Annotated in this window: 104 protein-coding genes, 1 other RNA gene, 1 pseudogene and 1 other annotated feature (1 of these 107 only partly in view); of the genes and pseudogenes, 71 read left to right on the plus strand and 35 right to left on the minus strand. The window is 60.8% G+C overall.

Annotation, left to right across the window (positions count from 1 at the left end; genetic code table 11):
- Window positions 1–93 precede the first annotated feature (93 nt).
- Entirely contained in the window at window positions 94–1,572 is a 1,479-nt protein-coding gene (ampG, locus tag AWX27_RS14920) for a muropeptide MFS transporter AmpG (protein WP_060423369.1), read from the minus strand.
- 51 nt (window positions 1,573–1,623) lie between these two features.
- Entirely contained in the window at window positions 1,624–2,202 is a 579-nt protein-coding gene (locus tag AWX27_RS14925) for a lipoprotein (RefSeq protein ID WP_025160064.1), read from the minus strand.
- Between the two features lie 314 nt (window positions 2,203–2,516).
- Between AWX27_RS14925 and bolA the strand changes: the two genes are divergently transcribed.
- The 9 genes from bolA to AWX27_RS14970 all read left to right on the plus strand — a co-directional run bounded on the left by bolA (window position 2,517) and on the right by AWX27_RS14970 (window position 13,167).
- Entirely contained in the window at window positions 2,517–2,831 is a 315-nt protein-coding gene (gene bolA, locus AWX27_RS14930; RefSeq protein ID WP_004940361.1) for a transcriptional regulator BolA, read from the plus strand.
- A gap of 367 nt (window positions 2,832–3,198) precedes the next feature.
- On the plus strand, window positions 3,199–4,503 hold the full coding sequence (tig, locus tag AWX27_RS14935; RefSeq protein ID WP_004940358.1) for a trigger factor: 1,305 nt from the start codon (window positions 3,199–3,201) through the stop codon (window positions 4,501–4,503).
- Window positions 4,504–4,941: 438 nt separating this feature from the next.
- Window positions 4,942–5,565 carry an ATP-dependent Clp endopeptidase proteolytic subunit ClpP gene (gene clpP / locus AWX27_RS14940; RefSeq protein ID WP_004940356.1) on the plus strand — a complete coding sequence of 208 codons (624 nt, stop codon included), beginning with the start codon at window positions 4,942–4,944 and terminating at the stop codon, window positions 5,563–5,565.
- A gap of 143 nt (window positions 5,566–5,708) precedes the next feature.
- Window positions 5,709–6,980, plus strand: a complete 1,272-nt coding sequence (gene clpX / locus AWX27_RS14945; protein ID WP_004940354.1) for an ATP-dependent protease ATP-binding subunit ClpX — start codon at window positions 5,709–5,711, stop codon at window positions 6,978–6,980.
- A gap of 194 nt (window positions 6,981–7,174) precedes the next feature.
- On the plus strand, window positions 7,175–9,529 hold the full coding sequence (gene lon / locus AWX27_RS14950) for an endopeptidase La (protein ID WP_019454189.1): 2,355 nt from the start codon (window positions 7,175–7,177) through the stop codon (window positions 9,527–9,529).
- A gap of 216 nt (window positions 9,530–9,745) precedes the next feature.
- Window positions 9,746–10,018, plus strand: coding sequence for a nucleoid-associated protein HU-beta (gene hupB, locus AWX27_RS14955; protein WP_060423373.1), 273 nt, complete (start codon window positions 9,746–9,748; stop codon window positions 10,016–10,018).
- A 178-nt stretch (window positions 10,019–10,196) separates the two neighbouring features.
- Window positions 10,197–12,080, plus strand: a complete 1,884-nt coding sequence (ppiD, locus tag AWX27_RS14960) for a peptidylprolyl isomerase (protein ID WP_049199887.1) — start codon at window positions 10,197–10,199, stop codon at window positions 12,078–12,080.
- Window positions 12,081–12,218: 138 nt separating this feature from the next.
- Window positions 12,219–12,599 carry a ComEA family DNA-binding protein gene (locus AWX27_RS14965; protein ID WP_049199890.1) on the plus strand — a complete coding sequence of 127 codons (381 nt, stop codon included), beginning with the start codon at window positions 12,219–12,221 and terminating at the stop codon, window positions 12,597–12,599.
- Between the two features lie 154 nt (window positions 12,600–12,753).
- Window positions 12,754–13,167, plus strand: coding sequence for an acyl-CoA thioesterase (locus tag AWX27_RS14970; RefSeq protein WP_060423376.1), 414 nt, complete (start codon window positions 12,754–12,756; stop codon window positions 13,165–13,167).
- A gap of 35 nt (window positions 13,168–13,202) precedes the next feature.
- On the opposite strand, the gene queC is transcribed toward AWX27_RS14970, so the two are convergent.
- Both queC and AWX27_RS14980 read right to left on the minus strand, forming a co-directional pair.
- Window positions 13,203–13,901 carry a 7-cyano-7-deazaguanine synthase QueC gene (queC, locus tag AWX27_RS14975; protein WP_025301770.1) on the minus strand — a complete coding sequence of 233 codons (699 nt, stop codon included), beginning with the start codon at window positions 13,899–13,901 and terminating at the stop codon, window positions 13,203–13,205.
- A 115-nt stretch (window positions 13,902–14,016) separates the two neighbouring features.
- The gene (locus AWX27_RS14980; RefSeq protein WP_060423380.1) at window positions 14,017–15,732 is read right to left on the minus strand and encodes an SgrR family transcriptional regulator; all 1,716 of its coding nucleotides are present in this window, start codon (window positions 15,730–15,732) and stop codon (window positions 14,017–14,019) included.
- Between the two features lie 105 nt (window positions 15,733–15,837).
- Here AWX27_RS14980 and cof point away from each other — a divergent pair, with 105 nt between their 5' ends.
- Window positions 15,838–16,662, plus strand: coding sequence for an HMP-PP phosphatase (cof, locus tag AWX27_RS14985; protein WP_033647299.1), 825 nt, complete (start codon window positions 15,838–15,840; stop codon window positions 16,660–16,662).
- Window positions 16,663–16,722: 60 nt separating this feature from the next.
- On the opposite strand, the gene AWX27_RS14990 is transcribed toward cof, so the two are convergent.
- The gene (locus AWX27_RS14990; protein WP_015376851.1) at window positions 16,723–17,763 is read right to left on the minus strand and encodes a PLP-dependent cysteine synthase family protein; all 1,041 of its coding nucleotides are present in this window, start codon (window positions 17,761–17,763) and stop codon (window positions 16,723–16,725) included.
- Between the two features lie 122 nt (window positions 17,764–17,885).
- Between AWX27_RS14990 and AWX27_RS14995 the strand changes: the two genes are divergently transcribed.
- The 5 genes from AWX27_RS14995 (at window position 17,886) to amtB (ending at window position 23,926) form a co-directional block, all read left to right on the plus strand.
- Window positions 17,886–18,347, plus strand: coding sequence for an Lrp/AsnC family transcriptional regulator (locus AWX27_RS14995; protein ID WP_004940330.1), 462 nt, complete (start codon window positions 17,886–17,888; stop codon window positions 18,345–18,347).
- A 92-nt stretch (window positions 18,348–18,439) separates the two neighbouring features.
- Complete coding sequence (gene smdA, locus AWX27_RS15000) at window positions 18,440–20,215, plus strand: multidrug efflux ABC transporter permease/ATP-binding subunit SmdA (RefSeq protein ID WP_060423384.1); 1,776 nt, start codon at window positions 18,440–18,442, stop codon at window positions 20,213–20,215.
- Window positions 20,208–21,986, plus strand: a complete 1,779-nt coding sequence (gene smdB, locus AWX27_RS15005; RefSeq protein ID WP_055312256.1) for a multidrug efflux ABC transporter permease/ATP-binding subunit SmdB — start codon at window positions 20,208–20,210, stop codon at window positions 21,984–21,986. Before smdA ends, smdB begins: the two co-directional genes overlap by 8 nt.
- Before the next feature lie 278 nt (window positions 21,987–22,264).
- Window positions 22,265–22,603 carry a P-II family nitrogen regulator gene (gene glnK / locus AWX27_RS15010; protein ID WP_004940327.1) on the plus strand — a complete coding sequence of 113 codons (339 nt, stop codon included), beginning with the start codon at window positions 22,265–22,267 and terminating at the stop codon, window positions 22,601–22,603.
- 36 nt (window positions 22,604–22,639) lie between these two features.
- Window positions 22,640–23,926 carry an ammonium transporter AmtB gene (gene amtB / locus AWX27_RS15015; protein ID WP_038876195.1) on the plus strand — a complete coding sequence of 429 codons (1,287 nt, stop codon included), beginning with the start codon at window positions 22,640–22,642 and terminating at the stop codon, window positions 23,924–23,926.
- A 90-nt stretch (window positions 23,927–24,016) separates the two neighbouring features.
- Here amtB and tesB read toward each other — a convergent pair whose 3' ends face one another.
- On the minus strand, window positions 24,017–24,880 hold the full coding sequence (tesB, locus tag AWX27_RS15020) for an acyl-CoA thioesterase II (RefSeq protein WP_004940320.1): 864 nt from the start codon (window positions 24,878–24,880) through the stop codon (window positions 24,017–24,019).
- 231 nt (window positions 24,881–25,111) lie between these two features.
- On the opposite strand from tesB, the gene AWX27_RS15025 reads away from it, so the two are divergent.
- Window positions 25,112–25,603 (plus strand): YbaY family lipoprotein, encoded by a 492-nt coding sequence (locus AWX27_RS15025; protein ID WP_016928846.1) that lies wholly within the window; start codon window positions 25,112–25,114, stop codon window positions 25,601–25,603.
- 64 nt (window positions 25,604–25,667) lie between these two features.
- Here AWX27_RS15025 and AWX27_RS15030 read toward each other — a convergent pair whose 3' ends face one another.
- On the minus strand, window positions 25,668–25,982 hold the full coding sequence (locus AWX27_RS15030; RefSeq protein WP_033642088.1) for an MGMT family protein: 315 nt from the start codon (window positions 25,980–25,982) through the stop codon (window positions 25,668–25,670).
- Window positions 25,983–26,138: 156 nt separating this feature from the next.
- Between AWX27_RS15030 and ffs the strand changes: the two genes are divergently transcribed.
- The 16 genes from ffs (at window position 26,139) to AWX27_RS15110 (ending at window position 39,251) form a co-directional block, all read left to right on the plus strand.
- Window positions 26,139–26,235: signal recognition particle sRNA small type (gene ffs / locus AWX27_RS15035), an RNA gene on the plus strand.
- Between the two features lie 358 nt (window positions 26,236–26,593).
- Window positions 26,594–27,391 (plus strand): winged helix-turn-helix domain-containing protein, encoded by a 798-nt coding sequence (locus AWX27_RS15040; RefSeq protein ID WP_060423389.1) that lies wholly within the window; start codon window positions 26,594–26,596, stop codon window positions 27,389–27,391.
- Window positions 27,376–27,870, plus strand: coding sequence for a FidL-like protein (locus AWX27_RS15045; RefSeq protein WP_047728690.1), 495 nt, complete (start codon window positions 27,376–27,378; stop codon window positions 27,868–27,870). The genes AWX27_RS15040 and AWX27_RS15045 overlap by 16 nt, the downstream gene beginning before the upstream one ends.
- A 403-nt stretch (window positions 27,871–28,273) precedes the next feature.
- The gene (locus AWX27_RS15050; protein ID WP_060423394.1) at window positions 28,274–28,759 is read left to right on the plus strand and encodes a winged helix-turn-helix domain-containing protein; all 486 of its coding nucleotides are present in this window, start codon (window positions 28,274–28,276) and stop codon (window positions 28,757–28,759) included.
- A 30-nt stretch (window positions 28,760–28,789) separates the two neighbouring features.
- Window positions 28,790–29,293: a type II secretion system protein N gene (locus AWX27_RS15055; protein WP_072265459.1), complete on the plus strand. Its 504-nt coding sequence runs from the start codon at window positions 28,790–28,792 to the stop codon at window positions 29,291–29,293.
- 126 nt (window positions 29,294–29,419) lie between these two features.
- Window positions 29,420–31,309 (plus strand): type II secretion system secretin GspD, encoded by a 1,890-nt coding sequence (gspD, locus tag AWX27_RS15060; RefSeq protein ID WP_060423705.1) that lies wholly within the window; start codon window positions 29,420–29,422, stop codon window positions 31,307–31,309.
- On the plus strand, window positions 31,306–32,802 hold the full coding sequence (gspE, locus tag AWX27_RS15065; RefSeq protein ID WP_060423399.1) for a type II secretion system ATPase GspE: 1,497 nt from the start codon (window positions 31,306–31,308) through the stop codon (window positions 32,800–32,802). Before gspD ends, gspE begins: the two co-directional genes overlap by 4 nt.
- Window positions 32,792–34,003 (plus strand): type II secretion system inner membrane protein GspF, encoded by a 1,212-nt coding sequence (gspF, locus tag AWX27_RS15070; protein WP_060423402.1) that lies wholly within the window; start codon window positions 32,792–32,794, stop codon window positions 34,001–34,003. Before gspE ends, gspF begins: the two co-directional genes overlap by 11 nt.
- A 41-nt stretch (window positions 34,004–34,044) precedes the next feature.
- Window positions 34,045–34,479 carry a type II secretion system major pseudopilin GspG gene (gene gspG, locus AWX27_RS15075; RefSeq protein ID WP_047730782.1) on the plus strand — a complete coding sequence of 145 codons (435 nt, stop codon included), beginning with the start codon at window positions 34,045–34,047 and terminating at the stop codon, window positions 34,477–34,479.
- Window positions 34,476–35,054 carry a prepilin-type N-terminal cleavage/methylation domain-containing protein gene (locus AWX27_RS15080; RefSeq protein WP_072265458.1) on the plus strand — a complete coding sequence of 193 codons (579 nt, stop codon included), beginning with the start codon at window positions 34,476–34,478 and terminating at the stop codon, window positions 35,052–35,054. Before gspG ends, AWX27_RS15080 begins: the two co-directional genes overlap by 4 nt.
- Window positions 34,966–35,313, plus strand: coding sequence for a type II secretion system minor pseudopilin GspI (gene gspI / locus AWX27_RS15085; RefSeq protein ID WP_047728681.1), 348 nt, complete (start codon window positions 34,966–34,968; stop codon window positions 35,311–35,313). The genes AWX27_RS15080 and gspI overlap by 89 nt, the downstream gene beginning before the upstream one ends.
- A complete protein-coding gene (gspJ, locus tag AWX27_RS15090) occupies window positions 35,310–35,921 on the plus strand; it encodes a type II secretion system minor pseudopilin GspJ (RefSeq protein ID WP_060423405.1) in 612 nt (203 codons plus the stop codon). The genes gspI and gspJ overlap by 4 nt, the downstream gene beginning before the upstream one ends.
- On the plus strand, window positions 35,918–36,823 hold the full coding sequence (gene gspK, locus AWX27_RS15095; RefSeq protein WP_228011772.1) for a type II secretion system minor pseudopilin GspK: 906 nt from the start codon (window positions 35,918–35,920) through the stop codon (window positions 36,821–36,823). The genes gspJ and gspK overlap by 4 nt, the downstream gene beginning before the upstream one ends.
- Window positions 36,824–36,826: 3 nt before the next feature.
- Window positions 36,827–37,957 (plus strand): type II secretion system protein GspL, encoded by a 1,131-nt coding sequence (gspL, locus tag AWX27_RS15100; protein WP_060423408.1) that lies wholly within the window; start codon window positions 36,827–36,829, stop codon window positions 37,955–37,957.
- On the plus strand, window positions 37,954–38,400 hold the full coding sequence (gspM, locus tag AWX27_RS15105) for a type II secretion system protein GspM (RefSeq protein ID WP_060423413.1): 447 nt from the start codon (window positions 37,954–37,956) through the stop codon (window positions 38,398–38,400). Before gspL ends, gspM begins: the two co-directional genes overlap by 4 nt.
- Window positions 38,401–38,435: 35 nt before the next feature.
- The gene (locus AWX27_RS15110; RefSeq protein WP_060423416.1) at window positions 38,436–39,251 is read left to right on the plus strand and encodes a prepilin peptidase; all 816 of its coding nucleotides are present in this window, start codon (window positions 38,436–38,438) and stop codon (window positions 39,249–39,251) included.
- Here AWX27_RS15110 and gspS read toward each other — a convergent pair.
- Window positions 39,248–39,610 carry a type II secretion system pilot lipoprotein GspS gene (gspS, locus tag AWX27_RS15115; RefSeq protein ID WP_060423419.1) on the minus strand — a complete coding sequence of 121 codons (363 nt, stop codon included), beginning with the start codon at window positions 39,608–39,610 and terminating at the stop codon, window positions 39,248–39,250. The two genes, AWX27_RS15110 and gspS, sit on opposite strands and share 4 nt — an antisense overlap.
- A gap of 252 nt (window positions 39,611–39,862) precedes the next feature.
- Here gspS and gbpA point away from each other — a divergent pair, with 252 nt between their 5' ends.
- Both gbpA and AWX27_RS15125 read left to right on the plus strand, forming a co-directional pair.
- Entirely contained in the window at window positions 39,863–41,290 is a 1,428-nt protein-coding gene (gene gbpA / locus AWX27_RS15120; protein WP_060423422.1) for an N-acetylglucosamine-binding protein GbpA, read from the plus strand.
- Between the two features lie 52 nt (window positions 41,291–41,342).
- Window positions 41,343–41,861: a cytochrome b gene (locus tag AWX27_RS15125; protein ID WP_060423424.1), complete on the plus strand. Its 519-nt coding sequence runs from the start codon at window positions 41,343–41,345 to the stop codon at window positions 41,859–41,861.
- 282 nt (window positions 41,862–42,143) lie between these two features.
- Here the strand turns inward: AWX27_RS15125 and AWX27_RS15130 are convergent, their stop codons facing one another.
- The 3 genes from AWX27_RS15130 to AWX27_RS15140 form a co-directional block, all read right to left on the minus strand.
- Window positions 42,144–42,347 carry an HHA domain-containing protein gene (locus AWX27_RS15130; RefSeq protein WP_004940313.1) on the minus strand — a complete coding sequence of 68 codons (204 nt, stop codon included), beginning with the start codon at window positions 42,345–42,347 and terminating at the stop codon, window positions 42,144–42,146.
- Between the two features lie 50 nt (window positions 42,348–42,397).
- Window positions 42,398–42,766, minus strand: coding sequence for an Hha toxicity modulator TomB (gene tomB / locus AWX27_RS15135; protein ID WP_004940312.1), 369 nt, complete (start codon window positions 42,764–42,766; stop codon window positions 42,398–42,400).
- Window positions 42,767–42,924: 158 nt separating this feature from the next.
- Window positions 42,925–43,278 (minus strand): hypothetical protein, encoded by a 354-nt coding sequence (locus tag AWX27_RS15140; protein WP_060423427.1) that lies wholly within the window; start codon window positions 43,276–43,278, stop codon window positions 42,925–42,927.
- 272 nt (window positions 43,279–43,550) lie between these two features.
- Here AWX27_RS15140 and AWX27_RS25120 point away from each other — a divergent pair, with 272 nt between their 5' ends.
- From AWX27_RS25120 to AWX27_RS15155, 4 genes are read left to right on the plus strand one after another with little or no spacing between them, the layout of a single operon-like run.
- Window positions 43,551–43,691 (plus strand): hypothetical protein, encoded by a 141-nt coding sequence (locus AWX27_RS25120; RefSeq protein ID WP_154292170.1) that lies wholly within the window; start codon window positions 43,551–43,553, stop codon window positions 43,689–43,691.
- Window positions 43,688–44,401, plus strand: coding sequence for a metal ABC transporter ATP-binding protein (locus AWX27_RS15145; protein ID WP_060423430.1), 714 nt, complete (start codon window positions 43,688–43,690; stop codon window positions 44,399–44,401). The genes AWX27_RS25120 and AWX27_RS15145 overlap by 4 nt, the downstream gene beginning before the upstream one ends.
- On the plus strand, window positions 44,398–45,255 hold the full coding sequence (locus AWX27_RS15150; RefSeq protein WP_060423433.1) for a metal ABC transporter permease: 858 nt from the start codon (window positions 44,398–44,400) through the stop codon (window positions 45,253–45,255). The genes AWX27_RS15145 and AWX27_RS15150 overlap by 4 nt, the downstream gene beginning before the upstream one ends.
- A 25-nt stretch (window positions 45,256–45,280) precedes the next feature.
- Window positions 45,281–46,159 carry a metal ABC transporter solute-binding protein, Zn/Mn family gene (locus AWX27_RS15155; protein WP_060423436.1) on the plus strand — a complete coding sequence of 293 codons (879 nt, stop codon included), beginning with the start codon at window positions 45,281–45,283 and terminating at the stop codon, window positions 46,157–46,159.
- Window positions 46,160–46,265: 106 nt separating this feature from the next.
- Here AWX27_RS15155 and ykgO read toward each other — a convergent pair whose 3' ends face one another.
- The 4 genes from ykgO to sdeX form a co-directional block, all read right to left on the minus strand.
- Window positions 46,266–46,406: a type B 50S ribosomal protein L36 gene (ykgO, locus tag AWX27_RS24605; protein WP_004940304.1), complete on the minus strand. Its 141-nt coding sequence runs from the start codon at window positions 46,404–46,406 to the stop codon at window positions 46,266–46,268.
- Between the two features lie 12 nt (window positions 46,407–46,418).
- Entirely contained in the window at window positions 46,419–46,673 is a 255-nt protein-coding gene (locus AWX27_RS15160) for a type B 50S ribosomal protein L31 (protein WP_004940303.1), read from the minus strand.
- A gap of 186 nt (window positions 46,674–46,859) precedes the next feature.
- Window positions 46,860–50,006 (minus strand): multidrug efflux RND transporter permease subunit SdeY, encoded by a 3,147-nt coding sequence (sdeY, locus tag AWX27_RS15165; protein ID WP_060423439.1) that lies wholly within the window; start codon window positions 50,004–50,006, stop codon window positions 46,860–46,862.
- Window positions 50,007–50,023: 17 nt separating this feature from the next.
- Window positions 50,024–51,211 (minus strand): multidrug efflux RND transporter periplasmic adaptor subunit SdeX, encoded by a 1,188-nt coding sequence (sdeX, locus tag AWX27_RS15170; protein ID WP_049199912.1) that lies wholly within the window; start codon window positions 51,209–51,211, stop codon window positions 50,024–50,026.
- 142 nt (window positions 51,212–51,353) lie between these two features.
- Here sdeX and acrR point away from each other — a divergent pair.
- The 3 genes and pseudogenes from acrR to mscK all read left to right on the plus strand — a co-directional run bounded on the left by acrR (window position 51,354) and on the right by mscK (window position 55,868).
- Window positions 51,354–52,028 (plus strand): annotated as a pseudogene (gene acrR / locus AWX27_RS25125) (multidrug efflux transporter transcriptional repressor AcrR).
- Window positions 52,029–52,039: 11 nt separating this feature from the next.
- A complete protein-coding gene (locus AWX27_RS15180) occupies window positions 52,040–52,393 on the plus strand; it encodes a DsrE/DsrF/TusD sulfur relay family protein (protein ID WP_033647269.1) in 354 nt (117 codons plus the stop codon).
- A 100-nt stretch (window positions 52,394–52,493) separates the two neighbouring features.
- Complete coding sequence (gene mscK, locus AWX27_RS15185) at window positions 52,494–55,868, plus strand: mechanosensitive channel MscK (protein ID WP_060423448.1); 3,375 nt, start codon at window positions 52,494–52,496, stop codon at window positions 55,866–55,868.
- Between the two features lie 41 nt (window positions 55,869–55,909).
- On the opposite strand, the gene rsmS is transcribed toward mscK, so the two are convergent.
- On the minus strand, window positions 55,910–56,089 hold the full coding sequence (gene rsmS / locus AWX27_RS15190; RefSeq protein WP_016928837.1) for a pleiotropic regulatory protein RsmS: 180 nt from the start codon (window positions 56,087–56,089) through the stop codon (window positions 55,910–55,912).
- A gap of 108 nt (window positions 56,090–56,197) precedes the next feature.
- The gene (gene priC, locus AWX27_RS15195; RefSeq protein WP_060423450.1) at window positions 56,198–56,734 is read right to left on the minus strand and encodes a primosomal replication protein PriC; all 537 of its coding nucleotides are present in this window, start codon (window positions 56,732–56,734) and stop codon (window positions 56,198–56,200) included.
- A gap of 134 nt (window positions 56,735–56,868) precedes the next feature.
- On the opposite strand from priC, the gene AWX27_RS15200 reads away from it, so the two are divergent.
- The 12 genes from AWX27_RS15200 to AWX27_RS15255 all read left to right on the plus strand — a co-directional run bounded on the left by AWX27_RS15200 (window position 56,869) and on the right by AWX27_RS15255 (window position 70,298).
- Window positions 56,869–57,249 carry a DUF454 family protein gene (locus AWX27_RS15200; RefSeq protein WP_019454167.1) on the plus strand — a complete coding sequence of 127 codons (381 nt, stop codon included), beginning with the start codon at window positions 56,869–56,871 and terminating at the stop codon, window positions 57,247–57,249.
- Between the two features lie 278 nt (window positions 57,250–57,527).
- Window positions 57,528–58,079 carry an adenine phosphoribosyltransferase gene (apt, locus tag AWX27_RS15205; protein WP_019454166.1) on the plus strand — a complete coding sequence of 184 codons (552 nt, stop codon included), beginning with the start codon at window positions 57,528–57,530 and terminating at the stop codon, window positions 58,077–58,079.
- 92 nt (window positions 58,080–58,171) lie between these two features.
- On the plus strand, window positions 58,172–60,130 hold the full coding sequence (dnaX, locus tag AWX27_RS15210; RefSeq protein WP_060423453.1) for a DNA polymerase III subunit gamma/tau: 1,959 nt from the start codon (window positions 58,172–58,174) through the stop codon (window positions 60,128–60,130).
- Window positions 59,463–59,527: a sequence feature (DnaX frameshifting element), on the plus strand. It overlaps the preceding gene by 65 nt.
- Window positions 60,131–60,171: 41 nt before the next feature.
- Window positions 60,172–60,501: a YbaB/EbfC family nucleoid-associated protein gene (locus AWX27_RS15215; protein WP_025301790.1), complete on the plus strand. Its 330-nt coding sequence runs from the start codon at window positions 60,172–60,174 to the stop codon at window positions 60,499–60,501.
- On the plus strand, window positions 60,501–61,106 hold the full coding sequence (recR, locus tag AWX27_RS15220) for a recombination mediator RecR (RefSeq protein WP_004940263.1): 606 nt from the start codon (window positions 60,501–60,503) through the stop codon (window positions 61,104–61,106). Before AWX27_RS15215 ends, recR begins: the two co-directional genes overlap by 1 nt.
- Window positions 61,107–61,250: 144 nt before the next feature.
- Window positions 61,251–63,116, plus strand: a complete 1,866-nt coding sequence (htpG, locus tag AWX27_RS15225; RefSeq protein ID WP_060423457.1) for a molecular chaperone HtpG — start codon at window positions 61,251–61,253, stop codon at window positions 63,114–63,116.
- A gap of 202 nt (window positions 63,117–63,318) precedes the next feature.
- Complete coding sequence (adk, locus tag AWX27_RS15230; protein WP_004940261.1) at window positions 63,319–63,963, plus strand: adenylate kinase; 645 nt, start codon at window positions 63,319–63,321, stop codon at window positions 63,961–63,963.
- A gap of 166 nt (window positions 63,964–64,129) precedes the next feature.
- A complete protein-coding gene (locus AWX27_RS15235) occupies window positions 64,130–65,263 on the plus strand; it encodes a sugar diacid recognition domain-containing protein (RefSeq protein WP_060423460.1) in 1,134 nt (377 codons plus the stop codon).
- A 119-nt stretch (window positions 65,264–65,382) separates the two neighbouring features.
- Window positions 65,383–66,648 (plus strand): GntP family permease, encoded by a 1,266-nt coding sequence (locus AWX27_RS15240; protein ID WP_038875012.1) that lies wholly within the window; start codon window positions 65,383–65,385, stop codon window positions 66,646–66,648.
- A gap of 9 nt (window positions 66,649–66,657) precedes the next feature.
- Window positions 66,658–67,821: a glycerate kinase gene (locus AWX27_RS15245; RefSeq protein WP_049199928.1), complete on the plus strand. Its 1,164-nt coding sequence runs from the start codon at window positions 66,658–66,660 to the stop codon at window positions 67,819–67,821.
- Between the two features lie 119 nt (window positions 67,822–67,940).
- Window positions 67,941–68,903 (plus strand): ferrochelatase, encoded by a 963-nt coding sequence (gene hemH, locus AWX27_RS15250; RefSeq protein ID WP_004940253.1) that lies wholly within the window; start codon window positions 67,941–67,943, stop codon window positions 68,901–68,903.
- A gap of 90 nt (window positions 68,904–68,993) precedes the next feature.
- A complete protein-coding gene (locus AWX27_RS15255; protein ID WP_049199930.1) occupies window positions 68,994–70,298 on the plus strand; it encodes an inosine/guanosine kinase in 1,305 nt (434 codons plus the stop codon).
- 57 nt (window positions 70,299–70,355) lie between these two features.
- On the opposite strand, the gene ybaL is transcribed toward AWX27_RS15255, so the two are convergent.
- Both ybaL and AWX27_RS15265 read right to left on the minus strand, forming a co-directional pair.
- Entirely contained in the window at window positions 70,356–72,047 is a 1,692-nt protein-coding gene (gene ybaL, locus AWX27_RS15260) for a YbaL family putative K(+) efflux transporter (protein ID WP_004940247.1), read from the minus strand.
- Between the two features lie 245 nt (window positions 72,048–72,292).
- The gene (locus tag AWX27_RS15265) at window positions 72,293–73,513 is read right to left on the minus strand and encodes an MFS transporter (protein WP_060423463.1); all 1,221 of its coding nucleotides are present in this window, start codon (window positions 73,511–73,513) and stop codon (window positions 72,293–72,295) included.
- Window positions 73,514–73,691: 178 nt separating this feature from the next.
- Here AWX27_RS15265 and ushA point away from each other — a divergent pair, with 178 nt between their 5' ends.
- Together ushA and dacB are read left to right on the plus strand one after the other, a co-directional pair.
- Window positions 73,692–75,344, plus strand: coding sequence for a bifunctional UDP-sugar hydrolase/5'-nucleotidase UshA (ushA, locus tag AWX27_RS15270; RefSeq protein ID WP_060423465.1), 1,653 nt, complete (start codon window positions 73,692–73,694; stop codon window positions 75,342–75,344).
- Window positions 75,345–75,493: 149 nt separating this feature from the next.
- Window positions 75,494–76,960, plus strand: coding sequence for a D-alanyl-D-alanine carboxypeptidase/D-alanyl-D-alanine endopeptidase (dacB, locus tag AWX27_RS15275; protein ID WP_060423468.1), 1,467 nt, complete (start codon window positions 75,494–75,496; stop codon window positions 76,958–76,960).
- 10 nt (window positions 76,961–76,970) lie between these two features.
- On the opposite strand, the gene ybaK is transcribed toward dacB, so the two are convergent.
- From ybaK to copA, 3 genes are all read right to left on the minus strand, one after another.
- Window positions 76,971–77,450 (minus strand): Cys-tRNA(Pro)/Cys-tRNA(Cys) deacylase YbaK, encoded by a 480-nt coding sequence (ybaK, locus tag AWX27_RS15280; RefSeq protein WP_049272291.1) that lies wholly within the window; start codon window positions 77,448–77,450, stop codon window positions 76,971–76,973.
- A 228-nt stretch (window positions 77,451–77,678) separates the two neighbouring features.
- Window positions 77,679–78,485, minus strand: a complete 807-nt coding sequence (locus AWX27_RS15285) for a TraB/GumN family protein (protein WP_060423470.1) — start codon at window positions 78,483–78,485, stop codon at window positions 77,679–77,681.
- A gap of 132 nt (window positions 78,486–78,617) precedes the next feature.
- The gene (copA, locus tag AWX27_RS15290) at window positions 78,618–81,329 is read right to left on the minus strand and encodes a copper-exporting P-type ATPase CopA (RefSeq protein ID WP_060423473.1); all 2,712 of its coding nucleotides are present in this window, start codon (window positions 81,327–81,329) and stop codon (window positions 78,618–78,620) included.
- Between the two features lie 108 nt (window positions 81,330–81,437).
- Here copA and cueR point away from each other — a divergent pair, with 108 nt between their 5' ends.
- On the plus strand, window positions 81,438–81,851 hold the full coding sequence (gene cueR / locus AWX27_RS15295; RefSeq protein ID WP_060423476.1) for a Cu(I)-responsive transcriptional regulator: 414 nt from the start codon (window positions 81,438–81,440) through the stop codon (window positions 81,849–81,851).
- Window positions 81,852–81,969: 118 nt separating this feature from the next.
- A complete protein-coding gene (locus tag AWX27_RS15300; protein ID WP_060423480.1) occupies window positions 81,970–83,724 on the plus strand; it encodes a hypothetical protein in 1,755 nt (584 codons plus the stop codon).
- 56 nt (window positions 83,725–83,780) lie between these two features.
- Here the strand turns inward: AWX27_RS15300 and AWX27_RS15305 are convergent, their stop codons facing one another.
- From AWX27_RS15305 to allS, 3 genes are all read right to left on the minus strand, one after another.
- Entirely contained in the window at window positions 83,781–84,251 is a 471-nt protein-coding gene (locus tag AWX27_RS15305) for an NfeD family protein (RefSeq protein ID WP_038875043.1), read from the minus strand.
- Between the two features lie 2 nt (window positions 84,252–84,253).
- Window positions 84,254–85,159, minus strand: a complete 906-nt coding sequence (locus AWX27_RS15310; protein ID WP_004940203.1) for an SPFH domain-containing protein — start codon at window positions 85,157–85,159, stop codon at window positions 84,254–84,256.
- A 72-nt stretch (window positions 85,160–85,231) separates the two neighbouring features.
- On the minus strand, window positions 85,232–86,146 hold the full coding sequence (allS, locus tag AWX27_RS15315) for an HTH-type transcriptional activator AllS (protein ID WP_060423483.1): 915 nt from the start codon (window positions 86,144–86,146) through the stop codon (window positions 85,232–85,234).
- A 353-nt stretch (window positions 86,147–86,499) separates the two neighbouring features.
- Between allS and AWX27_RS15320 the strand changes: the two genes are divergently transcribed.
- The 7 genes from AWX27_RS15320 to AWX27_RS15350 all read left to right on the plus strand — a co-directional run bounded on the left by AWX27_RS15320 (window position 86,500) and on the right by AWX27_RS15350 (window position 94,235).
- Window positions 86,500–86,985 carry an ureidoglycolate lyase gene (locus AWX27_RS15320; RefSeq protein ID WP_033647245.1) on the plus strand — a complete coding sequence of 162 codons (486 nt, stop codon included), beginning with the start codon at window positions 86,500–86,502 and terminating at the stop codon, window positions 86,983–86,985.
- A 70-nt stretch (window positions 86,986–87,055) separates the two neighbouring features.
- Window positions 87,056–87,871, plus strand: coding sequence for an HTH-type transcriptional repressor AllR (allR, locus tag AWX27_RS15325; protein ID WP_038875050.1), 816 nt, complete (start codon window positions 87,056–87,058; stop codon window positions 87,869–87,871).
- Between the two features lie 119 nt (window positions 87,872–87,990).
- Window positions 87,991–89,772, plus strand: a complete 1,782-nt coding sequence (gcl, locus tag AWX27_RS15330) for a glyoxylate carboligase (RefSeq protein WP_060423486.1) — start codon at window positions 87,991–87,993, stop codon at window positions 89,770–89,772.
- A gap of 11 nt (window positions 89,773–89,783) precedes the next feature.
- The gene (gene hyi, locus AWX27_RS15335; protein WP_033647243.1) at window positions 89,784–90,563 is read left to right on the plus strand and encodes a hydroxypyruvate isomerase; all 780 of its coding nucleotides are present in this window, start codon (window positions 89,784–89,786) and stop codon (window positions 90,561–90,563) included.
- 10 nt (window positions 90,564–90,573) lie between these two features.
- Window positions 90,574–91,455, plus strand: coding sequence for a 2-hydroxy-3-oxopropionate reductase (gene glxR / locus AWX27_RS15340; RefSeq protein ID WP_033647242.1), 882 nt, complete (start codon window positions 90,574–90,576; stop codon window positions 91,453–91,455).
- Between the two features lie 254 nt (window positions 91,456–91,709).
- Complete coding sequence (locus AWX27_RS15345; RefSeq protein ID WP_204275857.1) at window positions 91,710–92,963, plus strand: MFS transporter; 1,254 nt, start codon at window positions 91,710–91,712, stop codon at window positions 92,961–92,963.
- Between the two features lie 129 nt (window positions 92,964–93,092).
- On the plus strand, window positions 93,093–94,235 hold the full coding sequence (locus AWX27_RS15350) for a glycerate kinase (protein ID WP_060423711.1): 1,143 nt from the start codon (window positions 93,093–93,095) through the stop codon (window positions 94,233–94,235).
- Window positions 94,236–94,292: 57 nt separating this feature from the next.
- On the opposite strand, the gene allE is transcribed toward AWX27_RS15350, so the two are convergent.
- From allE to allD, 4 genes are all read right to left on the minus strand, one after another.
- Window positions 94,293–95,078, minus strand: a complete 786-nt coding sequence (allE, locus tag AWX27_RS15355; RefSeq protein ID WP_060423489.1) for a (S)-ureidoglycine aminohydrolase — start codon at window positions 95,076–95,078, stop codon at window positions 94,293–94,295.
- A 57-nt stretch (window positions 95,079–95,135) separates the two neighbouring features.
- Window positions 95,136–96,395, minus strand: a complete 1,260-nt coding sequence (locus tag AWX27_RS15360) for an MFS transporter (protein WP_043146764.1) — start codon at window positions 96,393–96,395, stop codon at window positions 95,136–95,138.
- Window positions 96,392–97,639 (minus strand): allantoate deiminase, encoded by a 1,248-nt coding sequence (allC, locus tag AWX27_RS15365; protein WP_060423491.1) that lies wholly within the window; start codon window positions 97,637–97,639, stop codon window positions 96,392–96,394. The genes AWX27_RS15360 and allC overlap by 4 nt, the downstream gene beginning before the upstream one ends.
- A 172-nt stretch (window positions 97,640–97,811) precedes the next feature.
- A complete protein-coding gene (allD, locus tag AWX27_RS15370; RefSeq protein ID WP_060423493.1) occupies window positions 97,812–98,861 on the minus strand; it encodes an ureidoglycolate dehydrogenase in 1,050 nt (349 codons plus the stop codon).
- A 357-nt stretch (window positions 98,862–99,218) separates the two neighbouring features.
- Here allD and AWX27_RS15375 point away from each other — a divergent pair, with 357 nt between their 5' ends.
- From AWX27_RS15375 to cfa, 5 genes are all read left to right on the plus strand, one after another.
- Window positions 99,219–100,886, plus strand: coding sequence for an acyl-CoA synthetase FdrA (locus AWX27_RS15375; protein ID WP_060423496.1), 1,668 nt, complete (start codon window positions 99,219–99,221; stop codon window positions 100,884–100,886).
- Between the two features lie 9 nt (window positions 100,887–100,895).
- Window positions 100,896–102,161: a YlbE family protein gene (locus AWX27_RS15380; RefSeq protein WP_055312589.1), complete on the plus strand. Its 1,266-nt coding sequence runs from the start codon at window positions 100,896–100,898 to the stop codon at window positions 102,159–102,161.
- 16 nt (window positions 102,162–102,177) lie between these two features.
- The gene (locus AWX27_RS15385; RefSeq protein WP_060423499.1) at window positions 102,178–103,047 is read left to right on the plus strand and encodes an oxamate carbamoyltransferase subunit AllH family protein; all 870 of its coding nucleotides are present in this window, start codon (window positions 102,178–102,180) and stop codon (window positions 103,045–103,047) included.
- A 21-nt stretch (window positions 103,048–103,068) separates the two neighbouring features.
- Window positions 103,069–103,971: a carbamate kinase gene (locus AWX27_RS15390; RefSeq protein ID WP_047025725.1), complete on the plus strand. Its 903-nt coding sequence runs from the start codon at window positions 103,069–103,071 to the stop codon at window positions 103,969–103,971.
- 194 nt (window positions 103,972–104,165) lie between these two features.
- On the plus strand, window positions 104,166–105,317 hold the full coding sequence (gene cfa, locus AWX27_RS15395) for a cyclopropane fatty acyl phospholipid synthase (RefSeq protein ID WP_060423502.1): 1,152 nt from the start codon (window positions 104,166–104,168) through the stop codon (window positions 105,315–105,317).
- A gap of 283 nt (window positions 105,318–105,600) precedes the next feature.
- Here the strand turns inward: cfa and AWX27_RS15400 are convergent, their stop codons facing one another.
- The 3 genes from AWX27_RS15400 to tesA all read right to left on the minus strand — a co-directional run bounded on the left by AWX27_RS15400 (window position 105,601) and on the right by tesA (window position 107,974).
- A complete protein-coding gene (locus AWX27_RS15400) occupies window positions 105,601–106,455 on the minus strand; it encodes a co-chaperone YbbN (protein WP_025160052.1) in 855 nt (284 codons plus the stop codon).
- A gap of 77 nt (window positions 106,456–106,532) precedes the next feature.
- On the minus strand, window positions 106,533–107,309 hold the full coding sequence (locus AWX27_RS15405; protein WP_060423505.1) for an SDR family oxidoreductase: 777 nt from the start codon (window positions 107,307–107,309) through the stop codon (window positions 106,533–106,535).
- Between the two features lie 26 nt (window positions 107,310–107,335).
- Window positions 107,336–107,974, minus strand: a complete 639-nt coding sequence (gene tesA, locus AWX27_RS15410) for a multifunctional acyl-CoA thioesterase I/protease I/lysophospholipase L1 (RefSeq protein WP_164268474.1) — start codon at window positions 107,972–107,974, stop codon at window positions 107,336–107,338.
- On the opposite strand from tesA, the gene ybbA reads away from it, so the two are divergent.
- Window positions 107,945–108,631 carry a putative ABC transporter ATP-binding protein YbbA gene (ybbA, locus tag AWX27_RS15415; RefSeq protein WP_004940192.1) on the plus strand — a complete coding sequence of 229 codons (687 nt, stop codon included), beginning with the start codon at window positions 107,945–107,947 and terminating at the stop codon, window positions 108,629–108,631. The two genes, tesA and ybbA, sit on opposite strands and share 30 nt — an antisense overlap.
- On the plus strand, window positions 108,628–111,060 hold the full coding sequence (ybbP, locus tag AWX27_RS15420; protein WP_060423509.1) for a putative ABC transporter permease subunit YbbP: 2,433 nt from the start codon (window positions 108,628–108,630) through the stop codon (window positions 111,058–111,060). Before ybbA ends, ybbP begins: the two co-directional genes overlap by 4 nt.
- A 69-nt stretch (window positions 111,061–111,129) precedes the next feature.
- On the opposite strand, the gene purK is transcribed toward ybbP, so the two are convergent.
- From purK to AWX27_RS15435, 3 genes are all read right to left on the minus strand, one after another.
- Complete coding sequence (gene purK / locus AWX27_RS15425; RefSeq protein WP_060423511.1) at window positions 111,130–112,197, minus strand: 5-(carboxyamino)imidazole ribonucleotide synthase; 1,068 nt, start codon at window positions 112,195–112,197, stop codon at window positions 111,130–111,132.
- Complete coding sequence (gene purE, locus AWX27_RS15430) at window positions 112,194–112,718, minus strand: 5-(carboxyamino)imidazole ribonucleotide mutase (protein ID WP_060423515.1); 525 nt, start codon at window positions 112,716–112,718, stop codon at window positions 112,194–112,196. Before purE ends, purK begins: the two co-directional genes overlap by 4 nt.
- Window positions 112,719–112,867: 149 nt before the next feature.
- Window positions 112,868–112,878, minus strand: the 3' end of a protein-coding gene (locus AWX27_RS15435) for a UDP-2,3-diacylglucosamine diphosphatase (RefSeq protein WP_060423519.1). The gene runs 712 nt beyond the window's last position; 11 of the gene's 723 nt are visible here — the last part of the coding sequence; its start codon lies beyond the right edge, outside the window; its stop codon occupies window positions 112,868–112,870.

Consider the following 112,878-nt stretch of genomic DNA (forward strand, 5'->3'; position numbering starts at 1 on the left):
AAATAATTTCCGCGTCGATTATCTTTTTTTACCAAAATAAATATACCCGCGGATCGCTTTTTTTTCGGCCGGCGAAATCGCCGGCCGGTCAGATTATGCCAAACGGGTGCGGCGCAGGGCCAGGTAATCCAGCGCGCTGCCCATCGCGACGCCGAGCAGGCTCAGCGCGGCGCCGACCTGCAGCAGCCGATCGGCCAACAGCGGTGCCTGCGTCCAGTCCAGCGCATTGGCGATCAGCAACAGCAACCACAGGCCCAACAGCGAACAGCCCAGCGTCAGCAGGCGCAGCGCCCAGCGGTAAGATCCGGAAAACTCGGTGCGCGGCATAAAGTCGCCATGTTGCTGGGTGTGTTCCAGCGTCTGGCGGCAGATGCCGAGCAGCAGCAAGCCGGGCAGGGCGGCGGCGATAGAGAACAGGTAGAACAACGGCCAGCCGTGGGCTTCGACGAACCAGCCGGCGATCGGGCCGACATAGACGCGCCCCACGGCGGACAGCGCCGACAGCAGCGCAAACTGGGTGGCGGAGAACGAACGGTTGCACAGCGTCATCAGCAGCGCCACGAAGGCCGCAGTGCCCATGCCGCCGCACAGGTTTTCGAGGAAGATGGCGCTGCCCATGGTGAGCAGGCTCTTGTCGGTCACCGCCAGGATCCAATACCCGAGGTTGGAGACCGCCTGCAGGACGCCGAACAGCATCAGCGCGCGGAACAGGGTGAGACGCTGCATCAGCACGCCGCCGAACAGGGCGCCGACGATGGTGGCGAACAGGCCGAGCGTTTTGTTGACCAGCCCGACTTCACCGGCGTCGAACCCCACGCCGCGGATCAGGAACGTGGTGCTCAGGCTGCCGGCGAAGGCGTCGCCCATTTTGTACATCACGATCAGCAGCAGGATCAGCCAGGCGTTGTTGCGGCCGAAGAAATCACGCAGCGGCGCGACGACCGCCTGTTCCATGGTGCGCGGTGCCGGGATGCTTTCATCGGGCTCCGGCGCCATCAGCGTGGCGGCCACGCCGATCAGCATCAATCCGGCCATCAGCCAGTAGGTGGCCTGCCAGCCGAAATAGCGATCCGCCAGCCACAGCGCCAGGCCGCCGGAAACCAGCATCGCCAGCCGGTAGCCCAGCACCGAGATCGCCGCACCCGCCCCGCGCTCTTCGGCTTTCAGCAGGTCGGTTTTATAAGCGTCGAACACGATATCTTGCGAGGCGGAGCAGAACGCCACCAGCACCGCCAACGCCGCCAGCCACCACAGGTGCTGCGCGGGCTGCATGAAGCCCATCGCCACGATCGCCGCCACCAGCAGCAGCTGGCTGATCAGCAGCCAACCGCGCCGCCGCCCGAGAAACGGCGGGGTATAGCGGTCCATGAACGGCGACCAGAGGAATTTGAATACGTAGGCCTGGCCCACCAGCGAGAAAATGCCGATGGTCTTCAGATCGATGTTTTCGACGGTCATCCAGGCTTGCAGCGTGCCGGAGGTCAATGCCAGCGGCAGACCCGACGCGAAGCCCAGCAGCAGTAGAATGGCGGAGTTACGCTGGGTGAAGATGTTCAGATAGTGTTTCGACATGAGTTCCCTGTCTGCGCCGCCCGATCCGCCGGGCGGCGCAAGGCGCGTCGATTAGCGCGCGTTTTGCTTGATAAAGTCGTTGACGCTGGTGTCCTGCGCCATGTCGGCGATCACGTCGCCCAGCACGGAGTTGACGGCGTCGGTGATCTTCTCGTTGGTGGCCGTGAAGGCGCCCTGCACGTTATACGTCGAGCGGTAATTTTTCACCTGCTTGTTGCCGTTCTTCGCCTGGGCGATGATCGAGATGTCGGCTTTGGTGGTGATGTTGTAGCGCAGGTTCCCTTCGGAAACGTCCGCGTACAGGTTATTGACGACGATCTGCAGCGCCACCGGGCCGTCGGCGCCGATCATGTAGCCGCGAGCGCCCATCTGTTTCTCCAGCACTTCCTGCAGCAGGAAACGCAGATCGCGCGATGGCGTCAGCGTGACCAGTTGGCCGTCGCGATTCACCTTGGCCAGCGCCTGATCGGTGCGCTGATCCGCGCCGTTGATGCTGATGGTGATGCCCTGCAGGGTAGGATCCTGCTGCGGCAGAACGATTTTCGGCGTGACGTTCAGGGTGTTGCTGCTGGTCGCGCAACCGGCCAGCAGCAGGGCGGCCAGCAAAGGAAGACAAAGTTTCTTTAACATGTTTTCTGTCTCATTCTCGATGGATTTAGCAATAATCAGAGCGGGATAGCCGACAACAAATTGCCGACATCATAGCATCGCCGCCGTGCGGTGGAAGCGCGGAAGGCGCCTGAGTGACAAATTTTTACCTGCCGTTGATAAAAACACGCTTTTTTGGCCCGCTCAATCGGATAATCCCCCAAGCGGCGGGGATGACGCTCATCATCTGACCGCAGAAAAGAGAAATTTGTCCCGGTGATGGTCTAAACGGGGGAAAACCGGCTAATATTGAACTAGATGGGCACGGTCCTCTGCCGGTGTTGTAAGGAGATCCTATGATTCGCGAGCAAATAGAAGCAAAGTTAAGGGCGGCGTTTGAGCCCGCGTATCTGGAAGTCGTTGATGAAAGCTATCGTCATAACGTTCCGGCGGGTTCAGAAAGTCATTTCAAAGTGGTATTGGTCAGCGATCGCTTCGTCGGCGAACGGTTTTTGACGCGTCACCGCTCTATCTACGGCGTACTGTCGGAAGAACTGGCCGATGGCGTACACGCGCTGGCGCTGCACACCTATACGCTCAAAGAGTGGGAAGGATTGCAGGATACCGTGCCGGCCTCGCCGCCGTGCCGCGGCGCCGGGACGCTGGCCTGAGGGGGAAATTTTCAGGTATCAGTGGAACTTTGCCCTCGAATTAGGGTATTACTACTGACGAATTTTGAAACGGCCTGCGGGCCGTTTCTGTTTTTGACGACGACACGGCCGACGCGCAATATGGCCAACGTTCGGTCTGTTTTGGCGGCCTTTTGGCGATTGAATCGGCAAAAGTGTGAGTTTTAGCGCGCCTGCGCCGCCTAGCTTTCCTCGACTCGCCATGCATGCGCCGCTATAATGTCGCGTCTTATTTTTCCGGAATGGTTTCGGGACGCTTCTGTCATCAGGGAACTCGGTTCTTATTTGTAGCCGTCCTGGTTCTTGGAACGGAGTTGACCGAGCACTGTGATTTTTTTGAGGTAACAAGATGCAAGTTTCAGTAGAAACCACTCAAGGCCTTGGGCGCCGTCTCTCTATTACTGTACCGGCTGATACTATCAAGCAGGCGGTGAAGAAAGAGCTGATCAACGCAGCGAAAAGCGTGCGTATCGACGGCTTCCGCAAAGGCAAAGTGCCGATGAACATCGTGGAACAGCGTTACGGCGCCTCTGTTCGTCAGGACGTGCTGGGCGAAGCGATGCAGCGCAGCTTCGTTGACGCGATCATCAAAGAAAAGATTAATCCGGCCGGTGCACCAAACTACGTGCCGGGCGAGTACAAAGAAGGTGAAGACTTCACTTTCGCCGTTGAATTCGAAGTGTATCCAGAAGTTGAGCTGAAAGGCCTGGAAAACATCGAAGTTGAAAAACCAGTGGTTGAAGTGAACGACGAAGACGTCGACGCGATGCTGGACACTCTGCGCAAGCAGCAGGCGACCTGGAAAGAAACCGATCGCGCAGCGGAAGCTGAAGATCGCGTGACCGTTGACTTCACCGGTTCTATCGACGGTGAAGAGTTCGAAGGCGGCAAAGCGTCCGACTTCGTACTGGCAATGGGCCAGGGCCGCATGATCCCAGGCTTCGAAGAAGGCCTGGTCGGTCACAAAGCGGGCGAAGAGTTCTCCATCGACGTGAACTTCCCAGAAGATTACCACGCGGAAAACCTGAAGGGCAAAGCGGCCAAATTCGCTATCGTGCTGAAGAAAGTTGAAGAGCGCGAGCTGCCGGAACTGACCGAAGAGTTCATCAAGCGTTTCGGCGTGGCGGACGGTTCCGTTGCCGGCCTGCGCACCGAAGTTCGCAAGAACATGGAGCGCGAGCTGAAAGGCGCCGTGCGTAACCGCATCAAGTCTCAGGCGATCGACGGTCTGGTGAGCGCGAACGAAATCGACGTGCCTGCTGCCCTGATCGACGGCGAAATCGACGTACTGCGTCGTCAGGCTGCACAGCGTTTCGGCGGCAACGAGAAGCAAGCGCTGGAACTGCCACGCGAGCTGTTCGAAGAGCAAGCGAAACGCCGCGTAGTGGTTGGCCTGCTGCTGGGCGAAGTGATCAGCACCAACGATCTGAAAGCTGACGAAGACCGCGTGAAGACGCTGATCGAAGAAATGGCTTCTGCCTACGAAGATCCGAGCGAAGTCATCGAGTTCTACAGCAAAAACAAAGAGCTGATGAACAACATGCGCAACGTGGCTCTGGAAGAGCAAGCGGTTGAAGCCCTGCTGGCAAAAGCGAAAGTGACTGAAAAAGCCACTACCTTCAGCGAGCTGATGAACCAGACTCAACAGGCGTAATGCCGGCGTGCTGGGCGCGATGAACGGCGCCCCCGGTTTCGCCTGGCGAACCGGCGCACGATGAAAAAGCCCGCAACCTCAGGTTGCGGGCTTTTCTTTTTGCCACGTTGCTGATTAATCTCAGGTTAAGCGGGGCAATATGCACTATATTTACCCTGTTGCCTGGGGAACTGGCTGGCATGATAACGGTCAGAATAACGGCATCGTTTTCGGCGCGCGGAGAAAATCGGCCTCTGGGCTTGAAATCGCGCCGGGATCCCCCAATCTGTTAAGAATAATTCTGGGGCTGTTTGCCAAAGTGCGCGGGATGAAATAACCGTCGGGTACGTGTGGCGCGGGTCGAATGCTTGAGCATAGTCATCATGGCCGTTCTCAAGTAGAATCGGCGTATTAGGGTGACACCCTGGCCGCCAAGGCAATTTCTATTAGGAGACGGTAATGTCATACAGTGGCGAACGAGATCAATTTGCACCGAACATGGCGCTGGTGCCGATGGTGGTAGAGCAGACTTCACGCGGGGAGCGTTCTTACGACATCTATTCCCGCCTGCTGAAAGAGCGCATCATTTTCCTGACCGGCCAGGTGGAAGATCACATGGCCAACCTGATCGTGGCGCAAATGCTGTTCCTCGAAGCGGAAAGCCCGGAAAAAGACATTTACCTCTACATCAACTCGCCGGGTGGGGTAATTACCGCGGGCATGTCGATTTACGACACCATGAAGTTCATCAAGCCGGACGTCAGCACCATCTGTATGGGCCAGGCGTGCTCGATGGGCTCCTTCCTGCTGACCGCGGGTGCCAAAGGCAAACGTTTCTGCCTGCCTAACTCGCGCGTGATGATTCACCAGCCGCTGGGCGGCTACCAGGGCCAGGCGACGGACATCGAAATCCATGCGCGTGAAATCCTTAAGGTGAAAGCGCGCATGAACGAACTGATGGCCGAGCATACCGGCCAGCCGCTGGAGCAGATCGAGCGCGACACCGAGCGCGATCGCTTTATGACCGCGGAAGAAGCCGTGGAATACGGCCTGGTTGACGGCATTCTGACACACCGCAGCTAGAACCACGCGGCGCCGATGGACTATAGTAATCAGAGTGGGCAGGGGCTCGCTCTGTTGTGGCCCCTCGGCGTTCCCGATATGAGTTTGGGCGCACTGCCGCCGTGATTTTCCTGCGGGACAAGACTAAAGAAGAGGTTTGACTGATGACAGATAAGCGCAAAGACGGTTCAGGAAAGCTGCTGTACTGCTCTTTTTGCGGCAAAAGCCAGCATGAAGTGCGTAAGCTGATTGCCGGGCCGTCAGTGTATATCTGCGATGAATGTGTCGATCTGTGTAACGACATTATTCGCGAAGAGATTAAAGAAGTTGCCCCGCATCGTGAGCGCAGTGCGCTGCCGACGCCGCACGAAATTCGCCACCACCTGGATGACTACGTCATCGGCCAGGAGCAGGCGAAGAAAGTGCTGGCGGTTGCGGTGTACAACCACTACAAACGCCTGCGCAACGGCGATACCAGCAACGGTATCGAGTTGGGCAAGAGCAACATCTTGCTGATCGGCCCGACCGGCAGCGGTAAAACCCTGCTGGCGGAAACGCTGGCGCGCTTCCTGGACGTGCCGTTCACCATGGCCGACGCCACCACGCTGACCGAAGCCGGTTACGTGGGCGAGGACGTGGAAAATATTATCCAGAAGCTGTTGCAAAAATGTGACTATGACGTGCAGAAAGCGCAGCGCGGTATCGTTTATATCGATGAAATCGATAAGATTTCCCGCAAGTCCGATAACCCGTCGATCACGCGTGACGTCTCGGGTGAAGGCGTGCAGCAGGCGCTGCTGAAGCTGATTGAAGGCACCATCGCCGCGGTTCCGCCGCAGGGTGGGCGCAAGCATCCGCAACAGGAGTTCCTGCAGGTTGATACCTCCAAGATCCTGTTTATCTGCGGCGGCGCTTTCGCCGGCCTGGATAAGGTGATCGGTCAGCGCGTCAACACCGGCTCCGGCATCGGCTTCGGCGCGACCGTCAAGGGCGAGTCCGAGAAGGCGACCGAGGGCGAACTGCTGCTGCAGGCCGAACCGGAAGATTTGATCAAGTTCGGTCTGATCCCAGAGTTCATCGGCCGTCTGCCGGTGGTGGCGACCCTGAGCGAGCTGAGCGAAGATGCGCTGATTCAGATCCTGAAAGAGCCGAAGAACGCCCTGACCAAGCAGTATCAGGCGCTGTTCAATCTGGAAGGCGTGGAGCTGGAGTTCCGCGACGAAGCGCTGAACGCCATCGCCAAGAAAGCCATGGCGCGCAAAACCGGCGCCCGCGGCCTGCGTTCCATCGTGGAAGGCGCGCTGCTCGACACCATGTACGATCTGCCGTCGATGGACAGCGTAGACAAAGTGGTGATCGACGAGTCGGTCATCGCCGGCCAATCCAAGCCGCTGTTGATCTACGGCAAGCCGGAAGCCCAGGCATCTGGCGAATAATTAGCCAGTTAAACCAGAGCGTTATCAGCAAAATGGGGGATTTCATCCCCCATTTCTTTTTCCTGCATTCTTGCCGTTGAATGTAAGAGATTCATCCCCATATACTCATTAACCAGATTTTATGAAACGTTAGATGCTTGCGTCTCATGAGATTCCCCCTCAACCTGGCGGAAATTAAACTAAGAGAGAGCTCTATGAACCCTGAGCGTTCCGAACGCATTGAAATCCCCGTCCTGCCATTGCGCGACGTGGTGGTTTATCCGCACATGGTGATCCCGTTATTTGTTGGCCGGGAAAAATCGATTCGGTGCCTCGAAGCCGCAATGGATCACGATAAGAAGATCATGCTGGTGGCACAGAAAGAGGCCTCAACGGATGAACCTGGCATTAACGACTTGTTCTCGGTTGGCACCGTAGCGTCGATCCTGCAGATGTTGAAGCTGCCGGACGGCACGGTAAAAGTGCTGGTCGAGGGGCTGCAGCGCGCACGCATCACTACGCTGTCCGACAGCGGTGAGCATTTTGCCGCGCAGGCGGAATACCTTGAGTCGCCAGCGATCGACGAGCGCGAGCAGGAAGTGCTGGTGCGCACCGCGATCAATCAGTTTGAAGGCTATATCAAGCTGAACAAAAAAATCCCGCCGGAGGTGCTGACTTCACTGAACAGCATCGACGACGCCGCGCGCCTGGCGGACACCATCGCTGCCCATATGCCGCTGAAACTCAGCGACAAGCAGTCGGTGCTCGAGATGTCCGACATCACCGAGCGTCTGGAATACCTGATGGCGATGATGGAGTCGGAGATCGACCTGCTGCAGGTCGAGAAACGCATCCGCAACCGCGTCAAGAAGCAGATGGAGAAGAGCCAGCGCGAGTACTATCTGAATGAGCAGATGAAGGCGATTCAGAAAGAGCTGGGCGAGATGGACGATGCGCCGGACGAGCACGAAGCGCTGAAGCGCAAGATCGATGCGGCGAAGATGCCGAAAGAGGCACGCGAGAAAACCGAAGCGGAACTGCAGAAGCTGAAGATGATGTCGCCGATGTCAGCGGAAGCGACCGTGGTGCGCGGCTACATCGACTGGATGCTGCAGGTGCCGTGGAATGCGCGTAGCAAGGTGAAAAAAGACCTGGTCAAGGCGCAGGAAGTGCTCGATACCGATCACTACGGCCTGGAGCGCGTCAAGGATCGCATCCTCGAGTACCTCGCGGTACAGAGCCGCGTCAGCAAAATCAAGGGGCCGATCCTGTGTCTGGTAGGGCCGCCGGGCGTGGGTAAAACCTCACTGGGGCAGTCGATCGCCAAAGCGACCGGCCGCCAGTACGTGCGCATGGCGCTGGGCGGCGTGCGTGACGAAGCGGAAATCCGCGGTCACCGCCGTACCTACATCGGTTCGATGCCGGGCAAACTGATCCAGAAGATGGCCAAGGTTGGGGTGAAGAACCCGCTGTTCCTGCTGGATGAGATCGACAAGATGTCTTCCGACATGCGTGGCGATCCGGCCTCCGCTCTGCTGGAGGTGCTGGATCCGGAACAGAACGTGGCGTTCAACGACCACTACCTGGAAGTGGATTACGATCTGTCCGACGTGATGTTCGTCGCCACCTCGAACTCGATGAACATTCCTGCGCCGCTGCTGGACCGTATGGAAGTGATCCGCCTGTCGGGTTACACCGAGGACGAGAAGCTCAACATTGCCAAGCAGCACCTGCTGCCGAAGCAGCTTGAGCGCAACGCGCTGAAAAAAGGCGAGCTGACGGTCGACGACAGCGCCATCATCGGTATCATTCGCTTCTACACCCGCGAAGCCGGGGTGCGTAGCCTGGAGCGTGAAATCTCCAAGCTGTGCCGTAAAGCGGTGAAAACGCTGCTGATGGACAAGAAGCGCAAGCATATCGAGATCAACGGCGACAACCTGAAGGATTACCTGGGCGTGCAGCGCGTCGATTACGGCCGTGCGGATACCGAAAACCGCGTGGGCGAAGTCACCGGGCTGGCGTGGACGGAAGTGGGCGGCGATCTGCTGACCATCGAAACCGCCTGCGTGCCGGGCAAAGGCAAGCTGACCTACACCGGTTCTCTGGGTGAAGTGATGCAGGAATCGATTCAGGCGGCGCTGACCGTGGTGCGCGCGCGCGCGGAGAAATTGGGCATCAACGCCGATTTCTACGAGAAACGCGACATCCACGTGCACGTGCCGGAAGGGGCGACGCCGAAAGACGGCCCGAGCGCCGGTATCGCGATGTGCACCGCGCTGGTCTCCTGTCTGACCGGCAACCCGGTACGCGCCGATGTGGCGATGACCGGCGAGATCACGCTGCGCGGCCAGGTATTGCCGATCGGCGGCCTGAAAGAGAAGCTGTTGGCGGCGCATCGCGGCGGCATCAAAACCGTGCTGATCCCTTACGAGAACAAGCGCGATCTGGAAGAGATCCCGGACAATGTTATCGCCGATCTGGAGATTCATCCGGTGCAGCGAATCGATGAAGTTTTGAACATTGCGTTGCAAAACCCGGCCTTCGGCGCACTGCCGGTAGCGGCAAAATAGTGACGAATCGCAAAAACCATTGATAAAACTTATACTGGCAAGCCATTTCGGACTTGCCAGTATTTTTTTGTACCGCTAAGTTAGATCTCTGTCGGCCCGCGTTTTGCCACCCAGTCGGTGGCTTGCTAAGGTTCGATGGGATTGATATAACAGCTGCGCTGTCGCAACCGTAGGGATTTTTCGGTGCGACGATAGAATTCTAGAGGGGATGATAGAGTGAATAAGTCACAACTGATCGACAAGATTGCCGCAGGTGCTGATATTTCCAAAGCGGCAGCGGGACGTGCTTTAGACGCAGTAATCGCTTCCGTTACCGACTCTCTGAAAGCAGGGGATGACGTGGCTCTGGTAGGTTTCGGTTCCTTCACCGTGCGTGAACGTTCGGCTCGTACCGGCCGCAACCCGCAGACCGGTAAAGAGATCAAAATCGCGGTAGCCAAAGTACCGGCCTTCCGTGCAGGGAAAGCGCTGAAAGACGCTGTAAACTGATTTAGCGTCTAACCGTTTAGCGTAACAGGGTTTTGTAATAAACAATCACCTGACGCAGCGGTGCTGGTAAGGTAAGATACAAGGCGCATCGGACTGATGCGCTTTTTTTATTTTTGTCGCAGGGAACGCGCCTGCACAAGGGTTGTTAATCCACATCACAGCGGAGTGTTGTCACACTATGATGGACAATTTACGCGCGGCTGCTAATCACGTCGTGCTCAAAATCATCCTGGCCCTGATCATCCTGTCATTCGTTCTGACCGGGGTGGGTAACTACCTGATCGGCGGCTCCGGCGATTATGCTGCGAAAGTAAATGGTCAGACGATCGAACGCGCTCAGCTGGAACAGGCTTTCCAAAGCGAGCGTAGCCGCATGCAGCAGCAGCTGGGTGACCAGTTCTCCGCGCTGGCCGGCAACGAAGGCTACATGCAGCAGATGCGCCGTCAGGTGTTGTCCCAGTTGATCGACAACATGCTGCTCGACCAGTACGCCAAGAAGCTGGGCCTGGCGGTCAGCGACGATCAGATCAAGGACGCCATCCGCAAGGCGCCTTACTTCCAGACCAACGGCCAGTTCGATAACGCCAAATACCTCGACCTGATCGGCCGCATGGGCTACACCGCCGACAACTTCGCGCAGTCGATGCGCCAGCAGCTGGTCAATCAGCAGCTGATTCAGGCCTTCGGCGAGTCCGGCTTCGTGCTGCCGTCCGAATCGCAAGCCATGGCGGCGCTGGTGCTGCAGGAGCGCGACGTGCGCCTGGCGACCATCGATCTGAAGGCGCTGCAGGCGAAACAGAGCGCCGGTGACGACGAACTGAAGGCGTATTACGATCAGAACAAAAACAGCTTCATCGCACCAGAGCAGGTGAAGGTGAGCTATATCCCGCTGGACGCCGCGTCCATGCAGGACAAGGTGAAAGTGAGCGAAGAAGACATCAGCGCTTACTACGACCAGCACAAGAGCAGCTACGGCCAGCCGGAGCGTAAAAACTACAGCGTGATTCAGCTGAAAACCGAGGCGGAAGCCAACGCCGTGCTGGACGAGCTGAAGAAGGGCGCCGATTTCGCCACCCTGGCGAAAGAGAAATCCACCGATATCATCTCACGCCGCACCGGCGGCGAGCTGGGCTGGCTGGAGCCGGAAACCACCGCCGACGAGCTGAAGCAGGCTAACCTGACCGAGAAAGGGCAGCTGTCGGGCGTGGTGAAATCTTCCGTCGGCTTCCTGATCGTGCGTTTGAATGATATCGAACCTGAGAAAGTGAAGCCGCTGAGCGAAGTGCATGACGCCATCGCCAAGCAGGTGCAGCAGGAGAAAGCGGTAGACGCGTATTACGCGCTGCAGCAGAAGGTGAGCGAAGCGGCTACCAGCGACAACGAATCTCTGGCCTCGGCTGAAGAAGCGGCCGGCGTGAAAGCGGCGCAAAGCGACTGGTTCACCCGTGACAACATTCCTGCCGCGCTGAACTTCAAGCCGGTCGTGCAGGCGATCTTCGACGGCTCGCTGATCGGCGAGAACGGCGCGCCGGGCAGCAACTCCGACGTGATCACCGTAGATGGCGACCGCGCCTTCGTGGTGCGCGTGAGCGGCCATAAGCCGGAAGGTATCGAACCATTCGACCAGGTGAAAGACCGCGTGGCCGAGCTGGTGAAGCGCAACAAAGCGGTGCAGGAAGCGAAACTGCAGGGCGAGAAGCTGCTGGTTGAGCTGAAGCAGGGCAAGGGCGACGAGGCGATGAAAGCCGCCGGCCTGAGCTTTGGCGCCGTGCAGAAGATGGCGCGCGCGCCGGAAGACAGCCAGCTGGTGGAGAGCGTGTTCGCGCTGCCGCACCCGCAGGACGGCAAACCGGTGTACGGCATGTCGCAGGATCGCCAGGATAACGTGGTGCTGATCGCGCTCGATGCGGTGAAGCCAGGCACGTTGCCGGAAGACGAAATGAAAACCTTCGTCGGCAAGATGGAAGAGGGAGCGACCGGCGTTTCCTTCGATTCGCTGCTGGCGAGCCTGCGTAAAGAAGCCAAGATCAAAATGGGCGCCGCTGAGCAACAGCCTCAGTAATCGCCGCATTTTTCTGCAACGCAGTGCAACAAACAAAGGCCGCTTTCGCGGCCTTTTCCACATCTGATATCCGCCGATTGCTGAATATTCGCCGCCGCGGCAAGGTAGCCGTGCTGTCACACACAAGGAGGATACAGCATGCAACATACAGAGAAAAAAGCGTTATCAGGTTACCGTCATCACGTCAAAGCTGCGCTCACCGCGCTGCTTTTGTGCCTGGCGGGGCCGGCCGCCGCGGTGGATAAAGCCGAGGCGCCGGCACCCATGCTCTCAGCACCGGCGAGCAATGGCGGGCAATCGGTGATGACCAAGACAGCCGAGGAGGCGGCGGTCAGCATCAATCAGGCCACCGCCGAACAGCTGGCCGCCGCCTTGAGCGGCGTCGGTTTGAAGAAGGCGGAAGGCATCGTGCGCTACCGCGAGCAGAACGGGCCGTTCACCCAGGTTGAGCAGTTGCAGGAGGTGCCGGGCATCGGGCCGGCGCTGTTTGAGAAGAACCGCACCCGGCTGAAAATGTGATCCCGGTCGCGGCTGCGTGGCAAAATGCCGCTGAGGCCGTCACTCCTCTGCTACATTTTACAGGTCTTACCAGTTTGGCGCGTTGACCAAACGGGCGAGGGAGCCGCTGCGGCTCCCTCTTTCTGTAATCACCAGGCAGGAGCGATCGTTCCCTATGCAAACCTTTATCAAAGTTCGCGGTTATCACCTTGATGTTTACCAGCACGTTAACAACGCCCGCTATCTGGAGTTTCTGGAAGAGGCGCGCTGGGAATGGCTGGAGAACGAGGCCGGGTTCCGCTGGATGACGGAAAACAACATCGCTTTCATCGTGGTGAACATCAATATCAATTACCGCAGCCCGGCGGTATTGGGGGATAAGCTGCGTATCGACAGCCAGATGGTGCAGCTCAATGGCAAGAGCGGGGTGCTGAGCCAAAAGGTGACGCAGGATCCGGCCGGGACGCCGGTGGCTGACGCGCTGCTGACTTTCGTGTGTGTCGATCTGAAAACGCAGCGTGCGCTGCCGATCGAAGGAGAATTGCGCGAGCGCCTGGAGGCGCTCACGCCGAAGGATAATCTGCAGTAAGCTCACGGGCGGCAGAGGCTGCCGCCGTCACTGCCTCAGGCCAGAGCGGCCTTCTGTTTCAACGCCGCCATCACTTCCGCCTGGTTGGCCCGGTACTGCATCAGGCCATTGGCGCGCAGGTTGCAGGCGGCACATTCGCCGCAGCCGTCACCCTTGATGCCGTTGTAGCAGGTCAGCGTATCCTGGCGCACGCGATCCAGCTGGTGGTAATAATCCGCCAGCGCCCAGGTCTCGGCCTTGTTTAGCCACATCAGCGGCGTTTCGAAGCGGATATCGCGGGCGATGCCCAGCGTCACCGCCTTGTTCAACGCTTTAACAAACTCGTCGCGGCAATCCGGATAGCCGGAGAAATCGGTTTCACACACGCCGGTGATCACCGCTTCCGCTTCCACCTGGTAGGCGTAGATCGCCGCCAGCGTCAGGAACAGGATGTTGCGGCCCGGCACGAAGGTGCTCGGCAGCGCATTCTTCTGATTGGGATCGTAGGCGGGAACCGGAATATTGTCGCGCGTCAGGCTACTGACGGCCAGCTCATTGAGCAGCGTTACGTCCAGCACCTTGTGTGCCTTGGCGCCGAGGGCTACCGACAGCTCTTGAGCCACTTCAATCTCGGCGCGATGGCGCTGGCCGTAATCGAACGTGACGCAGTGAACTTCATCATACTGTTGCAATGCCTGGATCAAGCAGGTCGTGGAGTCTTGTCCACCGCTGAAAACGACAACCGCGCGCTTCATAAAATCACCTTTTTGGGCTTTGGCCTCTCCCGATACACATTCGGGCGGCAGGATAAAAATTGCGTTGCGGCGACAATAGTAGCAGAAAGGGCCGCCAAGCGCAGGGCGGTTCGGCTCAGGCCGGTGCGTCGTCCACCGGCGGCGGCAGCCACGCCTGGCAAAAATCGAACCAGCCGTGGGCGGTTAGCGTGACGCCATGCATGCGCGGCGGCGCGCTGATCTGATACTGGTAGTGAAACAGCGGCGTGATGATGGCGGCGGCCATCAGCCGTTGATAATAAGCCTGCAGCTGTGCGAAGCGCGGTTGCTGCGCCTGCAGCTGCTGGATCTGCCGCAGCGTGTCCTGCTGCTGCTGCCAGCGGCTTTCCGTCAGGATGCCGCGCCACAGCGTATCCTGCCGCAGCCAGCTCTCCAGCGTCGCCTCCGGCGCTTCACCGATCAGGTTGTCTGCCAGCAGCAGGTCGGCCTGGGCGATCTGCGCCTCGCTTTGCCAGCGTTTACCGGCGTAGTAACGCACCTCCAGCTCGCAGCCGTGCTGCGCCAGCAGCCGCTGCAGCGCGACCGTCACCGTTTCCAGCTCGACCGGCGGCCGATACAGCAGCGTCAGCCGGGCGGGCAGGGTGACATCTTCCTCAATCCGTTGGCTGGGAATACGCCAGCCGGGCAGCATTTCATGGCTGGGGGTGATCACGCTGTTGGGAATAGGTAGACGGCTCAGCAGGCCGGACTGCTGGATCAGCATCAGCAGCTTTTGCCCCTGGGCTTCGCTCAGCACGCCGTGGCGCAGGTTCAGCGCCAGATAACACCAGCCCAGGCTCATGCTGCGCTGCACCGGCCTGGCCTGCGCCAAATCGTCTTGCTGACCGATGGTGATGCGCACCGGATGCTGGCAACTGGTGTCGGCGCCGGCGGTGGGCAGGTCGGGGGTGATCCAGTACTCGATGGTGTCCAGATACGGGTGCTGCAGATGGTAACCGGCGTGCTGTTCCAGCCGCACTAGCTGCGGTTCATTCAGCGCCAGCTTGAACGGGCCGGCGCCGATGCCCGGCAGCTCCGGGTGGGTCATCAGGCAAGGCAGCTCCGCCAGCCGGTGAGCCAGCCAATAGTCCGCCAGGTGCAGATCGAACTGGATGCACAGCGGATGCGGCAGGCTGATGTGCGCGACGTTGGCCAGGCTGGGTTGGCTGCGCGGGTGGCGCTGCAGTTTTTCCAGCGTTTGCAGCAGCTGTTGGCCGGTCAGCGGTTCACCGTTATGCCAGCGCAGCTGACTGCGCAGAAAGAAGCGCCAGCGCAGGCCGTGCTCGCCAATTTGCCAGTGGTGCGCCAGATCGGGCTGCGGTTCCGGGTTACCGGTCATCAGGCGCGTCAGTCCGGCGTGCAGGGTCGATACCAGATGTTGCTCGGCGCGGCCGGTCAGCGTGAGTGGGTCGAGCGCTTCCAGCGTGCGGTAATAGGGAATGCGCAGCGTCGGGCTGCCGGCCTGCCATTGCCCGCCGAGGTGCGGGCTGAGCAGATCCTGCAGGTGCTGCGGATCGAGCTGCGCCATCTCCAGCGCCCCCTGATGGTTGCCCTGTTGCAGCAGCTGTTGCAGCAGCTGCGCGCGCAGTTCATCCGGGGTTTTCAGGCAATGCAGGCGGGCGCGTTTGCCGCGGCCGGGCTGCGAATGCCAGCTCAGCCAGCCCTGATCCTGCAGATGTTGCACCAGCGTGCGGGCGTGCCGTTCGCTGCAGTAGAACATCGCCGCCAGCTCGCCGATGGTCACGGCGACCGGCGCGCTGCCGAGCTGTTGGTACAGGCGTTGATATTGGCTGAGACGGTGAACCAGGCGCATGGGCAGAAATCCGGAACAGTTTTCTCAAATTGTTCACTATTACTTCCGCAAATACCATCCCATACTGCACGGATTGTAATCGCGTTCGCATTCAAGAGGTCTTATATGTATCGCCTGGCAGCTTTCGATATGGACGGCACGCTGTTGATGCCGGATCACCGGGTTGGCCCGGAAACGCTGGCGGTGCTGAACCAGCTGGTAGAGCGGGAAATGGTGGTGACGTTCGCCACCGGGCGGCACTACCTCGACGCGCAGCCGATCATGGCGCAGCTGGGGCTGCAGGGGTACCTGATCACCGGCAACGGCACGCGAGTGTATGACAACCGCGGCCAACAGCTGCACGCCACCGATTTGCCGGCGGCGGTCGCCGAAGAGGTGCTGCATCATCATTGGCGCACCCGCGCCAGCATGCATGTGTTCCGCGATGAAGGTTGGCTGACCGAGTTTCCCGTGCCGGAAGAGATGCTGCGGGCGCACCACCTGAGCGGCTTTCGTTTTCAGCTGGCTGACGTGCGCCGCCTGCCGGCGTTCGGCAACAGCAAGGTGTGCTTTGTCGCGCCGCACGAGGAGCTGCTGGCGTTGCAGGTGCAGCTGCGGGCACAGCTGGGCGACGAGGCAGACCTGTGCTTTTCCGCTTACGACTGTCTGGAAGTGCTGCCGCTCGGTTGCAACAAAGGCACGGCGCTGGACCGGCTGAGCCGCCATCTGGGGCTGACGATGGCCGACTGCATGGCGTTCGGCGACGCGATGAACGACAAAGAGATGCTGGGGGCGGTGGGGCACGGCGTGGTGATGGGCAACGCCCTGCCGCAGCTGAAATCCCTGCTGCCGCAGCTACCGGTTATCGGCCATTGCCAGCAACAGGCGGTGGCCCATTATTTACAACATTGGCTGCGTTCACCTTGCCTCACCTATTCCCCCGAAGAATGAGGTTCTCCTTACAGCCGGCCGGGTATGACTACCCGGCTTTTTTTTATCCGGAGCCTGGCGTTACAAATCCGCCAGCTGCGCCAGATACGGCTGCAGATCGCCGATGTTGTTGCTGACCCATTCCGGGTTGTAATAGGTATCCAGATAACGCTCGCCGCTGTCGCACAGCAGGGTGACGATCGACCCTTGCTCGCCGTTTTCCCGCATCTGTTTCGCCAGCTGCAGCGCACCCCAGACGTTGGTGCCGGTGGAGGCGCCAACCTTGCGGCCTAACACGCCTTCCAGCCAGTGAATGGTGGCGACGCTGGCGGCATCCGGCACCCGCAGCATGTTGTCGACCACCGACGGGATGAACGACGGCTCGGCGCGCGGGCGGCCGATGCCTTCGATACGGCTGCCGCAGCTGCCGATCAGGGTGCGATCGCCGTGGTGGAAGCAGTCATAGAACACCGAATTTTCCGGATCGACCACCGTCAATTGGGTGTCGTGCCCCTGATAGCGGATGTAGCGCCCCAGCGTGGCGGAGGTGCCGCCGGTGCCGGCGCTCATCACGATGTGTTTCGGCACCGGGAAGGGTTCACGCGCCATCTGGCGGAAAATGCTGTCGGCGATGTTGTTGTTGCCGCGCCAGTCGGTGGCGCGTTCGGCGTAGGTGAACTGATCCATATAGTGGCCGTTCAGTTCTTTCGCCAGCTGTTCGGAGGCGGCGTAGATCTGGGCTGCGTGATCGACGAAGTGACAGCGGCCGCCGTAAAAGGCGATCTGCTCCACCTTGCGGCGCGCGGTGCAGGATGGCATCACCGCGATGAACGGCAGGCCGATCAGACGAGCGAAGTAGGCTTCGGACACCGCGGTGCTGCCGGAAGAGGCCTCGATGATGGTGGTGTTCTCGGTGATCCAGCCGTTGCACAGGCCATAAAGGAACAGCGAGCGCGCCAGGCGGTGTTTCAGGCTGCCGGTCGGGTGGGTGCTCTCGTCCTTCAAATACAGGCAGATGCCTGGAAACGCCGGCAGGTTCAGGCGAATCAGGTGCGTATCGGCGGAGCGCTGAAAATCCGCTTCTATTTCACCGATAGCATATTTTACCCAAGAGTTTGTCATGATTTGGCCTCAAAATAGGGGGCTGGTTTATGGCGTAGCATAGCCTGTCGGCAGGAAAAAAGGATTGCCATTTTCCCTGTTTAATCGCCTAATGAGAGAAAATTTTTCTCCTGGTGGCCGCTATGTTAGATAAAACAGACCGTAAGCTGCTGTGCATGCTGCAGCAAGATTGCACCCAGTCGCTGCAGGCGCTGGCCGATGCGGTCAATTTGACCTCGACGCCGTGCTGGAAACGGCTGAAGCGCCTGGAAGACGAGGGCTATATCCGCGGCCGGGTGGCGCTGCTGGATAACGAAAAGCTCGGCCTGGGGCTGACGGCGTTCGTGTTGATCAAGACCCAGCAGCACAGCAGCGAGTGGTATCAGGCGTTTGTGCAACTGACCAGCCAGATGCCCGAGGTGCTGGCGTTCTACCGCATGGCGGGGGAGTACGACTATCTGATGCAGGTCGAAGTGGCGGACATGAAAAGCTATGACGGCTTTTATAAGCGTCTGGTGAACGGCGTACCGGGCCTCATCGATGTCACCTCAAGCTTTGCCATGGAAAAAATCAAATACACCACCGCGCTGCCGGTGCCGGAGTGAAAAGTTCACCGGACGGGCGGCTCAACGGTGGTATCCTGCTCTGCTGAAGCAGAAAAAGAGACAAATCCCATAAAACCCTGGAATCAAACTGCGTGAGATTATTTGCTCAAATCGGCTGGTACTTCCGCCGGGAGTGGCGCCGCTACCTCGGGGCGGTGGTGCTGCTGATCGTCATCGCCATCCTGCAACTGCTGCCGCCTAAGCTGGTCGGCATCATCGTGGACGGCGTCACCGAAAAACAAATGTCTACCGGCGTGCTGATGGCTTGGCTCGGGCTGATGATCGGCACCGCGATCGTCGTTTACCTGCTGCGCTATGTGTGGCGGGTGTTGTTGTTCGGCGCCTCCTACCAACTGGCGGTTGAGCTGCGCGAAAACTTTTACCGCCAACTCAGCCGGCAAAACCCGGCGTTCTACCTGCGCCACCGCACCGGCGATCTGATGGCGCGCGCTACCAACGACGTGGACCGCGTGGTGTTCGCCGCCGGCGAAGGCGTGCTGACGCTGGTGGACTCGCTGGTGATGGGACTGGTGGTGCTGGTGGTGATGAGCACCCAAATCAGCTGGCAGCTGACGGTGCTGGCGTTGATCCCGATGCCGCTGATGGCGATCGCCATCAAATATTACGGCGACCAGCTGCACCAGCGCTTTAAATCGGCGCAGGCGGCGTTTTCCAGCCTGAACGATCAGGCGCAGGAAAGCATGACCAGCATCCGCATGATCAAGGCCTTTGGGCTGGAAGATCACCAATCCAACCGCTTCGCCGAGGTGGCGGCGCAGACCGGCGCCAAGAACATGCACGTGGCGCGGGTGGATGCGCGCTTCGATCCGACCATTTATATCGCCATCGGCGCCTCTAACCTGCTGGCCATCGGCGGCGGCAGCTGGATGGTGGTGAACGGGTCGCTGACGCTCGGGCAGCTGACCAGCTTTGTGATGTATCTCGGCTTGATGATCTGGCCGATGCTGGCGCTGGCCTGGATGTTCAACATCGTCGAACGCGGCAGCGCGGCCTACAGCCGCATCCGCAGCCTGCTCGACGAGGCGCCGGCGGTGCAGGACGGCCCGCAGGCGTTGCCGGCCGGCCGCGGCGTGCTGGACGTGGATATCCGCGCGTTCCACTACCCGGAAAACCCGCATCCGGCGCTGCATGACGTGGCGCTGACGCTGAAGCCGGGGCAGATGCTGGGGCTGTGCGGGCCGACCGGTGCCGGCAAGTCGACGCTGTTGTCGCTGATCCAGCGCCAGTTCGACGTCGACCAAGGGCAGATCAGCTATCACGGCCTGCCGTTGCCGCAGGTCAAACTCGACGACTGGCGTTCGCGGCTGTCGGTGGTGAGCCAGACGCCGTTCCTGTTCTCCGATACCGTGGCGAACAACATTGCGCTGGGCCATCCGGGGGCGACGCAGGCGCAGATCGAACAGGCGGCGCGGTTGGCCAGCGTCCATGAGGACATTCTGCGGCTGCCACAGGGCTATGACACCGAAGTGGGCGAACGCGGCGTGATGCTGTCGGGCGGGCAGAAACAGCGTATCTCCATTGCGCGTGCGCTGCTGCTGGATGCGGAGATCCTGATCCTCGACGACGCGCTGTCGGCGGTGGACGGCCGTACCGAACACCAGATCCTGCACAACCTGCGCAGCTGGGGGCAAGATCGCACTGTGATCATCAGCGCGCACCGGCTGTCGGCCTTGACCGAAGCCAGCGAGATCCTGGTGATGCAGCACGGCGGCGTTGCGCAGCGCGGCGATCCGGTGGCGCTGGCGGCGCAGCCGGGCTGGTATCGCGATATGTACCGTTATCAGCAGCTGGAAGCGGCGCTGGATGAAGCGCCGGAAAACGGCGAGGAGGCGTTGGCCGATGAATAAAGTGCAAAAGCTGTGGCCGACGCTGAAGCGGCTGCTGGCCTATGGCTCGCCGTACCGCAAACCGCTGGGGCTGGCGGTGCTGATGCTGTGGATAGCGGCGGCGGCGGAAGTCGCCGGGCCGATCCTGGTGAGCTATTTTATCGATAATTACGTCGCCAAAGGGCAACTGCCGCTGACGATCGTCGGTGGGCTGGCGGCGGCTTACATTCTGCTGGAGCTGCTGGCGGCGGCGCTGCACTACTTCCAGGCGCTGCTGTTCAACCAGGCGGCGGTGGGGGTGGTCCAGCGGCTGCGCACCGACGTGATGGACGCCGCGCTGCGCCAGCCGCTCAGCGCCTTCGACACGCAGCCGGTCGGGCAATTGATCTCGCGCGTCACCAACGACACCGAGGTGATCAAGGATCTGTACGTGATGGTGGTCTCCACGGTGCTGAAAAGCGCCGCGCTGATCGGTGCCATGCTGGTGGCGATGTTCAGCCTCGACTGGCGCATGGCGCTGGTGGCGGTCTGCATCTTCCCGGCGGTGTTTGTGGTGATGGGCATCTATCAATACTACAGCACGCCGATCGTGCGCCGGGTGCGCAGCTATCTGGCGGACATCAACGACGGTTTCAACGAAGTGATCAACGGCATGGGCGTGATTCAGCAGTTCCGCCAGCAGGTGCGCTTCGGTGAACGCATGAGCGCCGCCAGTCAGTCGCACTATCTGGCGCGCATGCAGACCCTGCGGCTCGACGGTTTCCTGCTGCGACCGCTGCTCAGCCTGTTTTCGGCGCTGGTGCTGTGCGGGCTGCTGATGCTGTTCGGCTTCAGCGGCGAGGGGGTGATTGGCGTCGGCGTGCTCTATGCCTTCATCAACTACCTGGGGCGCCTGAACGAACCGCTGATCGAGCTCACGTCGCAGCAGTCGATCCTGCAGCAGGCGGTGGTGGCCGGTGAACGCATTTTCGAGCTGATGGATCGCAGCCAGCAGAGTTACGGCGCCGACGATCGTCCGCTGGCCGGTGGCCGCATCGACATCACCGATCTGAGCTTCGCTTACCGCGCGGACAAAAAGGTGCTGCAGCACATTTCGCTGGCGGTGCCTTCGCGCGGTTTCGTGGCGCTGGTTGGGCATACCGGCAGCGGTAAGAGCACCTTGGCCAACCTGCTGATGGGCTATTACCCGGTCAGCGAGGGGGAAGTGCGTCTCGATGGCCGCCCGATCTCCAGCCTGTCGCACCGCACGCTGCGCCAGGGCGTGGCGATGGTGCAGCAGGATCCGGTGGTGATCGCCGATTCGGTGCTGGCCAACGTTACGTTGGGGCGCAACATCGAGGAAGACGCCGTGTGGCAGGCGCTGGAAACGGTGCAGCTGGCGAGTCTGGTGCGCGGCTTCCCGCAGGGTATTCACACCCGGCTGGGAGAGCAGGGCAATAACCTGTCCGTCGGGCAGAAACAGCTGCTGGCGATGGCGCGGGTCTTGGTGCAGGCGCCGCAGATCCTGATCCTCGACGAGGCGACCGCCAATATCGACTCGGGCACCGAACAGGCGATCCAGCGCGCGCTGCGTGCGATCCGCGAGCACACCACGCTGGTGGTGATCGCCCACCGGCTGTCGACCATCGTCGATGCCGATTCCATCCTGGTGCTGCATCGCGGCCAGGCGGTAGAGCAGGGCAACCATCAGCAGCTGCTGGCGCAGCAGGGGCGCTACTACCAGATGTACCAGCTGCAGCTGGCGGGCGAGCAGCTGGCGGAAGCGGTGCGCGAAGAGAGCCAACCCGCCTGAGCATGGGCCGCGATCGCGGCCCTTCTTTTTTTCCCACGCACCACAAGCAGGCAACCCGCCTGCGCCATGCCCCCTTTCTGCACTTTTTCGACGCGATGCGCACCAAATTAGTGCGCGATATTTAATCAATTCAGGGTATCGGTATGGCGCCGCGGTCTGATGGTGCCCGCGTTCCCGCTAATCCGCTGAATCGTCATGCAAAATCAAATCTGGCACAGGCCTTGCTACATATGACGCGTACCAGGGGTGAGTTTGGGTTTAATTCGTGGAGGGGCAATATGAAGCTGGTGACCGTGGTAATCAAACCGTTCAAGCTGGAGGACGTGCGCGAGGCTCTGTCCTCCGTGGGCATTCAGGGGTTGACCGTAACCGAAGTGAAGGGCTTTGGCCGCCAGAAGGGGCACGCCGAGCTGTATCGCGGCGCCGAATATAACGTCAACTTCCTGCCCAAGGTCAAAATCGACATCGCCATCGCTGACGATCAGTTGGATGAAGTGGTTGATGTGATTAGCAAAGCCGCCTACACCGGCAAAATCGGCGACGGCAAAATTTTCGTTGCCGAGTTGCAACGCGTGATCCGCATTCGCACCGGCGAAACCGACGAATCGGCACTGTAACCGCGAACTCAGCTAAGTGATGGGGATGGATTGATAATGAAAAGACTGTTATCCATGTTGGGCCTGAGTTCGGTAACCCTGGTTCCTTCTTTGGCCCTGGCCGCCCCGGCGGTCGCTGATAAGGCCGACAACGCCTTTATGATGATCTGCACTGCGTTGGTGCTGTTCATGACGCTGCCGGGCATCGCGCTGTTTTACGGCGGCCTGCTGCGCGGCAAAAACGTGCTGTCGATGCTGACGCAGGTCACCGTCACCTTCGCGCTGGTCTGCGTGCTGTGGGTGCTGTATGGCTACAGCCTGGCGTTCAGCGAGGGCAATGCGGTATTTGGCGGGTTCGAAACGGCGATGCTGAAAGGCATCGGCATCGATAGCGTCACCGGCAGCATCAGCCAGATGATCCACGTCGCCTTCCAGGCGTCCTTCGCCTGTATCACCGTCGCACTAGTGGTGGGCGGCTTCGCCGAACGCATTCGCTTCTCGGCGGTGCTGATCTTCGCGATTGTGTGGTTCACGCTGTCTTATCTGCCGATCGCGCACATGGTGTGGGGCGGCGGCTACCTGGCCACCGACGGCGCATTGGACTTCGCCGGCGGCACCGTAGTGCACATCAACGCCGCCAGCGCCGGGTTGGTCGGCGCCTACCTGATCGGCAAGCGCGCCGGCTTCGGTAAAGAGGCCTTCAAACCGCACAACCTGCCGATGGTGTTTACCGGGGCGTCCATCCTGTATATCGGCTGGTTCGGCTTTAACGCCGGCTCCGCCAGCGCGGCCAACGGCATTGCGGCCCTGGCATTCCTCAACACCGTGGTCGCCACTGCGGGCGCCATTCTCTCCTGGACCTTCGCCGAATGGGTGCTGCGCGGCAAGCCTTCGCTGCTGGGCGCCTGCTCCGGCATGATCGCCGGGTTGGTTGCGGTGACGCCGGCGGCGGGCACCGTAGGCGTGGGCGGGGCGTTGATCATCGGCCTGGTGGGCGGCGTCGCCGGCCTGTGGGGCGTAGTGACGCTGAAGAAATGGCTGAAGGTGGACGACACCTGCGACGTGTTCGGCGTGCACGGGGTGTGCGGCATCGTCGGCTGCCTGCTGACCGGCGTGTTCACCGCCTCTTCACTGGGCGGCACCGGCTACGCCGAAGGGGTGACGATGGGCCATCAGGTCTGGATCCAGCTGGTGAGCGTGCTGATCACGCTGGTGTGGTCGAGCGTCGCCGCCTTTATCGCCTTCAAGATCGCGGGCGCGATGGTGGGCCTGAGAGTGCCGGAAGAGCAGGAACGCGAGGGGCTGGACGTCAACAGCCACGGCGAGAGCGCCTACAACCAATAAGACTCGAAGCAGGGCAGTGCGCTAAAGACTAAAATAATGATGAAGCCGACAGGGGCGATGGAAACATCGCCCCTTTCTTTATGCTGCGGATCAGGCGTCGCGCTGGCGAATCACCCCTTCCTGCACGGTGGTGGCGACCAGGACGCCGTCGCGGGTGTAGATTTGGCCGCGAACAAAGCCCCGTGCGCCGGAGGCGGAGGAGCTCTCCACCGCGTACAGCAGCCAGTCATCCATGCGGAACGGGCGATGGAACCACATGGAGTGGTCAATGGTGGCCACCTGCATGCCCGGCTCGAGGAAGCCGACGCCGTGCGGCTGCAGCGCGGTCGGCAGGAAGTTAAAGTCCGACGCGTAGCCCAGCAGGTATTGGTGGATGCGTTGATCGTCCGGCATGCTGCCGTTGGCGCGGAACCAGACGTAGCGATGCGGTTCTTCCACGCTGCCTTTCAGCGGGTTGTGGAATTTCACCGGGCGCATTTCGATCGGCTTTTGGCCGATAAATTTTTCGCGCACTTTTTCCGGCAGCATATGCGCCAGCTTCTGGGCGATCTCTGATTCGGACAGCAGCCCTTCCGGCGGCGGCACGTCCGGCATCAGGTTCTGGTGCTCGAAACCCGCCTCCGGGCTCTGGAAGGAGGCGGTCATATAGAAGATAGGTTTACCGTGCTGGATGGCGCTGACGCGGCGCGCGCTGAAGCTGTTGCCGTCGCGCAGGGTTTCCACGTCGTAAACGATAGGCTTGCTGCTGTCGCCCGGGCGCAGGAAGTAGCTGTGGAACGAATGCACGCTGCGTTCATCCGGCACCGTCTGCTTGGCGGCGTACAGCGCCTGGCCGACCACCTGCCCGCCGAACACCTGGCGCAGCCCCAAATCTTCACTCTGGCCGCGGAACAGCCCTTCTTCGATTTTCTCCAGATCCAGCAGATCGAGGAGGTTTTGCAATGCCTGGCTCATAAAGTTGTTACCTTTCTAATAATCATTTTGCGCAGTGTGCGGAATATCACGGCGCGGCGTCAACATCTTGCGTTATAGGGCCGATGAGAATGCTCTTAATAGTGGGCGCTTTGGACAGGCTAAGTGATTAATAGGTGGAGCAAAGTGGATTTGTCAGTGTTTTGTGCTAAGTTTAATAGGTGCGGTGGTGAAAGCCACCAACATGTTGATAATAAAAAAGGAGACCGATCCATGAAACTCTGGCAAATCGTAGGCGGTGCCGCGGCACTGACGATCACGCTGGCAGGATGCGCGCAAAAGAGTGCTGATGTGCCTACACAGGCGGCCGGTAACCCGGCGGCTGCGCAAACGCAGATTCAGGGCCCGGCGGTGACAGGTTCGGTTAATATACGTCAGCGCATTGCGCTGCCGCCGGACGCGGTACTGACGGTCACCCTCTCTGACGCCTCGCTGGCGGATGCGCCGTCTAAAGTGATTGCACAGCGCGCGGTACGCACTGAAGGGCAACAGGCGCCGTTCAGCTTTACGCTGCCGTATAACCCGTCCGACATCCAACCGAATGCGCGTATCATTCTGAGCGCGGCGGTGACGGTCAACGGGCGACTGATGTTTATTACCGACACCATCCAGGAAGTGGTCAACCGCAACGGCACCCGTGCCGATCTGCTGCTGGTTCCGGTTCAGGGTGTGCCGATTCAGGCTGCGCCAACCGCCATGCAGTAATCTTACTGCGGTACAGCAAGATGAAATCAACAGCCTTTGCGCTTCGGCCAAAGGCTGTTTTGTTTTACCAGCGCCAGCCGTAGCGATCGAAATCGACCGTGCTGTGCGGGCCGAAAATAATCCCCTCCGCCAGCAATGCCTGCCGCTGCCGTTGAAAATCCTCCCCCTGCTGCGATATCTGCCCGTGGCGGTTGATCACCCGGTGCCAGGGCAGCGTGCTGCCTTCCGGCAAACGCCGCAGCACGCCGCCGACCTGACGTGCGGCGCGCGGTGAACCGGCCAGCCGGGCAACTTCGCCGTAGGTGGTGACTTTGCCGTAAGGAATGGCGGCCACGATGTGGAATACCCGCTGGCTGAAAGAGGCGTCTTCTGGTTGCATGTTGCTGTTCCTGCGCGAGTCAAAACCCAGGCGGAGAGTGTGCCACAGCGCAGGTGGGTAAGAAAACAGCGGTTGGTCCCGGTTGGCTTGCTATTTGATAGGGCATCGCCGATAATGCCCACCGCTTCGGAGTACAGAAGCCGTCAATGGGGGCCCTGTTGGTTCTCCCGCAACACTAACTTGTGAACTCGGTCAGGTCCGGAAGGAAGCAGCCGCAGCAGGTGACGTGTGTGCCGGGATGTAGCTGGCAGGGTCCCCACCCATTTGCGGCCCGCAAAAACGTTTTTCCCCGTTATTCTTCCTGTCGACAGCTGCACAAGCGTCATTTCGCACGCCGCGAGCGAGCGTCTTTTCCTCTGCGCCGTTTTTGCCCTTCTCCCCCTATAGGGTTGCCAACAGATCCGATGACGGTGAAAAAAATAGCGTTTATATCGTTATTTGTGGGGCAAATAATGGCGCAGGCATAGGGAAAATTCTTAAAGTTGCACGCCTGTTGGGATGGCGTTAGTATTGTTTATTCTCTGTGCGAAAAAACTATCCGCGCTTCGCGGCGGTCGTCGAACTCGCTGAATAAGTTTAAATAATAACCCGTGTGCGCTGTCAGGCTGAACATGATTTATATCATTGATAAAGATATTACATTTAACACTGAAAACGGTTCATTGAAGAGTATAAAGAAGGGACGGGAAGTTTTCTTATCCAGCGTTAATTCTAGAGTATTCAAATGTTTGCTTGAGCATGGCCACGAGGCGGTGAGCCGGGATACGCTGTTGCAGCAGGTGTGGACCGATCACGGCCTGAGCGCCTCTTCGGCGACGTTGAATCAATATATCAGCCTGACGCGGCGGGCATTGACGTCTGTCGGTTTCAATGAACGCCTGATCGTTACCCTCTCTAAAAAGGGGTATAGACTCAATAGAATAATACCGATCGACCGACTGCGGATTGATTTACCCGATCCCCCACCGCTTGCCGATGCCCCGGTTCCCTTGGCTGCGCCGACCGCAACGTCAAAAAACACCCACCACTATTTTTTTATTCTGCTGCGCAGCTTATCGATCGTCGTGCCATTATCTTTTCTGGCGCTGTGCTTTATCTATTACAAACATCATCGCGACAGTGAAAAGAAGCAGGTATTGTCTTACGTGGGGACGGTAAACGGCTGCCCGATCTACTATGCCGGCCATTTTTTGGAGAATCATCAGGACGACTATTTGCAGTTCTTGGTCAGGAAGGATCTTTATGGCCAGCGTTGCCGCCCCGGTGAGATTGTCATTACCAAGGTTAACCGTTCTCATAATGCCAATGAAGACAGCGGACGCCAGTTTATCGCCAAATGCACGAAGGACAGTGCGGCCGTTTTGCATAATTGTGAGAGCGAGTACATCCGGGCATGGAAAAAAAGTTAAATATTTTGTCAGCCACGCTGGTCGGCCTGTGCGTGTTGACTGGCAGCGTGGTGTATTCCCTGGTTCGCAGCCATCATGAGTTCGGTGATTTTTCCTGCGAAGCGAACGCCACGTTCAATTATTTCAATTCGCTGGACGCGCAGGCGGCACACGATGACATCCAGCTGTCGCTAAAAATAAACTACATCTTTTTGTCGGGCGATAAGGGCGTGATGATCTTGTCGGGCCTGGCCAACGACGGTGAAGAGAAGTATTTCGTCAACCGACGGGTTAATTTCAGCTATGTCTCGCAAGGCAGTTTCTATCGTTTCCACTATGGTGAGGTGAATTATTCACCGCGCGATACCTTGCCGGAAGAGGTGTATACTTACTTTTTCAGCAATGAATCGACGTTTTATCATATTCGCAGCGTAGACAAGAATACGTTGATGTTCAGCAATGCCTACTCGCCGATGTTTTTATGTAATATCGAATCCTGATTTTTATCTCGTTTTTTATGTGAGCTTAAGGTGTATTTCTGTTACCCTTTACATCCTCGCTTCCTGCCTTTTTAGCACGCAACTAATAACATGGGTTATTATGCGTGAATGCCTATTTTCTTTATCATTAATCAAATTTAATGGTGGTTTAGCTATTTTATAAAACCTGCTATCGTCATGTTTTTAAATGATTTAATGAATCTAAGGTAATATGATGTGACCATATTAATTTTATATTGTTTATTTTAAAGAAATAAGTTGCATGAATGTTTTTCGCATGATTAATTGAGGCCGCTCTTGAAACGGCGAACCATTAATTTTCATTGAAAATGCATCTCGCCGCATGCGTGCAAAGGTGATGGCACAGAGGGCCTTTGAACTTCATTAAACTGATAGGCGAGAGATGGACATACATAACATTGCCCTGAACGAGACTCTGTTGGAAAATGAGTTGGTAATATTAAACAACAATGAAAAAACGCTGTTGTTTAAAAAAGAGAATGTGCTCATTGAAATGACCGAATTACAGCGGCGCTTCATGCTGTGCCTGTTGAGCGGTATTTATAAGAAGAACGACATTATTCGCGCGGTCTGGTTTTGCAACCATGAGACCATCAGCGACAATAACTATTATCAGATGATATTCCAATGCCGCTCTTTGCTCTCCCGCCACGGTATTCCTGGCGAGGTGATCAAGACCATTCCCCGATTTGGCGTGATGTTGAGCTTTCAAGCCTGCGAGCGTGCGGCCGCTAATTTGCAGGGGGAATGCCCGTCATCATCGGCTAATAAGAGCCGGCGAACGTGGCTGGACGCCGTGAATTATAAAGTGGCTCTGGTCATCACGCTGCTGTTTTCCGTCGCGATGGTGGTCGGTATTTCCGCTTAGCGTTGGCGCCGTTGAATAACCGGGGGTGCCGTGAGCAAACGGTTGATAGACTTTTTTATGCTTCTTTTTTTTCTGACGAATCTGGCGTTCATGCTCCAGCTGGGGTGGCGAATGATGGCCGGGGATGGCGCGCCCGTTGAGCCGAGCCGTGAAAACGCGCCCGGGCCGGGGCGCCATATTGTCTTTCCTCAGGAAGAGGACATCGGAAAAATTAATGACGCGCACTGGTTTGGCCGCTATCAAGCGGCGAAAGACGGCGAAAAGGCGCACGGGTATAAAGTCGGCGAATGGGCGATCGGTGCCGAGCTGCTGGCTAACGCACCGGAAGCCGCTGCGCTTGGCAAGATAGCGGGTTTGCTGTTCAGCGATAACGCCAAAAAAAGCCTGGTCATCGTCGAGCATGGTGGCAAGCAAACCGGTTATGGCGTTGGCGACCGTCTGGCCGGCAGCAATGCCGTCATCGTGCGGATAGTGAAAAATAAAATACTGCTCGATGAAAACGGCTATTACGCCACGCTGACGTTTAAAGAGTAGCCGGCGCGCCGTTTCGGCGCGGGGTGTTTTATAGCATAAGGCGACATTGTGATTACGCATTTTATTTATCGTTCCGGCCCAGGCTGGAGCGCCGGCTTATGGCGCGCGTTAGCGGCGGTGGCCGTCATGATTGTGCTGGCTGGCGCGGCGCGCGCGGAGCAATTCTCCGCCAATTTCAAAGGCACGGACATTCAGGAATTTATCAATACGGTCAGTAAAAACCTGGGCAAAACCATCATTATCGATCCGGCGGTGAAAGGTAAGGTCACGGTGCGCAGCTATGAACAGCTCGACGAGAAGCAGTATTACCAGTTCTTTCTCAACGTGCTGGATGTCTATGGCTATACGGTCATCGGCATGCCCAACAACGTCTTGAAGGTGATCGCCGCCAAAGAGGGAAAAAGAGCCGCGCTGGCACAAAACGGCGGCGAGGCGATCGCCGAAGGGGATGAAGTGGTGATGCGCGTGGTACCGCTGCGCAATATCGCGGCCAAAGACGTTTCGCCGATATTGCGCCAGCTCAACGACAGCATCGGCGTGGGCAGCGTGGCGCATTACGAGCAGGGAAACGCGCTGTTGATCACCGGCCGGGCCAGCGTGGTCAATGGCCTGCTCGAGCTCGTCAGGGAGATGGATCAGGACGATGGCAATCGGGTCGAAACTCTCGCGCTGAAGCATGCGGCGGCGCCGGAAATCGCGCGCATGGTGAATGAACTGTTTCGTGAAGAGGGCAAGCGGCGCACGGCCGGCGCGAGCTCGCTGCGGCTGGTGGCGGATGAGCGGACCAACAGCGTGATGATCGCCGGGGATGATCGGAGCCGCGAACACGCCAAAGAACTGATTGACCAGCTGGATAACAAGAGCGTCACCCAGGGCAATACCCAGGTTATCCCTCTCAAATACGCCAAGGCGCAGAGCCTGGTCGAGGTGTTGACCGGCGTGAGTGCGGGCCTGCAAAACGAGAAGGAGAGCGCCACCGCCAACGTGGCGCTGCTGAAAAATGTGGTGATCAAGGCCGATGAGCAGACCAATGCGCTGATCATCACCGCCGCGCCGGATGTGATGCGCGATCTGGAGGCGGTGGTCGCCAAGCTCGACGTGCGCCGCGCGCAGGTGCTGGTCGAAGCGGTGATCGTCGAAGTGCAGGATGGGCAGGGGCTGAACATCGGCGTGCAGTGGGCCAACAAATACGGTGGTGGCACGCAGTTCGCCGGCCAGATGCCCGGGGTGTCGGCGGGGTTCGAAAACGGCATGAGCGACGTGTTCGGCAAGGCCAACGGCCTGATGACCGGTTTCTACAGCGGTAACTGGGGCGTATTGCTGACCGCCATCGCCAGCAACAACCAAAATAATATCCTGGCCACGCCGAGCATCGTCACGCTGGATAACGCCGAGGCGGAATTCAGCGTCGGGCAGGATGTGCCGATCCTGACCGGTTCGCAAACCACCAATAGCGATAACGTCTTCAATACCGTGTCGCGCAAGACGGTGGGGATCAAACTCAAGGTCAAACCGCAGATCAACCAGGGCCAGTCCGTGCTGATGCAGATCGAACAGGAGGTCTCCAGCGTTGCCGAAAGCGCCGGCGCTACGCCGGATTCGCTGGGGGCGACCTTCAATATCCGCACGGTTAACAACACGGTGCTGGTGGACAGCGGCGAAACCGTAGTGGTGGGCGGCCTGTTGGACAAGTCCAACTCGGAGCTGGAGAGCAGCGTGCCGATCCTGGGCAAGATCCCGCTGGTGGGGGCGCTGTTTCGCTCGACCGCCACCAAAGCGAGCAAGCGTAATTTGATGCTGTTTATCCGCCCGACCATCATTCGCAGCACCGAGGGATATGCCCGGCAGAGCCAACGCAAGTTAGGCAAGTTCGACGCCGAACAGCAGGACGATCGTGAGCTGAATGACGCACTGCGCGGCGAGATCGCCGGCGATAAGAAGGCGCTCGACAATCGGGCGTTTCTCGCCACCGTTGCAAGTATCGACGCGTTTTATTCGCGGGGAGCACGCCCGTGAAGCCCCGTTCTGCGGGGCCGCTGCTGCCTTTTTCCTGGGCGCGCCAGCATGGCGTGCTGGCCGTTGACGGGCAGCACGGTATCCAGATTTATTGTCACCCTGACACGAGCCACGCCGCATTGATGGAGGCCTACCGCTGCCTGCCCGGCGAGCCGGCGCTGGCCCGGCTGGAGGCGGAGGCTTTTGATCAACGGCTGGTGGCGCACTACCAGCAGGAAAGCGGCCAGGCGCAGAAAATGATCGACGACCTGGGCGGCGAACTGGATTTTTACGCGCTGGCCGAGGAGCTGCCGCAGCAGCAAGACCTGTTGGACGAACAGGACGATGCGCCGATTATCCGCCTGATCAACGCCTTGCTGAGCGAGGCGATCAAAGAGCGCGCCTCCGATATCCACATCGAAACCTACGAGAGCGAGCTGGTGATCCGCTTTCGCATCGACGGCGCGCTGCGGCGGATTTTGGCGCCGCAGCGCAAGCTGGCGGCGCTGCTGGTGTCGCGCATCAAGGTGATGTCGAAGCTGGATATCGCCGAGAAGCGCGTGCCGCAGGATGGGCGCATGGCGCTGAAGGTCGGCGGGCGAGCGATTGACGTGCGGGTGTCGGTGATGCCGGCTAGCCACGGCGAACGCGTGGTCATGCGCCTGTTGGACAAACAGGGCGTGCGGCTCGAACTGCCCAGCCTGGGCATGGCGCCGGCGCACCAGCAGGCGTTGCTGCGCCTGATCCGCCAGCCGCACGGCATCATTTTGGTCACCGGGCCGACCGGATCCGGCAAGAGCACCACGCTCTATACCTTGCTGAGCCAGATCAACGATGAACAGCGCAACATCATGACGATCGAAGATCCCGTCGAGTATGAGTTGGCCGGCATTGCGCAGACGCAGGTGAATCCCAAGGTGGACATGACCTTCGCGCGCGGGCTGCGCGCGCTGCTGCGTCAGGATCCCGACGTGGTGCTGATCGGTGAGATCCGCGACGGCGAAACGGCGCAGATCGCGGTGCAGGCCTCATTGACCGGGCATTTGGTGCTGTCGACCCTGCATACCAACACGGCGATCGGCGCCGTGACCCGGCTGCGGGACATGGGGGTCGAACCGTTCTTGCTTTCGAGTTCGCTCAGCGGCGTGTTGGCGCAGCGCCTGGTGCGCCGGCTGTGCCCGCAGTGCCGTGAGCCTTATGCGTTGCCTGACGCGCAGCGGCACCTGCTGGGGCTGCCCCCGACGCCGGCGGTGACCTGCTGGCGCCCGTTGGGGTGCGAGGCCTGCGGCGGGCAGGGATATCACGGCCGAATCGGCTTGCACGAACTGTTGGTGCTGGATGAACCGATGCGCATGGCGATCCATCGCGGTGACGGCGAGCTGGACATCGCGAAACTGGCCGCCGAACGCTATCTGCCGCTGCGCCAGGATGGGATCGCCAAAATGCGCGCCGGGGAGACCAGCCTGGAGGAAGTGCTGCGAGTGACGCGCGAAGGGGACGGCGATGAAGTTTGATTATCGCGCCTGCGATCGTGAGGGGCGCGCCCAGCGCGGCGTGTTGGAGGCGGATTCTCTGCGCCACGCCCGCGATCGCCTGCGTGAAAAGGGGTGGCAGGTGCTGGCGGTGCAAGCGCGCAGGCGGCCCGCTTTCGCCGGCATGTTTGCCGGCCGCTGGATGAGCGGCGTGAGCAGCGGCGATGTGGCGCTGTTGACCCGGCAGCTGGCGACGCTGCTGTCCGCTGCGCTGCCGCTGGAGGAAGCGCTGATGGCGGTGGCGCGGCAAACGGAGAAAAAAGGTCTGCAGGCGGCGTTGGCTCAGGTGCGGCAGCGCATTCTGGAGGGCTTTCCGCTGGCGCAGGCGCTGGGTCAGCATCCGCAGATTTTTGACCGCCTCTATTGCGCCATGGTGGCCGCCGGTGAGATTTCCGGCCATCTGGCGCCGGTGCTGGAACGGCTGGCCGACTACGTCGAACAGCGCCAGCAAATGAAGAACAAAATCGTGCAGGCGCTGGTGTACCCGATGGTGCTGACGACGGTGGCAATCGGCGTGGTGGCGATCCTGTTGACGGCGGTGGTGCCGAAGGTGATCGAACAGTTTGTGCATATGAAGCAGACCTTGCCGCTGTCGACCCGGATGCTGCTCGGCGCCAGCGACGGGCTGCGTCGATGGGGGGCGTTGGCGCTGATATCGGTGCTGACGGGCCTTGGCGCGTTCCGCTATCGCCTGCGGGATCCGGCGCGGCGCGTGCGCTGGCATGCGTTCATCCTGCGGTTGCCGGTGGTCGGCAAGCTGTCGCTGGCGGTGAACACGGCGCGCTACGCCAAAACGCTGAGCATTTTGAACGCCAGCGCGGTGCCGTTGCTGGAGGCGATGCGCATCAGCGCCGGCGTGTTGGGCAACGATGCCGCCCGCGAACGGCTGCTGGCGGCGATGGAGCGGGTGCGGGAGGGCGAAGGATTGTCGCCGTCGCTTGAGGGCACCGCGCTGTTCTCGCCGATGATGCGGCACATGATCATGTCCGGCGAGCGCAGCGGTGAGCTGGACATGATGCTCGAACGGGCGGCGACGATGCAGCAGGAGGCCTTCGGCCGGCAAGTCACGCTGGCGCTGGGGCTGTTTGAGCCTTTATTGGTGATCGCGATGGCCGGTTCGGTGCTGTTTATCATTTTGGCCATCCTGCAGCCGATATTGCAGCTCAATAATATGGTCGGCTAATCATGCCGTTAATGGAGAGTAAAGTGAGTCATATCAGCAAGATGCGCAGGTCGAGGCAGCGAGGGTTTACGCTGCTGGAAATCATGGTGGTGATCGTCATTCTGGGGCTGTTGGCCAGCCTGACTATTCCAAGCCTGATGGGAAACAAGGAGAAGGCCGATCGGCAAAAGGCCGCCAGCGATATCGTCGCGTTAGAGAACGCGTTGGATATGTACAAGCTGGACAACGGGCGTTATCCCAGCGCGGAACAGGGGCTGGCGGCGCTGGTGACCCGGCCGGCGCTGGCGCCGATCCCGAGAAATTATCCCGAAGACGGTTATATCCGCCGGTTGCCGCAAGATCCCTGGGGGCAGGAGTATCGTCTGCGTAATCCGGGGCGTCACGGCAAGCTGGACGTGTTTTCTCTGGGGCCGGACGGCATCGCCGACACCGATGACGATATCGGCAACTGGGTGGCCGACGCCGACGCGCCATGAGGCGCATACGCGGCTTTACGCTGCTGGAGATCATGCTGGTATTGCTGCTGCTGGGGGTGACCAGCGGCCTGGTGATGCTGAGTTTTCCGGCGGATGAGAAAGCGTTGGCACGGCAGGGGGAGCGGCTGAACCATTGGTTGAATGCCCTCGCCGAGCGGGCCGAGCGCGAAGGGGTGAGTTATGGCGTGGCGTTCGGCAGCGGCGGTTGGCGCAGCGTTGCCGCTGCGGGGCAGGCGAGCCGGGAGGCATACGCCCTGCCGGACGGCATCGCGCTGTGGCTGAGCGTTGAAGGGCAAACCGTCGCGCTCGATGACGCGGCGGCGCGGCCGCCGCAGGTGTGGCTGTATCCGGGGGGCGAAACCACGGCGTTCAGCGTAGTGCTGTCGCAGGGGCGGTGCCTGTGGCGATTGCAGGCGCCCGGTTACTTCGTATTTGAAACGACGGACATTCGTTGCGATGACGCGGAAAATGAGACGCCAGCAGGGCATGACGCTGCTGGAAGTGATGGTGGCCTTGATGATCTTCGCCATCGGTTGCCTGGCGCTGATCAACAGCACCGGCGGCCAGGTGCGTAGCCTGAGCGAGATCGAAGCCAAGACCGTTGCGCTGTGGGTAGCGGACAACCAGCTGACGCTGCTGCAGCTCGATCCGCAGCCGCCGACGCTGGCCTGGCATTCGGGCACCACGGTGATGGCCGGTGAGACCTGGCACTGGCGTTATCGTGGGCAGGAGACCAGCGACGCCGGAATGCGGGCGATCGCGATCGAAGTCAGGCGCGATCCGCAGGATCGCAACGTGCTGGCGGAGTTACAGGCTTACCGGGGGTTGCCATGAAGCGCGCTTTGCAACGCGGCTTTACGCTGGTGGAAATGCTGCTGGCCATCGCCCTGTTCGCCATGCTGTCGCTCACCGCCCTGGCGGTCTTCAGGGGCGTGCTGAAAAACGACGAAATTACCCAGCGCAAATCGACGCAGCTGACCCAGCTGCAACGGGCGCTGGCGATCGTCGAGCGCGATTTTGCTCATGCACAGGCGCGTGCGCCGATCGGTGATAAACGCAGGCCGGCGGCGCCGGAATTCGCGGTGCTGCAGACGGCGGAGGGGGAAGACGTGGATTTTCAGCTGTTGCTGATCCGAAGCGGCTGGTCGAATCCGCAGGCCCGGCTGCCGCGTGCCACGCAGGAGCGGGTGGCCTATCGCCATCGGCAGGGGCGGCTGGAGCGCCTCAGTTACCCGAATTTGAGCAGCCCGCAGGCGACGGCGCGCAGCGTGCTGTTGCTGCCTGAGGTGACGCGGTTCCGCCTGCGTTTTTACCGGCAAGGCGAATGGTTGACGGCCTGGCGAGCCGGCGGGCTGCTGCCGCAGGCGGTGGAGATCACCGTCGAAACCCCCGCGTTAGGGGAAATACGGCGCATCATCGCGCTGTCCTCGGCGAGGCCATGATGAAAAAACAACGCGGTATGGCGCTGTTGATGGTGCTGCTGATGATGTCGCTGATGGCGATCGTGGCGGTCAATATCAATGACCACTGGCAGCGTTCGCTGGCGCGCACCCAGTCTCAGCAGGATCGGCTGAGGGCGAAATGGCTGCTGTTGGGCGGGGAGAGCTACGCCCAACAGCGGTGGCGGCAGGCAGGAGAGCAGCGCAAGGCCTGGGGAGCCTCTGGGGCGGCGTTCAGTATGCGTACCGAAGAGGGGGAAGTGGCGATACGCCTGCGCCGGGTCGATGCCTGTTTCAACGTAAACGCCCTGATCCGCGCCGCCGGCCCAACGGAGGTCGGAGATAGCGAGGGGGTTCCCTCCAATAAAGAGAGGCGGATATTCATGCTGTTACTGAACAACCTGGGCATCGCCGACGCGCAGGCAGGCGCGATTGCCGATGCGATCGTCGCCCGGGCTTATGGCGAAGGGTACCTGATGGGGGATATCAGCGAACTGCGGGAGCTGGCCGGTATCGATCGTGAGCTATACCTGCGCCTCGCGCCGCAGCTTTGTGCGGCGCCGGATGCTGAATTGCAGATCAACCCGGACGCCGTGGATGAGGCCCGGTTGCCGCTGCTGCGGGCGATGCTGATGAACGCCCTGGGCGGAGAACGGCTGCGGACGTTGCTGGCGGCCCGCCCGCCGCAGGGGTGGCAGACGCTGACGTTTTTGTCGCAGGAAAAAGCGCTGCAAGCCTTGGATGACGACGATCTCGACGAGCGATTGAAGTTCGACGACAGCCGCTGGATTGCACAGCTGCAGCTGACGCTGAACGACGGGCGCTATCGGCTCGTCAGCGCGTGGCAACCGGGCCAGTCAGGCATCACGGTCAGCGGACGCCAGTTCGACAGAGGGGAGGGGTAAAGGGTGGCGAACACAATCCTGCTTATCGCGCTGAGCGAGGACTCGATGGCCGATGTGCGCTGGGGCCACGTCGGCGAGACGCGCTGCCGCTTTGGCGCCCGCCTCGAGCTGACCGACGGCGGCGGCGAGTTGGCAGCCATGGCGCAGGGCAGCCGGGTCGTGGTACTGGTGCCTGCCCGTCATGTGGTGCTGAGACAAACGACATTCCAGGGCAAGGCCCGGCAGGCGACGCCACTGGCGCTGGCCTACGCCCACGAGGCCGGGCTGTTGACCGATACCGAGCAGATGCACTGGGCGGTGCTGGGCAAGGCGCAGCGTGATTTCACCCTCGCCGGCGTCGCGCTGGCGCAGATGCAGGGCTGGGTCGAGCGCCTGAGCGCCTGCGGCATTCGCGCCGATAAAATGCTGCCCGACGTGCTGGCATTGCCGCTGCCGGGCCAATGCAGCGCGCTGCGCTGGCGCGATCGCTGGCTGATCCGAACGGGGAATGGGCAGAGCTTGTCGCTGCCCGATGCCTGGCGGGATTGCACTCCGCTGCCGACGCCGGATTGGTGTTTGCACTGCGGCGGGGAGATTCCGGCGGGCTGGGAAGCGGCGCGCATTGACGAGGATCCGCTCTGGCAACTGGCGCAAGAGGCCTGGAGCAGCCCCGCCACGCTGCTGCAGGGGCGTTTCAAACCGAGCGTACGCTGGCCGCGTCGCCTGCCCGATAAGACCGTCTGCGCGCTGCTGTTGCTCAGTGGTTCGCTGCTGGTGGGCGGTTTGCATCACCAACAGATGGCCCGGCAGAACGAGAGCCGGATAGCGGTACTGTCTCAGCGCCTGCTGCCTGGCCAGACCGCGCCGGCGTTTGCGGAACAGGCGGCGAAAGCGCAGGTGCGGCGTATGCAAGACGCCCTGAATGCGCCGCAGCTGTTCAGGCTGCTGCCCTACGCGGCCGGGGCACTCGCTTTATGGGCGCCCCCGCAGCTGCAGGCGCTGGCTTTCGACGCTGCCGACGATCGTCTGGTGGTGACGGTGAACAGAAACGACGTGCCGCTGCCGGCACCGATTAACGATGGCGAGGTCAGCATGACGTTCAGCGAAGGCGGCGCACCCAACCAGGCGGTCCTGACGGTGAGAGGTGAGCGATGAATATCGGGTGGCACGATAAGGCGTTGCGGCGGGCGGTGTTGTTAAGCCTGTTGTTGTTGGTAGCCTGCGGCTATTGCCTGTATCAGTTTTCACAGGCGCAGAAAAGCGCACAACAGCTGGCGGCGCTGCAGGGGCAGGCACGTGTCATCCAGCAACTGCAGGCTCGCTCGCCGCCGGGCGCCGCTGCGCGCGAGCAACTGCCGGAGCGGCTGCGGCAGAGCGCGCAAGCGTACCGCATTCCCCTCGCCGACCTGACGGAAAGTGACGCGGAGATGCTGGTGAGGCTGCCGCCTGTGCCGTTCGAAAGCCTGCTGTCGTGGCTGGCTGCCCTGCAGCGCGAGCACGGTATCCGCGTGCTCGCGCTCACCGTGGAGCGCGCGGGGCAGGCGCCGGGCGTAGTGCAGGTCAGCCGGCTGCAGGTGACGACGCAGCCGTCGATGTAACTCACGCTAACGAATCATCAGGAATCAGAAAAATCATGCTATTCGCCCTAAACGCGGCGGCGGATGAACACTGGCTGTTATTTAGCGCCGTGTTGAGTCTGTGCGTCGGCAGTTTTATTAACGTGGTCGTTTATCGGCTGCCTATCATGCTTGAGCGTGAAATAGAAACGACGCAGGCCGAGCGATTTGATCTCGTTTGGCCGCGTTCATTTTGCCCGTCATGCATAAAACAATTATCGGCGTTCGATAATATTCCGCTATTAAGTTGGCTGCTGTTGCGTGGCCGCTGTCGTTATTGCCGCAGCCCTATTCCCGTGCGTTATCCACTGGTGGAGTTATTTCTGATGCTGATGGGAATCATGCTGGCCTGGCGTCTCGGCATCGGGGTTGATTGGTTTTTCATGCTTGCGTTTGTTGCGTTGTTGCTGGCGCTGGCGGCGATTGACAGCGAGCGCCAACTCCTGCCGGATTGCCTGACGCTGTCGCTGTTGTGGGGCGGGTTGCTGTGGCATTGCCTGGCGCACCCGGCCTTTTTGCCGGCGGCGGTGGTCGGCGCGATGGCGGGCTATCTGACGCTGTGGCTGCTGTATTGGGCATTTCGTCTGGCGACCGGCCGCGAGGGGCTGGGATACGGCGATTTTAAACTGTTGGCGGCGCTTGGCGCCTGGGGCGGGTATGCCGCTTTGCCGTCGATCTTGCTGTTTGCCTCCGCCGGCAGCCTGCTGTGGCTGTTGCTGCGCGTATGGCGCGGCGGTGATGGAACTCAGCCCCTGCCTTTCGGGCCGGGGCTGGCGACGGCGGGCGCAGGCGCGGTGGCCTGCCAATGGTTTGCGCTGCCGCTGGGGGGCTAACGGAGCTGGGCTAGAAAGGGCGCCAGTGACCGATTGAATTCGCTGCACTTCTCCTGCAGCGGCGTGGCGTCGGCCGCCAGCTGTGCGGCGACGCGTTGACCTGCAGCAAGCAACTGGGCGCGATTGAGCGCCGGCGACCACCCTTTTTTCTCTGCTTCCTGCAGCGCCGCCGCCGTGAGCTTATCGTCGGCCGGGATGTCGGCGCGATTGCAACGCTCTCTCAAAAACAAGCCGGCGCCGACCAGCGACGACAGCTGGTCGCGTTGGGCGGCGGCGTCAGGGGCCGATTTGGCGGCGTGCTGGCAGCCGGAGAGCAGCAGGGAGGCCAAGACCGCTGCGGCGATATTTTTCAATGTCACGTTATTCTCTCTGTGGAATAGGAACGGTGCGCTTATTTCTTTCGCCGCAAGGCGGCGCTTCGCGATTTCCGGATTATTTTAAACGTTTGTCATGCCATTTAATATCTTGGCCGTATTAGGTTTTATTATTTTAATGCATTCTAAGTGCCTGGCGTTCAGGGCTTCTACTTATTATTCCTCTCGCGGTATCGCCGCATCTCTTTGAGTTTCTTCTCACTCAGTTGGAATCCAATAAATTTAACTGGAGTCGTAATGAAATTATCCAAAATTGCCCTGATGATGGCAACGCTTGCTGCCTCGTCGGCCGCCTGGTCGCATGGGTATATCGAAGTTCCCGAAAGCCGCGCCTACAAGTGCAAGCTGGGCAGCAACACCGACTGCGGCCGGGCGCAGTGGGAACCGCAGAGCGTTGAGCAGATTTCCGGCTTCCCTGGCGGCGCTACGCCGCTCGACGGCCAGCTGGCCAGCGGCGGGGTTAATGGCTTCGAACCGCTGGATCGCCAGGGCGTCAACGTCTGGGCGTTGAACACCATGAAGCCGGGGCCGCAGACGTTCACCTGGTACCACACCGCCAAGCACAAAACCAATAACTGGCGTTACTACATCACCAAACAAGACTGGGACGTGAACAAGCCGCTGTCGCGCGAGGCTTTCGAAAAAGAGCCGTTCTGCGAGGTTGATGGCCATGCTCAGGCGCCAAAAGATCGCGAAGTGCACCAGTGCGTGGTGCCGGAGAGAACCGGCTATCAGGTGATTTACGGCGTGTGGGAAATCAATGACACGGTGAACAGTTTCTATCAGGTGGTTGACGTCAACTTCGAGGACGACGGCGTCGTATCCGAATGGCGCAAGCAGCTGCAGGGATCCCTCACCGGTAAAAACCTGCAGGTTGGCGATAAAGTGATCGCTCGCTTCTTCGACGCGAGCGGCGAAGTGCTGGCGATGAAAACCGAGCTGGCGATCGACAGCGAGGCGCTGACCGACAAAAACCGCTGGAGCCACGCACTGGCAACCAAGATCAACGTCGAGCAGAAAACGGTGCGCGCCGGAGTGAAAGACGGCAAAGGCAACGTCAACCCGGTATTCGGCAATAACGCGGTCTTCGCCAAGCAGGGTAGCCCGATGAAGAGCGTAGTGATCTCCTATGAGGAAGAAACGCCGGCCATTACCGAGGAGATCCGCATCGGCAATCTGTCCAGCACCAAGATCAAGGACGGTAAAGCCCAGCTGACCTTCAATGCCGAGGTCAAAGGCAAGCTGACGGTTGAAGCGCGCGTTTACGATCACGGCCAGACGGAGAAAGGCTATGTGAAAGAGACGCTGGAAGACGCCAGCCAGCCGCTGACCATCGCGCTGACCAACGTCAGCGAAGGCCACCACATGCTGAAAGTGATCGCCAGCAACGACAACGGGCAGAGCATTCAGCCTGATATCGAAAACTTCAACCTGGAAGCAGACTCCACCGGCGGTGGCGGCAACGGCGACTACAACTTCGTCTTCCCGAACGAGCTGAGTAAATACACCGCCGGCACCACGGTGCTGCAGCCGAAGAACGGTAAGGTGTATCAGTGCAAACCTTTCCCTTACAGCGGTTACTGCATGCAGTGGAACAGCGGCGCGACTCATTATGAGCCGGGCGTGGGATCCAACTGGCAGGATGCCTGGATCCTGAAAAAATAAGCGTAAATCGGATAGCCAAGCGGCCAGCGATGGCCGCTTTTCAAGGAGTTTTATGTCACACGAACCTGCCCGTTACGATCTTTTCAGTCGGTTACTGCATTGGGGCATTGCCGCGGTCATGATCTACGTAATGATCGTTGGTTATTCGCTGCATTTTATGACGGATGCGCGCATCTTCGCTTTTTTCTCCGTGACCAATATGTCGTTGGCCTTGGTGCTGACACCGCTGATGGCGGCGCGCTTTATCTGGCGCTTTTTCCGGCCGAAGGTGCCCTATGGCGATATGTTGCAAGGACACCAGAAAGGATTGGTGCATTTGCTGCACGAAATATTCTACCTGCTGATTTTCGTGGTGCTGCTCAGCGGATTCCTCATGCTGGAGCACGGCTTTGCCGTTTTCGGCACGATTGACTTCCCACGCCCGATTGCAAATCTCGACGTTAACCGCTTCTTTTTCGCCGTGCACCGTTATGCGTGTATCGCGCTGTCGGCCATGATCGTGCTGCACGTCGCGGCGGTGATTAAACACCACTGTTTTGCCCGGCAGGCGATTTTGCGCCGCATGCTCTGATTTTACGGGGCGATCACGCCGCCCGGAGGCAGTGCGGCGGCGTGGCCGCGAGGAGCATAGGGGAGTTGGCGGCATGGCCGTTACGCTGGTGGCCGTAAAGCAGGGGCGAGAGTCATCACGCGTTAATCGCGTTATACCCCGAACAGGAACAGAGAAGTGTGTCTATTTATTATTAACGATAAAGATGAACGTAATTAACATTTCATTGTCAATAGGAAAAATACGTATTCAACGTGGACATTGAAGCCGATAAAAGCATCGGCTCAACGCGTTGGGGTCTGATTACCTGACATATTTCCAAACGGAGGTGGGGATTTTGTCATACAGTTTGTTCATGGTGAGCTCCGCCAGACGGTGATCGGCCGCTGAGTAAAACAGCTCCAGTTCATCATCGGAAAGCTCGTACTTATTTTTCTCAATAACACGTTCGAGAGTATCAATCGTGGTGCATTTACGTAAACGCATCAGATAGTCGGTTTTAGTCATGGTGGCCTTTTAGTTTAATAACCGTAAAATAGCTCGGGAATAATTATCCCCTAAGTTTTCATTGTCGTACAGATGTCCTCTCCTGAGAACATTCTGAATAATCTCGCCTTGGTCTTTTGCCAGCGGCGCAGGTCGGAATCATTGATACCGTAGCTGCTGAACAGCGTATAAGTATCGTCGAGATATTCTTCGACTAACTCCGACAGGTCTGATTCGTCCATGTATTTAATTTTATAACTCATCACAAACGAAGCGATATGTTCGATCAACTCATTAAGCTGCAGGTTGACGGAGGATGTCGGATCGTTGACCCACCCGTGGTGGCTGTCTCCCAGGGTCGCGATGCCTTCATCATACAAATTTTCGCACAAGAATTTGAGCTGAGCAATGTCGTGTCGCTTAGGCGAATACTCATCCATATCATCCCCTCCGTAAGTCTTAATTGCGGTGTGATAACACTATGTGAGTAAGCTGATTTACATCATGAACGGAGGCAGCTTAACGGTGGTTAAATAAACTTCCCGTAAAATGAATATAAATCATTTTTTCGCGTTTGGCCTGCAGTTATTACGTAAACTTACAATTCATCCGCAGTTGATGGACGTGAGTTATCAATGATGTCGAAGATTAAACCCCGCGCCGTCACTCGAAACCGGACGCTGTCGTTGATGATATCTTCGCTGTTGATATCCAGACAGGCATTAAAAATGCCCCACTTATAGCGATAACTCATTGAATAACCGCCGTCACCTTGTGGCACTATATCAAGTATTTCTAATGAATCCTCGGCATAGCGTGCGCTTTCAGAATAAAAACTGAGTCCGCTGGTCAGCGCCGGCACTAACTCCGCTATATTGTCATTAATCACTTTCTTTAATTTTTTAACAGAAAGTGCGTTCACTTCCAGGCTACAGGCAAGGGTAACAAGCATTAATCTCGGCCAACAGCAATGTTATCTGCTTATCTTACTCCTTTTCCGGCCTCGTCGGTAAATTTTTCGATTTACCGCAGTTCTTTACCCTATGCCAACATTTCTGTCGAACGGGAATATCCCTGAGGTTGATAAGGGGGAACGTGGCGGGGGAGAGCGCGCTGCGCGGGGCTGTTACGTTCCGTTGCATTAATTGGCACGGCAGAGCTTGAGACGTCGCAGTGAGTGTGATGTTATATTATAACCATTAATTCATCGCGTTGATCACGACATTGACTCCCTCTTCACAACATGACGCCGCGTCGTCACTGAATTCGCTGTTTACCACCTCCGCTGCCGTGCGCTGTGCGGGGGCCGTTGCGCTGCTGGCCCTGCTGTGGCTCGGCATTTTCTGGGCGGTGTCGCTGCCATGATTACCTTGCGTCAGCTGGCGATAGGCTATGGGGCCACGCCGCTTTTCCCGCCGCTGAGCGGGCAGTTTACCGCCGGATCGCTCACTGCGGTGGTGGGCGTCAACGGGGCAGGTAAGTCGACGCTGCTGAAAACCTTCGCCGGATTGTTGCCGCCGTTGGGAGGCAGCCTGAGTTTTAGCGGCGGAAAGCCACCGCGCAGAGCGTATTTACCGCAGCAGGCGGAGCTGGACCGGCAGTTCCCCATCGCGGTGAGCGATCTGGTGGCGATGGGCTGTTGGCCGCAAAGCGGCATGTTCGGCGGCATGAACAAGCGTGCGGCGAGCCAGGTCAATGAGGCGCTGGCGAACGTTGGCATGAGTGCGCTGGCGCACAGCCCGGTGGGCGAGCTGTCTGGCGGCCAGCTGCAGCGAGTGCTGTTTGCACGCCTGCTGGTCCAACAGGCGCCGCTGATCCTGCTGGATGAGCCTTTTACCGGCATCGACAGCGCCACCACGCAAATTTTGCTGCAGGTGATTGCGCAGCTGCACCGGCAGGGGAGAACGGTGATCGCCGTGCTGCACGATATGTCGATGGTTGCCGAGCATTTTCCGCAGGCGCTGTTGCTGACGCCGCAGGCTTGCCACTGGGGCGCGGCCGAGCGAGTGCTGGAGCAGGTGCCGAGGTATCACGCCACTGAACGGCAGCCGGATCTGCGGGCGGTGTCGCCATGATGCTGTGGCATGCGCTTATCGATCCTTTCCTCTCTTTCGGTTTTATGCGCCGCGCGTTCATGGCGTGCCTGGCGTTGTCGCTCAGCGCCGCCCCGCTGGGCGTGTTTCTGCTGCTGCGCCGCATGAGCCTGGTAGGGGATGCCTTGTCACACGCGGTGTTGCCGGGCGCGGCGATCGGCTATCTGATCTCCGGCATGTCGCTGGTGGCGATGGGCGTGGGCGGCTTTATTGCCGGGCTGGCGGTAGCGATGCTGTCCGGCCTGGTGAGCCGCCGCACGCCGCTGAAAGAGGATGCCAGCTTCGCCGGGTTCTATCTGGGGTCGTTGGCGCTGGGAGTCACGCTGGTCTCGCTGCGCGGTTCCAGCGTGGATCTGCTGCACGTGCTGTTCGGTTCGATTCTGGCGGTGGATGCACAGGCCATGGTGATGGTCGGTGCGATCGCCTCGGTTTCGCTGCTGGCGCTGGCGGCGCTGTATCGTGCGTTGGTGATTGAATCCTTCGACGTGACTTTTCTGCGCGTCAACGCGCCGCGCCGCTTGGCGCTGATCCACGGCCTGTTTCTGGCGCTGGTGGTGGTCAATCTGGTGGCGGGATTCCAGATCCTTGGCACCTTAATGTCGGTGGGGCTGATGATGTTGCCCGCCGCCAGCGCGCGCTTCTGGGCGCGCAATCTGCCGCAGACGCTGGCGACGGCGATGGGCATCGGCGCGCTTTCCAGCGTGATTGGGCTGGTGTGGTCCTATTACGCTTCGCTGCCTGCCGGCCCGGCGATCGTGCTCAGCGCCAGCGTCATCTTTTTCGTCTCGATCCTGTTTGGAACGCGCGGAGGCATTTGCGCCTTCGTGCGCCGTTGAGAAGTGCCATTTGCAAGGAGAAAGTATGAAACGTTTACCTATATCGCTGGCGGTCGCTGCTCTGCTGGCCAGCCCATGGGCGATGGCGAAGACCGTTGACGCCGTCGCCAGCTTTTCCATTCTGGGCGATATCGTCAAACAGGTGGGCGGCGATCACGTCAAGGTCAGCACGCTGGTGGGGGCGGATGGCGATCCGCACAGCTTCGAGCCCTCGCCGCAGGACGGCAAGAAGCTGGCTCAGGCTGATGTGGTGTTCGTCAGCGGCCTGAGGCTGGAAGGGTGGATCGATCGCCTGGTCAGCGCCTCGGGTTATAAAGGGCAGGTGATCACCGCTTCACAGGGGATCAGCACTCGTCAGATGGAAGAGGACGGGAAACCGATTACCGATCCTCACGCCTGGAACAGCATGAAAAACGGCGTACAGTACGCTACCAACGTGATGAATGCCCTGATTGCCGCCGATCCCGAGGATGCCAACTATTTTCGTCAGCGCGGAGCCGACTATATTCAGCAGCTGCAAAAGCTGGATCTGTGGGCCAAAACCCAGTTCGCGGCAGTACCGCCACAGAAACGTAAGGTGCTGACCAGCCATGATGCTTTTGGCTACTTTGGGCAAGAGTATGGCGTCACCTTCCTTGCCCCGGTCGGATTTTCCACCGAGGCAGAAGCCAGCGCCAGCGACGTGGCGGGCCTGATCAAACAGATCAAGCAGGAAAAGGTTAACGCTTACTTTATCGAAAATCAGACCGATCCGCGGCTGGTGAAACAGATTGCCGCCGCCACCGGTGCCAAGGCGGGCGGCGAGCTGTACCCTGAAGCGCTCTCCCGCGCGGGCGGCCCGGCGGCCACCTATGAGCAGGCGTTCAAGCACAATGTCGACGCGCTGCTGAGCAGCATGAAGTAATCTCCGCCCCCGCCTGCCGGCGGGGGACGGCTTGTAGGCACTTTCTCGCCATAAAAAAAGCCCCGTTGAGCAGCAACGGGGCTTTGCGACAGATGACACTTTGGAGTTAACGCTTTTTCTTACGTCCCTGTACCGCTTTGAATCGCGGATTGCTTTTACAGATCACATAGATGCGGCCACGACGACGCACGACTTTGCAATCCGGGTGGCGATTTTTCGCCGAACGCAATGAACTCAATACCTGCATGGGGGTTCCTTGTTACTTATTGCCGATAAAGCGGCCAAAGCGCTGCTGGAAGCGCGCCGTGCTGCCTTCTTTGGAATAGTCTTTCTGCTTGCCGGTGTAATACGGGTGCGAAGCGGAAGAGACGTCGAGGGTGACATACGGCCAGCTTTCGCCGTCCAGTTCGATGGTGCGATCGGTTTTGATGGTCGATCCCACTTTGAAGTAGGCATTGGCGCTGACGTCGTGGAAGACCACGGTGCGGTAATCGGGGTGGATGCCGGGTTTCATAATGGCTCTCTCGTGTAATGTTATACTATAACAATAATTATGCGCCGACCTGGCATCACGATCAAGCGCAAATTGCACACAAGAGTGAATTAATGAGAACGGTTTGCATTAAGCAACTGAAGCAAAAGAAAAAGGCCGCATGCGCGGCCTTTTCGATTATCGGGTGGAGCTCACATCACTGAGCGATCAGTGGTGCTCTACCGGATGGCTGTGTTCCAGGTCCTCGTTCTTCTTGCTGAAGCGGCGGCGAACCACCACGAAGAACACCGGTACGAAGAAGATCGCCAAGACGGTGGCGGTGATCATCCCGCCCATTACGCCGGTACCTACCGCGTTCTGTGCGCCGGAGCCTGCACCGCTGCTGATAACCAGCGGCAGAACCCCGAGGATGAAGGCCAGAGACGTCATCAGGATTGGACGCAGACGCATACGCACCGCTTCCAACGTCGCTTCGATCAGGCCTTTGCCTTCTTTCTCCATCAGGTCTTTGGCGAATTCCACGATCAGGATGGCGTTCTTCGCCGACAGGCCTATGGTGGTCAGCAGCCCCACCTGGAAGTACACGTCGTTGTTCATGCCGCGCATCGTCGCGGCCAGCAACGCACCGATAACCCCCAGCGGCAATACCAGCATGACCGAGAACGGCACGGACCAGCTTTCATACAGCGCCGCCAGACACAGGAACACCACCAGAATCGAGATGGCGTACAGCGCCGGCGCCTGGTTGCCCGACAGACGTTCCTGATAGGACATGCCGGTCCAGTCGTAACCGATGCCGCTTGGCAGTTTGGACGCCAGCTGTTCCATCAGGTTCATCGCTTCACCGGTACTCTTGCCCGGTGCGGCCTGGCCCAGAATTTCCATCGACGGCAAGCCGTTATAGCGTTCCAGACGCGGTGAGCCGTATTCCCATTTCGCCGAAGAGAAGGCGGAGAATGGCACCATCTGGCCGCTCGTACCGCGCACGTACCATTTGTTGATGTCTTCCGGCAGCATACGGAACGGCGCCTCGGCCTGTACGTACACTTTCTTCACACGACCGCGGTCGATGAAGTCGTTGACGTACGAACCACCCAGGGCGGTGCTCAGCGTGCTGTTGATGGTGGTGATGCTGACGCCCAGCGCCTTGGCTTTCTCCTGATCGACGATCAGTTTGAACTGCGGCGTATCTTCCAGGCCGTTCGGGCGCACGCCAACCAGCACGTCCGGATGTTGAGCAACCATGCCCAACAGCTGGTTACGTGCTTCGGTCAGTTTCTCGTGCCCCAGGCCGCCCTGGTCAATCAGCTCGAAGTCGAAGCCGGTTGCGGTACCGAGTTCGATAATCGCCGGCAGGTTGAACGGGAATACCAGGCCTTCTTTAATCTGCGAGAACGCGCCCATGGCACGGCCCGCGATCGCTTCGACCTTGTTCCCGGCCCCTGGACGCTCGCCCCAGTCTTTCAGGCTGACGAATGCCAGGCCGTTGTTCTGGCCGTTACCGTTGAAGCCGAAGCCCGCGACGGTAAACACCGAAACCACGTTGTCCTTTTCCTTGTTCAGGAAGTAGTCGGAGACTTCTTCCAGCACTTTGTTGGTGCGGGACTCGGTGGCGCCGGCAGGCAGCTGCACCATGGTCAACAGGATGCCCTGATCTTCGTCCGGCAGGAACGAGGAAGGCAGGCGCAGGAACAGCAGGCCCATGCCAACCACGATCAGCAGGTAGATGATCAGATAGCGGCCGGTGCTGCGCAGGATGTTGCCCACGCTGTCGGTATAGTGATGCGTGCTCTTCTCGAACATGCGGTTAAACCAGCCGAAGAAGCCTGTTTTAACTCCGTGATCGCCTTTCGGGATCGGTTTGAGCATGGTGGCGCACAGCGCCGGCGTCAGGATCAAGGCCACCAGCACCGACAGCGCCATCGCGGACACGATGGTGATCGAGAACTGGCGATAGATGGCGCCGGTTGAACCGCCGAAGAACGCCATCGGCACGAATACTGCCGACAGCACCATGGCGATACCCACCAGCGCGCCCTGGATCTGGCCCATCGATTTACGGGTCGCTTCTTTCGGCGGCAGCCCCTCTTCGGACATGACGCGCTCGACGTTTTCCACCACCACGATGGCGTCATCCACCAGCAGGCCGATCGCCAACACCATGCCGAACATCGTCAGGGTGTTTATCGAGAAGCCGAACGCCGCAAGGATCGCAAAGGTCCCCAGCAGTACCACCGGCACCGCGATGGTTGGGATCAGCGTCGCGCGGAAGTTCTGCAGGAACAGATACATCACCAGGAATACCAGGATGATGGCTTCGATCAGCGTTTTCACCACTTCGTTGATGGAGATTTTAACGAACGGGGTGGTGTCGTACGGATAAACCACTTTCATCCCTTGCGGGAAGAATGGCGCCATCTTGGCCAACTCGTCTTTCACACCTTTGGCGGTGTTCAGGGCGTTGGCACCGGTAGCCAGTTTGATACCCAGACCGGCGGCAGGCTTGCCGTTATAGCGAGCGGTAACCGCGTAGCTTTCCGCGCCGCGCTCGATGTGAGCGACGTCGCGCAGGCGCACCTGGGAACCGTCGGTATTCACCTTCAGCAGGATCTTGCCGAACTCTTCCGGCGAAGTCAGACGGGTCTGCGCGATGATCGAGGCGTTCAACTGCTGCCCCGGCACCGGCGGCAGGCCGCCCAGCTGGCCAGCGGCGATCTGGTTGTTCTGCTCGGTGATGGCGGAGGTTACGTCCGTGGTCGTCAGCTGGTAGTTGTTCAGCTTGTTCGGATCCAGCCAGATACGCATCGCGTACTGGGCACCGAACAGCTGCACTTCACCTACGCCGGACGAACGGCTGATCGGGTCCTTGATATTGGACGCCACATAGTCCGCAATATCGTCCTGAGTCATGTTCGGATCGTCGGAAACGAAGCCGGCCACCATCAGGAAGCTGCTGCTGGATTTTTCTACTTTCAGGCCCTGTTGCTGAACTTCTTGCGGCAGCAACGGGGTGGCCAACGACAGTTTGTTCTGGACCTGAACCTGCGCGATGTCAGGATCGGTGCCGGAATCAAACGTCAGGGTAATGGTGACGCTACCAGAGGAATCACTGGTGGAAGACATGTACATCAGGTTATCGATACCGTTCATGTTCTGTTCGATAATCTGCGTGACGGTATCCTGCACCGTTTTGGCATCTGCGCCCGGGTAGTTGGCGGAAATGCTCACCGCCGGCGGTGCAATAGTGGGATACTGCGCGATAGGCAGTTTCATTATTGCAAGCACCCCCGCCAACATGACGATGATGGCGATTACCCAGGCGAAAATTGGGCGATCTATAAAGAACTTAGCCATGTATTACAGGCTCCTTTTTATGACTTCTGCGCTTCAGACTGCGGCTGTTTTTGCGCCTGAGTGTCAACTTCCTGCACTTTTACCTGCGCGCCCGGATGCACTTTCATCAGGCCGGAGACGATCACGCGATCGCCAGCTTTCAGGCCATCGGTAACCAGCCATTTGTCGCCAATCGCCTGGTCTGCCTTCAGCGTACGCAGCTCAACTTTGTCGTCTGCCCCGACCACCAACGCCGTCGCGTCGCCGCGCGGGTTGCGGGTAACGCCTTGCTGAGGCACCAGCAGCGCATCGCTGCGCACGCCTTCGTCCAGACGGGCGCGCACGAACATGCCCGGCAACAGCGTATCGTTCGGGTTAGGGAACAGGGCGCGAATGGTGATGGAGCCGGTGGTCTCATCGACGGTGACGTCAGAGAATTCCAGCGTGCCTTCCTGCGCGTATTCAGCGCCGTTTTCCAGCATCAGTTTCACCTTGGCCTTGCCGTTTTCCTGCTTCAGCGCGCCGCTGGCCAGTTCTTGCTTCAGGCGCAGGAAGTCGGTGCTCGACTGGGTGACGTCGACATACATCGGATCCAACTGTTGCACGGTAGACAGGGCGGTCGCCTGGCCGTTGCTGACCAGCGCGCCTTCGGTCACGGCGGATTTGCCGATGCGGCCGGAGATCGGGGAGGTCACCTTGGTGTACGCCAGGTTGATGCGCGCGGTTTCCACGGCGGCCTTGGCGGCCACCACGGCGGCATCCGCCTGCTGCAGCGTGGAGACGGCGTTGTCGTAGTCCTGCTTACTGATGTAGCTGGTACCCAGCAATGGCTTGTAGCGGTTTACCGTCACGCGCGCGATGGAAGCGCTGGCCTGTGCTTTGGCCAAATCGCCTTTTGCGCTGTCGTAGCTGGCCTGATAGGTGGCGGGATCGATTTGGTACAGGGACGTCCCGGCCTTGATATCGCTGCCTTCAACGAAATTGCGCTTCAGGATGATGCCGCTGACCTGAGGGCGAACTTCGGCGATACGATACGCAGCGGTACGGCCAGGAAGATCGGTAGTGATGTTGAGAGGCTCGGCCTTCAAGGTCACCACGCCCACTTCAGGAGCCTGCTGGTGGGCGCCTTGCTGTTGGGTTTCTTTATCGTTACATCCTGTTAGCACTAAGCTGCCTGAAAGCATCAGAACGGCCGCCAGAGGCGTTAACCCTCTGTTTTTGTTCATAGAAAAACCTCAAGTGTCCGATTTCAAAATGATCAATGGATCACAAGCTTTAAAACCCATTGCTGCGTTAATTATATGTGCGTGCTATGGTACATACATTCGCGAATGTATGTAAATCACACTCCCCCTAAATAACAATGCCATGGCACGAAAAACCAAACAGCAGGCGCAAGAAACCCGACAGCAAATCCTTGATGCTGCGGTGAGAGAGTTCTCTGAACGTGGCGTTGCTGCAACGTCACTGACAGATATTGCCACCGCTGCCGGGGTTACGCGTGGAGCCATCTACTGGCACTTCAAGAATAAGGTAGACCTGTTTAATGAAGTTTGGTAATCTACCGAGCCGAAAATTGACCAGCTCGAAACAGAGTATCAGGCAAAGTTTCCCGATAATCCACTGCGGGTTATCCGAGAAATTCTGATTTACATTCTGACGTCTACGGTTGAAGACGGCCGTAGACGGGCGTTGATGGAAATTATATTCCACAAATGCGAGTTTGTCGGTGAAATGATGCCATTGCTGGATTCGCGCAAGGTGCTGTACCTCGCCGGCTACGAACGCATTGAAGCGGTGCTGTATAACTGCATTCACCACGAGCAATTGCCCGCCGATTTACATACCCGCCGTGCGGCGATCATCCTGCGCGGTTATATCACCGGCCTGATGGAAAACTGGCTGTTTATGCCGGAAAGTTTCGATCTGCGGGCCGAAGCCGAAGCGCTGGTGGACGCGTTTCTGGAGATGCTGCAGTTTTGCCCCACCTTGCGCCTCAAACCCGATGCGGCGACGCCTGACGCCGACCGCCTTCCTTTATAAGGAGAGATTTCATGTCATCCATCGTTCTCATCGCCAATGGCGCCGCCTATGGCCATGAATCCTTGTTCAATGCGCTGCGGTTGGCCATCGCCATGAAAGAGCAGCAGAGTAGCCTCGACCTGCGGCTGTTTCTGATGTCCGACGCGGTGGTGGCCGGGCTGGCCGGGCAGCAGCCGCACGAAGGGTATCACCTGCAGCAGATGCTGGAGATCCTCACCGCGCAGCAGGTGCCGGTCAAGCTGTGCAAGACCTGTGCCGACGCGCGCGGCGTCAGCCGCTTGCCGCTGGCGGACGGCGTGGCGATCGGCACGCTGGTCGAGCTGGCGCAGTGGACGCTGGCGGCGGAGAAAGTGCTGACTTTCTGATTTCGCGACAACGGGACATCACCGGCAACGCTTTTGTTGTTCGTTGCCCGCCGGCGATCGTGATAATCTTCAGGCTTCTTTACCGATCCGAAGCCAAATCATGCATCGCTGGTTGACTCTGCCTTCTCTGGCGCCGCTCACGTTTGTCGGCGCATGCCGGCGGCGCATCGCCGCCGCGACACTCCTTTTCCTGATTTTTGCGTGCTGCTTGCCGGCACAGGCGGCGCTGAACGGCGATCTGCCGCAGCGCAGCGAAGTGCAAAGCCAGCTGGAAACGCTGAACAAGCAAAAAGCCCTGACGCCGGTCGAAAAGCTCTCCCAACAGGATTTAACCCGTACGCTGGAGCTGCTGGACGCCATCGAGCGCAACCGGCAGGACGCCGCACAGCTTAAACAGCAGGTGCAGCAGGCGCCGGCGAAGCTCAATCAGGTCACCGCCGAACTGGATGCGCTGAAGCGGCCGACGGACAACGCGGCCGCGCGCGCCGCACTGTCGCTGCGCCAGCTGGAAAGCCGGCTGTATCAAACGCTCGACGAGCTGCAAAGCGCGCAGGAGAGCCTCTCCACCTACAACAGCCAACTGGTGTCGCTGCAAACCCAGCCTGAACGGGTGCAGAGCACCATGTACGCCGCTTCGCAGCGTCTGCAGGAGATCCGCAGCCAGCTCAGCGGCCAGACGCCGGGGCAAGATTCGCTGCGCAACAGCCAGCAGGTGATGCTGAACACCGAACAGGCGCTGCTCAACGCGCAGCTGGAGCTGCAGCGCAAGAGCCTGGAAGCCAATACCACGCTACAAGATCTGCTGCAAAAACAGCGCGATTACACCACGGCGCATATCGACGCGCTGGATCGGTCGGTGCAGCTGCTGCAGGAGCTCGTCAACAGCAAGCGCCTGACGCTGTCTGAAAAAACCGCCAAAGAGGCGCAGAACCCGGAAGACGCCACCGATATCCAGCACGATCAGTTGGTCAGCAAGCAGCTGGACGTCAACCGCCAGCTGAGCCAGCAGCTGATCGCCGCCACCGAAGAGAGCAACACCCTGTTCCAGCAGAATATTCGGGTCAAAAACTGGCTCGATCGCGGTCTGCAGGCGGAACGTAACCTGAAAGAGCAGATTCAGGTTCTGAAGGGCAGCCTGGTGCTGTCGCGCATTCTGTATCAGCAGCAGCAGAGCCTGCCGCAGGGCACGCTGCTGGCGGATATAGACACGCGCATCGCCGATCTGCGGCTGGAGCAGTTCGATATCAATCAGCAACGCGACGATCTGTTCAAGGGGGAGGATTACATCAATCAGCTGGTGGCCGAAAGCAAGGAAAAGGCCGGCCCGGAAGTGATCGATGCGCTGAACGAAATTGTCGACATGCGCCGCGAGCTGCTGGATCAGCTGAACAAGCAGCTCAGCAACCAGCTGTCATTATCGATCAACCTGCAGATCAACCAGCAGCAGCTGACCAGCGTCTACGGTTCGTTGCAGGATACGCTGACCCAGCAGATTTTCTGGGTCAACAGCAACAAGCCGGTCGATCTGGCGTGGCTGAAGGCGATGCCGGAGGCGGTGCGCGATCAGCTCGCCGGGCTCGATATCAAATTCGATGGCGGCAAGTTATTGCAGGGCGGTTTGAATGCGCTGGTGTTCCTGATCCCGATGCTGCTGGCGATCGGGCTATTGCGCTGGCGCTACCGGCTGATCGACGGCCATCTGCAAAAGCTGGCCAACGACGTGGGGCAGCTTAAACGCGATGGCCAGCTGCATACGCCGAAGGCCATCGCGCTGACCTTGCTGAAGGTGTTGCCCGGCGCCGCGCTGCTGCTCGGCGTCGGTTTCTGGATGTATCGCGCGGACTTCGGCATCAGCGACTTTATCTGGGCGCTGTCGCAGCAGCTGGCGCTGTCATGGCTGGTATTCGGTTTCAGCTACCGCATGCTGAAACCGGGCGGCATCGCCGAGCGGCATTTTAACTTCGGCGCCAACCTGTGCGCACATTACCGCCGCCAGACGCTGCGGCTGGGGCTGGCGCTGCAGCCGCTGATCTTCTGGTCGGTCTTGGGCGAAAAAGCGCCGCTGCGCCTGGTGGAGGACGTCATCGGCCAGATCGTGGTGATGTTGACGCTGGCGCTGCTCACGGTGCTGGTGTTCCCGCTGTGCCGCGACAGCTGGCGTGAAAAGGGCTCGCACGCCGTGCGGCTGGTGGTGGTCACCGCGCTCGCCGCCACGCCGCTGATCCTGCTGGGGCTGATGTTCGCCGGCTACTTCTATACCACGCTGCGGCTGGCCAGCCGTTGGATAGACAGCCTGTATCTGTTCTTCCTGTGGAATATCGTGTACCTGACCGCGCTGCGCGGCCTGAGCGTGGCGGCGCGGCGTCTGGCCTACCGGCGCGCGTTGGCGCGGCGGCAAAACGTGGCGAAGGAGGGGGCCGAAGGCGGTGAAGCCGTGGTGGAAGAGCCGCCGCTGGCGCTCGATCAGATCAACCAGCAGTCGCTGCGTCTGACCACCCTGGTGCTGTTTGCTATCTTCGCCAGCGCCTTCTACGCCATTTGGTCGGATCTGGTGACGGTCATCGCTTACCTGGACAGCATCACGCTGTGGCATTACACCAGCACCGTGGCGGGCAGCAGCGTGTCGCAGGCGGTGACGCTGGGCAACATGATGGTGGCGATCGCCGCGGTGATCGTCGCCTACGTGCTCACCCGCAACCTGCCCGGTTTGCTGGAGGTGGTGGTGCTGTCGCGGCTGCAGCTGCGGCAGGGGGCATCCTATGCCATCACCACCGTGCTCACTTACCTGATCACCGCCGTGGGCGCCGTGGTTGCGCTGGGATCGCTGGGCGTCTCCTGGGACAAACTGCAATGGCTGGCCGCCGGTCTGACGGTCGGGCTGGGCTTCGGCCTGCAGGAAATCTTCGCCAACTTCGTCTCCGGCCTGATCATTCTGTTCGAACGCCCGATCCGCATCGGCGATACTATCACCATCGGCACCTTCTCCGGTTCGGTCAGCAAGATCCGCATTCGCGCCACCACCATTACCGACTTCGATCGCAAAGAGGTGATCATTCCGAACAAGGCGTTCGTCACCGAGCGGTTGATCAACTGGTCACTGTCCGACACCATCACCCGCGTGCTGATCAAGGTGGGCGTGGCCTACGGTTCCGATCTCGACAAGGTGAAAAAGGTGCTGCTGCAGGCGGCGCATGACAACCCGCGGGTGATGACCGATCCCGAACCGCAGGTGTTCTTCCTCAACTTCGGCGCCAGCACGCTGGATCACGAGCTGCGGCTGTATGTGCGCGAACTGCGCGATCGCAGCTACACCGTGGACGAGCTGAACCGCTCAATCGATCGTTTGTGTCGGGAAAACGACATCGACATCGCTTTCAACCAGCTGGAGGTCTATCTGCATAACCAGCAGGGCAACGAAGTGCAGGAAGTGAAAAGAACGCTGTCGCCGGATGAAGGCGGCCAGACGGCGGGCTGATAAGCGTTGAAAGACGAAAGGGACAGCGGCGCTGTCCCTGCTTACTGTCCGGCAGGCAGATAGGGAGAGGTGACGCCGGCGCGCTGCAGCTTTTCCTGATAGTCCCGTTTGACGATATCCAGCGCCGCCAGCGCGGTGGCCGGATCGATCTCGTTGCACTCCAGCAGGTAAATCAAGTCTACCGCCAGCTGCAGTTCGGGTGACGCGTTTTCCAGAGACATAGCACCTGCGCTTATATTAATTAATGGGATGAATAACTCGCGTACCGGCAGAGTATAGTGAACCCGGCGCGCAACCGGGAATAATCATTAAAATATTGTGATAAATCTTCAAAAACCGTTTTCTTTGCGCTCGATATTGCGTTCGATGCGCGCCAGCGCCTGGCGGCAACGCATCAGTCTCCCCTCCAGCGCCGCCAGCTCGTGCTGCAGCTTTTGCTGCGCCGCCAGCGTGGTCTGGCGCCCCAGCAGGCTTTCCCGATCCTGAATCATACCGATCAGCCGGCGTTCGTAGTCCTGATGCTCTGCCAGCTTGTGGTACAGATCGGCCTCGGGGGCTTCTTTCGGCTGGTTCTTGCGCCGCAGCGCCTGGGTTGCCAGCTCGCGCTGCAGGGCGGCGATCTGAGCCACCAGTTTTTCGGCCAGAAAGGCCACCTGGCTGGTGCGGCTGTCGTTGGCGGCGCTTTGCAGCTGGGCGAAATTCTTCTCCACCTCGGCCTGGTAGTCGCGCAGCCGCGTGCCGCGATTGGCGAACAGGGCGGCGTCGAAGCGCGCCTGCGGGATTGGCACATCGCCGCGCGGGGTCACTTCGGCCGCCAGCGCCGCGATCTGCTGTGCCAACACCTGTAATAGACGCTGAGTGCTCACATAAGCTCCCTCTTGATTTCAACAGGCGTAAGCTTGCCCGCGATCCTGCCGTGAAACAAGCGCCGCACGCATATTCCGCCGGCGCGGCGCCGATGCTACAGTAGGCGGCAACCGATTGAGGAGCGAAGAGCCGCATGACGCGTGGGTTATTGATCATTTTAGGCTGGCTGGCGGTGGTGCTGGCAACGTTGGGCGTGGTGCTGCCGCTGCTGCCGACCACGCCGTTCCTGCTGTTGGCCGCCTGGTGCTTCGCCCGCTCTTCGCCGCGCTTTCATCACTGGCTGCTGCACCGCTCCTGGTTCGGTCCCTACCTGCGCCACTGGCAGCAGCATCGCGCGCTGCCGCCGGGGGCGAAATGGAAGGCGGTGCTGGTGATCGTGCTCACCTTCGCCTGTTCGCTGTGGCTGGTGAAAATCTGGTGGGTGCGCGGGCTGTTGCTGCTGATGCTGGCCATTTTGCTGACCTTTATGCTGCGCCTGCCGGTTATTGACCTGTCGCAACAAAAACAGCGCTGATTGTGCCTTAAACTCCCCAATAGCTTTCAAGCCGCAGCCAGGCGACAAACGCAGGCATCCCCGGGAGCTTACTTAGGTAAGTGACCGGGGGGAATGCGTGCAGTCAACAACGCTGCGGGTTGAAAGATGCAGGGGAGAGTTGCATTTGTCCGCCAGTTTGCATAGATTTGAGCGTTTTCGTGCGCGGATCGCCTGCCATTTCTTCTCCGGTGTGTTTCACCCGGGGGCGGTGGGTGAGCGGCGCGCCGGTTTTCAGGCAGTTTTATCAGGCAACAATTATGACCGCTACTGCGCAGCAGCTTCAGTTTATTAAAGACAGTATCAAAACCATCCCGGATTATCCGAAGCCGGGCATCCTGTTCCGCGACGTGACCAGCCTGCTGGAAAACCCGTTGGCCTACGCCGCCAGCATTGAGCTGCTGGTTGAGCGCTATCGCGAAGCGGGCGTGACCAAGGTGGTGGGTACCGAAGCGCGTGGTTTCCTGTTCGGCGCGCCCGTCGCGCTGGCATTGGGCGTCGGTTTCGTGCCGGTACGTAAACCGGGCAAACTGCCGCGCGCCACGCTCAGCGAAAGCTATGAGCTGGAGTACGGCACCGACAAGCTGGAGATCCACACCGACGCCATCACCGCGGGTGACAAAGTGCTGGTGGTGGACGATCTGCTGGCGACCGGCGGCACCATCGAAGCGACCACCAAACTGATCCGCCGCCTGGGCGGTGAAGTGAAAGACGCCGCGTTCATCATCAACCTGCCGGATCTGGGCGGGGAAGCGCGTCTGAACAAGCTGGGCATCGACTGCTACTGCCTGGTGGACTTCGCCGGCCATTGAGGCGGCATCGCCCCTTGGGCACAACGGCCTCGCGGATCGCCGCGGGGCTGTGTTAGCATGACCCTCCAGATTCCTCGACTTCTCCGGTATTAATGAGCTATCAGGTTCTCGCCCGTAAGTGGCGCCCTCAAACGTTCGCAGACGTGGTCGGCCAGGAACATGTCCTGACCGCGCTGGCCAACGGCCTCTCGCTGGGGCGGATCCATCACGCCTATCTGTTCTCGGGCACCCGCGGCGTGGGGAAAACCACCATCGCGCGCCTGCTGGCCAAAGGCCTGAACTGTGAAACCGGCATCACCGCCACGCCGTGCGGCCAATGCGACAACTGCCGCGAGATCGAGCAGGGGCGCTTCGTCGATCTGATCGAGATCGACGCCGCTTCCCGAACCAAGGTGGAAGATACCCGCGATCTGCTGGACAACGTCCAGTACGCGCCGGCGCGCGGCCGCTTCAAGGTCTACCTGATCGACGAAGTGCACATGCTCTCGCGCCACAGCTTCAACGCGTTGCTGAAGACGCTGGAAGAGCCGCCGCCGCACGTCAAATTCCTGTTGGCCACCACCGATCCGCAAAAGCTGCCGGTGACCATTCTCTCGCGCTGCCTGCAGTTCCACCTCAAGGCGCTGGACGTCGATCAGATCCGCCAGCAGCTGGAAACGGTGCTGACGGCGGAGCAGATCACCAGCGACGCCCGTGCGCTGCAGCTGCTGGCGCGCGCCGCCGACGGCAGCATGCGCGATGCGCTGAGCCTGACCGATCAGGCGATCGCCATGGGGCAGGGGCAGGTGACCGCCGCCACCGTCAGCCAGATGCTCGGCACGCTCGATGACGAGCAGCCGCTGGCGATCCTCGAAGCGCTGGTCAGCGCCGACGGCGAAAAGGTGATGGCGCAGGTCGCGCAGGCCGCTTCGCGCGGCGTGGACTGGGAAAACCTGCTGGTGGAGACGCTGGCGCTGCTGCACCGCATTGCGATGGTGCAGCTGCTGCCTTCGATGCTCGACAACCACTACGCGGCCGTGGAACAACGGCTGCGCGAGCTGGCGCGCACTTTGCCGCCGGCCGATGTGCAACTTTACTACCAGACGCTGCTGGTGGGCCGCAAAGAGCTGGCCTATGCGCCGGATCGCCGCATGGGGGTTGAGATGACCCTGCTGCGCGCGCTGGCGTTTCACCCGAAAGCGGTGATCCCGGAGCCGGTGGCGTTGGTGCAGACCGCGCCGGCGCCGATGGCGCAGCCGCAGGCCGCCGCAGCGCAACAGCCACCGCAGTTTCAGGACGCGCCGCCGCCGCTAGGGCAGCCGGCCGCGCCACCGCGACAATCATCGACCCCATTACCGGATGCCACCGCCCAGCTGTTGAAAGCGCGGTCCCAGCTGCAGCGGCAGCAGGGAGCATCCACACCAAAAAAGAATGAGCCGGCGGCGCCAGGAATAGCGCGGCCGGCAAATTCGGCGCTGGGGCGTTTGGCTTCCGTGACCGAGCGTAGCCAGCAGCGTCTGGCAGAGAAGAAGGTGCCGGAAAAACCGGCCAAGCCGGAAGCCTATCGCTGGCGCGCGCAGACCGAGCCGGAAGCGGCGCCGGAACCGCTGGCGACGCCGAAAGCGCTGCGCACGGCGTTGGAGCACGAGAAAACGCCGGAGCTGGCCGCCAAGCTGGTGGTGGAGTCGCTGGAGCGCGACGCCTGGGCGGCGGAAATCGACAGGCTGAAGATCCCGAAACTGGTGCAGCAGCTGGCGTTGAACGCCTTCAAGCAGCAGCCGGAAGCGGGCAAGATTTGCCTCCATCTGCGGTCTTCGCAGCGTCATCTGAATTCGCCTTCGGCGCAGAAGACGTTGGCCGAAGCGCTCGGTGAGCTGTACGGCAGCCCGATCGAGCTGACCGTGATAGAGGACGATAATCCGGCGGAGCGCACCCCGCTGGAGTGGCGACAAGCCATCTATGAAGAAAAGCTGGCGCAGGCGCGCCAGTCCATCGTTGCGGATACCCATATTCAGACGCTGTGCCGGTTCTTCGACGCGGATCTGGATGAAGAGAGTATTCGCCCCCTTTAAACGCCGCGCGAGGTGCGCGGCCCTAGCGACGAGAGACGACTATGTTTGGTAAAGGCGGTCTGGGCAACCTGATGAAGCAAGCCCAGCAAATGCAAGAAAAAATGCAGCAGATGCAGGAAGAAGTCGCCAAATTGGAAGTGACCGGCGAATCTGGCGCGGGCCTGGTGAAAGTCACCATCAACGGCGCGCACAACTGCCGCCGCGTGGAGATCGATCCTAGCCTGATGGAAGACGACAAAGACATGCTGGAAGATCTGATCGCCGCCGCGTTTAACGACGCCGCGCGCCGCATCGAAGAGACCCAGAAAGAGAAAATGGCTTCCGTCTCCAGCGGCATGCAGTTGCCGCCTGGCTTCAAGATGCCGTTCTGATGCAAACCAGCCCGCTCCTTGAATCCCTGATGGAGGCGCTGCGCTGCCTGCCGGGCGTCGGCCCGAAATCGGCGCAGCGCATGGCGTTTCAGCTGCTGCAGCGCGATCGCAGCGGTGGCATGCGCCTGGCGCAGGCGTTGACGCGCGCGATGTCGGAGATCGGCCACTGCGCCGATTGCCGCACCTTCACCGAGCAGGACGTTTGCACCATCTGCGCCAATCCGCGCCGTCAGCAAAACGGCCAGATTTGCGTGGTGGAAAGCCCGGCGGATATCCACGCCATCGAGCAGACCGGCCAGTTCGCCGGGCGCTACTTTGTGCTGATGGGCCATCTGTCGCCGCTGGACGGCATCGGGCCGGGCGATATCGGTCTGGATCGCCTGGAGCAACGGCTGGAAAAGGAAAGCATCACCGAAGTGATCCTCGCCACCAACCCGACGGTGGAAGGGGAAGCGACCGCCAACTACATCGCCGAGATGTGCGGCCAGTATGGCGTGCTCGCCAGCCGTATCGCCCACGGCGTGCCGGTGGGCGGCGAGCTGGAAATGGTCGACGGCACCACGCTGTCGCATTCGCTGGCCGGGCGTCACGCCATCAAGTTCTGATGTTTTCCCGGACGGGGCCATTCGGCCCCGTCTTTTTTTTGCCAAAAATCTCCCGCCGTCCGCTTGAAAAACAAGACCCTGACCCTCATCTGATCCTCATTGTTCGATTTTGGTAGCCATTGTCTTTTGAGGTAATCAATGAGTATGAAAGGTCAAGAAACCCGCGGGTTCCAGTCTGAAGTAAAACAGCTGCTTCATTTGATGATCCATTCGCTGTACTCCAACAAAGAAATTTTCCTGCGCGAGCTGATTTCCAACGCCTCTGACGCCGCCGACAAGCTGCGTTTCCGCGCCCTGTCCGCGCCAGAGCTGTACGCCGGTGACGGCGAGCTGCGCGTACGCTTGTCCTTTGATAAAGAGCAGCGCACCCTGACCATCGCCGACAACGGCATCGGCATGCGCCGCGAAGAAGTGATCGAAAACCTCGGCACCATCGCCAAGTCCGGCACCAAAGCGTTCCTGGAATCCATCGGTTCCGACCAGGCGAAAGACAGCCAGCTGATCGGCCAGTTCGGCGTCGGTTTCTACTCGGCATTCATCGTGGCGGACAAAGTGACCGTGCGCACCCGCGCCGCCGGCGCCGCCGATGACGAAGGCGTGTTCTGGGAGTCCGCCGGCGAAGGCGACTACACCATCGCCGATATCACCAAAGAGACTCGCGGCACCGAAATCACCCTGCATCTGCGCGAAGGCGAAGAGGAGTACCTCGACGCCTGGCGCCTGCGCTCGGTGATCGGCAAATATTCCGATCACATCGCCTTGCCGGTAGAGATCGAAAGCAAAAACGAAGAAGACGATACCGTCACCTGGGAGAAGATCAACAAGGCGCAGGCCCTGTGGACCCGCAGCAAGGCGGACGTGACCGACGAAGAGTACAAAGAGTTCTACAAGCACATCGCTCACGACTTCACCGATCCGCTGAGCTGGAGCCACAACCGGGTGGAAGGCAAGCAGGAGTACACCAGCCTGCTGTATATCCCGGCGCAGGCGCCGTGGGACATGTGGAACCGCGATCACAAGCACGGCCTGAAGCTGTACGTGCAGCGCGTGTTCATCATGGACGACGCCGAGCAGTTCATGCCGAACTACCTGCGCTTCGTGCGTGGCCTGGTCGATTCCAACGATCTGCCGCTGAACGTGTCGCGCGAGATCCTGCAAGACAGCCGCGTGACGCAAAACCTGCGCGGCGCGCTGACCAAGCGCGTGCTGCAGATGCTGGATAAGCTGGCCAAAGACGACGCCGAAGGCTACCAGAAATTCTGGCAGCAGTTCGGTCTGGTGCTGAAAGAGGGCCCGGCGGAAGACAACGGCAACCAGGAAGCGATCGCCAAGCTGCTGCGCTTTGCCTCCACCCACGGCGACAGCTCGGCGCAGACCGTGTCGCTGGAAGAGTACGTCGGCCGCATGGCGGAAGGGCAGGAGAAGATTTACTACATCACCGCCGACAGCTACGCCGCCGCCAAGAGCAGCCCGCACCTGGAGCTGTTCCGCAAGAAAGGCATCGAAGTGTTGCTGCTGTCCGATCGCATCGACGAGTGGATGATGAGCTACCTGACCGAGTTCGACGGCAAGCCGTTCCAGTCGGTCAGCAAAGCGGATGAAACGCTGGATAAACTGGCGGATGAAACCGAAGAGCAGAAGGCCGCCGAGAAGCAGCTGGAACCCTTCATCGAACGCGTGAAAACCCTGCTGGGCGAACGCGTGAAGGATGTGCGCCTGACGCACCGCCTGACCGATACGCCGGCGATCGTGGTAACCGACGCCGACGAAATGAGCACCCAGATGGCCAAGCTGTTCGCCGCCGCCGGCCAGCAGGCACCGGAGGTGAAGTACATTTTCGAACTTAATCCGGAGCATGCGTTGGTCAAACGAGCATCCGACGTGGGCGATAACGAACATTTCGCCGAATGGATCGACCTGTTATTGGATCAGGCGCTGCTGGCTGAACGCGGCACGCTGGAGGATCCGAACCTGTTCATCCGTCGCATGAATAAGTTACTGTCCGCCTAAAGCTGAAGATATGCGCCCTTAACGGCACCGTTAGGGGTGCATTGCCGATTTTTCCCCGCTTTTTCTCGCCTTTTGCTTGCCCGTTTTTTTGCACATTCCGCAATCGATTTCCTTCGCGCGCCTTGAGCCTGCCCCCCCTGAAATGGTATCGTTGAGCGTTTTCGCAATTTTATAAAAACTACATAGCAAGGGGATTTACGCAATGCGTATCATTCTGCTGGGCGCTCCGGGCGCTGGTAAAGGTACTCAGGCTCAATTCATCATGGAGAAATACGGCATTCCGCAAATCTCCACCGGTGATATGTTGCGCGCAGCCGTGAAGGCCGGCAGTGAACTGGGCAAGCAGGCGAAAGAGATCATGGACGCCGGCAAGCTGGTGACCGATGAGCTGGTGATCGCGCTGGTCAAAGAGCGCATCGCTCAGGAAGATTGCCGCAAGGGCTTCCTGCTGGACGGTTTCCCACGCACCATTCCGCAGGCTGACGCGATGAAAGAAGCCGGCATCAACGTGGACTTCGTGCTGGAGTTCGACGTGCCGGACGAGCTGATCGTTGACCGCATCGTTGGCCGCCGCGTGCACGCGCCGTCCGGCCGCGTATACCACGTGAAGTTCAATCCGCCGCAGGTGGAAGGCAAAGACGACGTGACCGGCGAAGAGCTGACCACGCGCAAGGACGATCAGGAAGAGACCGTGCGCAAGCGCCTGGTGGAATACCATCAGATGACCGCGCCGCTGATCTCTTACTACAGCAAAGAAGCGGCAGCGGGTAACACCCAATACCGCAAAATCGACGGCACCCGCAAGGTCGCCGAAGTGAGCGCAGAGCTGGCGACCATCCTCGGTTGATCGCAAGCGGATTGTGCATGACGCCGGGCCTGTGGCCCGGCGTTTTTTTTTGCCGTTTTCCCGCCAAATTGTGATCGTGGCGGCTTGTTGCGGCCGTGCCCATTAATCGCCCGCGCCAAATGGCGTATAACAAGCCTGCGTTTTCACCCTCAGCAGGGAGCCGGGCATGCTCAGACAAACCAATCTTCTGGCGGAAGCCACCGCGCGCCAGATCGTCCAGCGGGCGATGGGTATCATCAGCCATTCCGTCAACGTGATGGACAGCAACGGTGTGATCATCGCCTCCGGCAACCCGCAGCGCCTGTTCCAGCGCCATGAAGGCGCGGTGCTGGCGCTGGCCGAGAATCGGGTGGTGGAAATCGACCGCGCCACCGCCGAGCATCTGAAGGGTGTGCGGCCCGGCATCAACCTGCCGTTCAGCTTTCGCAACCAGCGGGTGGGGGTGATCGGCATCTCCGGCGAACCGGCCGAGGTGCGCGCCTACGCCGAGCTGGTGAAGATGGCGGCGGAGTTGATGGTGGAGCAGGCGGCGCTGCTGGATCAGCACCAGTGGGAAAAGCGCTACCGGGAAGAGCTGGCGAACCAGCTGCTGCAGCCGCAGCCGAACACCGCGTCGCTGCAAGCGATGGCGGCGTATCTGGGATTGGATCTGCGCCAGGCGCGCATCGTGTGGATCGTCGAGCTGCAAGAGGCGCAGCCGCACCTGCTGCGCGAGCTGCTGGCGGAGCTGGAGGCCACCCAGCGCGATGCGTTGATCGCCATTACCGGCTTCAATGAAATGACCCTGCTGCGCCCGGCCTGCATGGCGCAGGGTGAATGGAGCCTGAAGCTGGAACGCCAGCAGGCGCAGCGTTTGCAAAACCAACTCAAACACCGCTTTCGGGTGCGCTTGATCGTCGGCGGTTTTTATGACGATCCGCAGAGCGCCTACCGTTCCAGCCTGACGGCGCGCGCCACCCAGGCGATGGCGCAGCGCCTGAAACTGCGTCACGCCACGCTGTTCTACCACGACTACCCGCTGCCGTCGCTGTTGTGCGATCTGGGGGAGGACTGGCGCGCGCAGGAGCTGGGGCGCCCCTGGCGGACGCTGGGCGAACAGGACGAAAAAGGCGTGCTGCGCGGCACGCTGCGCCACTATTTTTCGCAGAATTGTGATCAGACGCAGACCGCCGCGCAGCTGCATATCCACGTCAATACCCTGCGCTATCGCCTGCAGCGCATCGAAGCGATAACCGGCATGAAAATCAATCAATTAACCGACGCTCTGCGGTTGTATATCGGCATGCTGATGCACGACTGAGTTGTGCCAACCCACAAATTCCACGCTGTTCACCCGGCGATTTTTTGTTGTTTCCCCTCAGGCCAACGCCGGGCGCGCGGGATATGTTGGCCTGCACATCAACCACGGAGAAAACAACAATGACAACCGTATCCACGCTGGGGGCGCTGGTGGCGTTAGCCGTCGCCATCGTCCTGATTCTACGCAAGGTGCCACCGGCTTACGGCATGATCGCCGGCGCGCTGGCGGGCGGGCTGTGTGGCGGCGCCGACCTGGTGCAGACCGTAACGCTGATGATCGGCGGGGCGCAGGGCATCACCAACGCCGTGATGCGCATTCTGGCGGCGGGGGTGCTGGCCGGAGTGCTGATCGAATCCGGCGCGGCGCACACCATCGCCGAAACCATCGTGCGCAAGGTGGGTGAAACCCGCGCGCTGCTGGCGCTGGCGGTGGCTACACTGATCCTGACGGCGGTGGGGGTATTTATCGACGTGGCGGTGATCACCGTCGCACCGATCGCGCTGTCGATCGCCCAGAAGGCCGGCATTTCGCGCGCGGCGATCCTGCTGGCGATGATCGGCGGTGGCAAGGCCGGCAACGTGATGTCGCCCAACCCGAACACCATTGCGGCGGCGGACAACTTCCACGTGCCGCTCACTTCGGTGATGATGGCCGGCATCGTGCCGGGGCTGTGTGGCCTGGTGGTGGCCTATCTGCTGGCGCGTCGCCTGAGCGATAAAGGCAGCAAAGTGATGGCCGAAGAGCTGACTCAGCATGCCGAAGGGGCGCGGCCGGGCTTCGCTGCGGCGATCAGCGCGCCGCTGGTCGCGATCCTGCTGCTGTCGCTGCGGCCGATCGCCGGTATCGCCGTCGATCCGCTGATCGCGCTGCCGGCCGGCGGGTTGGCGGGCGCGCTGCTGATGGGGCGTATCCGCCAGTGCAATCATTTTATGGTCTCCGGCCTGTCGCGCATGGCGCCGGTGGCGATCATGCTGCTCGGCACCGGCACGCTGGCGGGCATTATCGCCAACTCGGCGCTGAAGGATGTCTTGATTAACGGCTTAACGCACACCGGGCTGCCGGCCTGGCTGCTGGCGCCGCTGTCCGGCGCGCTGATGTCGATGGCGACCGCATCGACCACCGCCGGCACCGCCGTGGCTTCCGGGGTGTTCAGCTCTACGCTGCTCGAACTGGGTGTGAGCGGGCTGGCCGGTGCGGCGATGATCCATGCGGGCGCCACGGTGCTGGATCACCTGCCGCACGGCAGCTTCTTCCACGCTACCGGCGGCAGCGTCAATATGGCGGTGCACGAGCGGCTGAAGCTGTTGCCGTATGAAACGCTGGTGGGATTCACCATCGCGGCAATCTCGGCGCTGATGTTTGGCGTATTTAACCTGGCGGGATAAGGAACAGTGATGAAAACGCTGAAAAAAGTGGTTATTGCCCCGGATTCTTTCAAAGAGAGCCTGAGCGCGCTCGGCGTTGCCGACGCCATCGAGCGGGGATTCCGCCAAATTTATCCGCAGGCGCACTACGTGAAGCTGCCGATGGCAGACGGCGGCGAAGGCACGGTGGAGTCGATGGTGGCGGCCACCGGCGGCGAAATCGTCCAGGTGACGGTCACTGGGCCGCTGGGGGAGCCGGTGCAGGGGTTCTATGGCCTGCTGGGCGACGGCGAAACCGCAGTGATTGAAATGGCCGCCGCCTCCGGGCTGCATCTGGCGCCGCCCGGCCGGCGCGATCCGCGCATCACCACCAGTTACGGCACCGGCGAACTGATGCTGGCGGCGCTGGAGCGCGGCGTGAAGGCGATCATTCTCGGCATCGGCGGTAGCGCCACCAACGACGGCGGCGCCGGGATGATGCAGGCACTGGGCGTGAAGTTGCTGGATAAGGATCGCCGGCCGCTGCCGGTGGGCGGGGCGGCCCTGGCGCAGCTGGCGCACCTCGATCTCGCCGGGCTGGATGCGCGTTGGCAACGGGTGAGCGTAACCGCCGCCTGCGACGTCGATAACCCGCTGTGCGGCGAAAAGGGCGCCTCGGCGGTGTTTGGGCCGCAGAAGGGGGCGACGCCGGAGATGGTGGCGCAGCTCGATGCGGCACTGCATCACTATGGCGAACTGCTGGAACGAGAAACCGGCCGCGCCGTGCTCACCCAGCCGGGCGCGGGAGCGGCGGGCGGCATGGGGGCGGCGCTGCTCGGCATGCTCAGCGCGCGCTTGCGGCCGGGCATCGAGATCGTCACCGAAACCCTGCGTCTGGATGAGGCGGTGCGCGATGCCGATTTGGTGATCACCGGCGAAGGGCGGCTGGACAGCCAGTCGATCCACGGCAAAACGCCGATCGGCGTGGCGCGGGTGGCCAAGCGCCACGGGGTGCCGGTGATCGCCATCGCCGGCAGCCTGACGCCGGATTACCAGGTGGTGCATCAACACGGCATCGACGCGGCGTTTTCGGTGCTCGACCGCATCGTGACGCTGGAAGAAGCGCTGGCGGACGCCGATCGCAATCTGCAGGTGACGGCGCGCAACGTGGCGGCGGTGTGGCAACTGGCGCAAAGGGAAGGCCCACAGGCATAGCCTGTTGCTGTTATCGGTTTCGATGCAGGACTTTTCCGTTACAATAGCCGGCATTAATGGCTGCTGACATCCCGACCCAGAACGGAATGCCGGCCGGAAAGGAAATGAGGGGAACTGAGATGAAGCAAGAGAAACACGGCGTATTGCTGGTGAACCTGGGCACACCAGATGCGCCGACCTCGTCGGCGGTCAAACGCTATCTGAAGGAATTCCTCAGTGACGATCGCGTGGTCGATACGGCGCCGCTGATCTGGTGGCCGATCCTCAACGGCGCGATCTTGCCGATCCGTTCGCCGCGCGTGGCGAAGCTGTATCAGTCGGTGTGGATGGAAGAGGGCTCGCCGCTGTTGGTGTACAGCCGCCGCCAACAGCGGGCGCTGGCGGCGCGCATGCCGAATACGCCGGTGGAGCTGGGCATGAGCTACGGCTCGCCGAGCCTGGCGGAAGCCATCGACAAGCTGCTGGCGCAGGGCGTGACCAACCTGGTTGTGCTGCCGCTCTATCCGCAATATTCCTGTTCCACCAGCGCGGCGGTATGGGATGGCGTGGCGCGGGTGCTGAAAGGCTATCGCCGTTTGCCTTCTGTGGCCTTCATCCGCGATTACGCCGAACATCCGGCCTACATCGCCGCGCTGCAGCAAAGCGTGGAGCGCTCGTTCGCCGAGCACGGCCAGCCGGATCGGCTGGTGCTGTCGTTCCACGGCATTCCCAAACGCTATGCGCGCCTGGGCGACGACTACCCGCAGCGCTGCGAGGACACCCTGCGTGCGCTGAGCGCCACGCTGCCGCTGGCGCCGGAGCGCGTGATGATGACGTACCAATCGCGCTTCGGCCGCGAGCCGTGGCTGACGCCGTACACCGATGAGACCCTGAAGGGGTTGCCGGCGCAGGGCGTGAAGCACATTCAGCTGATTTGCCCCGGTTTCTCGGCGGACTGCCTGGAAACGCTGGAAGAGATCAAAGAACAGAACCGCGAGATCTTCCTCAAGGCCGGCGGCGAGAAGTTTGAATATATCTCGGCGTTGAACGACGAGCCGGCGCATATCGATATGATGCAGCAGCTGGTGGCGCAGCGCCTGTAATCATCCATAATCTGTCTATTAGATGCATCGTGATCGGGCGGGGATGTGTTAACATTCTCCGCTTGTTAAACCGTCACCACCGCCAATCACATGAAATTTCCTGGTAAACGCAAGTCCAAACACTATTTCCCGGTGAGCGCCCGCGATCCGCTTCTGCAGCAGGCCCAGCCCGAAAGTGAAATCAGCACCTCGTATATCGTCGGCATCGATCAGACGCTGGTGGATATCGAGGCGAAAGTGGACGACGCTTTTGTCCAGCGCTACGGCCTGAGCCTGGGCCACTCTCTGGTGATCGAAGACGACGTCGCCGAGGCGCTGTATCAGGAACTGAATGACAACAACCTGGTTACCCATCAGTTCGCCGGCGGCACCATCGGCAATACCATGCACAACTATTCAGTGCTGGCGGACGATCGCTCGGTGCTGCTCGGCGTGATGTGCAGCAACGTGAAAATCGGCAGCTATGCCTACCGTTACCTGTGCAATACCTCCAGCCGTACCGATCTTAACTATCTGCAGGGCGTTGATGGCGCCATCGGCCGCTGTTTCACGCTGATTGGCGAAAGCGGCGAGCGCACCTTCGCCATCAACCCGGGCCAGATGAACCAGCTGCGCCCGGAAAGCATTCCTGAAGAGGTGATCGCCGGCGCGTCGGCGCTGGTGCTGAGCTCTTATCTGGTGCGCTGCAAGGAAGGGGAGCCGATGAAGGCCGCCACCCTGCAGGCGATCGAATACGCCAAAAAACACGACGTGCCGGTGGTATTGACGCTGGGCACCAAGTACGTGATCGCCGACAACCCGCAGTGGTGGCGCGACTTCCTGAAGGAAAACGTGACGATTCTGGCGATGAACGAAGACGAAGCGCTGGAGCTGACCGGGCTGAGCGATCCGTTGACCGCCTCGGACATGGCGCTGGAGTGGGTGGATCTGGTGCTGTGCACCGCCGGGCCGAACGGCCTGTATATGGCGGGCTACACCGAAGAGGCCAACAAGCGCCAGACCCAGCACCCGCTGCTGCCGGGGCATATCGCCGAGTTCAACCGCTACGAATTCAGCCGCGCCATGCGCCGTGAACACTGTGAAAATCCGCTGCGCGTTTATTCGCACATCGCGCCGTATATGGGCGGGCCGGAGAGGATCATGAACACCAACGGCGCCGGCGACGGCGCGCTGTCGGCGTTGCTGCACGATATTGCCGCCAACGGCTATCACCGCCATAACGTGCCGAATTCCAGCAAGCACGTGCGCAGCTACCTGACTTATTCCTCCCTGGCGCAGGTGTGCAAATACGCCAACCGCGTCAGCTACCAGGTGTTGAACCAGCATTCGCCGCGCCTCACCCGTGGCCTGCCGGAGCGGGAAGACAGCCTGGAAGAGTCCTACTGGGAGCGTTAACCCGCTGAAAAAGAAAAGGTCCGGCAATGCCGGACCTTTTTTGTGCGCCGTGGCGCTTCAGATCGGACAGCCGCCCATTTTTTCTTCTTCGCTCAGGGTGTCCAGCTGCAGGATGTTCAGCATGCTGTTGGCGATCTCCCGCTCGCCCATCACTACCTGATTAGCGCCGCGATCGGTGATGTAGGCCACTTCGTCGTCGTAGTGGGCGCGGGCGATGATCTCGATGTTCGGCCGCTTGGCGCGCGCCGAGGCGACGATCTCGCCGGCCTCATAGCCGTTGGGGATGGTCAGCAGCAGCCAGCGCGCGCAGTCGAGCCGCGCCAGATCCATCACTTCCGGATTGGCGGCGTTGCCCAGCACCGTCTTGATGCCCTGTTCGCGCAGCGCTTCCACCCGTGGGCGGGAGTTCTCGATCACCACCAGCGGAATGCCCGCCTCGGCCAGTTTGCCGCCCAGCAGGCTGCCGACACGGCCATAGCCGACCACCAGCGCGTGGTTGCACATGTCCACCGGGATCTGCTTCTCTTCTTCCACCGCCTCTTCGAGAATTTGCTCTTCGATGGTTTCGGTTTTGGCCAGATAGCGCTCCAGCAGGGTGAACAGCAGCGGGTTGAGCATGATGGACAGAATGGCGCCGGCCAGCACCAGATTGCGCCCGTGTTCCGACATCATGCCGAGCGCGATGCCGAGGCCCGCCAGAATAAAGGCGAACTCGCCGATCTGCGCCAGGCTGGCGGAAATGGTCAGCGCGGTGCGCTTGGAATGACCGAACATTTTCACCAGCAGGAACGCGGCGGCAGATTTGCCGAACACGATGATTGCCAGCGTCGCCAGCACCGCCAGCGGTTCGTTAATCACGATCATCGGATCGAACAGCATGCCGACCGAGACGAAGAACAGCACCGCGAACGCGTCGCGCAGCGGCAGGGTGTCGTGCGCCGCACGGTGGCTCAGTTCGGACTCGTTCAGCACCATGCCGGCGAAGAAGGCGCCCAGCGCGAAGGAGACGTCGAACAGCTTCACCGCGCCGTAGGCGATGCCGAGCGCCAGCGCCAATACCGCCAGGGTGAACAGCTCGCGCGAGCCGGTGCTGGCGGTTTTCGACAGGATCCACGGCACCAGGCGGCGGCCGACCACGATCATCAACGCGATGAAGGCGATGACCTTACCGATGGTCAGCGCCAGCTCCATCAGCAGCTGGCTGCTGCTGGCGTTGTCGTTGCCCAGCATATTGCCGAAGGCGGGCAGCAAGACCAGCGTCAGCACCATCGCCAAATCTTCGACGATCAGCCAGCCGATGGCGATTTGCCCGCGCTGGCTGTCGATCAGCTGCCGTTCCTCCAGGGCACGCAGCAGCACCACGGTGCTGGCGGTGGAGAGGCAGAGGCCGAACACCAGACCGGAGATCAGATCCCAGCCGAGCAGCTTGGACAGCCCCATACCGAGCAGGGTAGCGACGGCTATCTGCGCCACGGCGCCGGGAATGGCGATAGATTTTACTGCGAGGAGGTCTTTCAAAGAGAAGTGCAGGCCAACACCGAACATCAACAGGATAACGCCGATTTCCGCCAGTTCCGGCGCCAGTGAGGTATCGGCGACGAAACCGGGGGTGAACGGGCCGGCGAGCACCCCTGCGGCCAGATACCCCACCAGAGGGGAGATGCGCAGGCGGTTTGCCAGCATGCCGAGGAGGAAGGCGAGTACTAACCCTCCGACGATGGTGGTGATGAGCGGTGTTGAATTATGCATCCATACTCCTTCTGGCTATGCATCGCGGCACGGGAGAAACGCAACAAAGTTACGAAAAGATACATTTAGTTTATTGCATTTGTTCGTGGCTTGCTTGGCTAATTTGGCCTTTTTTGTAAAAAAGCAGAGGATTTCACTTAAGGCGCGGCAATGAGGAGATTTTGTGTCAGATAAGCCAAATAACATTGGTTTATCCGTGGGATAACCCGGATGAATAAATAATTTCATCCGGGTATTCAGCGGGGTTATTGCGCTTTATGCTCCATATTGGGCAGTAGCGCCGTGATAATGCCGATCAGCGGCAGGAAAGCACAGATTTGGTAGACCAGCTCGATACTGGTCAAATCGGCGACATAACCAAGAACTGCCGCACCTAACCCACCCATACCGAAAGCAAAACCGAAGAATAAGCCGGAAACCATGCCGACTTTACCGGGGATCAGCTCCTGCGCATAGACCAGGATGGCGGAGAACGCCGAGGCGAGAATAACCCCGATGATCACCGTCAAAATGCCGGTCCAATACAGGGATGCATAGGGTAAAACAAGGGTAAACGGCGCGGCGCCGAGAATGGAGCCCCAAATAACATATTTGCGCCCTATCTTGTCACCGAGAGGCCCGCCGATAATGGTGCCGGCCGCCACTGCGAACAGGAAGGCGAACAGGTGAATCTGTGCATTCTGCACCGAAACGCCGAACTTATGTATCAGATAAAAGGTGTAATAGCTGCTGATGCTGGCAAGATAGAAGTATTTGGAGAAAATCAGCACCAGCAGGATGCCCAGCGAGTAGGCAACGGTACGTTTTGGCAGCGGTTTCAGCAGCGACGGGCTTTTCGGCTGCCCTTTAGTTGCCCGGTGCTGATGTTGATACCACTTGCTGACCTGCAGCAACACCACGATCGCCAGCAGCGCCGCCAGCGTGAACCAGGCGACGTTGCCCTTGCCGTAAGGCGCGATGATCAGCGCGGCCAGCAGCGGGCCGAGCGAGCTGCCGAAGTTGCCGCCGACCTGGAACAGCGACTGCGCCAGGCCGTGCCGCCCGCCGGAGGCCATGCGCGCCACGCGCGAGGATTCCGGGTGGAACACCGATGAGCCGGTGCCCACCAGCGCCGCCGCCAGCAGCACCAGCGGGAAGGTGTTCGCCACCGACAGCAGCAGCAGGCCGGACAGGGTAAAGCCCATGCCGATCGGCAGCGAGTAAGGCTGCGGGTGTTTATCGGTGTAATAGCCAATCAGCGGCTGCAGCAGCGAGGCCGTCAGCTGATAGGTCAGGGTAATCATGCCGATCTGCACGAAGCTGAGGTGAAAATCGGCTTGCAGGATCGGGTAAATCGCCAGGATCAGCGACTGGATCATATCGTTGAGCAGGTGAGACACGCTGATGGCGCCAAGGATGGAGAAGGCGGTTCCCTTCACCGCGCTGCCCTTGGCGGGCGGCATCGCGCTTTGGCTACTGTCGGTCATATTATTATTAGCCTGATAAGTTGTTGAGCACAGAGATGACATCTTAGGCAGGGCGCTCAATTTTTACCATATCTGAAATAATCAGACTCACATCGCAAAAATTTGAAATCAGCTGTCATTAATTCGCGCTACAATTTCGCCCTCATCATAAAAGCCATTTAATACACGGAGATCCGCCATGCGCTTTTCGCTGAAAACCACCGCATGCGCGTTGGCCGTTTCCCTGACGTTGCTGTCGGGGGCCGCCAGTGCCTGGGAAAAGGATAAGACCTACGCCATCACCATTCTGCACACCAACGATCATCACGGTCACTTCTGGCAGAACGATCACGGCGAATACGGCCTGGGCGCGCAGAAAACGCTGGTGGACGGCATTCGTCAGGAAGTGGCGGCGCAGGGCGGCAGCCTGTTGCTGCTGTCGGGCGGCGATATCAACACCGGCGTGCCGGAATCGGATCTGCAGGACGCCGAGCCGGACTTCCGCGGCATGAATCTGGTGGGTTACGACGCGATGGCGATCGGCAACCACGAATTCGACAACCCGCTGAGCGTACTGCGCCAGCAGGAAAAATGGGCGACCTTCCCGCTGCTGTCCGCCAACATCTATCAGAAAAGTACCGGCCAGCGGCTGTTCAAGCCTTACGCCTTGTTCGACAAGCAGGGCATCAAGATCGCGGTGATCGGCCTGACGACCGACGACACCGCGAAAATGGGCAACCCAGAGTACTTTACCGACATTGAATTCCGCGTGCCGGCGCCGGAGGCGAAGCGGGTGGTGGAGCAATTGCGCAAGGACGAGAAGCCGGACGTGATCATCGCCGCTACCCACATGGGGCACTATGACAACGGCGAACACGGCTCCAACGCGCCGGGCGACGTGGAGATGGCGCGCAGCCTGCCGGCCGGGTATCTCGACATGATCGTCGGCGGCCACTCGCAGGATCCGGTGTGCATGGCCGGCGACAACCGTAAGCAGGTGGATTATGTGCCGGGCACGCCGTGCTCGCCGGATCGCCAGAACGGCACCTGGATCGTGCAGGCGCATGAGTGGGGCAAATACGTGGGCCGCGCCGACTTCGAATTCCGCAACGGTGAGCTGAAGCTGGTGCATTATCAGCTGATCCCGGTGAACCTGAAGAAGAAGGTGGAGAAGACGGACGGCACCAGCGAGCGCGTGTATTACACCCAGCAGATCGCGGAAGATCCGACCATGATGAAGCTGCTGACGCCGTTCCAGGAGAAGGGCAAGGAGCAGCTGAGCGTGAAGATCGGCAGCGTTAACGGCAAGCTGGAGGGCGATCGCAGCAAGGTGCGCTTCGTGCAAACCAACCTGGCGCGGGTGATGTTGGCCGCGCAGAGGGAGCGCGCCGATGCCGACTTCGCGGTGATGAGCGGCGGTGGGGTGCGTGATTCCATTGAAAGCGGCGATATCACCTACAAAAACGTGCTCAAGGTACAGCCGTTCGGCAACACCTTGGTGCATGTCGATATGAAAGGCCGCGAGGTTGAGCAGTACCTGGCGGTAGTGGCCAACATGAAGCCGGATTCCGGCGCCTACGCCCAGTTCGCCAACGTCAGCCTGGTGGCGGACGGCAAGGGCGTCAGCGAGGTGAAGATCAACGGCCAGCCGCTGCAGGCGGATAAAACCTACCGCATGGCGACGCTGAACTTCAACGCGCTGGGCGGCGACGGCTATCCGAAGCTGGACGGGCTGCCGAGCTACGTCAACACCGGCTTTATCGATGCCGAGGTGCTCAAGCAGTACATCGAGAAACACTCGCCGCTGGATGCGGCGGCTTATGAACCGAAGGGCGAGATCGTTTATCGCTAATCGCCACCGCAGCGGCCTGCTCCCCATGGGCAGGCCGCCTGTTTTCCCGCCGAAATCCTCCTTCAAACGCACGCAAAAGTCGCCGCCGCCGCCTTCCAATGATAGCCTGAGCAACAATTTGGTTTTGATAACGCAAGCAGGGAGATGACATGTTGAAAACCGCAGGCTGGCTGCTGCCCGCCATCCTGGCGCTGGCGGGGTGTTCGTCATCCGGCCAACGCCATGAGCAAACGCTCAGCCAGGCGCTGGCGGCCATCGGCCAAGACAAGGCGCTGGTTGGCGCGTCGAGCGGCGTGATGGTGCGTGATGCCGACAGCGGCACCGTGCTGTATCAGGCGCACGCGCAGCAGCGCCTGGCGCCGGCTTCCAACATGAAGATGTTCACTTCTCTGGCGGCGTTCGGCGTGCTGGGGGCGGATTACCGGTTTGAAACCCGGCTGCTGACCACCGGCGAGCAGCGCGGCGACACCTTGCAGGGGGATCTCTATCTGCAGGGCAGCGGCGATCCGACGTTGCACCCTGACGATCTCGACACCTTCGCCGCCACGCTGGCGCAGCGCGGCATTCGCCATATTCATGGGCGGCTGATCCTGGACGCCAGCGCGTTCGATCAAACGCCCTTCGGCGCCGGCTGGAGCTGGGACGACGAACCCTTCGCTTTCGGCGCGCCGATCTCGGCGCTGAACTACGCCTTTACCCCCGGTGGCGATATCAACGTGGTGCGGGTGGACGTGCAGCCGGGTGCCCGCGCCGGTGCGCCAGGGCGGGTGGGTTTCTATCCCGCCAATGACGCGGTGACGCTGGTCAACCGCACCACCACCGGCGGCGACACCGCACTGACGTTCGATCGCCAGCCGGGCAGCAACCGAATCGTGGTCAGCGGCACCATCGCCGCGCAGGCGGAGACCCGCTCGCGATTGATCACCGTCGATCAACCGGCCCGCGTGATCGGCGCCTTATTGCAACATACGCTGCGCGCGCACGGCATCACGCTGCGCGGTAACGCGGAAGAGGGCGTGACCCCTGCCGATGCCCGGTTGCTGGCCGAAAAAACCTCGCCGCCGCTCTCTCGCCTGGCCGTCACCTTCCTGAAGGTGTCCAACAACGGTTACGGCGAGGTACTGACCAAGGCGATGGGCCGCAAGACGCAGGGAAAGGGGGATTGGGCCGCCGGCCTGCAGGCGATCGGCCAGTTTGTGCAAAGCCAGGGCATCGCGGCCGGCGCGTACCGTCAGGTAGACGGTTCCGGGCTGTCGCGCATGAACCAAATCACGGCGCAGCAGCTGACGACGCTGCTGCTGGCAGCCAGGAAACAGCCGTGGTTTGCCGCCTGGTATAACGCCTTGCCCATCGCGGGCCAGCCGGGGTTGCTGGTGGGCGGTACGCTGCAGAGCCGCATGGTGAAGACGGCGGCGGCGGGCCGCGCCCACGCCAAGAGCGGTTCCATGACCGGGGTCTCGTCGCTCAGCGGCTATGTCGACTCGGCGACCGGACGGCCGCTGGCGTTCGCCATCATCAGCAACAACTATCTGGTGCCCGGCGCGGAGGTGAAGGCGCTGGAGGACCGCCTGGTCGAGACGCTGGCGGCCTGTGACGCTACGGTGGTGTGCCGCTGAGCGCGCGGCGTCAGTCGCGCTTGGCGATGTCGGCGAAGCTGCCGGCCAGCAGGCGGCACAGATCGGCGGCGGCCAGCTCGATGTCCAGCCCGCGTTTGCCGCCGGAAACGTAGATGGTGGCGAACGCTTGCGCCGGGCTGTCGATCACCGTCGGCAGCCGTTTTTTCTGCCCCAGCGGGCTAATGCCGCCCACCAGATACCCGGTGACGCGCTGCGCCAGCTGCGGATCGGCCATCTCGGCCTTTTTGGCGCCGAGGGCGCGGGCGACCTTTTTCAGATCCAGCTGGGTGGCGACCGGCGTGACCGCCACCGCCAGGTGTTTGGCGTCGCCGTTCAGCGCCACCAGCAAGGTTTTGTAAACCCGATCGGCATCCAGCCCCAGCTTTCTCACCGCTTCGTCGCCGAAATTAGTTTCGTCGCTGTCGTGGTGATACGGATGAAGGGTAAAGGTGACCTTTTGTTTTTCGAGCAGAACGACTGCGGGCGTCATGATGTGTTGTCCAGAATGCCCCCTGCGGGGGAAGGGTGATAACCAGCTTTAAAAATACAAAAATCCGACCTGCCCGGCAACCTGAGCGGCTGTTACATAAAGCGGGTTGCCAAGATATTCACCGGGTTGCTACCCTGTTTACTGTAACCGTTAACACGGTTGCTATGCGTATAACTAGAATACAAGAAATTCCTCTTTGACTGGCCAATAGCGATATTGGCCTCTTTTTTAGCCCTGCGGCTGCAGCATCGCCGGCAGGTTATCCTCGCCATACAGGTGCAATGCGCCAACCGCCACCACATAGTCCCCGGCCGGCAGCGCCTCCAGCTGACGCCGCCAGTCGCGATTGCGCTGGTGCATCAGCACGTCGTACAGCCCGGCGCTGAAGGTGGCGGGCAGGGTGTCCAGCGTGCCGCGCGGTTTGGCGTCCAGCCACCAGCTCACCATGGTTTGCAGCAGCCGCGCGTTGGTGTGCCAGTGCTCCAGCGTATCGCGCAGCAGCGCAATGCCGCCTTCCGGCAGCTGTTCCAGCATCGCCAGCTGCTGCTGCGCCCCTTCCAGCTCGATCACCGGTTTGTCCTGCGCCCGGGCGGCCTGCAGCAGCTGATAGTCCACGCCGTACTCTGCCCGCAGCCCCAGGCGCTGAGCCTGGCGCGCCTGCATCATCAGCGCGACCTGCCAGCCGGGCAGGGTGGCGAAGGCGTATGGATCGGCGCCCAGCTCATGGCACAGCGCCAGCAGCCGTTGATATTCTTCGGCGGACAGGCGCTGTTCCAGCGCCGGCTGCAGCTCGGCGTGGTCGAAAGGCGAGGCGGAATCGGTGATATCGGCTTCGACGATCAGCGCGTCGGCCTGTTGCAGCCGGGCGGCCAGCCGGGGCGGCAACGGCGACATATCGACGGTGCCCATATGGATGCTGCCCACCAGATGCAGCCGACGATCGCCCGGCAGAGTGATGTCCAACGCCGGATAAGCGTAACGTTTGGGCGAGATCAGGCCGAGAAAGGCGGCGAGGCGGCGTAACAGTTGACCCATACGGCGTGGCTCCTGAATAACGGGTGCGCGTTTCAGCATGAAAGGCGAGGGAAATCGTCATTCATGCTAAACGCTATCCGCCGCGCAGGAAAGCCCGGAAAACAGCGGGGCGCCATGACGGCGCCCCGGCGATCACTTCCTGGGTTTAAAACGCAGCAGCCGGTTGGCGTTGCTGACTACGGTAATCGACGACAGCGCCATCGCCGCGCCCGCCACTACCGGGCTGAGCAGCGTGCCGGTCAGCGGATAGAGCACGCCGGCGGCGATCGGGATACCCAGCGTATTGTAGATAAAGGCGCCGAACAGGTTCTGCTTCATGTTGCGCAGCGTGGCCTTCGACAGCGCTACCGCATCCGCCACGCCGTGCAGGCTGTGGCGCATCAGGGTGATGGCGGCGGTTTCGATGGCGATGTCGCTGCCGCCACCCATCGCGATGCCCACGTCGGCCTGCGCCAGCGCCGGGGCGTCGTTGATGCCGTCGCCGACCATCGCCACGCGCTGGCCCTGCGCCTGCAGCTGCTTGATCGCCGCCGCTTTGCCGTCCGGCAGCACCCCGGCAATCACCCGATCGATGCCGGCTTCTTTGGCGATGGCGTTGGCGGTCACCGGGTTGTCGCCGGTCAGCATCACCATCTGATAGCCCTGCTGGTGCAGGCGCTGCAGCGCCGCGACGCTGTCTTCGCGCAGCGGATCGCGAATGGCGAACAGCGCGGCCGGTTTACCGTTAACGGCCAGCAGCACCGGCGTCACGCCGCGTTCGGCTTGGGCGCGCATCGGCGCTTCCAGTTCGGCGGTCGCAACCTGATGCTGTTCCAGCATCGCGGCGTTGCCCAGCAGCACCGGCACGCCGTCGATTTCCCCGCTGACGCCGGCGCCGCGCAGGGTGCGGAACTGCGCGACCTGCGGCAGCGTTTGCCCGGCGGCGCGTTCCATGATGGCGCGCGCCAGCGGGTGGTTGGAACCTTGCTCCAGCGCGGCGGCCCAGCCGATCGCCTGCTGCTCGCTGACCTGATTGAAGGTCAGGATCTCTACCACCTGCGGCTTCCCTTCGGTCAGGGTGCCGGTTTTGTCGAACACCAGGGTGTCCAGCTGGCTGGCCTGCTGCAGGGCGTCGGCGTCGCGTACCAGCACGCCGAACTCCGCCGCGCGGCCGACGCCGGAGATGATCGACATCGGCGTCGCCAATCCCAATGCGCACGGACAGGCGATGATCAGCACCGTGGTGGCGATCACCAGCGTGTAGACCAGCTGCGGCTGCGGGCCGAAGAAGTACCACATAGCTGCGCTGAACAGGGCGATCGCCACCACCGCCGGCACGAACACCGCCGAGACGCGGTCGGCCAGTTGGCCGATCGCCGGTTTACTGCTCTGCGCCTGGCGCACCAGTTTGATGATGCGCGCCAGCGTGGTTTGGCTGCCGATGGCGGCGGCGCGGAACAGCACGCTGCCGTCGTCGACCACCGTCCCGGCATGCACCGTATCGCCAGGGCCTTTCTGCTGCGGCACCGCTTCGCCGGTCAGCATCGCTTCATCGAGCCAGACTTCACCCTGCACGATTTCACCGTCGACCGGCACGCGATCGCCGGTGGTCAGCCGCAGCGTCATGCCGAGCTGCACCTCTGCCAGCGGAATATCGCGCTCGCCGTCGTCGGTTACCAGCCGCGCGGTGGGCGGCGTCAGATCCAGCAACCGCTCCAGCGCCTGCGAAGAACGCTGACGGGCGCGCTGCTCCAGCGCATGGCCGAGGTTGATCAAACCGATGATCATCGCGCTGGCCTCGTAATAGAGGTGGCGCGCCTCCATCGGGAAGAAATCGGGCCAAATGTTGACGGCGATCGAGTAAAGCCAGGCAGCGCCGGTACCGAGCGCCACCAGGGTGTCCATGGTGGCGCTGCCGTTCATCAGCGCGCGCCAGGCGTTTCGGTAGAAGTGCCCACCGGCGAACACCATCACTGCCAGGGTGATGACGCCGACCAGCAGCCAGGGACGCTGGGTCTCCGGCGTCAGCGTCATGCTGCCGCCGAACAGCCCCCAGGCCATCAGTGGGATACCCAACGCCAGACCCAGCGCCGCCTGCCAGCTAAAGCGCTTCATGTTGGCGCGTGCGGTCTGCTGCTGGCGCTCGCGGCGTTCGGTTTCATCCTGAATCATTTCGGCACCGTAGCCGGCTTTTTCCACCGCCGCCACCAGCGCCTGCGCATCGGCGGCGCCGGTCACCAGCGCGCTGCGTTCCGCCAGGTTGACGCGCGCATGCTCTACGCCGGGAACGCTTTGCAGCGCCTGCTGCACTTTATTGACGCAGCTGGCGCAGGTCATGCCGCTGAGCAGCAGCTGTACGCTATCGTCCGCGCCGTCGGTTGCCGGAAGGGGAGATTGCGCCGCTGGCTGAACGTCCGGCAACGAAGGTGTTGCGTCAGTCAACGGCTCAGTTTTTGGGGCGACGGCGTCCGCTACGCTGGCGTGATAGCCGGCATCTTCCACCGCGGCGATCAGCGCCTGCGGATCGGCATCGCCGTATACTTTCGCGCCGTCGATAGCGACGTCGGCGGCGAACACGCCCGGCACCGCTTCCAGCGCCTTGCGGGTGGTGCCGACGCAGTGCATGCAGCTCAGGCCGCTCAGCTGCAGTTCGGTATCGGCGTGCGGCGCGACTTCGGCCTGATAGCCGGCGGCGATCACGCTGTCGATCAGCGCGCTGTCCGGCGCGTCGCCGGTCACTTTGGCGTAATGCACGTTAACGTCCGCCTGTTCGACATCGCTGCGGCTTTCCAGGGCTTTTTTCACCCGCTGCGCGCAGTTCATGCAGGACAGCCCCTGCAATGCCAGCATAGTGGTGTGTGACATGATTGAACTCCTTGCTTAAAGGGCGGTGTTTAAAGGTTGACCGCCTGACCTGTTTTCACTAAGAATGGAGCTTAAACCTTCCAGCAAGGGTAAGGTCAAGGAGGGAAAATGAATATTAGCGACGTCGCGAAAAAAACCGGGCTAACCAGCAAGACGATTCGTTTTTACGAAGAGAAAGCGCTGATTACCGCCCCGATCCGCAGCGATAACGGTTATCGCCACTATTCCGCCAGGCACGTTGAAGAGCTGACGCTGCTGCGCCAGGCGCGGCAGGTGGGCTTCAACCTGGACGAGTGCCGCGAGCTGGTGGCGCTGTTCAACGATCCGGCCCGCCACAGCGCGGACGTGAAGGCGCGCACGCTGCAGAAGGTGGCGGAGATCGAAAGGCACATCAGCGAACTGGGCGACATGCGCCAGCGCCTGCTGGCGCTGGCCGACCAATGCCCGGGCGACGAGGGGGCGGAGTGCCCCATCATCAACAACCTGGCGGGGTGTTGTCATCAGGTAACTGCAGCCAAATAATCCGGACGCCGGGTTGTCCATCTGCGTGTGGCACAACCCGCTGTTTTGGCGCTATGAAGGACCGAGTTTTAGAGTCTTGGTGTCGATTGCGACGCGCAGACTTCAAAGAGGAGGTTCTATGAATATCGGTTCTGATCGTGCTACCGCGTTTGCTGTTATCTCGAGTTTTGAGGCTTTAAGAGCCTATGTGCCCGCGCAAGCGGGAGTCAGGGTTACGCTTAATGCGTGGAAGGACGGTGGGATATACGGTGGCGGTGATTTCATCTCTGTTGCTGGTGTAAAAGCCGATGATGGCGGCCACGTTGCGCAAACGACCGGATTTTATTGGGAAAGGATTGCCGGCACGGTTAATCTTTATGATTACGGGATAGAAGCTACGGATAGAACGACATCAAATTATATTGATGTCACCGTCAGCTTGCAGGCGGCTATAAACAAAGCGATTGAAAAGAAATGCACTCTGGTGAGCGAGTTTCCCAAAGCGGGCTCGTATGCACAAGTGGGCTTATTTATTTCGTCTTCTATCAATATTAGTGGGCTGACTTGTTTATCTGGAGCCCTGCATTTATTCATTAAATCTTCATCATTTACTCCAAAGACTGATATCGGGTTAAAATTGCCTTGGGTCGTGCTCAATCAGAATGGTCAGTATGACGGAAAAGGTTTAGTGTATGGAACGACTCAGGGTAATCAGGATCTGGATACCATCACGATTTACAATATGGATGGTTACACGGGTAAAGAGATTAATGGTCAACTGCACACGCTTTCAGGTTCCAGAGTTCAATTTCTCTCTTCAATGCACATGAATGGCGCAGGCGTCTATTTTGCTTCTACGTTTGATAACGTATTTAATGACGTCAGGGCACTGTTCTGTGGCAATGAGACGATGTTCGGTATCGACTTTACCAGTTACCCCGCTGCAACCGGATCGACGTTTGATGAGTCTAATGCTAATACGATCCACTCTTTAATGGCTCATGACTGTAGAGAGAAAGCTTGGCGAGTATCAGGCTCAAAAAATTGGCTGGCCAAAGTTCATGAAGAAGGCACGTTAGTCACCAAGGCAACTGTTGAAACTCCCAACTCTGCCGAAAAAAGAAACGGATATGGCTATATGAATAGCTACTTTTCTTCCGTCGGTGGCGGTGCCGGCGTGATTAATATCTATGCCTCTAAAAATAGCACGGTTGAGCATGTTCATACTTTCGGTGCAACGGCAACTGCTGTCGGGAATGTTTCGTCAACCGCGAATGTGTCAATTATACCTGGTGATCCCGCTCCGAATGGGGGGGCTATAGGGACAGTCTTTGCCAAAGACATTGTGGTTATGGCTAATGCCCGCGTCAATTTAGATTCTGTCAGAACGGTAGGGGGAGTAGATATTCGTGACGATAACTCATCAGTATCCAGAGGCAATATTGCGGGTAACCTACAGCTCTCTTCTGCCGCCAAGATTTTGAATAGTTACATCGGTGGCGATGTAATTTCTACGTCGATGCCAAGACTCACCAATTGCGACCTGCAAAAGAGCTTTACCGGCGGCGGAAGCCTGCAAAATACGAGAGTCGTTGGTGATGTCACAACGGTCGATGCATTACGCTTGGTTTTGATTGATGTCTCTTTAGCGACGCTGATGGTCACCGGGAAGGGGGTTTTGTTGGATGTGCAAGGGGGCAACTTTAACCGGATTACCTTTGTTGACGGCGTTACGGGGCGATGGATAATTTTCCCGTCACCCAGGGTGAATGTGACGGTAGATAATTGGTTACCTCCCACCTCTGCCGCTGGTTACGGATTATTCACTATCAACCCGCTGTCGAACAAGATTTACACGACGCGTAGCGGAGTGTGGGTCGATTATAAAACGTAAAACACGGCTCTGCTGAAAGGATGAGTGAGCCGGGGTGAGTCAACCCGGCTTACTCGTTAGCGCAATGATGAAGGCAGGGCGCGGATCACCAGCGTGACGCCTTCCACCGCCACCACTTCCACTTCGGTGCCGGCGGGCAGATCTTCTGCCGCCTGCGCGCGCCAGCTGCTGTCGCCGATATTGATGCGCCCCATACCGTTGTGCATCGGCTCCGTCAGCGTAGCGCGGGTGCCGATCAGCTGGCGGTTGCGCTGGTTGAGCACCGGCGAACCGCCGGATGCGGCCGCCGGGCGCCGGCGCAGCCAGTACCACCACAGGTAGGCGACGACGACGGTCAGGACGGCGAAGATCATGCCCTGCCACGCCCAGGAGAGCGGCGGCAGCAGCCAGATCAGAGCGCCGACCAACAGCGCCGCCACGCCGCTCCACAGCAGGTAGCCGCCGGCGCCGAGCATTTCCGCCGCCAGCAACACGCCCCCGAGGGAGAGCCAAAACCACAGCGGATTCGCCGCGATCAGTTCGAGCATGATTATTTGCCTTTGCTTTCTTTCAGCAGTTCGGTAATGCCGCCGATCGAGCCGAGCAGGCTGCTGGCGTCCAGCGGCATCATCACCACTTTGCTGTTGTTGGAGGAACCGATCTTCTGCAGCGCGTCGGTGTATTTCTGCGCCACGAAGTAGTTCACCGCCTGAATGTTACCGCTGGCGATGGCGTCGGACACCAGCTGGGTGGCGCGCGCCTCGGCCTCGGCGGCGCGTTCACGCGCTTCCGCCTGCAGGAACGCCGACTGGCGTTCGCCCTCGGCCTTCAGGATCTGCGATTGTTTCTCCCCCTCGGCGCGCAGAATGGCCGCCTGGCGCACCCCTTCCGCCTCGAGGATGTCGGCGCGCTTGGTACGTTCGGCCTTCATCTGGGCGTTCATCGAGGCGATCAGTTCCGCCGGTGGCCGCACGTCGCGGATCTCGATACGGGTGATTTTCACCCCCCACGGATTGGTCGCTTCATCGACGATGTGCAGCAGGCGGCTGTTGATGCTGTCGCGTTGCGACAGCATTTCGTCCAGCTCCATCGAGCCGAGCACGGTACGGAAGTTGGTCATGGTCAGGTTGACGATCGCCTGTTCGAGGTTGCTGACCTCGTAGGCGGCGCGCGCCGGATCGACCACCTGGATAAAGCACACCGCGTCGATGGCGACGTTGGCGTTATCGCGGGAAATCACCTCCTGCGAGGGAATGTCCAGCACCTGCTCCATCATGTTGATTTTGCGGCCAATGCGGTCCATGAACGGCACCACCAGGTTCAGGCCCGGCATCAGCGTTTTGGTGTAGCGGCCGAAGCGTTCTACCGTCCATTGGAACCCCTGCGGCACAATTTTGACGCCGGCGAACACCACAATCAGTGCGACGACGATCACGATGGGAATAAAAGTAAGCATGCAAACCTCCTGTCAGACATATGTAAACAGATATTACGTCAGCGCCGGAAAAATGCCTACCGTTACCGCGACTTAATCCAGGGCGCTGACCAAACCCGCGATCAGCGGATCCCGCGTCTGGAACAGGCCGATCAGGGTACGCACCGCTTCACCGCCGCGAGCATCGGACCAGGCCAGCGACAGGGGAGAGGGCTGGCGTGGATATTTGAGTTGCTTAGCCACCAACTCGCCGCTATCAAGGTAAGTTTGGCACAGCTGGCGCGGAAGGAAACCGATCCCGAGACCGCGCAGGTGGCACTCCAGCTTGGTGCGCAGGTCCGGTACCTTGATCTCCTGTTGGCCCGACAGCAGCCAGGCCGTGCGCTTGGCCAAATGGCGCGCGGTATCTTCGACGTTGATCGCGGCGTAAGGGCGCAGCTGCGTTTCGTTCAGCGGATCGGCGGCGGCGGCCAGCGGGTGCGTCGGCGCGATGGCGAACACCCAATCGATCTTGCCCAGGGGCAGCACCTTGATGCTGTTTTCCAGCGATTCATTGCCCGCCGCCCCGATCGCCAGATGGCAATCCTCATTCAGCAGCGCGTCCCACACGCCCATGTACACCTGGCGGGAAATGTGAAATTGGGTGAACGGGTATTTGGCGTGCAGGTGGGCCAACAGCCCGGCCACGGCGGCGGCGTCATACAGCAGGTTGTTGACAACGATATTCACCTGGTGCTCTACGCCGTCGTTGATTTGCCGCAGTTCGCCCGGCATGGCGTCCAGCCAGGTGTGCCACTGGCGGCAGCGCTCCAGCAAATACTCTCCGGCCGGCGTCAGGTTGACGGTGCGGGTGGTGCGGATAAACAGCTGCGTGCCGATGCTCTCTTCCAGCGTTTTGATGCGGTAGCTGATGGTGGCGGTGGTTTTGTGCAGCAGCTCCGCCGCGCGGGAGAAACTTTGGCACTCGGCAACTTTGATAAACGAACGAATGGTTTCGTGATCCAGCATGAGGGGTCCTTGGCTGACACCGCCTTTTCGGTTATCGGTGAGAAGAATCTACTGATGTTGCGGCGCGATAGGCAGCGGCAAAGCCCAACCCCACGATCCCGGTCACAGAATCACCCGATAGCGATGAACGCGCGCCGCCCCATTTTGCCCGATGATGAATTGGGCGGTTTTTTAATTCATTGATTTAAAGCAACTAATATGGCTCTTCGATCGTAAAGTGTGCGGGTGATCTTGTTGTGGAAAAATTTTCCAAAAAAATGCTGTCAAATTCACCACGCGCTGTCTAGAGTGAAGGCGTTGGGTGAAATATCGCCGTTCAATCGCCGTCTGGGTCATGCGCTTGGGAGAATCACATGGATTTAGTCATCGAAGAATTAACGCCGGCGGCCTTTGCGCCTTACGGCGATGTATTGCAGATAGAGGGCTCGCGTTTCTTTCATATCAATGACGGAAAAACCGAGCGTTATCACGATCTCGCCAAGATAGAGGTGTCCGACGGCAACCGGGTGCTGGCCAGCATCAACCGGGCGGAACCCTGCGATCTGCCGATGACCTTTTCCCTGTTGGAAAAGCATCCGCTCTCGTCGCAGGCCTTTGTGCCGATGAACGGCGAACGCTTCGTGGTGATCGTCGCCGAACCGGGCGAAACCATCCCCATCGGCACGCTGCGCGCCTTTATCACCAACGGCAAGCAGGGAATTAACTATCACCGCAATGTCTGGCACCATCCGCTGTTTGCCTATGCGAAGGTCACCGACTTTTTCACCATCGATCGCGCAGGTGCCGACAACTGCGTGGTCAGCCGCTTGCCGGAGCCGTATCGCATAGTTTTGGCATAGCGCTGGCCGCACGCCGCGCAGGGCGTTTATCATAGCGTCACCCATGCCGTTACTGACAAAGGAAGCTTGAATGACCGAATTACGCAGGAAAGGACGACCCGCCACCGAAGCCGGCGCCACCAAAGGGGCGCAGGCGTTGGATCGCGGGCTAGAGATCCTCCAGTACCTGGCCAACGCCGGGGGGAGTTCGTCGGTTTCCGTGCTGTCCGAAAAGCTGGAGCTGCCGCTGTCCACCACCTTCAGATTGTTGAAAGTGCTGGAGAAATCGGAATTCGTCTTTCAGGATCCACAGCTGGGCTGGTGGCATATCGGCATTCAGTCGTTCACCGTCGGTTCCGCTTACATGAACGATCGCGACGTGGTATCGGTGGCCGGGCCGTTCATGCGCCGGCTGATGTTGCTGTCCGGCGAGACCGCCAACCTGGCGATCCGCAACAATTTCGACGCGGTGCTGATTCGCCAATGCGAGTGCCAGGCGATGGTGCGCATGTGCGCGCCGCTGGGCAGCCGCTTGCCGCTGCACGCCTCGGGCGCCGGCAAAGCGCTGCTGTACCCGCTGGCGGAAGAGGAGATGCTGGATCTGATCGTGCGTTCGGGGCTGCAATCCTACACGCCCAAGACGCTGACCAGCGTGAACCTGCTGCGCAAGGATCTGCATCAGTCGCTGGCGCAGGGCTACACCATCGACGATGAAGAGCACGCGCTTGGCCTGAACTGCCTGGCTTCGGCGATTTTCGATCGCAACAACAACGTGATCGCCGCCATTTCCATCTCCGGGCCGAGTTCGCGGGTCGGCAAGGAGCGGTTCAAGGAGCTGGGCGAACTGGTGGGTGAAGTGGCCAGAGACATCAGCGCCGCGCTGGGCGAATCGCGCAGCAAGGCGTAAACGTCGCGCGCCGGGCTGAACCGGCGCGGAGCAAGACTCCCCGTTTGATGAGCAAACGGGTTTTTTTGACCGCAATTTTAAGTTGGAAAAATTTTCCAATAAATTAAGGAGAGCATCACATGGCAATTATGCGAGCGGTAGACGCGGCAATGCACGTGCTGGAAAAAGAAGGGATCACCACCGCGTTCGGCGTGCCCGGCGCGGCGATCAACCCGTTCTACGATGCGATGCGGCGGCACGGCGGCATCAAACACTACCTGGCGCGGCACGTGGAAGGGGCCTCGCACATGGCGGAAGGTTACACCCGCGCCGCCGCCGGCAACATCGGCGTGTGCATCGGCACCTCCGGCCCGGCGGGCACCGACATGATCACCGGCCTTTACTCCGCCTCCGCCGACTCGATCCCGATCCTGTGCATCACCGGCCAGGCGCCGCGTGCGCGTTTGCACAAAGAAGATTTTCAGGCGGTAGACATCGAATCGATCGCCAAGCCGGTGACCAAGATGGCGGTCACCGTGCAGGAACCGGCGCTGGTGCCGCGCGTGCTGCAGCAGGCGTTCCACCTGATGCGCTCCGGCCGGCCGGGCCCGGTGCTGATCGACCTGCCTTTCGACGTGCAGATGGCGGAGATCGAGTTTGATCCGGACACCTACTCTTCACTGCCCGCCTATAAGCCGACGGCCACCCAGGCGCAGATCGACAAAGCGCTGGATCTGCTGTGCGCGGCGAAAAAACCGCTGATCATCGCCGGCGGCGGCATTCACAACGCCGACGCGGCGGATTTGCTGCAGCAGCTGGCGGAGATCTGCAACGTGCCGGTGATCCCGACCTTGATGGGCTGGGGCGCCATTCCGGACGATCACCCGCTGATGGCGGGCATGGCGGGCCTGCAAACCTCGCACCGCTACGGCAACGCCAACCTGCTGGATTCGGATCTGGTGTTTGGCATCGGCAACCGCTGGGCCAACCGCCACACCGGCTCGGTGGATAAGTACACCGCCGGGCGCAAGGTGGTGCACATCGATATTGAGCCGACGCAGATTGGCCGGGTGATCTGCCCGGATCTGGGCATCGTCTCCGACGCGCGCATCGCGCTGCAAATGCTGGTGGATACGGCAAAGCGCCGCTTCGAGCGCGGCGAGTTGCCGAATCGCGACGCCTGGTGCGCCGCCTGTCTGCAGCGCAAGCAAACGCTGCTGCGCAAAACCCACTTCGACAACGTGCCGGTCAAGCCGCAGCGGGTGTATGAAGAGATGAACCGCGCCTTTGGCCGCGATGCCTGCTACGTCACCACCATCGGGCTGTCGCAGATTGCCGCCGCGCAAATGCTGCACGTTTTCGAACCGCGTCACTGGATCAACGCCGGCCAGGCCGGCCCGCTGGGCTGGACGCTGCCTGCGGCGCTGGGCGTATGCGCCGCCGATCCGCAGCGCAAGGTGGTCGCGCTGTCGGGCGACTATGATTTCCAATTTATGATTGAAGAGCTGGCGGTCGGCGCACAGTTCAAGCTGCCCTATATCCACGTGCTGGTGAACAACGCCTATCTGGGGCTGATCCGCCAGGCGCAGCGCGGGTTCGACATGGATTACTGCGTGCAGCTGTCGTTTGAAAACATTAACAATGCGGAGATTGGCGAGTACGGCGTCGATCACGTCAAGGTGGCGGAAGGGCTGGGCTGCAAGGCGCTGCGGGTGTTCAAACCGGAAGAGATTGCGCCGGCGTTTCGTCAGGCCCAGGAGCTGATGCAGCAGCACCGGGTGCCGGTGGTGGTGGAAATCATCCTGGAGCGCGTCACCAATATTTCCATGGGCACCGAGCTGGATAACGTCAACGAGTTCGAACCGGTGGCGGCAACGCCGGAAGACGCGCCGACCTCGGTCAACTTCTTTGATTACCGTTGAGGAACCTTACCATGCCGAAATTTTCAGCCAACCTGTCCATGCTGTTCACCGAAGTCGATTTCATGCAGCGCTTCCGCCGGGCGAAGGAGCAGGGCTTCAGCGCGGTGGAATATATGTTCCCCTATGACTACCCGATCGCCGCGCTGCGCAGCGAACTGGAGGCGCATCGCCTGAGCCAGGTGCTGTTCAACCTGCCGGCCGGCGACTGGGCGGCGGGCGAACGGGGCATCGCCTGCTTGCCGGGGCGCGAAGCGGAGTTCCGCGACGGCGTCGGGCGCGCGATCGAGTATGCGCAGGCGCTGGGCTGCGATCGCATCAACTGCCTGATCGGCAATCCGGATCCCGCCGTCGGCCGCCACGCCACCGACGAACGGGTGAAGGAGAACCTGAGCTACGCCGCCGACGCTCTGGCGCGGCAGAATATCCGTCTGCTGATCGAACCGATCAACCGTTACGACATGCCGCAGTTCTACCTGCAAACCTCCCGGCAGGCGATCGAACTGATCGAGGCGATCGGCAGCCCCAACCTGTATCTGCAGTACGACCTTTACCACATGCAGCGCATGGAGGGAGAGCTGACGCAGACCCTTGAGCGCCTGCTGGCGAAGATCGACCACATTCAGGTCGCCGACAATCCGGGGCGGCACGAGCCGGGCACCGGTGAAATCAACTGCGAGTTTATCTTCGCGCAGCTGGATCGCATGGGTTATCGCGGCTGGATCGGCTGTGAATACAAACCGCTCACCACCACGGAAAGCGGCCTGTCATGGATTAAAAAATACCTGTCTTGAGGAGATGAAAATGAAAGTGGGATTTATCGGTCTGGGCATCATGGGCGCGCCGATGGCGGAAAAACTGCTGGCGGGTGGGCACACGCTTTACGCCCACACCCGGCATGAGGTGCCGGCGGCACTGTTGCAGCAAGGGGCCATCGCCTGCCGCGATCCGCAGCAGGTGGCGGATGAGGCGGACGTGATCTTTATCATGGTGCCGGATACGCCGCAGGTGGAAGAGGTGCTGTTCGGTGAACGCGGCTGCGCCGCCGGCAAGCTGAACGGCAAAGTGGTGGTGGACATGAGCTCCATTTCACCGCTGGAGACCAAGCGATTCGCGCAGCGTATCAACCAGCTGGGCGCCCAGTATCTGGACGCGCCGGTTTCCGGCGGCGAAGTGGGTGCCAAACAGGGCACGCTGACCATCATGGTGGGCGGCGAGGAAGCGACCTTCGAACGGGTGCAGCCACTGCTGGCGCTGATGGGCAAGAACATCACGCTGATCGGCGGCAACGGCGACGGGCAAACCTGCAAGGTCGCCAACCAGATCATCGTGGCGTTGACCATCGAAGCGGTCTCCGAGGCGCTGGTCTTCGCCTCGCGCGCCGGCGCCGATCCGGCCCGGGTGCGCGAAGCCCTGATGGGCGGTTTCGCCTCGTCGCGCATTCTGGAGGTGCACGGTGAGCGGATGATCAAGCGGGCGTTCGCGCCGGGGTTCCGCATCTCGCTGCACCAGAAGGATCTCAACCTGGCGCTGCAGGGCGCGAAGGCGCTGGCGCTCAGCCTGCCGAATACCGCCACCTGCCAGGAGCTGTTCAACGTCTGCGCCGCCAATGGCGACGGCGAGCTGGATCACTCCGCGCTGGTGCGTGCGCTGGAAATCATGGGCAACCACCGGGTGGCCGGCTAAGAGCACCCCCGGCATTTGATTTGCCGGCTTATCGTTAGAATCAGAGATGTTCGACATTAATAACGCCCTCTTTATGATAAATAAAGAGGGTCCCCGCCAATCCAATAAAAAATGATTCAGCACAATAAAAAGTAAAAAGCAGGATGCCAACCGAGGAGACACTGAATATGGCAACCGATAATGCTGTTATTGATAAAGATATTCTTACCGCCCCTGACAAAAACCGTTTATATCGAAAAATCGCCTGGCGCATTATGCCCATTTTATTAGTGAGCTATATCGTCGGTTATCTCGATCGGGTTGGGATCTCGTTTTCGAAATTTCAAATGATGCCCGATATTCTGAACGGCAATGTCTCGATGGCCGAAGCCGTTTACGGGCTGGGCGCCGGGGTGTTTTTCATCGGCTATATCATCGCCGGGGTACCCAGTAACATTCTGCTGAGCCGCTACGGCGCCAGAAAGATCATCGCGCTGCTGATGGTGGTGTGGGGGGCGATTTCGATGCTGAGCATCTTTATCACCAATCCCTGGCAATTCTACCTGGCGCGTTTCCTGCTGGGGCTGGCGGAGGCCGGCTTCTACCCCGGCGTGATCCTCTATCTGACGCTGTGGTTCCCGTCCAGCCAGCGCGCCAAGATGACCGCGCTGTTCGTGTGTGGCATCCCGGTCAGCAACATCATCGGCGGCCCGCTGTGCGGGTGGATCATCGAGCACATGAACGGCCTGATGAACCTCTCCGGCTGGCAGTGGCTGTTCTTTATCAGCGGCCCGCGCGCGCTGCTGATCGCCGTCGTCATCTTCTGTTTCCTGGATAATACCTATCAGAGCGCCAAGTGGCTCAGCCCGCAGGAGAAGGCGCTGATCAAAGAGGATATGGCGCAGAGCGCGCCGCGCCAGGGCGGTGCCGGCGGGCAGGAATGGACGATGAAAAGCATGCTGAGATCGTCCGCGTTCACCAAAATGTGGCTGATTTGCTTCTGCACCGTGATGGGCCAGGGCGGGCTGGCGTTTTGGGTTCCGACCATCATTCGCGACACCGGCGTGACCTCGGTGATGGATATCGGGTTGCTGACCATGCTGCCGTACATGCTGGCGGTGGTGGCGATGCTGGTGGCCGCGCGCAGTTCGGACAAGCATCGCGAGCGGCGCTGGCACATCATCGTGCCGTTCTGCATCGCCGCGGTGTCGCTGATCTTTATCGGCCTGTTCCCGGACAACAAGCACGTGGTGATGGCGGCGCTGTGCGTGGCGGTGGCGTCGAGCCTGGTGCCGTCGCCGCTGTTCTGGAGCCTGCCGAACGCCATTTTTACCGGCACCTGCGCCGCGGCGGGCATTGCGCTCATCAATTCCATCGCCAATATCGGCGGTTTTATTTCGCCTTATATCATCGGCTATTTCAAACAGCTGACCCACAGCAATTTGGCGGCGATGTGCGTCTTGTCGACAATGATGATACTGGGGGCGATATTAACCTACAGCGTGCCGGCGAAATGGGTCAATAAATAACACTTCCCATTATCTTCATTAAATAGTCGGCAACAGTTTTATTTTATTTCGCCATGCATTTCTCATCTGATTATTTCAGCGGGGGAAGGCATGGCCATTTTTTATTTCATCTCGAATAAAGGAGGCATCATGAAAATTGTTATTGCACCGGATTCATTTAAAGAAAGCGTCAGCGCGGAGCGGGCGGCGCGGGCGATCGCGCGCGGCTTTCACGAGGTTTATCCCGATGCCGAGTGCGTCTGCCTGCCGATCGCCGACGGTGGCGAAGGCACGGTGGACGCGCTGGTGGCCGCCACCGGCGGGCGCAAAGTGAGCGTGGCTGCCACGGGGCCGCTGGGGGAACGGGTGGCGGCGTTTTACGGCGTCAGCGGCGACGGCAAGACGGCGGTGATCGAAATGGCGGCGGCCAGCGGGTTAATGCTGACGCCGGCCGAGCGCCGTAACCCGCTGCTGGCGACCAGCTACGGTACCGGCGAACTGATCCTGCATGCGCTGGATCAGGGCATTCGCCACCTGATCCTCGGCATCGGCGGCAGCGCCACGGTGGATGGCGGCGTCGGCATGGTGCAGGCGCTGGGCGGGCGCTTCTACCGCCCGGACGGCAAGGCGCTGCCGTGGGGCGGCGGCGAGCTGGCGACGCTGAGCGGAATCGATCTCAGTACGCTGGATGCGCGCCTGCGGCAGTGCCGGATTGAGGTCGCCTGCGACGTAGACAATCCGCTGGTGGGGCCGCGTGGCGCGGCGGTGGTGTTCGGGCCGCAGAAGGGTGCGACGGCAGCGATGGTGGCGCAGTTGGAACAGGGCCTGACGCAGTATGCCGAGGTGATCCGCCAGAGTACCGGCCGCGACGTGCGGCACGTCGCCGGCGGCGGGGCGGCGGGCGGCATGGGGATCGCCTGCCAGGTGTTTCTCGGCGCAACGCTGAAGCCGGGCATCGAGATCGTGATGGCGGCGCTGGGCCTGGAGCAGGCGCTGGCGGAGGCCGATCTGCTGGTCACCGGCGAAGGGCGCATCGACAGCCAAACGCTGGGCGGCAAGGCGCTGTCCGGCGTCGCTCGTCTGGCGCGCGCGCGCGGCCTGCCGGTCATCGCGCTGGCCGGCGTGGTGGAGGACGGGGCGGAGGCGCTGCACGCGCAGGGGATCGACGCGATGTTCAGTATTCTGCCGCGCCTGAGTACGCTGGCGGTCGCGCTGTCGCAAGGGGAACTCAACCTGCAGCGCAGCGCCGCCAACGTCGCCCGCGCGATGCGCATCGGCCGGCGATTGGGATAAATAAAAAAGAAGGCCACGCTGCGCGAGCAGGTGGCCTTGGTTTTGGCGGCGAAGCGCTTACGGCTCGACGTCGCGGTTGCAGTCCTTGGAGTAGATATAGCTGAAGGTTTCCTGGCCCACCGCATAGCCCGCCTGTTGCACATAGGCGCCCATGAAGATGTAGTCGCCTTGCTTCACCGGCATCCATTCATTGTCCAGGTTGTACACGCCGGCACCGCTGAGAATGTAGGCGCCATGCTCCTGCACGTGGGTCTCGATGTAGCCGTGGCTGGCGCCGGGGGCGAAGGAGAGGATGTGCATGTTCATGTCGAAGCCCAGATCTTTCGGCAGCAGATCCTGCAGGATCACCTCGCTCATGCCCTCGTAGTGGATCTGCTCCAGGTTGGCGACGTTGTTGCTGACCACGTGCGCCTCGTAACCCTTGATGCGCTGATAGCGGCGCTTGTAGAGGAACAGGCGGCTGGATTGGCCGCCGTTGGCGTTTTCCAACCGCATCGTGACGCCCGCCGGGCAGTAAAGGTAGCCGCCGGCGGTCAGCGGGTAGTCGGTGGCGTCGGCGGAAGCGGTGATGGCGCCGTCGATGACGTACACGAAGGTTTCGAGCTCTTCGCCGCCAAAGCCTTTGGTGTTGCGGCCGCAGTCGTGCAGCGTCACCAGATAATCGACGAAGGTGGCACCCAGTTTCGGCGTCGACAAGATGGTGACGTCGCAGTTTTCAAAACCGGGAATGACGTTGCGCACCAGGCCGTTCGGCGGGATCAGCGCATAGTTGCCGCGTTTGATGATGGCGCGCGTTGACAGAATGTCGGTTGGATAACCGGTTTGATTGTTGAAGTAACCCACGTTGATTCTCCTGATCGTTGAAAGGGCGCCGCGGCGGCGCCCGGTAAAAAAGCGCCGTCAGGCCTCGGTGGCCGTTCGGGCTGCCGTAGTGCGTTTCATCAAGACGTTGACGGTGAAGAAAATGGCGGTGCCCACCAGCAGGATGGCGGCGGAGATGTAAAAGCCCATCACCTTGGAGCCGGTGCTGTCGGAGATCACGCCGGTGAGGAAGGGGGCGATCACCGACGAGGACATGCCGAAGAAGTTGAACACGCCGAAGCTGGTGCCATAGCCTTTCTTCGGCGCGTTGTCGGCGACGAAGGAGATCATGATCGGATCGACCGCCAGCTTACCCAGCAACCCGTACAGGATCAGGCTGATCAGCAGCATGGTGGAGTCCGGCGAAATGACGGTGCAAACCAGCATCACCGCCGCGCACAGCTCGAGGAAAATGATCAGCTGCACCTTCTTGTTGCGGAAACGGTCGGACATGCGGCTGAAGAACAGCGCGCCCGGCACCGACGCGAACGCCACCAGGGCGGAGGAGAAGCCGATGGCCACCCCTTCAAAGCCGCGCTCTTGCTGCAGGAACGAGGGCAGCCAGGTGACTATCATGTAGTAGCCGTAGCAGGTGGCGAAGTACATTGCGTAGGCGGAGATCATGCGCAGGCTGAACAGGCCGCTGGCCTGGCCGTCCTCTTCGGGCTCGGCAGCCGTCGGCGCAGCGGTCTGGCTGACGGCCGCCGGGGCTTGAGGCTGCGAGCCTTTGATGACCACGGCGAACACCAGCGTCATCACCACCAGCAGGCCGGTGATGATGAACAGCATGATCTGCCAGTTCATGTTGAAGCTTTTCACCAGCAGGCTGGAGGCGATCAGGCCGATGGCCATGCCGAGCGCCGAGCCGCTGTTGATCACCGCGGTCGCCAGGCCACGGCGTTCCAGCGGGATATTCTCCGACGACAGGGAGTAGGCCGAGCCGTAATAAGAGCCGCAGCCCATGCCCGCCAGCAGGCTGCCGGCATAGACCATGGTCAGGCTGGTGGCGTTGCCGATCAGCAGCGTGGCGATGATGAACAGGCAGAAGCCCGGGATCAGCACCACCTTCTTGCCGAATTTGTCCACCAGGATGCCCGCCGGGATCTGCATCCCGGTGTAGGCGAAGAAGTAGAAGCTGGCGATCAGCCCCATTTCCGCATTGGAGTGCGCGCCGATGGTTTGTTGGATCTCGGGGAAGATCGGCGTCAGGACGGTGCGATAGATCCAGATCACCGCCCAGCCCAGACAGAGCACGACGACGATCTTTTTCCAGTAGCGCGGGTCGATGTCGTTGCTCATGCCTCGGCCCCCTGTTCGGTGTAGGCCAGCTGATACAGCGTCTGCGCCAGGATTTTCACCCCTTCGTTCAGATCGGCGACGGCGGTTTTTTCCGCCGGGTTATGGCTGATGCCGGCGATGCTCGGCACGAACATCATCACCGTCGGCACGCGCGGGGCGAAGATTTGCGAGTCGTGCCCGGCGCCGCTGTGCATCATGCGGTAATTCAGCCGCTGCGTTTCGCACAGGCGGCTGACGCAGGCCACCAGCTGTTCGTTCATCGGGATCGGCGCTTCGTCCATCCACAGATCGATCTCGGCCTCGATGCCCATCTCGGCGCAGATGCGCTGGATATCCTGCTCGATCTCCTGCGTGAAGCGCAGCAGCGCGGCCTGATCGGTGTGGCGGCAGTCGAGGGTGAAGTGAGTAAAGCCCGGCACCACGTTGACGGTGTTCGGCTTCGGCTCCACCTTGCCGAAGGTCAGCACCAGCGGATCGCCCTCGGCGCGCGCCTTGGCGATCGATTCGCAGCAGATGCGGCTGAAGGCATGCACGGTATCCCGGCGGTAACTCATCGGGGTGGTGCCGGCGTGGTTGGCTTCGCCCTGCAGCCGCACGTCATAACGCCGTTGGCCGACGATGCTGGTCACCACGCCGATGGTTTTGCCTTCGGTTTCCAGCACCTTGCCCTGCTCGATGTGGATCTCGACGAAGGCCGCGATGTCGCTGCGCAGCGGCTGATGCGGCGGAGGGAAATCGAAACCGGCGTCGCGCATGGCGTTGACGAAGCCGACGCCCTTGGCGTCCGTAATGTGCTGCACGTCTTCCCGCCGGGCCAGGCCGACGATGTTCTTGCTGCCCCAGAACACATAAGGGAAGCGGCTGCCTTCTTCTTCCGCCAGCGCGATGACTTCCAGGCTGCGCAGCGGCGGGCCGTAGGTGTCCTTGAGGTGTTTGATCGCCATGAAGGCGGCTTCGATACCGAACTGGCCGTCGAGGTTGCCGCCGTTGACCACCGTGTCGATGTGCGAACCGGAGAGAATCACCTGGTCGGGGTATTTGCTGCCCTCCAGTCGGCCGAACAGGTTGCCGACCGCATCAAAATGGGTGCTCAGCCCGGCGGCCTCGAAGGTATTTTTCAACGCGTGCTGCGCTTCGATCCATTCCGGAGTATAAAGCAGACGTGTCATGCCGCCGCTGGGATCGGCGCCGATTTTCGATAACCAGCCGGAAATATCACGGATTTCTTGTTGGAAGTCTTTCATTTTTACCTGCCCGCATGTTGTGTCTCAGCGGCGATGCGGCCAGGGCTGATGCTATTCGCCGCCGGCCGGCCTATTGCGCTGAGCGCGCTGATGAAGGTTTTCTTTTTTCTCCCCGGCTCTGACATATCAACCGCGAGCCGCGGCGTAAAAAGCCCACGATAATAAGAGTGCGTTAACTGGCGAAGGGATCTTTATGGTCGTAAGAACGCTGGTAAATAGCATTTGAAATTAAGTATTGATAAATATCGTCGACGATTTCGATACCGTTTTTCTCGCTTTCCATTTCACGCGCATGGCTGTTCTGCCCTGGATAAAGCACTTTGCTGACGCCCGGCGCCGGCTTAACGGCATTCAATTCTTTCATGACCTGGCTGATATTTTTACGGAATGCGGATTCGTTGGTGAAATAACCCGGGTTCAGAACGATATGCAATTGGCCCAATTCCCGGCCGGCGCTGAGATCGTGATACATCGAGCTGACGTGTTTGCCGAACGGCAGGCCGAGCAAAATGCCCGACAGCACGTCGACCATCATCATCAGGCCGTAGCCTTTCGGCCCGGCGATCGGCAGCAGCCCGCTGACGGCGAACGGATCGGTGGTGTGCTTGCCCTCGGCGTCCACCGCCCAGGTATCCGGGATGGCGGCGTTGCGCGAGCGGGCGTCCAGCACTTTGCCCCAGGCCTGTACGGTGGTGGCCATATCGAAGGTGATCAGCTCGTCGCCTTCGCCCGGCGCGGAGAAGGCGATGGGGTTGGTGCCGTAGTAGACTTCGGCGCCGCCGTACGGCACCACCATCGGATCGGACTGGCACAGCGAAATGCCGATCATGCCGGCGCGCGCCGCCTGTTGCACGAAGTACGACAGTGCCCCGCTGTGGCCGATGCGGCGTACGCCCACCACCGCCACGCCGTTCTCTTTCGCCATCTCGATGGCGCGATCCATGCTCAGCTTGGCCGCCACGTGCCCGGCGCCGTTGTCGCCGTCGAAAATGGCGCTGCAGGGACCGGTTTTTTCAAAGGTGAAATGCGGGTGATTGTTGGTGCCGCCTTTGCTGATGCGTTCGGAATAGTATTCGACCCTGACCGCGCCGTGAGAATGAATGCCGCGCGCATCGGCATGAACCAGCACGTCGGCGACGATGCCGGCGTGTTCCTGGCTCAGGCCGGCGGCGTGAATTTTTTGCTGGATAAGCTGATGTAATTGTTGTTTAGAGACCTTCATATACAGTCCTTTTATCACTACGGTTTATTTAATTCGCCTCTGCGTTGTAATGTATAAATACCGGGTGGGAATAATGTGATCCAGATGCGTTTTATCCGATTGGATTAAAAATTCGTTGAATTAAATCTCCATTGTTAGAAGTTTTTTTATAAATGCTTTTTTTGTCTGGATTAACTAATATTCAGGCGATTAAGTTATTTTTTCTAACAATAGATAAAGTGTGACCATACTCACCTCTGGGCGTGGTTTTAATTTGTAGCTTGATCATTAACCTTTTCGCTGGATTCAATGCGTCGCCGCGCCGCCGGTGCGGGAAATATTGCCGATATTATTAAATGCTGTCTTAAGGATATCACCATGATCCATGCTTTTATTAAAAAGGGGAGCTTTCAGGATTCCGTCAGCCTGATGTTGATCTCCCGCAAACTCAGTGAATCTCCCAAGGTCGAGGAAATATCCGTCATGATGGGGACACCGGCCAATAAATCCTTATTGGAGGTGACCGGTTTCTGGCACCCGCAGTTTAGCGAAGCGACGCCGAACGATATTTGCGTGGCGATCAAAGCGGAGTCCGCCGACGAGACGATCGCCGAGGAGATCGGCGCGGCGCTGGAGACGGCGCTCAAGGCGATTGCGCAGGGGAGCCAGGGCGGCAAAAAACTGCTGCGGGCGCGCAGCTGGCGCACCGCCAGGCAGAAGCTGCCCGCCGCCAATCTGGCGCTGATCTCGATCGCCGGCGAATACGCGGCGGAGCTGGCGGATAGCGCGCTGGAAGACGGCTGCAACGTGATGATGTTCTCCGACAACGTCAGCGTGGCGCAGGAAGTGGCGCTGAAAACCAAGGCGCGCGAGCGCGGGCTGATCGTGATGGGGCCGGACTGCGGCACCGCCTGCATCGCCGGCGCGCCGCTGGCGTTCGCCAACGTGGCGCCTGCCGGATCTATCGGCGTGGTGGGCGCCTCCGGCACCGGCATTCAGGAGCTTATTTCGCAAATTACCCTGGCAGGCCAGGGCATCTCGCACGCCATTGGCCTCGGCGGGCGGGATTTGACGGCGGAGATCGGCGGCATCAGCGCCATCAGCGCGCTGCGCATGCTGGCAGCGGATCCGCAGAGTCTTGTGCTGGCGTTCGTGTCCAAACCGCCGGCACCCGAGGTGCGCCAACGGGTGATCGACGAGATGAAAGCGCTCGGCAAGCCGGTGGTGGCGCTGTTCCTCGGCGCGCAGTCCGCCGTGCGCCAGGAGGGCAACATCACGTTCGCCGCCACGCTGGATGAAGCGGCGCGGCTGGCGGCGATGCTGGGCTGCGTGCAGCAACAGGCGGCGCAGCAGCCTGCGGTGCCTGGCGGCAAAATCGCCGGGCTGTACGCCGGCGGCACGCTGGCGGCCGAATGCGCGATGCTGCTGGCGGAAAAACTGTCCCTGCCGGTGGATAGCGAACACCCGCGCGGCGCCATGCTGGTGGCCGACGACCATCGCATCATCGACATGGGCGATGACTTTTATACCCAGGGGCGCCCGCACCCGATGATTGACCCGACCGCCCGCAATCAAGAAATCGCCCGCCTGGCGCAGCAGCCGCAGACCGGCGTGTTGCTGCTGGACGTGGTGATCGGCTTCGGCGCTCAGGACGATCCGGCGGCGTCGCTGGCGGCTGAGGTGGCCAACGTGCGCGCGGCGCGCGGCGCGGCCCACCCGCTGGCGGCAATCGCCACCGTCACCGGCACCGAACAGGATCCGCAGCAGCGCTCGCGGCAAATCGCCACCCTGCAGGAAGCCGGCATCGCGGTGATGCCGTCGCTGCCGGCGGCGGTCGCGCTGGCGCATCAGCTGATTACCCCCGTCTTACCCGCACCCGAACGCGAACGGCCGGCCTTGCTGGACGGCGTCGCGGTGATCAACGCCGGGCTGCGCAGCTTCGCCGATGACCTGCAAACCAGCGACATTCCGGTGGTGCATTACCAGTGGGCGCCGGTAGCCGGTGGCGATCAACGATTAGCCAACATCTTGAAAAAATTAAAGTAAGGAACCGCTATGTACGCAACGATTGAGCAAGCAAACGCCGCCGTTATCGCCCGTATCCGCGAGGCGCGCCCGCACTGGCAGGATGTGGATCTGGCGCACCGCTTGATCCCGCAGCTGGCCGAAGGGCGCAAGCTGCTGCATGCCGGCCCGCCGGTCACCTGGCAAGAGATGAGCGGCCCGGTGCGCGGCGCCTGCATCGGTGCCTGCCTGTTCGAAGGCTGGGCGCAGGATGAGCAGCAGGCGCTGGCGCTGCTGGCGCAGGGGGAAATCGAGTTTATCCCGTGCCACAGCGTGAGCGCGGTGGGGCCGATGGGCGGCATCACCTCGGCCCACATGCCGATGGTGGTGGTCAGGAACACCGTTCACGGCAATTACGCCTACTGCAACATGAACGAAGGTATCGGCAAAGTGATGCGCTTCGGCGCCTACGGCGAGGACGTGCAGCAGCGCCTGCGCTGGATGCGCGACTCGCTGGCCCCGGTGCTGAAAGCGGTGCTGGCGACGCTGGAGGAAGGGATCGATCTGACCGCGCTGATGGCGCAGGCGATCAGCATGGGGGACGAATTCCACCAGCGCAATATCGCGGCCTCGGCGCTGCTGATGCGCAGGCTGGCGCCGGAGATCAGCCTGCTGCCGCGCGATAAGGCGGAGCTGGCGCAGGTGATGCAGTTCCTCAGCATCACCGATCAGTTCTTCCTCAATCTGGCGATGGCCTACTGCAAGGCGGCGATGGACGCCGGGGCGGAGATTGAGCAGGGCACCATCGTCACGGTAATGACCCGCAACGGCAAGAATTTCGGCATCAAGATCAGTGGGATGGGCGATCGTTGGTTCACCGCGCCGGTGAACACGCCGGAAGGGCTGTTCTTCTCCGGCTTCAGCCAGGCGGACGCCAACCCGGACATCGGCGACAGCGCGATCACCGAAACCTTCGGCATTGGCGGCGCGGCGATGGTGGCGGCACCGGGCGTGACGCGCTTCGTCGGGGCTTCCGGCGGCATGAGCGCCGCCACCGACATCTCCGAGGAGATGGCGGAAATCTACCTCGAACGCAACATGATGCTGCAGATCCCGACCTGGGACTTCCAGGGCGCCTGCCTGGGGCTGGATGCCCGGCGGGTGGTGGAAACCGGCATCACGCCGCTGATCAACACCGGCATCGCCCACCGCGAAGCCGGGGTCGGGCAAATTGGCGCCGGCACGGTGCGTGCACCGCTCGGCTGCTTCGAGAAAGCGATCGAAGCGCTGGCCGACAAGCTCGGCATTACGGCGTAAGCGAACGGAGGCGCATATGGACATTATCGCGTTGGCCGGCAGCCGCCATGCGACGCAGGATTACGGCGCGCTGCGCTGCGTCGGCAGCTTCAACAACGCGATCAATTTCCTGACGGAAAACGCACGGCTGCTGACGCTGCACCGCGCCGGCAGCGGCCTGAGCCCGATGGGGTGGCAGCTCGGCGCGCGGGATTTCGATCGCGTGCGGCGTGCGGTGCCGTCCGTACGACGCTGCGCTTTCTCCGCCGCAGGCATCACGTTGGGTGCGCTCTTGGTGCGGCCCGCCGCGGCGGCGCGGGATCTGGCGCTGGCGCCGCGTGCGGCCATTGCCGATCGGCCGCTGACGGCGGTATTGCAGCGCTGCACGGCGCAGTGCGGGTTGCACGGCGAGCTGGGCCGATTGGTGAGGCAGCCGTTAACGCCGGAGCCGGCCGCGCTGGTGCGGGATTTTTCCCGTTGGCTGCGGGGCGACATGGTCGACTGGCACCAGGCGCTGGGCAAGGGGCCGGGGCTGACGCCGAGCAACGACGACACCTTGCTCGGCCTGCTGCTGAGCGCCCACCTCGACAGCCGCATCCCGGTTAGCGGGCTGGCGCCGTTTTTCGCCCAGACGCTACCGCTGGACGCGCTGACCACGCTGGTGAGCGCGCACTACCTGCGTTACGCCGAGCAGGGCCTGTTCGCCACGCCGCTGCATGCGTTGGCGCAGGGGCTGCGGGCGCCTGAAGGCGTATCGGCGGCGGTGGCGGCGGTGCTGAGCCTGGGGCACTTCTCGGGAGCGGACACGCTGCTGGGCGTGTGGCTGGGGGTGACGACGATTAACGCACTGTGCGGCGCGCGGTGTGAACACGAGGGCCGGATCGCGGATCCGGCCGGGACGGTATGATTTCAACTACGGGTGCAAACCATGAAAACCTTGGTCATTGCGTTGGGCGGCAACGCCCTGTTGCAGCGCGGAGCCGTGCTCTCTGCGGAAAATCAGTATAAGAGCATCGCCCTCATCGCCGACGCCATCGGCAAGCTGGCGCAGAAATACCGCATTGCCATCGTACACGGCAACGGGCCGCAGGTGGGGCTGCTGGCGTTGCAGAACCTGGCGTACCGCGATGTGCCGCCCTATCCGCTGGATATTCTGGTGGCCGAAAGCCAGGGCATGATCGGCTATATGCTGGCGCAGCAGTTGAGCGCCAGCCATCCGCAGCAGCCGGTGTCCACGCTGCTGACGCGGGTGCTGGTGGATGCGCAGGATGCGGATTATCAGGCGCCGAGCAAGTTCATCGGGCCGGTGTATGCGCCGGAACAGCGGCAGGCGCTGGAGGCCAAATACGGCTGGACGCTGAAGGCGGACGGCAACTACATCCGCCGGGTGGTGCCTTCGCCGGCGCCGCAAAAGATCCTCGACATCGAGGCGATCACGCTGCTGCTGTCGCAGCGGCACATCGTGATCTGCAACGGCGGCGGCGGTATCCCGATGATCGCCGGCGAGCATGGGCTGACGGGCAGCGAAGCGGTGATCGACAAAGATCTGGCGGCGGCGCTGTTGGCGGAGCAGGTGGGGGCCGATCATCTGGTGATCCTCACCGATGCCGACGCGGTGTACCAGGAGTGGGGCACGCCGCGCCAGCGCGCTATCCGGCGCGCCACCACGCAGGAACTGGCGCCGATGGCGGTGGCGGACGGCGCCATGGGGCCGAAGATCATGGCGGTCAGCCGCTTCGTCGATCGCACCGGGCGGACGGCTCATATCGGTGGCCTGCAGGATATCGACGCGGTGCTGGCGGGCCAGGCCGGCACCTCTATTTTGCCTTAGCCGCCGTCGGTTTATCCGCGCCCGCGCTGGCGCGGATAAGTATGCCTAAATGGCATGATTTCAATAATTTTTATTCATTTCATGATGTTGCTCGCCTTGGCTAGAGTAAAAACACCCCCGTATTTACCGTCAAAAATTTGTCATTTTTATTTGCGACTATGCTTTTTGAAATGACATTTCGGCCAAGGATTGTTATGGATTCGCTCAGTGTTGATGAACTCGCCCAGAAGAAGGATCGCTGGTATCGCATTGTGGAGGAGATGTTGGCGGAAGCCGGCGTCGCCATCAACGGCCCGCGCGCCTGGGATATCCGGGTGCACAACCCGGCGCTGTTCAAACGCATTTTGCAGGAAGGCTCGCTCGGTTTTGGCGAAGGCTATATGGACGGCTGGTGGGAGTGCGAACGGCTGGACATGCTGTTCACCCGCATTCTGCAGGCCGGCGTCGATGAGCGGCTGCCGAAAAGCCTGAGCGACATCGCGCGCGTCGCCTATGCCCGGTTGTTCAACCGCCAATCGCGCAAGCGCGCCTGGCAGGTGGGCAAAGAGCACTACGACATCGGCAACGACCTGTTCCGGGCGATGCTCGATCCTTACATGCAATACTCCTGCGGCTACTGGAAAGAGGCGCAGACGCTCGAGCAGGCGCAGCAGGCCAAGCTGCGGATGATCTGCGAAAAACTGCAGCTGAAACCGGGCATGACGCTGCTGGATATCGGCTGCGGCTGGGGCGGGTTGGCGCAGTTTGCGGCGCAAAACTACGGCGTCTCGGTGCACGGCGTGACCATTTCCGCCGAGCAGCAGAAGCTGGCGCAGGCACGCTGCGCGGGGCTGGACGTCGAGATCTTGCTGCAGGACTACCGCGATCTGGATCGCCAGTTCGATCGCATCGTATCGGTCGGCATGTTCGAGCACGTCGGGCCGAAAAACTATGAGACCTATTTCAGCGTCGCGGCGCGCAACCTGAAGCCGGATGGCCTGTTCCTGCTGCACACCATCGGTTCCAATCAGACCGATCTCAACGTCGACGCCTGGATAGACAAATACATCTTCCCCAACGGCTGCCTGCCTTCGGTGCGGCATATCGCCGAGGCCAGCGAAGGGCGTTTTGTGATTGAGGATTGGCACAACTTTGGCGCCGATTACGATCGCACGCTGATGGCCTGGCTGGAGAACTTCAAACGGGCGTGGCCAGAGTTGGCCGGCGGCTATTCCGAGCGCTTCGAACGCATGTTCACTTATTACCTGAACGCCTGCGCCGGCGCGTTCCGTTCGCGCAATATTCAGCTGTGGCAGGTGTTGTTCAGCCCGGCGGGCGTGGAAGGTGGGGTGCGGGTCTATCGCTGATATCCCCGTCATATTTCAAGCTGCATCTGTGTTGGCTGCGTTTGCGCGCCCCGCTCGCTTACTTGAGTAAGCTCCCGGGGACTTACAAACTTGCCGCCTTGATGCAACTCGAACTATTTAGGGGATACCCTTCAATATTTACTTTGGGACAACAGATATACCCAATGGATTTCCAGTTGCGTCCAGGCGGCAAACGTGACAAACCCCAGGAGCTTAGATAACTAAGTGACTGGGGTTCGAACATGCAGCCGATAACGATGCGGCTGGAAAGAAGAAGGGTATATCAGTACAGCAGGGAGTATAGCTGGCGGCGATACTTAGCGGCCAGCGCGTCGCCGGTGCCGAGCGCGGCCAGAATGTCCATCAGAGTCTTGCGCGCGTTGCCGTTGGCGGCGGCCAGATCTTTCTTCAGATGCCCCATCAGCAGCTCCAGCGCTTCTTCGTTACGCCCGACCTGATGCAGCTGCAGCGCCAGCTGCACTGCCAGCTCGACGTTGTCCGGCTGCTGCTGCACCTGCTGTTGCAGCTGTTGGATTTCCGGGGTGTCCGCCGCCTGCTTCAACAGTTCAATCTGCGCCACCAGGCCCTGATAGCGGGTATCGCGATCCTGCAGCGGGATGGTTGCCAGCACCGCTTCGGCGTCTTCGCTGCGGCTGAGCGCGATCTGGGTTTCGGCCAGGGTCAGGCCGATGTCGCTGCGCTGTTGGCTACTCTGCCAGGCGTCTTTCAGCAGCGGCAGCGCTTCGGCGGCGTTGCCGGCGGCCAGCAGTTCCTGCGCCTGCGCCAGTTTCAGGTCTTCTTCCTTCGGCAGGAAACGCTGCAGCAAGTCGCGGATCGCTTCTTCGGGCTGCGGGCCCTGGAAGCCGTCGACCGGCTGGCCGTCTTTGAACAGGTAGACCGTCGGAATGGAGCGCAGCCCGAATTGGGAGGCGATCATCTGTTCGGCGTCGCAGTCCACCTTGGCCAGAATAAACTGACCGGCGTATTCCGCCGCCAGCTTGTCCAGCACCGGCGTGAGCTGCAGGCAGTGTTGGCTGCGCTCGGACCAGAAGTAGAACAGCACCGGAATGGACATCGATTGTTCCAGCGTCTGGTGCAGGTTAGTTTCGTTAATATCAACAACAGCTTGAGCTAGCATCTTTTTTCTCTCTGATCGTGCGGAGCCATGGGGTGTAGATGGGGGCGCGCCGCCATTCTTCAACCCCGGCGGGCGAATTAAGCGTTGCTGCGCAGCAGCCAATCCAGACAGCGGCCCGGCAGAATGCGGCGCAGCACGCTCATGGCGTGCGCCAGCAGGGTCACCGGGTAGCGCAGTTTGGCGCGCGGGCTTTCCAGCGCGTGGCGCAGCTTGGGCAGAATGGCCTCCGGCGGCAGCGTCAGGCGCTTGGCGATGCCGGGGTTGTGCACCGGCTTGTCGCTCTGTGCCTGGTTGACGTTCTGGCTAAAGTGGGTAGAAATCGGCCCCGGTTCGATCAGGCTGACCTGAATGCCGCTGCCGTGCAGCTCCATGCGCAGCGCGTCCGACCAGGCCTCCAACGCGAACTTGCTGGCGGCGTAGGCGCCGCGCCCGGCGCTGGAGACCAGCCCCATCACCGAGCTGGTCTGGATAATGCGCCCTTCGCCGTGCGGCAGCATTGCCGGCAACAGCAGCTGGGTCAGCTGGTGGGTGCCGAACAGGTTGGTGGCGAACTGCCGCTCCAGCTGGCTGCGCGAAATGCGGCTGAGCGGGCCGTAAACGCCGAAGCCGCCGTTGTTGAACAGGCCGTACAGGCGGCCACCGGTCAGCGCGATCACCTCGGCGGCGGCGCGCTCGACGCTGGCGCTGTCGTCCAGATCCAGCTCGATGCCTTCCAGCCCGAGCTGGCGCATGTTTTCCACGTCCTGCGGTTTGCGGCAGGCGGCCAGCACCCGATAGCCGCGGTTGCGCAGATCCTGCGCCGCAATCAGTCCAATCCCGCTGGAGCAGCCGGTTATCAATACTGCTTTTTGCATAACTTTACCTAGTGTACGACCCTAATTTAGTTAGACTCATGTTTTACTAGCGGTTCCAGGCGCTCCGCCATCCAGGTGGCGATAAACGGCTGGGCGTCCCCATTGGGGTGCAATCCGTCATCCTGCATCCATTCCGGCTTCACCACCACCTGTTCCATATAGAACGGCAGCAGCGGAATGTTGAACTGCTTGGCCAGCGCCGGGTAAACGGCGCTGAACGCCTCGGTATAGCGGCGGCCGTAGTTCGGCGGGATGCGGATCTGCATCAGCAGCGGCTGTGCGCCGGCCTGCTGCACCTGTGTGATGATCTGGCCGAGATCGCGCTGTACGTCCTGCGCCGGGAAACCGCGCAGGCCGTCGTTGGCGCCCAGCTCGATCAGCACCCAGCGCGGCTGATGCTGTTTCAGCAGCGCGGGCAGACGCGCCAGCCCCTGTGCGGCGGTGTCGCCGCTGATGCTGGCGTTGACCAGCTGTGGCGCGCCCGGTTTTTTCTGCCACTGTTCGGCCAACAGCGTCGGCCAGGCCCGCTCGATCGGCAGGCGGTAGCCGGCGCTTAAACTGTCGCCCAAAATCAACAAGGTATCGGCGGCGACAGCGCGTAAACTGAATAATCCCAACAGCAAAAGGAAGGGAAGATGCCAGCGGAAAACGTTCTTGAAGTTCATCATCTTAGTAAACACGTTGGTCAGGGTGAGCATCAGCTCACCATCCTTACCGGAGTCGAGCTGCTTGTCAAACCCGCGCAGACGATCGCCCTGATCGGCGAATCCGGATCGGGGAAATCGACCCTGCTGGGCATTTTGGCCGGGCTGGATGACGGCAGCGAGGGCGAGGTGCGCCTGCTCGGCGAGTCGTTGACCGCGTTGGACGAAGAGGGCCGCGCCGCGCTGCGCGCCAGGAACGTCGGCTTCGTGTTTCAGTCGTTCATGCTGGTGCCGACGCTGAACGCGCTGGAAAACGTGCAGCTGCCGGCGCTGCTGCGCGGCGAGAGCGACAGGCAAAGCCGCGAGCAGGCGGTGCAGCTGCTGGAACAGCTGGGATTGGGCAAACGGCTCGATCACCTGCCGGCGCAGCTGTCCGGCGGCGAGCAGCAGCGCGTGGCGCTGGCGCGCGCCTTCAGCGGCCGGCCGCGGGTGCTGTTCGCCGATGAACCGACCGGCAACCTCGATCGTCAGACCGGCGATCGCATCGCCGACCTGCTGTTTTCCCTCAATCGCGATTTTGACACCACCCTGATCCTGGTGACCCATGACGAAACCCTGGCGGCGCGCTGCCAGCGGCGGCTGCGGCTGCGCGAAGGCAAGCTGTGGGAGGAAGCATGATCTGGCGCTGGTTCTGGCGCGAATGGCGCTCGCCGTCGCTGCTGATCGTTTGGCTGGCGCTGACGCTCTCCGTGGCCTGCGTGCTGGCGCTGGGCAGCATCAGCGATCGTATGGACAAAGGGCTCAGCCAACAGAGCCGCGACTTTATCGCCGGCGATCGGGTGCTGCGCAGCGCGCATCCGGTGCCGGAAGGCTGGCTGCTGGACGCGCAGCAGCAGGGGCTGAAACTGAGCCGTCAGCTGTCGTTCACCACCATGACCTATGCCGGCGATCGGCCGCAGCTGGCGGACGTGAAAGCCACCGATCTGGCCTATCCGCTGTACGGCAAGCTGGAAACGCGCCCGGCCAACATCAAGCCCGAACCGGGCAGCGTGCTGGTGGCACCGCGTCTGCTGGCGCTGCTGAACGTGAAAGTCGGGGATTCGCTCGAGGTGGGCGACACCACGCTGCGCATCGCCGGTGAAATCATTCAGGAGCCGGACGCCGGCTTCAACCCGTTCCAGACCGCGCCGCGCATCATGATCAACCTGGCGGACGTCGATAAGACCGGCGCGGTGCAGCCGGGCAGCCGCCTGACCTACCGCTATATGTTCGCCGGCGCCGAGCCGGATATTCAACGTTACGAAGAACGGCTGACGCCGCAGTTGACGCCGGATCAGCGCTGGTTCGGGCTGCAGGAGTCCGGCAGCGCGCTCGGCAAGTCGCTGCAGCGATCCCAACAGTTCCTGCTGTTGTCGGCCCTGCTGACGCTGCTGTTGTCGATCGCCGCCGTGGCGGTGGCGATGAGCCACTATTGCCGCAGCCGCTACGATCTGATCGCGGTGCTGAAAACCCTCGGCGCCGGGCGCGGCGCGCTGCGTAAGCTGATCGTCGGCCAGTGGCTGGCGGTGATGGCGCTGGCGGCGGTGTGCGGCGGGGCGATCGGGCTGGCGTTCGAAGCGCTGTTGATTCGCCTGCTGAAACCGGTGTTACCGGCCGCATTGCCTGCCGCCGGCGCCTGGCCGTGGCTGTGGGCGCTCGGCGCGCTGGTGCTGATTTCACTCCTGGTCGGGCTGCGGCCGTACCGTCAGCTGCTGGCTACCCAACCGCTGCGGGTGCTGCGCCGCGACGTGGTGGCCAACGTCTGGCCGCTGCGCTACTTCCTGCCGGTGACGGCGGCGGTCGTGGTGGCGCTGCTGGTGACGCTGATGGGGGCCAGCACGCTGCTGTGGGCGATCCTGGCCGGTATGGCGGTGCTGGCGCTGCTGCTGGGCGGCATCGGCTGGGGCAGCCTGTTGTTGCTGCGCCGCATCACGCTCAAGAGCCTGGCGCTGCGGCTGGCGGTTAACCGCCTGCTGCATCAGCCGTGGGTGACCATCAGCCAGCTGGCGGCATTTTCGCTGTCGTTCATGCTGTTGGCGCTGCTGTTGGTGCTGCGCGGCGATCTGCTCGAACGCTGGCAGCAACAGCTGCCGCCGGACAGCCCGAACTATTTCCTGCTCAACATGACCGAGGCGCAGGTGCCGCAGGTGAAAACCTTCCTGCAGCAGCACCAGATCAAGCCGGAAACCTATTATCCGATCGTCCGGGTGCGCCTGACCGAGATAAACCAGCAGCTGGCGACCGAGCGGGTGCATGAAGACGATCCGGGCGGCGAGGCGGTGAACCGCGAGCTGAACCTGACCTGGCTGGCCGATCTGCCGGATCATAATCCGCTGGTGGCGGGCAGCTGGCCGCCGAAAAGCGGCGAAGTCTCGATGGATGAAGGCATTGCCGGGCGGCTGAAGATCAAGCTGGGCGACACGCTGACCTTCAGCGGCGATACCCAGGCGTTCAGCGCCAAGGTCACCAGTCTGCGCCAGGTGGATTGGGAAAGCCTGAAGCCGAACTTTTACTTTATCTTCCCGCCGGGCGCGCTGGACGGCCAGCCGCAGACCTGGCTTACCAGCTTCCGCTACGACGGCGACGGCCAGATGCTGACCCAGCTCAACCGCCAGTTTCCGACGCTCAGCCTGCTGGACATCGGCGCGATCCTGAAACAGGTCGGCGGCGTGCTGCAGCAGGTCAGCCGCGCGCTGGAGGTGATGGTGGTGCTGGTGGTGTTGTGCGGTGGCCTGCTGCTGCTGGCGCAGGTGCAGGTCGGCATGCGTCAGCGCCGCCAGGAGCTGGTGGTGTATCGCACGCTGGGGGCCGGCAAACGGCTGCTGCGCCGCACGCTGTGGTGCGAGTTCGCCCTGCTGGGGCTGGTGGCGGGCATCGCGGCGGCGGTGGGCGCCGAGGCGGCGCTGTGGCTGCTGCAGAGCCGGGTATTCGACTTCCCGTGGACGCCGACGCCGGTGCTGTGGTGGGCGTTGCCGCTGGCCAGTGCGCTGCTGCTGTCGCTGTGCGGCGGCTGGCTGGGCGTGCGCCTGCTGCGCGGCCGGGCGCTGTTCCGCAGCTATGAGGGGTGATGTTGACTTAGCGGGATGAAAAAAGGGGTTAGCCTAAGGCTAACCCCTTTTACTTTCGGCGGCGGCGCTTTAGGCCAGCTTCTGCTGTGCCCAGGCCAGCCCGCTTTGGTATTCGCCCGGCAGCAGCGGCGCCAGCGCCTGCAGCGCCTGACGCAGATCGGCGGCGCTCGGGTCGTTCAGATTGAGGTGGCCGACCTTGCGGCCCGGGCGCACCTCTTTCTCATACCAGTGCAGATGCACCAGCGGCAGCGACAGCCACTGTTCGTTGACGGCGGTGCCGATCAGGTTGACCATCACCGACGGCGTGCTCACCACCGGCTGCGGCAACGGCAGGCCAAGGATGGCGCGCAGATGCAGTTCGAACTGGCTGATGGACGCGCCGTTTTGCGTCCAGTGGCCGCTGTTGTGCACGCGCGGCGCCAGTTCGTTAATCAGCAGCCGATCGCCGACGATAAAGCACTCCATCGCCATCACGCCGACGTAGTTCAGCTCGTTCAGGATCGCCGCCAGCATCTGCTCGGCCTGTTGCTGCAGCGCCGGGTTGGGCTGCGGCAGCGCCACGCTGGTGCGCAGGATGCCGTCTTCATGCAGGTTGTGGGTCAGCGGGTAGAATACCGAACGGCCGTCGTGGCCGCGCGCGCCCACCAGCGACACTTCGCCGGAGAAATTGATGCCTTGCTCGACGATGCACTCGCCATAGGCGTCGGCCGGCAGTTCGGCTTCCTGGCCCGGGCGCAAGCGCCATTGGCCGCGGCCGTCATAGCCGCCGACCCGGCGTTTGACGATCGCCAGCTCGCCCAGCGAAGTGAATACCTGCGGCCATTCGGCGGCGCTCGCCAGCAGCTGCCACGGCGCGGTCGCCAGGCCGAGCTGGTCGAGCAGCTGTTTTTGCGTCAGGCGATCGGCCAGGCGCGGGAAGATGTCGCGGTTGACGAAGGCGCTGTGGGTCGCCAGTTCACGCGTTAGCGCGGTTTCCGGCCAGCGTTCGATCTCGGCGGTAATGACGCTGTTCTGATACGGCACCGCCTCGGGCTCGGCATCGATGCCGATGGGGTAAACGGCGATGCCCAGCGGTTCGCCGGCCTGGCGCAGCATGCGCCCCAGCTGGCCGTTGCCCAGTACGCAAACCGGCTTCATGCGTCCTCCCGCGGATCGGGGTGGTTCAACACCTCTTCGGTCTGCGCCCGACGCCAGTCCGCCAAACGCTGCGCCAGCGCGGCGTCGTGCAGCGCCAGGATCTGCATCGCCAGCAGCCCGGCGTTGGCGGCGCCGGCTTTGCCGATCGCCAGCGTGCCCACCGGAATGCCGCGCGGCATCTGTACGATGGAGTAGAGGCTGTCTACGCCGCTCAGCGCGGCGCTTTGCACCGGCACACCCAGCACCGGCACCAGGGTTTTCGCCGCCAGCATGCCCGGCAGGTGCGCCGCACCGCCGGCGCCGGCGATGATCACGTCAAAGCCGTTGGCGGTAGCCTGCTCGGCGAAGCTGAACAGCTTGTCCGGCGTACGGTGGGCGGAAACGACTTCGACATGGAAGGGGACTTCGAGCTGGGTCAGGACTTCGGCGGCGAACTGCATGGTGGCCCAGTCACTTTTCGATCCCATTACAATTGCGATTTTCGCCCCGGTAGTGGCGGCTGAAGCGGCGTTGGCTCCCATGGGTGTAAGGCTCCTGTGATTTGTCTGGCGTCGGCTGAGGGCCGAATGAGGGCGTAGAGCATACCATGAGCGCACGGCGAGGAAAACGGTTGCGTCGCCGGTTTTCACCGCCGAAAGCGCGAATTTTCACTCGCGCGCCAGTCCGGGGCTCAGAATGGGA

This window comes from Serratia sp. 2880STDY5682894, from assembly GCF_001537385.1.
Classification (GTDB): Bacteria; Pseudomonadota; Gammaproteobacteria; order Enterobacterales; family Enterobacteriaceae; genus Serratia; species Serratia nevei.

What these genes read in the sequence shown, in the direction of transcription:
- ampG (WP_060423369.1), bottom strand. Translation starts at nt 1,572, where the DNA reads ATGTCGAAACACTATCTGAACATCTTCACCCAGCGTAACTCCGCCATT.
- AWX27_RS14925 (WP_025160064.1), bottom strand. Translation starts at nt 2,202, where the DNA reads ATGTTAAAGAAACTTTGTCTTCCTTTGCTGGCCGCCCTGCTGCTGGCC.
- bolA (WP_004940361.1), top strand. Translation starts at nt 2,517, where the DNA reads ATGATTCGCGAGCAAATAGAAGCAAAGTTAAGGGCGGCGTTTGAGCCC.
- tig (WP_004940358.1), top strand. Translation starts at nt 3,199, where the DNA reads ATGCAAGTTTCAGTAGAAACCACTCAAGGCCTTGGGCGCCGTCTCTCT.
- clpP (WP_004940356.1), top strand. Translation starts at nt 4,942, where the DNA reads ATGTCATACAGTGGCGAACGAGATCAATTTGCACCGAACATGGCGCTG.
- clpX (WP_004940354.1), top strand. Translation starts at nt 5,709, where the DNA reads ATGACAGATAAGCGCAAAGACGGTTCAGGAAAGCTGCTGTACTGCTCT.
- lon (WP_019454189.1), top strand. Translation starts at nt 7,175, where the DNA reads ATGAACCCTGAGCGTTCCGAACGCATTGAAATCCCCGTCCTGCCATTG.
- ppiD (WP_049199887.1), top strand. Translation starts at nt 10,197, where the DNA reads ATGATGGACAATTTACGCGCGGCTGCTAATCACGTCGTGCTCAAAATC.
- AWX27_RS14965 (WP_049199890.1), top strand. Translation starts at nt 12,219, where the DNA reads ATGCAACATACAGAGAAAAAAGCGTTATCAGGTTACCGTCATCACGTC.
- AWX27_RS14970 (WP_060423376.1), top strand. Translation starts at nt 12,754, where the DNA reads ATGCAAACCTTTATCAAAGTTCGCGGTTATCACCTTGATGTTTACCAG.
- queC (WP_025301770.1), bottom strand. Translation starts at nt 13,901, where the DNA reads ATGAAGCGCGCGGTTGTCGTTTTCAGCGGTGGACAAGACTCCACGACC.
- AWX27_RS14980 (WP_060423380.1), bottom strand. Translation starts at nt 15,732, where the DNA reads ATGCGCCTGGTTCACCGTCTCAGCCAATATCAACGCCTGTACCAACAG.
- cof (WP_033647299.1), top strand. Translation starts at nt 15,838, where the DNA reads ATGTATCGCCTGGCAGCTTTCGATATGGACGGCACGCTGTTGATGCCG.
- AWX27_RS14990 (WP_015376851.1), bottom strand. Translation starts at nt 17,763, where the DNA reads ATGACAAACTCTTGGGTAAAATATGCTATCGGTGAAATAGAAGCGGAT.
- AWX27_RS14995 (WP_004940330.1), top strand. Translation starts at nt 17,886, where the DNA reads ATGTTAGATAAAACAGACCGTAAGCTGCTGTGCATGCTGCAGCAAGAT.
- smdB (WP_055312256.1), top strand. Translation starts at nt 20,208, where the DNA reads ATGAATAAAGTGCAAAAGCTGTGGCCGACGCTGAAGCGGCTGCTGGCC.
- glnK (WP_004940327.1), top strand. Translation starts at nt 22,265, where the DNA reads ATGAAGCTGGTGACCGTGGTAATCAAACCGTTCAAGCTGGAGGACGTG.
- amtB (WP_038876195.1), top strand. Translation starts at nt 22,640, where the DNA reads ATGAAAAGACTGTTATCCATGTTGGGCCTGAGTTCGGTAACCCTGGTT.
- tesB (WP_004940320.1), bottom strand. Translation starts at nt 24,880, where the DNA reads ATGAGCCAGGCATTGCAAAACCTCCTCGATCTGCTGGATCTGGAGAAA.
- AWX27_RS15025 (WP_016928846.1), top strand. Translation starts at nt 25,112, where the DNA reads ATGAAACTCTGGCAAATCGTAGGCGGTGCCGCGGCACTGACGATCACG.
- AWX27_RS15030 (WP_033642088.1), bottom strand. Translation starts at nt 25,982, where the DNA reads ATGCAACCAGAAGACGCCTCTTTCAGCCAGCGGGTATTCCACATCGTG.
- AWX27_RS15040 (WP_060423389.1), top strand. Translation starts at nt 26,594, where the DNA reads ATGATTTATATCATTGATAAAGATATTACATTTAACACTGAAAACGGT.
- AWX27_RS15045 (WP_047728690.1), top strand. Translation starts at nt 27,376, where the DNA reads ATGGAAAAAAAGTTAAATATTTTGTCAGCCACGCTGGTCGGCCTGTGC.
- AWX27_RS15050 (WP_060423394.1), top strand. Translation starts at nt 28,274, where the DNA reads ATGGACATACATAACATTGCCCTGAACGAGACTCTGTTGGAAAATGAG.
- gspD (WP_060423705.1), top strand. Translation starts at nt 29,420, where the DNA reads ATGATTGTGCTGGCTGGCGCGGCGCGCGCGGAGCAATTCTCCGCCAAT.
- gspF (WP_060423402.1), top strand. Translation starts at nt 32,792, where the DNA reads ATGAAGTTTGATTATCGCGCCTGCGATCGTGAGGGGCGCGCCCAGCGC.
- gspG (WP_047730782.1), top strand. Translation starts at nt 34,045, where the DNA reads ATGCGCAGGTCGAGGCAGCGAGGGTTTACGCTGCTGGAAATCATGGTG.
- AWX27_RS15080 (WP_072265458.1), top strand. Translation starts at nt 34,476, where the DNA reads ATGAGGCGCATACGCGGCTTTACGCTGCTGGAGATCATGCTGGTATTG.
- gspI (WP_047728681.1), top strand. Translation starts at nt 34,966, where the DNA reads ATGACGCTGCTGGAAGTGATGGTGGCCTTGATGATCTTCGCCATCGGT.
- gspJ (WP_060423405.1), top strand. Translation starts at nt 35,310, where the DNA reads ATGAAGCGCGCTTTGCAACGCGGCTTTACGCTGGTGGAAATGCTGCTG.
- gspK (WP_228011772.1), top strand. Translation starts at nt 35,918, where the DNA reads ATGATGAAAAAACAACGCGGTATGGCGCTGTTGATGGTGCTGCTGATG.
- gspM (WP_060423413.1), top strand. Translation starts at nt 37,954, where the DNA reads ATGAATATCGGGTGGCACGATAAGGCGTTGCGGCGGGCGGTGTTGTTA.
- AWX27_RS15110 (WP_060423416.1), top strand. Translation starts at nt 38,436, where the DNA reads ATGCTATTCGCCCTAAACGCGGCGGCGGATGAACACTGGCTGTTATTT.
- gbpA (WP_060423422.1), top strand. Translation starts at nt 39,863, where the DNA reads ATGAAATTATCCAAAATTGCCCTGATGATGGCAACGCTTGCTGCCTCG.
- AWX27_RS15125 (WP_060423424.1), top strand. Translation starts at nt 41,343, where the DNA reads ATGTCACACGAACCTGCCCGTTACGATCTTTTCAGTCGGTTACTGCAT.
- AWX27_RS15130 (WP_004940313.1), bottom strand. Translation starts at nt 42,347, where the DNA reads ATGACTAAAACCGACTATCTGATGCGTTTACGTAAATGCACCACGATT.
- tomB (WP_004940312.1), bottom strand. Translation starts at nt 42,766, where the DNA reads ATGGATGAGTATTCGCCTAAGCGACACGACATTGCTCAGCTCAAATTC.
- AWX27_RS15140 (WP_060423427.1), bottom strand. Translation starts at nt 43,278, where the DNA reads ATGCTTGTTACCCTTGCCTGTAGCCTGGAAGTGAACGCACTTTCTGTT.
- AWX27_RS15145 (WP_060423430.1), top strand. Translation starts at nt 43,688, where the DNA reads ATGATTACCTTGCGTCAGCTGGCGATAGGCTATGGGGCCACGCCGCTT.
- AWX27_RS15150 (WP_060423433.1), top strand. Translation starts at nt 44,398, where the DNA reads ATGATGCTGTGGCATGCGCTTATCGATCCTTTCCTCTCTTTCGGTTTT.
- AWX27_RS15155 (WP_060423436.1), top strand. Translation starts at nt 45,281, where the DNA reads ATGAAACGTTTACCTATATCGCTGGCGGTCGCTGCTCTGCTGGCCAGC.
- ykgO (WP_004940304.1), bottom strand. Translation starts at nt 46,406, where the DNA reads ATGCAGGTATTGAGTTCATTGCGTTCGGCGAAAAATCGCCACCCGGAT.
- AWX27_RS15160 (WP_004940303.1), bottom strand. Translation starts at nt 46,673, where the DNA reads ATGAAACCCGGCATCCACCCCGATTACCGCACCGTGGTCTTCCACGAC.
- sdeY (WP_060423439.1), bottom strand. Translation starts at nt 50,006, where the DNA reads ATGGCTAAGTTCTTTATAGATCGCCCAATTTTCGCCTGGGTAATCGCC.
- sdeX (WP_049199912.1), bottom strand. Translation starts at nt 51,211, where the DNA reads ATGAACAAAAACAGAGGGTTAACGCCTCTGGCGGCCGTTCTGATGCTT.
- AWX27_RS15180 (WP_033647269.1), top strand. Translation starts at nt 52,040, where the DNA reads ATGTCATCCATCGTTCTCATCGCCAATGGCGCCGCCTATGGCCATGAA.
- mscK (WP_060423448.1), top strand. Translation starts at nt 52,494, where the DNA reads ATGCATCGCTGGTTGACTCTGCCTTCTCTGGCGCCGCTCACGTTTGTC.
- rsmS (WP_016928837.1), bottom strand. Translation starts at nt 56,089, where the DNA reads ATGTCTCTGGAAAACGCGTCACCCGAACTGCAGCTGGCGGTAGACTTG.
- AWX27_RS15200 (WP_019454167.1), top strand. Translation starts at nt 56,869, where the DNA reads ATGACGCGTGGGTTATTGATCATTTTAGGCTGGCTGGCGGTGGTGCTG.
- apt (WP_019454166.1), top strand. Translation starts at nt 57,528, where the DNA reads ATGACCGCTACTGCGCAGCAGCTTCAGTTTATTAAAGACAGTATCAAA.
- dnaX (WP_060423453.1), top strand. Translation starts at nt 58,172, where the DNA reads ATGAGCTATCAGGTTCTCGCCCGTAAGTGGCGCCCTCAAACGTTCGCA.
- AWX27_RS15215 (WP_025301790.1), top strand. Translation starts at nt 60,172, where the DNA reads ATGTTTGGTAAAGGCGGTCTGGGCAACCTGATGAAGCAAGCCCAGCAA.
- recR (WP_004940263.1), top strand. Translation starts at nt 60,501, where the DNA reads ATGCAAACCAGCCCGCTCCTTGAATCCCTGATGGAGGCGCTGCGCTGC.
- htpG (WP_060423457.1), top strand. Translation starts at nt 61,251, where the DNA reads ATGAAAGGTCAAGAAACCCGCGGGTTCCAGTCTGAAGTAAAACAGCTG.
- adk (WP_004940261.1), top strand. Translation starts at nt 63,319, where the DNA reads ATGCGTATCATTCTGCTGGGCGCTCCGGGCGCTGGTAAAGGTACTCAG.
- AWX27_RS15235 (WP_060423460.1), top strand. Translation starts at nt 64,130, where the DNA reads ATGCTCAGACAAACCAATCTTCTGGCGGAAGCCACCGCGCGCCAGATC.
- AWX27_RS15240 (WP_038875012.1), top strand. Translation starts at nt 65,383, where the DNA reads ATGACAACCGTATCCACGCTGGGGGCGCTGGTGGCGTTAGCCGTCGCC.
- AWX27_RS15245 (WP_049199928.1), top strand. Translation starts at nt 66,658, where the DNA reads ATGAAAACGCTGAAAAAAGTGGTTATTGCCCCGGATTCTTTCAAAGAG.
- hemH (WP_004940253.1), top strand. Translation starts at nt 67,941, where the DNA reads ATGAAGCAAGAGAAACACGGCGTATTGCTGGTGAACCTGGGCACACCA.
- AWX27_RS15255 (WP_049199930.1), top strand. Translation starts at nt 68,994, where the DNA reads ATGAAATTTCCTGGTAAACGCAAGTCCAAACACTATTTCCCGGTGAGC.
- ybaL (WP_004940247.1), bottom strand. Translation starts at nt 72,047, where the DNA reads ATGCATAATTCAACACCGCTCATCACCACCATCGTCGGAGGGTTAGTA.
- AWX27_RS15265 (WP_060423463.1), bottom strand. Translation starts at nt 73,513, where the DNA reads ATGACCGACAGTAGCCAAAGCGCGATGCCGCCCGCCAAGGGCAGCGCG.
- ushA (WP_060423465.1), top strand. Translation starts at nt 73,692, where the DNA reads ATGCGCTTTTCGCTGAAAACCACCGCATGCGCGTTGGCCGTTTCCCTG.
- dacB (WP_060423468.1), top strand. Translation starts at nt 75,494, where the DNA reads ATGTTGAAAACCGCAGGCTGGCTGCTGCCCGCCATCCTGGCGCTGGCG.
- ybaK (WP_049272291.1), bottom strand. Translation starts at nt 77,450, where the DNA reads ATGACGCCCGCAGTCGTTCTGCTCGAAAAACAAAAGGTCACCTTTACC.
- AWX27_RS15285 (WP_060423470.1), bottom strand. Translation starts at nt 78,485, where the DNA reads ATGGGTCAACTGTTACGCCGCCTCGCCGCCTTTCTCGGCCTGATCTCG.
- copA (WP_060423473.1), bottom strand. Translation starts at nt 81,329, where the DNA reads ATGTCACACACCACTATGCTGGCATTGCAGGGGCTGTCCTGCATGAAC.
- cueR (WP_060423476.1), top strand. Translation starts at nt 81,438, where the DNA reads ATGAATATTAGCGACGTCGCGAAAAAAACCGGGCTAACCAGCAAGACG.
- AWX27_RS15300 (WP_060423480.1), top strand. Translation starts at nt 81,970, where the DNA reads ATGAATATCGGTTCTGATCGTGCTACCGCGTTTGCTGTTATCTCGAGT.
- AWX27_RS15305 (WP_038875043.1), bottom strand. Translation starts at nt 84,251, where the DNA reads ATGCTCGAACTGATCGCGGCGAATCCGCTGTGGTTTTGGCTCTCCCTC.
- AWX27_RS15310 (WP_004940203.1), bottom strand. Translation starts at nt 85,159, where the DNA reads ATGCTTACTTTTATTCCCATCGTGATCGTCGTCGCACTGATTGTGGTG.
- allS (WP_060423483.1), bottom strand. Translation starts at nt 86,146, where the DNA reads ATGCTGGATCACGAAACCATTCGTTCGTTTATCAAAGTTGCCGAGTGC.
- AWX27_RS15320 (WP_033647245.1), top strand. Translation starts at nt 86,500, where the DNA reads ATGGATTTAGTCATCGAAGAATTAACGCCGGCGGCCTTTGCGCCTTAC.
- allR (WP_038875050.1), top strand. Translation starts at nt 87,056, where the DNA reads ATGACCGAATTACGCAGGAAAGGACGACCCGCCACCGAAGCCGGCGCC.
- gcl (WP_060423486.1), top strand. Translation starts at nt 87,991, where the DNA reads ATGGCAATTATGCGAGCGGTAGACGCGGCAATGCACGTGCTGGAAAAA.
- hyi (WP_033647243.1), top strand. Translation starts at nt 89,784, where the DNA reads ATGCCGAAATTTTCAGCCAACCTGTCCATGCTGTTCACCGAAGTCGAT.
- glxR (WP_033647242.1), top strand. Translation starts at nt 90,574, where the DNA reads ATGAAAGTGGGATTTATCGGTCTGGGCATCATGGGCGCGCCGATGGCG.
- AWX27_RS15345 (WP_204275857.1), top strand. Translation starts at nt 91,710, where the DNA reads ATGCCCATTTTATTAGTGAGCTATATCGTCGGTTATCTCGATCGGGTT.
- AWX27_RS15350 (WP_060423711.1), top strand. Translation starts at nt 93,093, where the DNA reads ATGAAAATTGTTATTGCACCGGATTCATTTAAAGAAAGCGTCAGCGCG.
- AWX27_RS15360 (WP_043146764.1), bottom strand. Translation starts at nt 96,395, where the DNA reads ATGAGCAACGACATCGACCCGCGCTACTGGAAAAAGATCGTCGTCGTG.
- allC (WP_060423491.1), bottom strand. Translation starts at nt 97,639, where the DNA reads ATGAAAGACTTCCAACAAGAAATCCGTGATATTTCCGGCTGGTTATCG.
- allD (WP_060423493.1), bottom strand. Translation starts at nt 98,861, where the DNA reads ATGAAGGTCTCTAAACAACAATTACATCAGCTTATCCAGCAAAAAATT.
- AWX27_RS15375 (WP_060423496.1), top strand. Translation starts at nt 99,219, where the DNA reads ATGATCCATGCTTTTATTAAAAAGGGGAGCTTTCAGGATTCCGTCAGC.
- AWX27_RS15380 (WP_055312589.1), top strand. Translation starts at nt 100,896, where the DNA reads ATGTACGCAACGATTGAGCAAGCAAACGCCGCCGTTATCGCCCGTATC.
- AWX27_RS15385 (WP_060423499.1), top strand. Translation starts at nt 102,178, where the DNA reads ATGGACATTATCGCGTTGGCCGGCAGCCGCCATGCGACGCAGGATTAC.
- AWX27_RS15390 (WP_047025725.1), top strand. Translation starts at nt 103,069, where the DNA reads ATGAAAACCTTGGTCATTGCGTTGGGCGGCAACGCCCTGTTGCAGCGC.
- cfa (WP_060423502.1), top strand. Translation starts at nt 104,166, where the DNA reads ATGGATTCGCTCAGTGTTGATGAACTCGCCCAGAAGAAGGATCGCTGG.
- AWX27_RS15400 (WP_025160052.1), bottom strand. Translation starts at nt 106,455, where the DNA reads ATGCTAGCTCAAGCTGTTGTTGATATTAACGAAACTAACCTGCACCAG.
- AWX27_RS15405 (WP_060423505.1), bottom strand. Translation starts at nt 107,309, where the DNA reads ATGCAAAAAGCAGTATTGATAACCGGCTGCTCCAGCGGGATTGGACTG.
- ybbA (WP_004940192.1), top strand. Translation starts at nt 107,945, where the DNA reads ATGCCAGCGGAAAACGTTCTTGAAGTTCATCATCTTAGTAAACACGTT.
- tesA (WP_164268474.1), bottom strand. Translation starts at nt 107,974, where the DNA reads ATGAACTTCAAGAACGTTTTCCGCTGGCATCTTCCCTTCCTTTTGCTG.
- ybbP (WP_060423509.1), top strand. Translation starts at nt 108,628, where the DNA reads ATGATCTGGCGCTGGTTCTGGCGCGAATGGCGCTCGCCGTCGCTGCTG.
- purK (WP_060423511.1), bottom strand. Translation starts at nt 112,197, where the DNA reads ATGAAGCCGGTTTGCGTACTGGGCAACGGCCAGCTGGGGCGCATGCTG.
- purE (WP_060423515.1), bottom strand. Translation starts at nt 112,718, where the DNA reads ATGGGAGCCAACGCCGCTTCAGCCGCCACTACCGGGGCGAAAATCGCA.